The sequence below is a fragment of the Mangrovicoccus ximenensis genome (genome assembly GCF_003056725.1).
Lineage (GTDB): Bacteria > Pseudomonadota > Alphaproteobacteria > Rhodobacterales > Rhodobacteraceae > Mangrovicoccus > Mangrovicoccus ximenensis.
The window spans coordinates 111,867-218,546 of record NZ_QBKZ01000025.1; the positions used below are offsets into that span (position 1 = coordinate 111,867).

The 106,680-nt window shown below is 68.4% G+C and carries 107 protein-coding genes and 22 pseudogenes (2 of these 129 running past the window's edge); 56 read left to right on the forward strand and 73 right to left on the reverse strand.

The annotated features are described in order from the left end of the window. Positions 1-205, reverse strand: the 5' portion of a protein-coding gene (locus C7T91_RS28250) for a dicarboxylate/amino acid:cation symporter (protein ID WP_108263221.1). Its footprint begins 1,169 nt before the window's first position; the window shows 205 of its 1,374 coding nt (coding positions 1-205); its start codon is at positions 203-205; the stop codon falls past the left edge of the window. A gap of 164 nt (positions 206-369) precedes the next feature. Continuing rightward, positions 370-795, reverse strand: a complete 426-nt coding sequence (locus tag C7T91_RS28255) for an EVE domain-containing protein (RefSeq protein WP_108263222.1) — start codon at positions 793-795, stop codon at positions 370-372. 183 nt (positions 796-978) lie between these two features. Here C7T91_RS28255 and C7T91_RS28260 point away from each other — a divergent pair, with 183 nt between their 5' ends. After that, positions 979-2,223, forward strand: a complete 1,245-nt coding sequence (locus C7T91_RS28260) for an Nramp family divalent metal transporter (protein ID WP_456237876.1) — start codon at positions 979-981, stop codon at positions 2,221-2,223. Positions 2,224-2,324: 101 nt separating this feature from the next. Here the strand turns inward: C7T91_RS28260 and C7T91_RS28265 are convergent, their stop codons facing one another. The 7 genes from C7T91_RS28265 to C7T91_RS28295 all read right to left on the reverse strand — a co-directional run bounded on the left by C7T91_RS28265 (position 2,325) and on the right by C7T91_RS28295 (position 6,998). Beyond that, the gene (locus C7T91_RS28265; RefSeq protein ID WP_108263224.1) at positions 2,325-2,597 is read right to left on the reverse strand and encodes a YciI family protein; all 273 of its coding nucleotides are present in this window, start codon (positions 2,595-2,597) and stop codon (positions 2,325-2,327) included. Between the two features lie 69 nt (positions 2,598-2,666). Beyond that, entirely contained in the window at positions 2,667-3,155 is a 489-nt protein-coding gene (locus C7T91_RS28270; RefSeq protein ID WP_108263225.1) for a calcium-binding protein, read from the reverse strand. Positions 3,156-3,591: 436 nt separating this feature from the next. Then, on the reverse strand, positions 3,592-3,957 hold the full coding sequence (locus C7T91_RS28275) for an alpha/beta hydrolase family protein (protein ID WP_108263226.1): 366 nt from the start codon (positions 3,955-3,957) through the stop codon (positions 3,592-3,594). Positions 3,958-4,543: 586 nt separating this feature from the next. Further along, positions 4,544-5,176 (reverse strand): hypothetical protein, encoded by a 633-nt coding sequence (locus C7T91_RS31950; protein WP_145963056.1) that lies wholly within the window; start codon positions 5,174-5,176, stop codon positions 4,544-4,546. 234 nt (positions 5,177-5,410) lie between these two features. Next, the gene (locus tag C7T91_RS28285; protein WP_108263228.1) at positions 5,411-6,085 is read right to left on the reverse strand and encodes an SDR family NAD(P)-dependent oxidoreductase; all 675 of its coding nucleotides are present in this window, start codon (positions 6,083-6,085) and stop codon (positions 5,411-5,413) included. Between the two features lie 31 nt (positions 6,086-6,116). After that, positions 6,117-6,248, reverse strand: a complete 132-nt coding sequence (locus C7T91_RS38220) for a hypothetical protein (RefSeq protein ID WP_269102668.1) — start codon at positions 6,246-6,248, stop codon at positions 6,117-6,119. Positions 6,249-6,473: 225 nt separating this feature from the next. Further along, positions 6,474-6,998, reverse strand: a complete 525-nt coding sequence (locus tag C7T91_RS28295; RefSeq protein WP_161556149.1) for a multicopper oxidase domain-containing protein — start codon at positions 6,996-6,998, stop codon at positions 6,474-6,476. 102 nt (positions 6,999-7,100) lie between these two features. Between C7T91_RS28295 and C7T91_RS28300 the strand changes: the two genes are divergently transcribed. Both C7T91_RS28300 and C7T91_RS28305 read left to right on the forward strand, forming a co-directional pair. Beyond that, positions 7,101-7,421, forward strand: coding sequence for a P-loop NTPase family protein (locus tag C7T91_RS28300; protein WP_108263231.1), 321 nt, complete (start codon positions 7,101-7,103; stop codon positions 7,419-7,421). 35 nt (positions 7,422-7,456) lie between these two features. Then, on the forward strand, positions 7,457-8,323 hold the full coding sequence (locus tag C7T91_RS28305) for a 50S ribosomal protein L11 methyltransferase (protein ID WP_108263232.1): 867 nt from the start codon (positions 7,457-7,459) through the stop codon (positions 8,321-8,323). A gap of 126 nt (positions 8,324-8,449) precedes the next feature. Here C7T91_RS28305 and C7T91_RS28310 read toward each other — a convergent pair whose 3' ends face one another. After that, positions 8,450-8,653, reverse strand: coding sequence for a DUF1127 domain-containing protein (locus C7T91_RS28310; RefSeq protein WP_201742287.1), 204 nt, complete (start codon positions 8,651-8,653; stop codon positions 8,450-8,452). Positions 8,654-8,970: 317 nt separating this feature from the next. Between C7T91_RS28310 and ruvC the strand changes: the two genes are divergently transcribed. After that, positions 8,971-9,477 carry a crossover junction endodeoxyribonuclease RuvC gene (ruvC, locus tag C7T91_RS28315; protein WP_108263233.1) on the forward strand — a complete coding sequence of 169 codons (507 nt, stop codon included), beginning with the start codon at positions 8,971-8,973 and terminating at the stop codon, positions 9,475-9,477. Further along, a pseudogene (gene ruvA, locus C7T91_RS28320) lies at positions 9,474-9,934 on the forward strand (Holliday junction branch migration protein RuvA); the annotation flags it as partial. The gene ruvC and the pseudogene ruvA, both read left to right, overlap by 4 nt. 16 nt (positions 9,935-9,950) lie before the next feature. On the opposite strand, the pseudogene C7T91_RS40530 reads toward ruvA, so the two are convergent. Further along, positions 9,951-10,121: pseudogene (locus C7T91_RS40530) on the reverse strand (IS5/IS1182 family transposase); the annotation flags it as partial. Positions 10,122-10,328: 207 nt separating this feature from the next. On the opposite strand from C7T91_RS40530, the gene C7T91_RS28330 reads away from it, so the two are divergent. Next, positions 10,329-10,562 carry a hypothetical protein gene (locus C7T91_RS28330; protein WP_108263234.1) on the forward strand — a complete coding sequence of 78 codons (234 nt, stop codon included), beginning with the start codon at positions 10,329-10,331 and terminating at the stop codon, positions 10,560-10,562. A gap of 1,212 nt (positions 10,563-11,774) precedes the next feature. Here the strand turns inward: C7T91_RS28330 and C7T91_RS28340 are convergent. From C7T91_RS28340 to C7T91_RS37315, 9 genes and pseudogenes are all read right to left on the reverse strand, one after another. Beyond that, positions 11,775-12,770 (reverse strand): ParB/RepB/Spo0J family partition protein, encoded by a 996-nt coding sequence (locus tag C7T91_RS28340; RefSeq protein WP_108263236.1) that lies wholly within the window; start codon positions 12,768-12,770, stop codon positions 11,775-11,777. After that, positions 12,767-14,170 carry a ParA family protein gene (locus C7T91_RS28345; RefSeq protein ID WP_108263237.1) on the reverse strand — a complete coding sequence of 468 codons (1,404 nt, stop codon included), beginning with the start codon at positions 14,168-14,170 and terminating at the stop codon, positions 12,767-12,769. The genes C7T91_RS28340 and C7T91_RS28345 overlap by 4 nt, the downstream gene beginning before the upstream one ends. 162 nt (positions 14,171-14,332) lie before the next feature. Then, positions 14,333-15,256: a helix-turn-helix domain-containing protein gene (locus C7T91_RS28350; protein WP_236638571.1), complete on the reverse strand. Its 924-nt coding sequence runs from the start codon at positions 15,254-15,256 to the stop codon at positions 14,333-14,335. Between the two features lie 199 nt (positions 15,257-15,455). After that, positions 15,456-16,337, reverse strand: coding sequence for a replication initiator protein A (locus C7T91_RS28355; RefSeq protein WP_236638572.1), 882 nt, complete (start codon positions 16,335-16,337; stop codon positions 15,456-15,458). Between the two features lie 583 nt (positions 16,338-16,920). Then, entirely contained in the window at positions 16,921-17,052 is a 132-nt protein-coding gene (gene cydX, locus C7T91_RS28360; RefSeq protein WP_108263240.1) for a cytochrome bd-I oxidase subunit CydX, read from the reverse strand. Between the two features lie 12 nt (positions 17,053-17,064). Next, positions 17,065-18,222 (reverse strand): cytochrome d ubiquinol oxidase subunit II, encoded by a 1,158-nt coding sequence (gene cydB / locus C7T91_RS28365; RefSeq protein ID WP_108263241.1) that lies wholly within the window; start codon positions 18,220-18,222, stop codon positions 17,065-17,067. Positions 18,223-18,228: 6 nt separating this feature from the next. Further along, complete coding sequence (locus C7T91_RS28370; protein ID WP_108263242.1) at positions 18,229-19,824, reverse strand: cytochrome ubiquinol oxidase subunit I; 1,596 nt, start codon at positions 19,822-19,824, stop codon at positions 18,229-18,231. Positions 19,825-19,935: 111 nt separating this feature from the next. Beyond that, positions 19,936-20,241 (reverse strand): ATP-binding cassette domain-containing protein, encoded by a 306-nt coding sequence (locus tag C7T91_RS28375; RefSeq protein WP_108263243.1) that lies wholly within the window; start codon positions 20,239-20,241, stop codon positions 19,936-19,938. Between the two features lie 161 nt (positions 20,242-20,402). Continuing rightward, positions 20,403-20,664: pseudogene (locus C7T91_RS37315) on the reverse strand (IS5/IS1182 family transposase); the annotation flags it as partial. A gap of 697 nt (positions 20,665-21,361) precedes the next feature. Here C7T91_RS37315 and C7T91_RS28380 point away from each other — a divergent pair. Together C7T91_RS28380 and C7T91_RS28385 are read left to right on the forward strand one after the other, a co-directional pair. Further along, positions 21,362-21,706 (forward strand): hypothetical protein, encoded by a 345-nt coding sequence (locus C7T91_RS28380; protein ID WP_108263244.1) that lies wholly within the window; start codon positions 21,362-21,364, stop codon positions 21,704-21,706. Beyond that, on the forward strand, positions 21,703-23,145 hold the full coding sequence (locus C7T91_RS28385) for a hydantoinase B/oxoprolinase family protein (RefSeq protein ID WP_108263245.1): 1,443 nt from the start codon (positions 21,703-21,705) through the stop codon (positions 23,143-23,145). The genes C7T91_RS28380 and C7T91_RS28385 overlap by 4 nt, the downstream gene beginning before the upstream one ends. A 74-nt stretch (positions 23,146-23,219) precedes the next feature. Here the strand turns inward: C7T91_RS28385 and C7T91_RS38780 are convergent. Beyond that, positions 23,220-23,576 (reverse strand): annotated as a pseudogene (locus C7T91_RS38780) (hypothetical protein); the annotation flags it as partial. Between C7T91_RS38780 and C7T91_RS28395 the strand changes: the two are divergent. Beyond that, positions 23,467-24,030, forward strand: coding sequence for a carboxymuconolactone decarboxylase family protein (locus C7T91_RS28395; protein WP_108263246.1), 564 nt, complete (start codon positions 23,467-23,469; stop codon positions 24,028-24,030). The pseudogene C7T91_RS38780 and the gene C7T91_RS28395 overlap by 110 nt on opposite strands. A 19-nt stretch (positions 24,031-24,049) precedes the next feature. On the opposite strand, the gene C7T91_RS28400 is transcribed toward C7T91_RS28395, so the two are convergent. Then, on the reverse strand, positions 24,050-24,970 hold the full coding sequence (locus C7T91_RS28400) for a LysR family transcriptional regulator (RefSeq protein WP_108263247.1): 921 nt from the start codon (positions 24,968-24,970) through the stop codon (positions 24,050-24,052). A 106-nt stretch (positions 24,971-25,076) separates the two neighbouring features. On the opposite strand from C7T91_RS28400, the gene metF reads away from it, so the two are divergent. From metF to C7T91_RS28420, 4 genes are all read left to right on the forward strand, one after another. Continuing rightward, entirely contained in the window at positions 25,077-25,946 is an 870-nt protein-coding gene (metF, locus tag C7T91_RS28405) for a methylenetetrahydrofolate reductase [NAD(P)H] (RefSeq protein ID WP_108263248.1), read from the forward strand. A gap of 75 nt (positions 25,947-26,021) precedes the next feature. Continuing rightward, on the forward strand, positions 26,022-26,498 hold the full coding sequence (locus C7T91_RS28410) for a PaaI family thioesterase (protein WP_108263249.1): 477 nt from the start codon (positions 26,022-26,024) through the stop codon (positions 26,496-26,498). 1,347 nt (positions 26,499-27,845) lie between these two features. Beyond that, positions 27,846-29,870, forward strand: coding sequence for an NADPH-dependent 2,4-dienoyl-CoA reductase (locus tag C7T91_RS28415; RefSeq protein ID WP_108263250.1), 2,025 nt, complete (start codon positions 27,846-27,848; stop codon positions 29,868-29,870). Positions 29,871-30,130: 260 nt separating this feature from the next. After that, on the forward strand, positions 30,131-31,048 hold the full coding sequence (locus C7T91_RS28420; protein WP_108263251.1) for a LysR family transcriptional regulator: 918 nt from the start codon (positions 30,131-30,133) through the stop codon (positions 31,046-31,048). A 124-nt stretch (positions 31,049-31,172) separates the two neighbouring features. On the opposite strand, the pseudogene C7T91_RS28425 reads toward C7T91_RS28420, so the two are convergent. Continuing rightward, positions 31,173-31,745 (reverse strand): annotated as a pseudogene (locus C7T91_RS28425) (nickel-dependent hydrogenase large subunit); the annotation flags it as partial. Further along, a pseudogene (locus C7T91_RS28430) lies at positions 31,742-32,443 on the reverse strand (NADH-quinone oxidoreductase subunit B family protein); the annotation flags it as partial. The pseudogenes C7T91_RS28425 and C7T91_RS28430, both read right to left, overlap by 4 nt. Positions 32,444-32,843: 400 nt before the next feature. Between C7T91_RS28430 and C7T91_RS28440 the strand changes: the two are divergent. From C7T91_RS28440 to C7T91_RS28465, 6 genes are all read left to right on the forward strand, one after another. Beyond that, on the forward strand, positions 32,844-33,860 hold the full coding sequence (locus C7T91_RS28440; protein ID WP_108263253.1) for an amino acid ABC transporter substrate-binding protein: 1,017 nt from the start codon (positions 32,844-32,846) through the stop codon (positions 33,858-33,860). A 79-nt stretch (positions 33,861-33,939) separates the two neighbouring features. Then, positions 33,940-35,193: an amino acid ABC transporter permease gene (locus tag C7T91_RS28445; RefSeq protein ID WP_108263254.1), complete on the forward strand. Its 1,254-nt coding sequence runs from the start codon at positions 33,940-33,942 to the stop codon at positions 35,191-35,193. A gap of 1 nt (position 35,194) precedes the next feature. After that, on the forward strand, positions 35,195-36,493 hold the full coding sequence (locus C7T91_RS28450) for an amino acid ABC transporter permease (RefSeq protein ID WP_108263255.1): 1,299 nt from the start codon (positions 35,195-35,197) through the stop codon (positions 36,491-36,493). 9 nt (positions 36,494-36,502) lie between these two features. After that, on the forward strand, positions 36,503-37,285 hold the full coding sequence (locus C7T91_RS28455) for an amino acid ABC transporter ATP-binding protein (RefSeq protein ID WP_330848905.1): 783 nt from the start codon (positions 36,503-36,505) through the stop codon (positions 37,283-37,285). Between the two features lie 103 nt (positions 37,286-37,388). After that, the gene (locus tag C7T91_RS28460) at positions 37,389-37,751 is read left to right on the forward strand and encodes a hypothetical protein (RefSeq protein ID WP_108263256.1); all 363 of its coding nucleotides are present in this window, start codon (positions 37,389-37,391) and stop codon (positions 37,749-37,751) included. Between the two features lie 131 nt (positions 37,752-37,882). Beyond that, positions 37,883-38,254, forward strand: a complete 372-nt coding sequence (locus C7T91_RS28465; RefSeq protein ID WP_108263257.1) for a 2Fe-2S iron-sulfur cluster-binding protein — start codon at positions 37,883-37,885, stop codon at positions 38,252-38,254. Between the two features lie 15 nt (positions 38,255-38,269). On the opposite strand, the gene C7T91_RS28470 is transcribed toward C7T91_RS28465, so the two are convergent. Together C7T91_RS28470 and argB are read right to left on the reverse strand one after the other, a co-directional pair. Beyond that, a complete protein-coding gene (locus tag C7T91_RS28470) occupies positions 38,270-38,773 on the reverse strand; it encodes a SixA phosphatase family protein (protein ID WP_108263258.1) in 504 nt (167 codons plus the stop codon). 16 nt (positions 38,774-38,789) lie between these two features. After that, a complete protein-coding gene (gene argB / locus C7T91_RS28475; protein WP_108263455.1) occupies positions 38,790-39,656 on the reverse strand; it encodes an acetylglutamate kinase in 867 nt (288 codons plus the stop codon). A gap of 117 nt (positions 39,657-39,773) precedes the next feature. Between argB and C7T91_RS28480 the strand changes: the two genes are divergently transcribed. The 3 genes and pseudogenes from C7T91_RS28480 to C7T91_RS37330 all read left to right on the forward strand — a co-directional run bounded on the left by C7T91_RS28480 (position 39,774) and on the right by C7T91_RS37330 (position 41,247). Next, entirely contained in the window at positions 39,774-40,505 is a 732-nt protein-coding gene (locus C7T91_RS28480; protein WP_108263259.1) for an SDR family NAD(P)-dependent oxidoreductase, read from the forward strand. A 96-nt stretch (positions 40,506-40,601) separates the two neighbouring features. Beyond that, positions 40,602-40,772, forward strand: a pseudogene (locus C7T91_RS37325) (HAD hydrolase family protein); the annotation flags it as partial. Positions 40,773-40,779: 7 nt separating this feature from the next. Beyond that, positions 40,780-41,247 (forward strand): helix-turn-helix transcriptional regulator, encoded by a 468-nt coding sequence (locus tag C7T91_RS37330; protein ID WP_236638573.1) that lies wholly within the window; start codon positions 40,780-40,782, stop codon positions 41,245-41,247. A 6-nt stretch (positions 41,248-41,253) separates the two neighbouring features. Here C7T91_RS37330 and C7T91_RS28490 read toward each other — a convergent pair whose 3' ends face one another. The 4 genes and pseudogenes from C7T91_RS28490 to C7T91_RS28505 form a co-directional block, all read right to left on the reverse strand. After that, positions 41,254-41,613 (reverse strand): HesB/IscA family protein, encoded by a 360-nt coding sequence (locus C7T91_RS28490; RefSeq protein WP_108263260.1) that lies wholly within the window; start codon positions 41,611-41,613, stop codon positions 41,254-41,256. Between the two features lie 49 nt (positions 41,614-41,662). Further along, entirely contained in the window at positions 41,663-42,046 is a 384-nt protein-coding gene (locus tag C7T91_RS28495; protein WP_108263261.1) for a hypothetical protein, read from the reverse strand. A gap of 133 nt (positions 42,047-42,179) precedes the next feature. Then, positions 42,180-43,105: pseudogene (locus C7T91_RS28500) on the reverse strand (MBL fold metallo-hydrolase). A gap of 85 nt (positions 43,106-43,190) precedes the next feature. After that, positions 43,191-43,610: a metallopeptidase family protein gene (locus C7T91_RS28505; RefSeq protein WP_108263262.1), complete on the reverse strand. Its 420-nt coding sequence runs from the start codon at positions 43,608-43,610 to the stop codon at positions 43,191-43,193. 166 nt (positions 43,611-43,776) lie between these two features. Between C7T91_RS28505 and gltX the strand changes: the two genes are divergently transcribed. Continuing rightward, on the forward strand, positions 43,777-45,099 hold the full coding sequence (gltX, locus tag C7T91_RS28510) for a glutamate--tRNA ligase (protein WP_108263263.1): 1,323 nt from the start codon (positions 43,777-43,779) through the stop codon (positions 45,097-45,099). On the opposite strand, the gene C7T91_RS28515 is transcribed toward gltX, so the two are convergent. After that, a complete protein-coding gene (locus C7T91_RS28515; RefSeq protein WP_330848906.1) occupies positions 45,096-45,506 on the reverse strand; it encodes a Sir2 family NAD-dependent protein deacetylase in 411 nt (136 codons plus the stop codon). The two genes, gltX and C7T91_RS28515, sit on opposite strands and share 4 nt — an antisense overlap. On the opposite strand from C7T91_RS28515, the gene C7T91_RS28520 reads away from it, so the two are divergent. The 4 genes from C7T91_RS28520 to C7T91_RS28535 are packed head-to-tail and all read left to right on the forward strand — an operon-like array spanning position 45,499 to position 48,138. After that, positions 45,499-46,209, forward strand: coding sequence for a hypothetical protein (locus C7T91_RS28520; RefSeq protein ID WP_108263265.1), 711 nt, complete (start codon positions 45,499-45,501; stop codon positions 46,207-46,209). The genes C7T91_RS28515 and C7T91_RS28520 overlap by 8 nt on opposite strands. 3 nt (positions 46,210-46,212) lie before the next feature. Beyond that, complete coding sequence (locus tag C7T91_RS28525; protein WP_108263266.1) at positions 46,213-46,680, forward strand: hypothetical protein; 468 nt, start codon at positions 46,213-46,215, stop codon at positions 46,678-46,680. Positions 46,681-46,716: 36 nt separating this feature from the next. Next, positions 46,717-47,544: a hypothetical protein gene (locus C7T91_RS28530; protein ID WP_201742288.1), complete on the forward strand. Its 828-nt coding sequence runs from the start codon at positions 46,717-46,719 to the stop codon at positions 47,542-47,544. 27 nt (positions 47,545-47,571) lie between these two features. Beyond that, positions 47,572-48,138 carry a hypothetical protein gene (locus C7T91_RS28535; protein WP_108263267.1) on the forward strand — a complete coding sequence of 189 codons (567 nt, stop codon included), beginning with the start codon at positions 47,572-47,574 and terminating at the stop codon, positions 48,136-48,138. A 183-nt stretch (positions 48,139-48,321) separates the two neighbouring features. On the opposite strand, the pseudogene C7T91_RS28540 reads toward C7T91_RS28535, so the two are convergent. From C7T91_RS28540 to C7T91_RS28560, 5 genes and pseudogenes are all read right to left on the reverse strand, one after another. Then, positions 48,322-48,828, reverse strand: a pseudogene (locus C7T91_RS28540) (ABC transporter permease); the annotation flags it as partial. Positions 48,829-48,867: 39 nt separating this feature from the next. Next, a pseudogene (locus C7T91_RS28545) lies at positions 48,868-49,309 on the reverse strand (enoyl-CoA hydratase-related protein); the annotation flags it as partial. 44 nt (positions 49,310-49,353) lie between these two features. Next, a pseudogene (locus C7T91_RS37335) lies at positions 49,354-49,623 on the reverse strand (TRAP transporter large permease subunit); the annotation flags it as partial. Positions 49,624-49,626: 3 nt separating this feature from the next. After that, the gene (locus C7T91_RS28555) at positions 49,627-50,124 is read right to left on the reverse strand and encodes a TRAP transporter small permease (RefSeq protein WP_108263268.1); all 498 of its coding nucleotides are present in this window, start codon (positions 50,122-50,124) and stop codon (positions 49,627-49,629) included. Further along, positions 50,121-51,143 carry a TRAP transporter substrate-binding protein gene (locus C7T91_RS28560; RefSeq protein ID WP_108263269.1) on the reverse strand — a complete coding sequence of 341 codons (1,023 nt, stop codon included), beginning with the start codon at positions 51,141-51,143 and terminating at the stop codon, positions 50,121-50,123. Before C7T91_RS28560 ends, C7T91_RS28555 begins: the two co-directional genes overlap by 4 nt. Positions 51,144-51,727: 584 nt before the next feature. Here C7T91_RS28560 and C7T91_RS28570 point away from each other — a divergent pair. The 4 genes from C7T91_RS28570 to C7T91_RS28585 all read left to right on the forward strand — a co-directional run bounded on the left by C7T91_RS28570 (position 51,728) and on the right by C7T91_RS28585 (position 54,612). Continuing rightward, on the forward strand, positions 51,728-52,006 hold the full coding sequence (locus tag C7T91_RS28570; RefSeq protein ID WP_108263271.1) for a DUF3572 domain-containing protein: 279 nt from the start codon (positions 51,728-51,730) through the stop codon (positions 52,004-52,006). A gap of 86 nt (positions 52,007-52,092) precedes the next feature. Continuing rightward, the gene (locus tag C7T91_RS28575) at positions 52,093-52,806 is read left to right on the forward strand and encodes an HAD family hydrolase (protein ID WP_108263272.1); all 714 of its coding nucleotides are present in this window, start codon (positions 52,093-52,095) and stop codon (positions 52,804-52,806) included. Positions 52,807-52,952: 146 nt separating this feature from the next. Beyond that, on the forward strand, positions 52,953-53,537 hold the full coding sequence (locus C7T91_RS28580) for a heme NO-binding domain-containing protein (RefSeq protein WP_108263273.1): 585 nt from the start codon (positions 52,953-52,955) through the stop codon (positions 53,535-53,537). Positions 53,538-53,544: 7 nt separating this feature from the next. Then, positions 53,545-54,612: a GGDEF domain-containing protein gene (locus C7T91_RS28585; RefSeq protein WP_108263274.1), complete on the forward strand. Its 1,068-nt coding sequence runs from the start codon at positions 53,545-53,547 to the stop codon at positions 54,610-54,612. Here the strand turns inward: C7T91_RS28585 and C7T91_RS34005 are convergent. The 5 genes from C7T91_RS34005 to C7T91_RS28605 form a co-directional block, all read right to left on the reverse strand. After that, the gene (locus tag C7T91_RS34005) at positions 54,590-54,748 is read right to left on the reverse strand and encodes a hypothetical protein (RefSeq protein WP_201742289.1); all 159 of its coding nucleotides are present in this window, start codon (positions 54,746-54,748) and stop codon (positions 54,590-54,592) included. The genes C7T91_RS28585 and C7T91_RS34005 overlap by 23 nt on opposite strands. A 57-nt stretch (positions 54,749-54,805) precedes the next feature. Beyond that, on the reverse strand, positions 54,806-56,224 hold the full coding sequence (locus C7T91_RS28590; RefSeq protein ID WP_108263275.1) for a TRAP transporter large permease: 1,419 nt from the start codon (positions 56,222-56,224) through the stop codon (positions 54,806-54,808). Continuing rightward, positions 56,221-56,805, reverse strand: coding sequence for a TRAP transporter small permease subunit (locus tag C7T91_RS28595; protein WP_108263276.1), 585 nt, complete (start codon positions 56,803-56,805; stop codon positions 56,221-56,223). The genes C7T91_RS28590 and C7T91_RS28595 overlap by 4 nt, the downstream gene beginning before the upstream one ends. Before the next feature lie 62 nt (positions 56,806-56,867). Further along, positions 56,868-57,974: a TRAP transporter substrate-binding protein gene (locus tag C7T91_RS28600; RefSeq protein ID WP_108263458.1), complete on the reverse strand. Its 1,107-nt coding sequence runs from the start codon at positions 57,972-57,974 to the stop codon at positions 56,868-56,870. 194 nt (positions 57,975-58,168) lie between these two features. After that, the gene (locus C7T91_RS28605) at positions 58,169-58,543 is read right to left on the reverse strand and encodes a DUF2237 family protein (RefSeq protein ID WP_108263277.1); all 375 of its coding nucleotides are present in this window, start codon (positions 58,541-58,543) and stop codon (positions 58,169-58,171) included. Positions 58,544-58,677: 134 nt separating this feature from the next. Here C7T91_RS28605 and C7T91_RS28610 point away from each other — a divergent pair, with 134 nt between their 5' ends. Continuing rightward, positions 58,678-59,055, forward strand: a complete 378-nt coding sequence (locus tag C7T91_RS28610; protein ID WP_161556151.1) for a zinc-binding dehydrogenase — start codon at positions 58,678-58,680, stop codon at positions 59,053-59,055. 640 nt (positions 59,056-59,695) lie between these two features. Here the strand turns inward: C7T91_RS28610 and C7T91_RS33035 are convergent. Next, the gene (locus tag C7T91_RS33035; RefSeq protein WP_161556152.1) at positions 59,696-60,118 is read right to left on the reverse strand and encodes a zinc-binding dehydrogenase; all 423 of its coding nucleotides are present in this window, start codon (positions 60,116-60,118) and stop codon (positions 59,696-59,698) included. An 880-nt stretch (positions 60,119-60,998) separates the two neighbouring features. Here C7T91_RS33035 and C7T91_RS28625 point away from each other — a divergent pair. The 3 genes and pseudogenes from C7T91_RS28625 to C7T91_RS40160 form a co-directional block, all read left to right on the forward strand. Further along, on the forward strand, positions 60,999-62,366 hold the full coding sequence (locus C7T91_RS28625) for a hypothetical protein (protein ID WP_108263280.1): 1,368 nt from the start codon (positions 60,999-61,001) through the stop codon (positions 62,364-62,366). A 60-nt stretch (positions 62,367-62,426) separates the two neighbouring features. Further along, entirely contained in the window at positions 62,427-64,655 is a 2,229-nt protein-coding gene (locus tag C7T91_RS28630; RefSeq protein WP_108263281.1) for a LodA/GoxA family CTQ-dependent oxidase, read from the forward strand. Between the two features lie 73 nt (positions 64,656-64,728). Continuing rightward, a pseudogene (locus C7T91_RS40160) lies at positions 64,729-64,773 on the forward strand (hypothetical protein); the annotation flags it as partial. A gap of 981 nt (positions 64,774-65,754) precedes the next feature. Here C7T91_RS40160 and C7T91_RS40165 read toward each other — a convergent pair. From C7T91_RS40165 to C7T91_RS28655, 4 genes and pseudogenes are all read right to left on the reverse strand, one after another. Next, positions 65,755-67,071, reverse strand: a pseudogene (locus tag C7T91_RS40165) (DEAD/DEAH box helicase); the annotation flags it as partial. A gap of 135 nt (positions 67,072-67,206) precedes the next feature. Beyond that, positions 67,207-68,088 (reverse strand): LysR family transcriptional regulator, encoded by an 882-nt coding sequence (locus C7T91_RS28645; protein WP_161556153.1) that lies wholly within the window; start codon positions 68,086-68,088, stop codon positions 67,207-67,209. Positions 68,089-68,151: 63 nt separating this feature from the next. Continuing rightward, entirely contained in the window at positions 68,152-68,601 is a 450-nt protein-coding gene (gene dtd / locus C7T91_RS28650; protein ID WP_108263283.1) for a D-aminoacyl-tRNA deacylase, read from the reverse strand. 269 nt (positions 68,602-68,870) lie between these two features. Further along, positions 68,871-70,331, reverse strand: a pseudogene (locus tag C7T91_RS28655) (UvrD-helicase domain-containing protein); the annotation flags it as partial. A 3-nt stretch (positions 70,332-70,334) separates the two neighbouring features. Here C7T91_RS28655 and C7T91_RS37345 point away from each other — a divergent pair. The 3 genes from C7T91_RS37345 (at position 70,335) to C7T91_RS28665 (ending at position 72,551) form a co-directional block, all read left to right on the forward strand. Beyond that, entirely contained in the window at positions 70,335-70,742 is a 408-nt protein-coding gene (locus C7T91_RS37345) for a glycerol-3-phosphate dehydrogenase C-terminal domain-containing protein (protein WP_236638576.1), read from the forward strand. Next, positions 70,720-71,505: a GntR family transcriptional regulator gene (locus C7T91_RS28660; RefSeq protein WP_108263285.1), complete on the forward strand. Its 786-nt coding sequence runs from the start codon at positions 70,720-70,722 to the stop codon at positions 71,503-71,505. Before C7T91_RS37345 ends, C7T91_RS28660 begins: the two co-directional genes overlap by 23 nt. Positions 71,506-71,636: 131 nt before the next feature. Then, positions 71,637-72,551 carry a LysR family transcriptional regulator gene (locus C7T91_RS28665; RefSeq protein ID WP_108263286.1) on the forward strand — a complete coding sequence of 305 codons (915 nt, stop codon included), beginning with the start codon at positions 71,637-71,639 and terminating at the stop codon, positions 72,549-72,551. Between the two features lie 35 nt (positions 72,552-72,586). Here the strand turns inward: C7T91_RS28665 and C7T91_RS28670 are convergent, their stop codons facing one another. From C7T91_RS28670 to C7T91_RS28695, 6 genes are read right to left on the reverse strand one after another with little or no spacing between them, the layout of a single operon-like run. Then, positions 72,587-74,641: an acetate--CoA ligase family protein gene (locus tag C7T91_RS28670; RefSeq protein ID WP_330848909.1), complete on the reverse strand. Its 2,055-nt coding sequence runs from the start codon at positions 74,639-74,641 to the stop codon at positions 72,587-72,589. Next, positions 74,547-75,824: a phage tail tape measure protein gene (locus C7T91_RS37350; protein WP_108263288.1), complete on the reverse strand. Its 1,278-nt coding sequence runs from the start codon at positions 75,822-75,824 to the stop codon at positions 74,547-74,549. Before C7T91_RS37350 ends, C7T91_RS28670 begins: the two co-directional genes overlap by 95 nt. A gap of 1 nt (position 75,825) precedes the next feature. Beyond that, positions 75,826-76,098, reverse strand: coding sequence for a hypothetical protein (locus tag C7T91_RS28680; protein WP_108263289.1), 273 nt, complete (start codon positions 76,096-76,098; stop codon positions 75,826-75,828). Positions 76,099-76,112: 14 nt separating this feature from the next. Beyond that, positions 76,113-76,490, reverse strand: coding sequence for a hypothetical protein (locus tag C7T91_RS28685; RefSeq protein ID WP_108263290.1), 378 nt, complete (start codon positions 76,488-76,490; stop codon positions 76,113-76,115). Next, the gene (locus tag C7T91_RS28690) at positions 76,490-76,912 is read right to left on the reverse strand and encodes a phage tail protein (RefSeq protein ID WP_108263291.1); all 423 of its coding nucleotides are present in this window, start codon (positions 76,910-76,912) and stop codon (positions 76,490-76,492) included. Before C7T91_RS28690 ends, C7T91_RS28685 begins: the two co-directional genes overlap by 1 nt. An 11-nt stretch (positions 76,913-76,923) precedes the next feature. Then, positions 76,924-77,376 carry an HK97-gp10 family putative phage morphogenesis protein gene (locus C7T91_RS28695; RefSeq protein WP_108263292.1) on the reverse strand — a complete coding sequence of 151 codons (453 nt, stop codon included), beginning with the start codon at positions 77,374-77,376 and terminating at the stop codon, positions 76,924-76,926. Positions 77,377-77,704: 328 nt separating this feature from the next. On the opposite strand from C7T91_RS28695, the gene C7T91_RS34010 reads away from it, so the two are divergent. The 5 genes from C7T91_RS34010 to C7T91_RS28720 are packed head-to-tail and all read left to right on the forward strand — an operon-like array spanning position 77,705 to position 80,819. Continuing rightward, the gene (locus tag C7T91_RS34010; protein WP_201742290.1) at positions 77,705-78,277 is read left to right on the forward strand and encodes a hypothetical protein; all 573 of its coding nucleotides are present in this window, start codon (positions 77,705-77,707) and stop codon (positions 78,275-78,277) included. Between the two features lie 46 nt (positions 78,278-78,323). After that, positions 78,324-79,034, forward strand: a complete 711-nt coding sequence (locus C7T91_RS28705) for a GntR family transcriptional regulator (RefSeq protein WP_108263293.1) — start codon at positions 78,324-78,326, stop codon at positions 79,032-79,034. A gap of 2 nt (positions 79,035-79,036) precedes the next feature. Continuing rightward, the gene (locus C7T91_RS28710; protein WP_108263294.1) at positions 79,037-79,303 is read left to right on the forward strand and encodes an ADP-ribosylglycohydrolase family protein; all 267 of its coding nucleotides are present in this window, start codon (positions 79,037-79,039) and stop codon (positions 79,301-79,303) included. Then, positions 79,303-80,010: a class I SAM-dependent methyltransferase gene (locus tag C7T91_RS28715; protein WP_108263295.1), complete on the forward strand. Its 708-nt coding sequence runs from the start codon at positions 79,303-79,305 to the stop codon at positions 80,008-80,010. The genes C7T91_RS28710 and C7T91_RS28715 overlap by 1 nt, the downstream gene beginning before the upstream one ends. Continuing rightward, positions 80,010-80,819: an SDR family NAD(P)-dependent oxidoreductase gene (locus C7T91_RS28720; protein ID WP_108263296.1), complete on the forward strand. Its 810-nt coding sequence runs from the start codon at positions 80,010-80,012 to the stop codon at positions 80,817-80,819. Before C7T91_RS28715 ends, C7T91_RS28720 begins: the two co-directional genes overlap by 1 nt. On the opposite strand, the gene C7T91_RS28725 is transcribed toward C7T91_RS28720, so the two are convergent. From C7T91_RS28725 to C7T91_RS28735, 4 genes are all read right to left on the reverse strand, one after another. Further along, positions 80,800-81,180, reverse strand: a complete 381-nt coding sequence (locus C7T91_RS28725; RefSeq protein WP_108263297.1) for a hypothetical protein — start codon at positions 81,178-81,180, stop codon at positions 80,800-80,802. The genes C7T91_RS28720 and C7T91_RS28725 overlap by 20 nt on opposite strands. A gap of 276 nt (positions 81,181-81,456) precedes the next feature. Then, positions 81,457-81,801 (reverse strand): NAD-binding protein, encoded by a 345-nt coding sequence (locus tag C7T91_RS37355; RefSeq protein ID WP_236638577.1) that lies wholly within the window; start codon positions 81,799-81,801, stop codon positions 81,457-81,459. After that, a complete protein-coding gene (locus tag C7T91_RS28730) occupies positions 81,753-82,379 on the reverse strand; it encodes an NAD(P)-dependent oxidoreductase (protein ID WP_236638578.1) in 627 nt (208 codons plus the stop codon). Before C7T91_RS28730 ends, C7T91_RS37355 begins: the two co-directional genes overlap by 49 nt. 22 nt (positions 82,380-82,401) lie before the next feature. Further along, on the reverse strand, positions 82,402-83,163 hold the full coding sequence (locus C7T91_RS28735; RefSeq protein WP_108263298.1) for an SDR family oxidoreductase: 762 nt from the start codon (positions 83,161-83,163) through the stop codon (positions 82,402-82,404). A gap of 123 nt (positions 83,164-83,286) precedes the next feature. Here C7T91_RS28735 and C7T91_RS28740 point away from each other — a divergent pair. Beyond that, positions 83,287-83,805 (forward strand): annotated as a pseudogene (locus tag C7T91_RS28740) (alcohol dehydrogenase catalytic domain-containing protein); the annotation flags it as partial. A gap of 369 nt (positions 83,806-84,174) precedes the next feature. Here the strand turns inward: C7T91_RS28740 and C7T91_RS28745 are convergent. After that, positions 84,175-84,471, reverse strand: coding sequence for a putative quinol monooxygenase (locus tag C7T91_RS28745; RefSeq protein ID WP_108263300.1), 297 nt, complete (start codon positions 84,469-84,471; stop codon positions 84,175-84,177). Positions 84,472-84,629: 158 nt separating this feature from the next. Continuing rightward, positions 84,630-84,777, reverse strand: a pseudogene (locus tag C7T91_RS40170) (enoyl-CoA hydratase/isomerase family protein); the annotation flags it as partial. Between the two features lie 327 nt (positions 84,778-85,104). On the opposite strand from C7T91_RS40170, the gene rplM reads away from it, so the two are divergent. The 4 genes and pseudogenes from rplM to C7T91_RS28765 all read left to right on the forward strand — a co-directional run bounded on the left by rplM (position 85,105) and on the right by C7T91_RS28765 (position 87,077). Next, a complete protein-coding gene (gene rplM, locus C7T91_RS28750; protein ID WP_108263301.1) occupies positions 85,105-85,566 on the forward strand; it encodes a 50S ribosomal protein L13 in 462 nt (153 codons plus the stop codon). 2 nt (positions 85,567-85,568) lie between these two features. Then, positions 85,569-86,056 (forward strand): annotated as a pseudogene (gene rpsI, locus C7T91_RS28755) (30S ribosomal protein S9); the annotation flags it as partial. A gap of 12 nt (positions 86,057-86,068) precedes the next feature. Then, positions 86,069-86,440: pseudogene (locus C7T91_RS28760) on the forward strand (MarC family protein); the annotation flags it as partial. A gap of 58 nt (positions 86,441-86,498) precedes the next feature. Continuing rightward, positions 86,499-87,077: a retropepsin-like aspartic protease family protein gene (locus C7T91_RS28765; protein ID WP_108263302.1), complete on the forward strand. Its 579-nt coding sequence runs from the start codon at positions 86,499-86,501 to the stop codon at positions 87,075-87,077. A gap of 25 nt (positions 87,078-87,102) precedes the next feature. Here the strand turns inward: C7T91_RS28765 and C7T91_RS28770 are convergent, their stop codons facing one another. Continuing rightward, positions 87,103-87,723, reverse strand: a complete 621-nt coding sequence (locus tag C7T91_RS28770; protein ID WP_201742291.1) for a phage tail protein — start codon at positions 87,721-87,723, stop codon at positions 87,103-87,105. 87 nt (positions 87,724-87,810) lie between these two features. Between C7T91_RS28770 and C7T91_RS34015 the strand changes: the two genes are divergently transcribed. Continuing rightward, positions 87,811-88,128, forward strand: coding sequence for an NAD-binding protein (locus C7T91_RS34015; protein WP_269102720.1), 318 nt, complete (start codon positions 87,811-87,813; stop codon positions 88,126-88,128). A 37-nt stretch (positions 88,129-88,165) separates the two neighbouring features. Here C7T91_RS34015 and C7T91_RS28780 read toward each other — a convergent pair whose 3' ends face one another. The 6 genes from C7T91_RS28780 to C7T91_RS34025 all read right to left on the reverse strand — a co-directional run bounded on the left by C7T91_RS28780 (position 88,166) and on the right by C7T91_RS34025 (position 92,203). Continuing rightward, positions 88,166-89,086, reverse strand: coding sequence for an NAD(P)-dependent oxidoreductase (locus C7T91_RS28780; protein ID WP_108263303.1), 921 nt, complete (start codon positions 89,084-89,086; stop codon positions 88,166-88,168). A gap of 96 nt (positions 89,087-89,182) precedes the next feature. Next, positions 89,183-89,740, reverse strand: a complete 558-nt coding sequence (locus C7T91_RS28785) for a carboxymuconolactone decarboxylase family protein (protein ID WP_108263304.1) — start codon at positions 89,738-89,740, stop codon at positions 89,183-89,185. Between the two features lie 20 nt (positions 89,741-89,760). Continuing rightward, complete coding sequence (locus C7T91_RS28790) at positions 89,761-90,159, reverse strand: (R)-mandelonitrile lyase (protein WP_108263305.1); 399 nt, start codon at positions 90,157-90,159, stop codon at positions 89,761-89,763. Positions 90,160-90,183: 24 nt separating this feature from the next. After that, complete coding sequence (locus tag C7T91_RS28795; protein WP_108263462.1) at positions 90,184-91,602, reverse strand: 3-hydroxyacyl-CoA dehydrogenase NAD-binding domain-containing protein; 1,419 nt, start codon at positions 91,600-91,602, stop codon at positions 90,184-90,186. Between the two features lie 5 nt (positions 91,603-91,607). Then, on the reverse strand, positions 91,608-92,048 hold the full coding sequence (locus tag C7T91_RS34020; protein ID WP_201742292.1) for a zinc-binding dehydrogenase: 441 nt from the start codon (positions 92,046-92,048) through the stop codon (positions 91,608-91,610). After that, positions 91,997-92,203, reverse strand: coding sequence for a hypothetical protein (locus tag C7T91_RS34025; RefSeq protein WP_201742293.1), 207 nt, complete (start codon positions 92,201-92,203; stop codon positions 91,997-91,999). Before C7T91_RS34025 ends, C7T91_RS34020 begins: the two co-directional genes overlap by 52 nt. 181 nt (positions 92,204-92,384) lie before the next feature. Here C7T91_RS34025 and C7T91_RS28805 point away from each other — a divergent pair, with 181 nt between their 5' ends. From C7T91_RS28805 to C7T91_RS38785, 3 genes and pseudogenes are all read left to right on the forward strand, one after another. Then, positions 92,385-93,104: an NlpC/P60 family protein gene (locus tag C7T91_RS28805; protein ID WP_108263306.1), complete on the forward strand. Its 720-nt coding sequence runs from the start codon at positions 92,385-92,387 to the stop codon at positions 93,102-93,104. Positions 93,105-93,180: 76 nt separating this feature from the next. Then, positions 93,181-94,461, forward strand: coding sequence for a diaminopimelate decarboxylase (gene lysA / locus C7T91_RS28810; RefSeq protein ID WP_108263307.1), 1,281 nt, complete (start codon positions 93,181-93,183; stop codon positions 94,459-94,461). Positions 94,462-94,696: 235 nt separating this feature from the next. Then, positions 94,697-94,813, forward strand: a pseudogene (locus tag C7T91_RS38785) (hypothetical protein); the annotation flags it as partial. 61 nt (positions 94,814-94,874) lie between these two features. Here C7T91_RS38785 and C7T91_RS28820 read toward each other — a convergent pair. The 3 genes and pseudogenes from C7T91_RS28820 to C7T91_RS37365 all read right to left on the reverse strand — a co-directional run. Then, a pseudogene (locus tag C7T91_RS28820) lies at positions 94,875-95,369 on the reverse strand (response regulator); the annotation flags it as partial. Beyond that, positions 95,366-96,187, reverse strand: a complete 822-nt coding sequence (locus C7T91_RS28825; protein WP_108263309.1) for a sensor histidine kinase — start codon at positions 96,185-96,187, stop codon at positions 95,366-95,368. The gene C7T91_RS28825 and the pseudogene C7T91_RS28820, both read right to left, overlap by 4 nt. Positions 96,188-96,281: 94 nt before the next feature. Further along, positions 96,282-97,349: pseudogene (locus C7T91_RS37365) on the reverse strand (DUF4175 family protein); the annotation flags it as partial. Between the two features lie 48 nt (positions 97,350-97,397). Here C7T91_RS37365 and C7T91_RS37370 point away from each other — a divergent pair. After that, a complete protein-coding gene (locus C7T91_RS37370) occupies positions 97,398-98,594 on the forward strand; it encodes a DUF1800 domain-containing protein (protein WP_456237878.1) in 1,197 nt (398 codons plus the stop codon). A 63-nt stretch (positions 98,595-98,657) separates the two neighbouring features. On the opposite strand, the gene C7T91_RS28840 is transcribed toward C7T91_RS37370, so the two are convergent. From C7T91_RS28840 to C7T91_RS28855, 4 genes and pseudogenes are all read right to left on the reverse strand, one after another. Beyond that, complete coding sequence (locus C7T91_RS28840; RefSeq protein ID WP_108263310.1) at positions 98,658-99,128, reverse strand: UPF0262 family protein; 471 nt, start codon at positions 99,126-99,128, stop codon at positions 98,658-98,660. Continuing rightward, positions 99,125-100,075: pseudogene (gene hisD / locus C7T91_RS28845) on the reverse strand (histidinol dehydrogenase); the annotation flags it as partial. The gene C7T91_RS28840 and the pseudogene hisD, both read right to left, overlap by 4 nt. 869 nt (positions 100,076-100,944) lie before the next feature. Then, entirely contained in the window at positions 100,945-102,024 is a 1,080-nt protein-coding gene (locus C7T91_RS28850) for a quinone-dependent dihydroorotate dehydrogenase (protein WP_108263311.1), read from the reverse strand. Further along, a complete protein-coding gene (locus tag C7T91_RS28855) occupies positions 102,021-102,362 on the reverse strand; it encodes a DUF952 domain-containing protein (protein WP_108263312.1) in 342 nt (113 codons plus the stop codon). The genes C7T91_RS28850 and C7T91_RS28855 overlap by 4 nt, the downstream gene beginning before the upstream one ends. A 138-nt stretch (positions 102,363-102,500) precedes the next feature. Here C7T91_RS28855 and C7T91_RS28860 point away from each other — a divergent pair, with 138 nt between their 5' ends. Further along, on the forward strand, positions 102,501-104,093 hold the full coding sequence (locus C7T91_RS28860) for a bifunctional metallophosphatase/5'-nucleotidase (RefSeq protein ID WP_236638579.1): 1,593 nt from the start codon (positions 102,501-102,503) through the stop codon (positions 104,091-104,093). A 71-nt stretch (positions 104,094-104,164) separates the two neighbouring features. Further along, on the forward strand, positions 104,165-104,833 hold the full coding sequence (locus C7T91_RS28865; RefSeq protein ID WP_108263314.1) for an SOS response-associated peptidase: 669 nt from the start codon (positions 104,165-104,167) through the stop codon (positions 104,831-104,833). A 1-nt stretch (position 104,834) separates the two neighbouring features. On the opposite strand, the gene C7T91_RS28870 is transcribed toward C7T91_RS28865, so the two are convergent. Beyond that, entirely contained in the window at positions 104,835-105,206 is a 372-nt protein-coding gene (locus C7T91_RS28870; protein WP_236638604.1) for a tellurite resistance TerB family protein, read from the reverse strand. A gap of 174 nt (positions 105,207-105,380) precedes the next feature. Between C7T91_RS28870 and C7T91_RS28875 the strand changes: the two genes are divergently transcribed. Then, positions 105,381-106,680, forward strand: the 5' portion of a protein-coding gene (locus tag C7T91_RS28875) for a lysine--tRNA ligase (protein WP_108263464.1). The gene runs 287 nt beyond the window's last position; the window shows 1,300 of its 1,587 coding nt (coding positions 1-1,300); its start codon is at positions 105,381-105,383; its stop codon lies off the right edge, out of view.

Genomic DNA, 106,680 nt, shown 5'->3' on the forward strand with positions numbered 1-106,680 from the left:
CCAGCGGCACGACCAACATCTTCAGCGCGTTCATGAAGATCGTGCCGATCATGGTGAACAGGCCGTCGACGAGCAGGCTGTTCAGGAAGCCGAGGTCGATTGCGTTCAGGATCAGGCCGGTGACGATGCCGCCGCCCATCGCGATGAGTATCTTGGCGGTCAGCGACATGCGCCCTCCGCCTGCCGTTGCATCCGGACTTGCCATGCGGATTCTCCTGCATTCCCTGTTGTCCTTGCGGACAAGGATATGCCGGGAGCGGCTCCGGCAAAGCCGGGCGGCGCAGTTTGGCCCGGATGTCATGCGCTAACATGCATCCTTTGCGGCAGGATTAGGCAATTTCACGGGATCGGCGGCGCCTGTTTCCCGCCTCAGCTGCCGGGATCGGTGCCGCCGAGCGCGCAGATCGCGGCGAATTCCGCCTCGGTCACCGGCTGCACCGAGAGGCGGGAATTCTTCGCCAGCACCATCTCCGAGAGGCGCGGATCGGCCTTGACCATGTCCAGCGTCACCGGGGTCTCCAGGGGGCGGACGGCCTTGATGTCGACGCATTCCCAGCGCGGATCGCCGGCCTTGCTGTCGGGATGGACCTCGGCAATCACCTCGATGATGCCGACCACGGCCTTCTCCTTCTGCGAATGGTAGAAGAAGCCGCGGTCGCCTTTCTTCATCTCGCGCATGAAGTTGCGCGCCTGATAGTTGCGCACCCCGTCCCATTCCTCGCCGGCATCGCCTTTCGCGGCCTGGTCGTCCCAGGACCAGGTGGAGGGTTCGGACTTGAACAGCCAGTAGCGCATCGCGGTCTCCGTGCTTGGTCGCGCCTTGGATGGCGTCCGGGCCCTGTGCGAGTCAAGCTGTGTCGCATCGCCGGGAACGGTTTGAAATGCTAGCGGTTCGCAACTAGAGCCAGTGCCGTTTTCCGGAAGCGTAGTGCGATGCCAAGTTTGACCGACAGGACCCGGGCAGGGATTTCCGCCGCTTTGGCGGGAGAGACGGGGGGCTGGCGGCGCAGGCTGCTCTTTGCCGGCCCGGCGGTGGTGGCCTCGGTCGCCTATATGGACCCCGGCAATTACGCGACCAACATCCAGGCGGGGGCGGGCTACGGCTACCAGCTGCTGTGGGTGGTGCTGCTGGCGAACCTGATCGCCATGCTGTTCCAGGCGCTCTCGGCGCGGCTCGGGATCGTCACCGGCCGGAACCTCGCCGAGCTGTCGCGCGACCGCCTGCCGAAGCCGCTGGTCTGGGTGATGTGGGCGGTGAGCGAGGTCGCCGCGATGGCCACGGACCTGGCCGAGTTCCTCGGCGGCGCGATCGGCCTGTCGCTGCTTTTCGGGCTGCCGCTGCTGGCGGGGATGGCGGTGACGGCAATCGTGACCTACGGGCTCCTGATGTTCGAAGGCCGCGGCTTCCGCCCGATGGAGCTGATCATCGGCGCCATGGTGGGCGTGATCGGCCTTTGCTACCTCGCCGAGATGCTGATCGCGCCGGTCGACTGGCCGGCCGCGGCGGCCGGGCTGGTGACGCCTGCCATGCCGGACAGCGCCGCGCTGACCATCGCGGTCGGGATCATCGGCGCCACGGTGATGCCGCATGCGATCTACCTGCATTCCGGCCTGACCCAGGCCCGCGCCCGTCCGCGCGACCTGGCCGAGCGCCGCAAGCTGGTGTCCTATTCCAATACCGAGGTGGTCTGCGCGCTGGCCGTGGCCGGGATGATCAACATGGCGATGGTGATCATGGCCGCCAGCGCCTTCCATCGCGGCCATTCCGAGGTGGCCGAGATCGAGACCGCCTACCACACGCTGACGCCGCTTCTGGGCGGCGCGGCGGCGGTGGCCTTCCTGACCTCGCTGATCGCCTCGGGCGTTTCCAGCTCTGTCGTCGGCACCATGGCGGGGCAGATGATCATGCAGGGCTTCCTGCGGTTCCGCGTGCCGATCTGGCTGCGCCGCGCGGTAACCATGGTGCCGGCCTTCGCGGTGGTGCTGGCCGGGGCGAATGCGACCCAGGCGCTGGTGATGAGCCAGGTGGTGCTGTCGATCGCCCTGCCGGTGCCGATGCTGGCGCTCCTGGCCTTCGTCGGGCGGCAGGACGTCATGGGCGAGCTTGCCGTGAAGCGCCCGGTGCTGGTTGCGGCAGGGGGCGGCGCGGTGCTGGTCCTGGGGCTGAACTTCGTTCTGCTCGCCGACTTTTTCGGCGTCAGCCTGCCGTTCCTGGCGGGCTGAGCCGGCTTTCCGGGCCGGCCCGGCCGATGGTCACGCGTGGCGCCGGCTGAGCCGGCTTCCTGCCTTGAGCCGGCTCAGCTGACTTTCAGTCTTGCGCCGGCTCAGCCGACGACGCGTTTCCAGTGCATGATCTGCACGCTGTCGAACAGGTCGGCCTTGGCATAGGGGTCGTTGGCCGCCCATTCGGCTGCCTGCTCTTCGGTTTCCACGGTCAGGATCACCAGCGAACCGATCATCTGCCCCTCGGGGTCGAGGAACGGGCCGGCCTGCTCGACCGCGCCGGTTTCGGCGATATAGGCCAGATGCGCGTCGCGGTTGGCCTTGCGGATCTCGAGCGCGCCGGGCTTGTCGAGGCAGATCAGGGTATAGGGCATGGAACGGCTCCTCTTGCGTCTGCCCGTTCCTAGCAGCCCCGGCGCGCCGATCAAGGCGGCATCCACGCGTCAGGCAAAGGCGATGTCTGGCGCCAGCCCGTCGCGGCCGGTCAGCCCCGGCAGGTCACCGGTCCCGAAGCCGAAATGCACGCCGTTCGGCGCCGCCGCGGCATGGTCCGTCATCGTCTGCGCCCCGGTCCCGCCGCCGCCACAGGGCGTCTCGTCTAAGCTCGGCCGGTTGCGGCCGGTTTGGAAATCGGTGACGAAGCCCGTTTCGCAACCCGGGGCGAGGATGAAGTCATCGGCGCCGCTACCGCCGGTCCGCGTGTCCCGGCCGCAGTCGCCATCGAGCCGGTCATTGCCCTTGCTGCCTTCGCGCAGCTCGTCGTACGGAAAGCCGCCGCGCAGCGGTATCGAAGCCGATCCCGCCCAGGATCGTGTCCCGCCCCATGCTGCCGCAAATCCCGCCGAAGACCGGATCTCAGCCGCGCCCGGCCAAGACAAGGTTCCGGCCATTGCTGCCTTGAGGCTGTCGGAGCCCGCGCCGCCGTCGACCATGTGATGTCCGGTCCCGCGCGAGACCAGGTCGCCGCCGTGGCCCGCGAGGATGTCGTCCTCGCCGGCCTGGCCCGGCAGGTAATCCGGCCTGTTCGGGCCCGCGAAGCTTTGCGCGCCGCTGTCGTCGAAATAGCCGATCTCGTCCTTGCGCAGATAGCCGTCCAGCAGCGCGTAGCGGGCGCCGCCGCAATCTGCAACGCGGGCGTAATCCGCCAGGCCGAAGTCCGGCTTCCGGCCGGTGCAATGCGGCAGCAGCGGGTCATTGGCCAGCGCCGTGATACTGGCCCGGCCTGGCGCCCGGCGCCGAAGCCGGCCTCGGCCGGCTTCAGCCGAGACCCTCGCAATGGTCGTCAGTGTTCTCCATGCCGGGGATGTTGAGCTCGGTCATCGCGCCGTCGAAATCGGCGTTGTCGTTCAGCACTTCTCTGGTGACGGTCTAGGTGTCGGGCCAGTCGGCGCGCTCGGGGAAGGTGACGGATTTCCGCGGATGCGACAGGCCGATGTGGGAATCCCCCGCGATCAGCCGGAGATGGCGGTCGACAAGCATGCCGCCGGCATCGAGCTGCGCCGGATCGGACTGGCCGTCGAAGCCGTAGGCCAGCGGAGCGTCGTCATTGATGCAGACATCCTGGCCGATCCCGGCATAGGCCAGCGCCACTACCGTCAGGTCGGCCGCATCGCGCAGCCGGTGGCCATCGACCGCGGCGAAGATGGCCAACGCCGAGCCGCCGAGGCTGTGCCCCGCCACACCCATCCCGGCGATGCCGTTCGCCGGATCGTTGGCATGGGCGAGCGCCGCCATCACCGAGGGCCGCAGGGCGGCATGGCTTTCGTGCAGCCCGTTGCCGGTCCAGGCCTGGCCAGTGGCGGTCTTTGCCCCGTCCTTGCTGTCGGTGCGGAGGAAGGACAGGAACAGCGTCTTCGTCCCCCCGGCCTGCAGCGCCGGGCGGGCCGTCTCGCGGTGTCGAACGTTCCGGTCCAGGCGCGGCCCTCGCGGAGCCCGCAGGAATTGAACCGGGGCCGCCCGCTGTCGAAGAAGCTGCCGCCGAGGTCGCCGCGGGTCAATGCCCTTGGCCCGGCCTGGCCGAGATAGCCGTCGTCGTGGCCATTGTCTTCCACTCTGGTGCGCCAGGCCTGCGGAATGTCAGCGTCGCCATGGCCGCTGCGCGCCTGCCAGCGGCGATTTCCGCCGCTTCGGCGGAGTTGCAAAGGTCTGCCGCGGCCGTCATGGGCGTTGCCGAAGAGCTGCGGCAGGCTGTTGCTGCCGTCCTTGCCGTCGCCGTCGTAGCAGCCGCACCCGCAGCTTGACCTCGTGAGGCCTGTCCGAGGCAAGGGTATGGGTGATGGTCCCGCTGTCCGTGCCGATCCGGGTGCCGTCGACGAAATGGTCAAGCTTGATCTGCTCCGCGGGCAGCGCCGCCCGCGGAATAGCCGTTATCGCCGGTCACCGCCTTGATTTCGATTTCGCTGCCGGCCGCCCGGCTCTCGGCCCGGACCTTCAGGTCGCTGAAGATCAGCTCGGGGTTCCGCCCCGCGACGGTCTCCGTGCGGGGGGTGTTCGAGCTCTCGGACCCGCCGCGGCTGTTGGCGATGCGGACCTCGACCTCGTGCTGGCCGTCGGTGGCGAAGTCATGCAGTTCGGTCTCGGAATTCGACTGGCCCGCCGCCAGCTCTCCAGGAGCTCCCGCTTTCGCCGATCTTGCTGCCGTCTGCACCGCATTCAGGATGGATCGGATCGCAGTCGAACCAGTCCCGCCAGGCGCTGCAATCGGCGGCGCCCGGGGGCGGGCGGTCGGGGAGATGATCACCGGCCGCCCGCTGGCCGGGTTGACGGCGATGTCGATGTTGCAGACAGCCAGATCGGGCAGCAGCGCGGCGCCGGAGCTGCGGGTTGCGTTGCGGATGTAGTTGCCGGTGCCCGAAATCGAGGCGCCGGGGAGGGCGCCAGCTGATCTCCCCGGAATTCGACAGGCAGGGTCCGGGCCCGGGCGGGAGCACGTCCCCGCCGACCTCGCTGCCATTGTCATGGAGCCCGATGCGGATGGAGGCGGAACAGTCGTCCCGGAGGCAATCCGCATCGTTGCAGGCCGTCCTCCGAAGGGGGACGGTCCCGCCGGCGGCGAGCGTGCCGGGCACGTCGATGTCGGTGACCTTGAGATGGGTCGCAATGGCCCGTTCTCCGCATCTTCCGCAGGGGACGATTGCCAGGCGGAGCTTGGTCCCGGCGTGCCGCTCCGCGCCGAACCGGGCGGAAATCAGTCCAGATAGATCATTTTTGCCGTCATCCCGCCATCCACGGGCAGGGTCTGCCCGGTGACGAAGCCGGCTCCGGCGAGGTAGAGCACCGCCTCGGCGATGTCGGCGGGGCGGCCGACGCGGCCCGCAGGATGCTGGGCATGGTCCTCTTCCGACAGATCGACGGCATCGGTGATCCAGCCCGGCGCGATGGCGTTGACGCGGATCCGCGGGCCGAGCTGCACCGCCAGCGCGCGGGTCATCGCGACCAGCCCGCCCTTGGCCGCGGCATAGGCGAAATCCCAGCCCTCGGACATCAGCGCCCGGGTCGAGGCCATCATCACCACCGATCCGCCGGCCCGCATCAGCGGCACCGCAGCACGGGTGACGAGGAAGGCGCCGGTCAGGTGGCTGCCGGTCATCGCGGTCCAGTCGGCAAGCGGGGTGGCGGCGATGTCGGGCGTCGCGGTGCCGACCAGCCCGCCATTGTTGACGACAAGGTCGATCCGGTCCCAGCCGAGCGCCTCGAAGGCGGCTGCGACCGAGGCCTCGTCGGAGATGTCGCAGCGGATCTGGCGTCCGGCATGGCCCTGCTTCAGGTCGAGGCTGGCGACCTCCCAGCCTTCGGCGATCAGCGCCTCGCAGATGGCGGTGCCGATCAGACCCGCGCCGCCGGTGACGATTGCCCGCTTCATGCGCGACCCTCCGTTGCGGCCCCTCCGGGGCCTATTCCTCCTTCAGCGGCCGCGCCATCAGCGCGGCCAGCGCATCATGCACCGAGACCTCGCCATCGACCAGCGCGGCGACGGCACGGGTGATCGGCAGATCGAGCCCGACGCGGGCGCCCAGCCGCGCCATCGCCCGCGCGGTTGCCCGGGACCCCGCGGCCCGCCAGCAGCAGGACCCGATCGCCGCCGACCGCGGCAAGCGTGCCGTCCACGTCTCCGGCGTCGATCCAGTGGGGGATCATCGACGAGGCATTGACGGTCCGCAGCGGCACGCGCCAGCCGCGCTCCGCCGCAACCACGTCGGGATCGTCGAGCGTGCGGTCATTGGCGGGTCAGGCCTCGAAGCCGAAATCGTTCAGGTCCATCGCCATGCCGCCCGGTCCCGGCATCGACCCGGGCCGCGGCATGTCCGAGGCCTGGCCATGCCCGGCATCCGATGCTGCATCTTGCCCGGCGCGGCGGCGCCCTCTCCTTGCTGCCTGCCGCCCGGGATCTTGGCCGGCACCTCCTCCGGCGTCCCGCAGCTGACATCATGCAGGAACATCGTCACCTCCTGGCAGTCGGCGGCGATGCCCTCCGAACGGCGGACGACCAGCGGCGCGATTTGCTGCTGCGGGATGGGGCTGTGCATCCAGAAGGTGCCCGGCCGCGGCGCGAAGTCGGAACTGCGCGGCTCGCCCGGGCGGAGCATCGGGTTGGCGTTGGGCCTGCCGTCCTGGGCGTTGCGCGGGTTCCGGCCGTGCCAGCGGATGATGGTCACGGCGTCCAAAGTCTTGGCCAGCTCGACGCGGACGTGCTGGCCAAGACCGGGGACCAGCCCCCGGCCGCCCGCGCCGTTTTCCAGCCCGAGGACAATGACGGCGCGGCCCTTGACCTTCATGGGCGGGTCGCGGCGGCGAGAGACAGCCTGTCCGCAGCGGCGGGCGGGCGGCGGCAGGGACGTGGACAGGACGGCCGCTGCGCAAGGGAAGCCGCCGCAGGCATGGCAGATCATGACGATCTCGCGGGGAACGGTGCGGGGCGGTTCCCCCGCAGGTCAGATCCGGGGCGGCAGGATGGCAGGCGCGATGGCGCACGAGACCATCGGCAGTGGGGGCAGCCGTTCTGCGCGCCCTGCACGGCCTTCCTCGGCTGGGCCGACCGCTACGAGGCAGGCGACCGTCCGGGGCGCAACCTGAAGGACGACACCGCCTGGGCGCGGGCGCTCGACTGCCCGGTGCTGCTCCTGGACAGCGCGCGGCCGCCCGGCGAGCTGCTGCAATCCGTTCTCGACAGGCTTGACCAGATCGCGGCGCTCGCCTAGGGCCGGAGCCTGACTCCGAAAGCCCCGAGGATGCCATGCCCACCTGGACCGCCCTGACCACGCTTGCCGACCGCGACATGGCGGAAGCCCTTGCCGACCGTCTCGAGGATCTCGAGCCCGAGCCCTATGGCGTCGGCGCCTTCGAAATGGAGGACGGCTCCGGCCTGTGGGAGATCGGCGGCTATTTCACCGAGGAACCCGACGAGGTCGGCCTGGCGCTGCTGGCGGCATCGCATGGCGCCAAGCCCTTCACCGTCTCCGAACTGCCCGAGACCGACTGGGTCGCCAAGGTGCGGCGCGAGCTCGCGCCGGTCGAGGCCGGCCGGTTCTGGCTCTATGGCAGCCATGATGCCGACACCGTCCCGGAAGAAAAGGTTTCGCTGCTGATCGAGGCGGCGATGGCCTTCGGCACCGGCCATCACGGCACCACCCAGGGCTGCCTCGTGGCCTTCGACCGGCTCCTGAACAACGGGCTGCAGCCCGGGCCGGTGGCCGATGTCGGCTGCGGCACCGCGGTCCTGGCGATGGCGGCGGCGAAGGTCTGGGACATCGTTCCGGTGGCCAGCGACATCGATCCGGTCGCCGTCGAGGTGGCCGACGCCAATGCCGCGGCAAACGGGCTCGCGGGCCGCATCCATGCGGTCGAGGCGACGGGCTTCGGCCATCCCGACCTGGCCGGGCCGTTCCGGCTGATCTTCGCCAACATCCTGAAGGGGCCGCTGATCGACCTGGCGCCCGACATGGCCAAGGCGGCGGAACCGGGCGGGGCGATCATCCTGTCGGGCCTGCTCAACGACCAGGCCGACGAGGTGAAGGCCGCCTACGAAGCCGCGGGCTTCGCCCTCGACGACCACCTGGTCATCGGCGACTGGTCGACCCTGACGATGATCCGCGCGGCCTGAGGCGCGGACCCGGCCCGGCGCGATGCCGGGCCTGTTCCTGCATCCGGACATGGAAAAAGCCTGCCGACCTCGCGGTCGGGCAGGCTTTCTCGTTCCGGTCCCTCCCGGCATCGCGCCGGGCGGCGGTCACTTGCGCGGGAATTTCATGTGGCGGATGTCATAGCGGGTGATGCCCAGATCCTGCAGCTCGAAATCGTCGAGGGCGGCGAGCTCGGCGCGGGCGCGCTCGTTGGCGAACCACTCCTTCACGGCCGCGATCTGATGGCTGATGACTTCGCCGAGGCTGATTTCGTGCTGGTTGCGCAGCATGTTCGGAGTGAGGACGGCCATCTTGCAGGCTCCTTGTCTTGGCAGGGTATCGGGTCGCGGCCAGTGCCGTTCAAGGCGGCAGATAGGCTTGGTGCCGCGCCGCCGCAAGCTCGGTCTCGGCATGACTGCGTTGCACATTCCGCATGACTGATGAAAGGTGTAAGTGGTTGTAACAAAAAGGTAATAATACTCACGCCTGATGTCGTTTCCGGACCTCCGAACGCCGCTTCCGGACCTCGGCGCCAAGCTGGCGCTGCGGAATGGCATTGCCGGATGTTCGCTTTTCGTGCTAGTCCGTTGCAAAACGGCGACAACAAGAATTGGCGGGCGGGCAGGCCATGCGCATCATCGGCATCGATCCGGGCCTGCAGAGGCTCGGCTGGGGCGTGATCGAATCTCACGGATCGCGGCTGCGCCATGTCGGCAACGGCGTGCTGCGCTCGGGCGACGGGCCGCTGGGGCTGCGCCTGGCGCGGCTCTTCGAGGAGCTGACCGAGGTGGTGAAGCGCTTTGCGCCCGACGGCGCGGCGGTGGAGGCGACCTTCGTCAACAAGGACGCGGCGGGCACGCTGAAGCTCGGACAGGCGCGCGGCGTGGCGATGCTGGTCCCGGCGCTGGCGGGGCTCGATGTCGGCGAGTATGCTCCGAATGCGGTCAAGAAGGCCGTGGTGGGCGTTGGACATGCGGAGAAACATCAGGTGGAGCACATGATCCGGCTGCAATTCCCGGGGGTGACCCTGGCCAATGCCGACGCGACCGACGCGCTGGCGATCGCGCTGTGCCACCTGCGGCACAGCCAGGCGAACCACAAGCTCAACGCGGCGATCCTGAGGGCGAAGGGATGATCGGGCGGCTTTCGGGACAGCTGGTCTACCGCGCCACCGACCATGTGATGATCGACGTGCAGGGCGTGGGCTATCTGGTCTATTGCGCGGAGCGCACGCTGGCCGGGCTGCCCGCGCCGGGGCAGATGGTGTCGCTCTATACCGACATGCTGGTGCGCGAGGACCTGCTGCAGCTCTTCGGCTTCCGCACGCTGGCGGAGAAGGAATGGTACGGCTGCTGTGCACCGTGCAGGGGGTCGGCGCCAAGGCGGCTCTGGCGATCCTGTCGGCGCTGGGGCCGGACGGGACCGGGCGGGCGATCACGCTGGGCGATGCCAATGCGATCCGCCAGGCCCAGGGCGTCGGTCCGAAGCTGGCGCAGCGCATCGTCATGGAGCTGAAGGACAAGGCGGCGAACGTGCTGGCCATGTCGACGCCGATCGCGGCCGCCCCGGCGATGCCGCGCCCGGCGCCGCAGGGGCATCCGCTGGCAACTCGCCGGTAACGGTGCCAATCTCCTCGCCCTCGGGGATCTGGTCCAGAAGGTCCGGCAGAACCGGGCTGTCGCCGTCTCGGCTGGAGGTGAATTCCCCCGCCCGGATGTCACCGGTGGCCGTGTCCATCGTCGGATGGACCTTGCGGTCCTGGCGGCGGCGGCGCGAGCCAGGTCATGTCCTTGTCCAGCCAGACGAGCAGAGAACCGCGCCGCTTAAAGGCGGCATAGTAGCATTTCCAGTTGGTCGTTCGGTAGCGGGCGGCTCTTGGTTGCCGTCAGACGGTTCCGGTGCATGTCGCGCAGGTGTTGGCAGGCGATCTTCTCCGAACGGCTTCGGCCCGAAGCTGCTCGCCCTTGGGGGCGGCGAACCACGCGGATGCAGAGCCTGCTCGGTCATCTCGCGCTGGCATTGGGCGGCCGTCCTGTCCAGGCGCTCGGACGGCGGCTCCTGCTCTGCGTCAGCAAGGATGCCTTCCTGCGCAGCCTGGGGACTCCCGAACCCCATGAGACGACGGAACCGAGGGTCATCGGGATCGATGACCGGGCCTGCCGGATGCGCCGCATGCGCGCGAAGCTTTCCTGCTGGCAGTGCCGCGAAGCCTGCCCATGATCCGCAAGGCGGTCGGCGCCCGGACGCGGTCGGGCATCCCTTACGCCCTATGGCAGTCAGGCACTCGCCCCGAAGATCCTGACGCCCGCGGAAAAATTGCAGCATGAGGGCTTGCCTCGCAGCGCCAGCAGGCCAACCGCGTGCCGCGGGGCTTTCGCCGTGCAACTGGCGCGACGGTCCCCTGTGCACTCTGCCAGCGGGCCGATCTCGGCATGGCCCGGCCGGCGGATCATGCGACAGATCGGGCGCAGCCGACAGGTCCTCCGCGGCGAGCGCGAGGATGTCTTCCGCATCCCGGAGAGCAGCCTGGCGCCTTGGCTGCCCAAGCTGGAACGGGACTGGTCCGGCGGTTGCCGGAACGGCGCAGACCTCTGGCACCGCCTGCCTGCTGACGGCTTCAAGGGCAGGCTGCGTGTTCTGCGACTTTGATCGCTCCCCCAGATCGATCGGCCTGCTTCGCAGACCGTCCTGAACTCGGCGATTAGGCCACCCGCCCGCGCAGCGCCGAGCAGGCTGCGTTGGCGGGACCAAGCAAATCGCCGCCCGCCCGCAAGATCGCGCGGCTGCTGAAACTGGGCCGGATCATCTGAAACGGGAAGAGGCGCTCACACTGAAACGCATCGCGTGAGAATCCCGCCAAAGCCACAGGAGCACCCAGACAGCGCGCGTTGCCTTGACGCTTGTGCAGGAGACTTGTGCTGCAAAGCTTAGAATTGCGCATCTCAGAAAGGGGCTTCACGTCAGTCTCGCCTGAACGGCATCAATCACGATGGAACAGCTGTCGCACAGTCAAAGCATTGTCCCGGAACAGGATTCCTCGTCAGCATGGAGGAGCCGGAATGGGCGAACATCCCAGGCGCTCGTCCGGCGCAACGAGAACACGAAGTAGGCACTGTCGGATGCCTTCCGTAGCGCGCGCTCCGGAGCGGCGCTGTTGAAGGTCGCTGTGCGCGGCGAAGAAGCTCGGCATCATGCAACACTCGGTTGCTGGAAGAATGAAGGAGACCTTCCAAAGCAACGGGAAGCCAATCTCCCCTGCCCTTCCGGAACGCCGCGTCCAGTCGTCAGGAAAAGCCTCCGGCATCCGGGTCTTGCGGCAGGCTTGATGGCCGCATGCACACTTCAGGAGCATAGGCGGCAGACCGCAAGAACCTCGGAACCGGCACGCGGTCATCGGTCCCGTTCCGGCCGGAACGGGACCGATGACCGCATTCAGAGCCGCTCGATCGACCGCATCAGCTTGGCGAGACGCTCGTCATCGAGATCGGCGCTTTCCAATGTCAGAACCCGCGTGCCGTCCGGCTTCTGCTTCAGCTTCACCTGGCCGATCCCCAGTTCCCTCTTCCGGAACGGCAGTGCCGTCGCAGCCTTCTCGCGACGCGCACGCGACCTCACAGCCTCCTTCGAGGTCGACGGCCCCTGATCGCGAAGCTGCTTCAGCGCGGCATCGATCTGGTCCCGGCTTGCGCTCCCGAGATCGAGCATTTCGCCAAGAGCGCCGTGGAACTCGACGGCAGCAAGGCCGCGGGACACCGTGGCACGCGGCACGCCGATGATCTCGGCGATCTGCTGCTGGGTAACCCCTGTCGTTTCCTGCGCGATCAGGCCAATTGAATAGAGCCGCTCGAACATGGTCAGGTCGCGGCGGATCGTGTTCTCGAAATAGCGCTCCTGCAGATCGTCGAGCCGCGCCCCGTCCGCCTCCGGAAAGGTCAGGAAGCACAGCGGTTCGATGCCCAGCTCGATGCAGGCACGCAGGCGGCGGCGCCCCGACTGCAGGGCAAAGCGCTGGCCGGACACGTCCCGCGGAAACGCCGGATTCGGCCGCCAGTCGGGTTCGGCCGCCCTCACCCGCAGCGGCGTGCGCAGGCCCCGGCGGCGGATGTTTTCCAGCAAGGCGCGGAAGCTGTCCTCGCTCTCGTCATCTTCCGGAGCGGGCGCGATCCGGTCGGAACCGACCTTGTCCTCGATGCTCGTCGCCGGAATGCGGATCGGAACGACGCCTTCTAGGATCCCCTCGTACACCGCCTCGTTGGCCAGCGCCGCTTCCTTCTTGGCACTTTCCAGCCGGTCCTGCATGCCGCGCATTGCCTGGCGCGACCAGTTGCCGGCGGTCGGCTGTTCCTCGGGCGTCACTTCGGGCAGGTCGCGGCCACTGGCCATGCCCCCCAGAATGGCGCTGCCCGCGCGCCTGCGTCCCACGCTCATGCTGCATCCTCCTCAAGGCTCGGCTTCGCCTTCTGCGACCATCCTTCGACCTCGCCATCCGGGAACAGCCGCTCCAGGAATGCCTGCGCGTAGCCCCGCGCCGGCAGGGACGGGATCGCCCGCATGACGATGGCATCGTTGACCGCATTGGCATTGTCGATGAAGGCCTGCAGGGAAGCTTTACGGGTTTTCGGCGGCTCGTATTCATAGGCCGACTTGAACTCCCGGAAGGCATTCGCCGCGCCTTCGGAATACTGGTAGTAGATCGGTGAAATGATGTCGGGATTGCCTGCCATGATCTCGCCGATCGTGCGCAGGTCGGTATCGGAGGAGCGGTTGACGATGGTCGGCAGGATCATCGGCTTGGCATCCTTGAACTTCACCGGATTGGTGTCGCCTTCGATGAAGCTGAAATAGTCCCGCAAGCTCGCCAGGTAGATATGCAGCGTCGACAGGTCGAAGCCCTTCATCGTCTGCGGAATGATCAGCGTGTCCGCGGCGACGATGGTGTTGAGCGTCGCGAGGGTGAGCGACGGCGGCGTGTCGATGATGACGACGTCCAGCGTCTCCTTCAGCGCTGCCTCGTAGGACTCGTGGCGGAAGCGCCCGTCCGGTCCGGACAGGTCCTTCGCAGTCGTGCGCGGCGGATGCGCGTCGCGCCAGCGGTCCAGAGAGTCCCGCAGCATCCGGTAGATCTTCTTCTGTTCCGGATCTTCCGTCTGGGTCAGGTAGTACATCGCGATGTCGGCTTCCTGGATCCCGGCTCCGCCCGGAATGAGGCGCAGCCCCGGCCAGGGCGTCGGCCGCCAGAACACGTTCAGCCGGTCCGGTGCATGGTGGATCTTCTCGCGCTGCCCGGCCTCGGGCACGCCCATGAAGTCAGTGTAGACCTCGACGTCGTAGCCCGCGATCGAGGTCGTGTCGTCAACGAAGTAAAGCGAGCAGGTTGCCTGAGGGTCGCCGTCGATCAGCCCGACGCGCAAACCGTAATAAAGGGTCAGATACTGGGCCAGATGCGCGCTCGACAGGGATTTCGCTACGCCGCCTTTCTGCGAGCTCAAAACGATTACCGGCAAATCTTCTCCGGGCTTGCGCCAGTAGAGCGTCGTGCGGCGGGCCTCGGGGCGGCTGTCGGCGATGGCCCGCAGCTTCATGATGTCATGCACGGAGAGCGTTCGTTCCCGGCCGCGGATTTCGCCTTCGGGAGCATCCGGGTGCTTCATGAGCGCGTTGACGAAACTGCGGTCGCAGCCGAAGAACTCGGTCACCTCGGCGATCGAATAACGCCTGAGCACGCGCAGAGACTGGGTGCGGTGCATCCGGGCCGATGAGGCCGCGCGGGACACGCAATCGATCGCGGCCTCCACGAAGGACGGGATGTTGTGAAAGGATTTCGCCATGCCTGGACATTCCTGCTCTGCCTCGAGAGCGCCTTTTGCAGCGCTTTTGCCGGAATAATCACATTGCCAGCGGAGGTGGGCAACATGTTTCCTCGTCTTTGCTTTCGAATATGGGGGGCAGGCGGCAATGCGTTGCAGCAATGCCCAGCCCGGCGGCAGCGATCACGCAGCCTGTCCCTCCGCAACGGGTCCCGTTCCGGCCGGAACATGACCTTGAACCGACTGCTTGCGCAATTGCTGTTTCGCAATCCAAGCACGGTTGCGGAACCTGCCGATGCGTTTCAAGTCCGCGGGACCGGGCATCGCCGCTGCTGCCGGAGCTGCAACGGTATTCACCAGCTGTCGCGGCAGGGGCAGTTTCTTCCAGTGTGGCTGCCATATGGCATCAAGCGCAGCGATTGCGGCCGCCAAGGCTTCGGCACTGCGCGCATGGGATGCGAGCAGCGCAGCGGTGGCCAGTCGGGCCTCGGGCTCCGGCGCCAGTCCATGCCTTGCCGAGAAAGCGCCAAGAGCCGCCGTGGCCTGCTGCCTTGCCTGTGCTTCGTCCCACAAGCAGACCTGCATGTTCTCTGCCTCGGCAATGACATGCTGAAGAAGTCCGGTGCGTGCGGTGCCGTGCCATACTCCGACCGGGTCGGAGTCGCTTGGCCGATGTTGGCGCCATTCGGCTTCGAGTTCGGGGGACCACTCTTTGACGGTATTGTTTTTATGGATCTTGTTTTTTGGACCCTTCGGGTCCTTGCGTTCAGCATCCCGGACGCTGCGTTCAGCTTTCGGTTCGGACGGTTTTCCACTGCCCGCGGCCATTGCCGACCAGCGGCTGCACATCTCCTGCCAGCCGCTGACGACGACACGGAGCCGGTAGTTGTAGCCGTTGCCGTAGGTCTGGCGGATGCAGTCGATCAGCCCATGCTCGCGCAGCTCCGCGACATAGGCGGAGATCGAGGATTTCGAGCGGTTGAGCAGGCGGCCGAGTTCTTCGTAGGAATGCCAGCTCTCGCCCTTGGCATCGGCGAAACCACAGAAGGCCAGAAGCAGGGTTTTCGCCTGGGGCGAGATGGCGAGCTGCAGCCAGGCGCGGGGCATGCGTACGAAACCGCCCTCGGCGAGGGACGCGGGAGATGTCATCGGACAAAGCCTCTCTGTTCGGCTCAAGGCCGTTGCGCGTCGCCCGATGCTGGGGTAGGGTCAGGTTGCGAAACTGGACCGTCGACGCAGGTAACTGTCTAGGCGGTGATCAAGGCTCCGGGATGTTGGCGCATTCCGGAGCCTTTTCGTTGGCGCTCTACATGCCGTCCTCCATCAGCGCGTCGCGCGCGGCCGATGCAGGCAGCAGGCGGTCGATTTCCGGCAGGGGCAGGGGCCCCTTGCGGACGCAGACATGGACCTTGTCGAGCCGCACCCGTTGGCGCGGGGCGATCTCGGCAAAGCCGTCTTCGGTTTCGGTTTCCAGCGTCAGGCTGATTGCGCCGGACATTTGCGGATTGTCGGCGATCGCGGCCATCGAGGATTTCAACGTCCTCGCCTTGAAGACCTTGAGGTCCGAGGCGATCGGAATGCGGCGGCGCAATTCGTCGAGCGGGATCCAGACCGGATCGCCGCCATTGCGGATCAGGCGCGCCAGGCAGATCTCGAAGACGCGCCAGGACGAGGGGCGGGAGGCCGTGAGCGTGCGGAACTCGTCGCGCGGGATCTCGAAGCCTTCCATGCCGAGGATCCAGCGGAACGCGTCCTCGCTCAGCGTGATCTTCAAGCGCAGGACTTTCTGGCCGGCGCCGCCGGCCTGCACGTCCTGCTCGAAGGCGTCGATCCAGCGGAACTGCCGCTTGCGGCTGACATCGTCGCCGATGGGCATCTCGGTGGTGATCCAGGTCGCCGCCAGCCGTTCGAGCCGCTCGGTGATGCGGGCATATTCGCTGCCGCCCAGCGTCGGGTCGTAGGAGATCGCCTCCATGATGTCGCGGACGCCGATCTCGACATGGCGGCTCGGAGGCGTGCCGGCCCGGATGGCAGTGCCGATCTGCGCGGCGAGGAGGTTGAGCACCTTGCGGTCGGTTGCCGTGGCGATCCGCGTCCCCGGCACCGAGGAGTGCATCCGCACGGTGTAGTCGCCGACTTGGGTGGTGAAATCCTCTTGGCCGTCCTCCGGGAAGAAGGGCAGTAGCATGGTCTCCAAGTCGCTGCGCATCGCAGGAACGCAGGAGCCTTGCCCATCCATGGCATCGGGCAATAAGGTATTGTTCAGCCGTTGGCTGGTCATGGTACTGCTGCCTCGTCCGATGATCTTCTTTGGATCGTCTCGGTTGTTTCTTGTCTTCTATGCCAGAAAAGACCGCATTTCAGAATGGCTGGGCAATAGGTTTTTTTCCGGCGGACGTCGAATATGCGGTCCAGATAGCGGGGCAGGGCGCTTAAGAGAGGTCAGCTTTGGCGCGTAACCTGTTGAGAACCCACAAGTGTTGATGCAGCTGCGGCGGATGCAGGAAATTTCGCGTCCCGTGGATCGGGTTTGCCGGGCAGAGGTTGCAGCCCACGGGCGCCGCGCAACTTCAAAAAGGCGGCGTGGTTGCAGTTCGCGGGCGCTGTGCAACTTCGGCTCCCGGACGGGATCCGGCTCCGACTCGGGCGCGGTGCAACCAAAGGGTCCGAGTCGCAAGCCCTTGATGCAAAAAGGCTTCCCGCTGGAGCGGGAAGCCAGGTTGCAGTTCACGGGCGCGGCGCAACTTCGGCCGTGTTCCGGCCGGAACAGCTCAGCGCCGGTCAGTCTCCTTGGGATGGTCGGCAGACAGCTTCGCATCCTCGCGCAGTTCCAGCCACATCGCGTTCATCACCGCGAAGAGCGCGGCCAGGGGAAGGCCCAGGAGCCAGGCGAAATACCACATGATTTTGTCTCCTCAGTAGCTGTTCGCGTTTTCGTCCAGGTCGCGCTCGGTCACCTTGCCCCAGAGCACCTTGTAGACCCAGGCCGTGTAGCCGAGGATCAGCGGCATGAAGATCACCGCCGCCACCAGCATGACGAAGAGCGTCCGCTGCGAGGACGACGCATCCCAGACTGTCAGCGACGAATTGGGATCGACCGAAGAGGGCAGGATGAACGGGAACATGGTCAGCCCCACGCTGGCGATCATGCCGAAGATGCCGAGCTTCGAAGCGAGGATGGTGAAGCCCCAGCCGCGTCGCAGCCCCAACACCGCCAGTCCCATGCCGGCAAAGCCCATCAGCGGCGCGGCAATGATCCAGGGCCGCCCGACATAGGCCGAGAGCCAGGTGCCGCCCTTGACGACTTCGTTCAGCAGCGGGTTCGACGGTCCGTCATGCGCCACCGCTCCGGCAAACTGGTAGCCGTCGGTCAGCACCAGCAGCCACAGCCCGGCCAGCGCATAGCCGCCGATTGCCACGAGCCCGGCCGCGGAGCCGATCTTCCGCGCCCGCTCGACGATCGGACCCTCGGATTTCAGCACCAGCCAGCCCGCGCCATGCGCCAGCAGCATCGCCACCGACACCGCGCCGCAGACCAGCGCGAAGGGGTTCAGGAGCGCCAGAAGCTTCAGGAAGCCCCAGCCGTCATAGAACGGCATCAGCCTGTCATTCAGGTGGAAAGGCACGCCGCGCAGCACGTTGCCGACCGCCACGCCGAAGATCGCCGCGGGAACTGCGCCGCCGGTGAAGAGCGCCCAGTCCCAGCGTTCCCGCCAGAGCTTGCCGGGCCGCTTCGAACGGTACTTGAAGGCCACGGGCCGCAGGATCAGTGCGGCGAGGATCAGCCACATCGCTAGGTAGAATCCCGAGAAGCTCACCGCGTAGAGCGGAGGCCAGGCGGCGAAGATCGCGCCGCCGCCGAGGATGAACCACACTTGGTTGCCTTCCCAGACCGGGCCGACTGTGTTGATCACCAGGCGCCGCTCGGTGTCGGTCTTCGCCACGAACGGGAGGAGCGCGCCCACTCCCATGTCGAAGCCGTCGGTCAGCGCGAAGCCGATCAGCAACACCCCGAGGAGCACCCACCAGATCACGCGCAGGGTGCCGTAGTCGATCAGTTCAGAGAGGATCATCGCTCGTTACTCCGCCGGGGCGGCCGCAGGGCCGCTGAGCCGCGCCTGGTGGCGCCGCATCCAGGTTTCGGTTTCCTCGACATCCTGCACCGGGCCCTTGCGGATGTATTTCAGCATCAGCGCCATCTCGATGACGAAGAGTGTGGAGTAGAAGATGACGAAGCCCGCGATCGTGAACAGCACCTCGCCGACGCCCAGATGGCTGACCGACAGCGCGGTCGGCAGGATGCCGTCCACCGTCCAGGGCTGGCGCCCGTATTCGGCGACGATCCACCCCATCTCGGCCGCAATCCACGGGGCAGGGATCACCGCTACCGCGCCGTAGAGCGCCCATCGGGGATAGGTCATGCCCTTGAACGAGCTGCGCACGAAGAAGTAGCCGAGCACGCCGATGAAGGCGAAGCCGAGCGCGACCATGATCCGGAAGGCCCAGAAGATCGGGAAGACATGCGGGACCGTGTCGTCGGCGGCCTGCAGGATCTGTTCCTCGGTGGCGTTGCGCGGATCGTCCGTGTAGCGCAGCAGCAGGAAGGCATAGCCCAGATCGCCGGAATGCACTTCGAAGCGGTCCATCATGTCCGGAGTGACATCGCCGCCCGCGCCGCGGATCTCCATCAGCGCGTCATAGGCGAGGATGCCGTTGCGGATGCGGCCCCGGGCCTCCTCGACCAATTGCTCGATGCCCGGGATCTCGGTGTCGAGCGACCGGGTGCCGATCAGCCCCATGACATAGGGGACATGGACGGCGTAATGCGTTTCGCGCGCTTCGCTGTCGGGGATGCCGAACAGGGTGAAGGAGGCGGGCGCGGGCTCGGTCTCCCACATCGCCTCGATCGCGGCGAGCTTCATCTTCTGGTTCAGCCCGGCGTCATAGCCTGACTCGTCGCCCAGCACGACCACCGACAGCGCGGAGGCGAGGCCGAAGGAGGCGGCGACCGTGATCGAGCGCCGCGCCAGGTCGGCATGGCGGCCCTTCAGCAGGTACCAGGCTGAAACGCCCAGCACGAAGACCGAGGCCGTCACGTAGCCTGCGGACACGGTATGGACGAATTTCGCCTGCGCGACCGGGTTGAACAGGACATCCGCGAAGCTGTCCATCTCCATCCGCATGGTCATCGGATTGAAGCTGGCGCCCACGGGGTTCTGCATCCAGCCATTGGCGATCAGGATCCAGAGCGCCGAGAAGTTCGAGCCGATCGCCACCAGCCAGGCGACGACGCAGTGGGCCACCTTCGACAGCTTGTCCCAGCCGAAGAAGAACAGCCCGACGAAGGTCGCCTCGAGGAAGAAGGCCATCAGGCCCTCGATCGCCAGCGGCGCGCCGAAGACATCGCCGACATAGTGGCTGTAGTAGCTCCAGTTCATGCCGAACTGGAACTCCATGGTGATGCCGGTGGCGACGCCGAGCACGAAGTTGATCCCGAACAGGGACCCCCAGAACTTGGTCATCTGCCGCCAGATCGGCCGGCCCGTCATCACGTAGACGGTCTCCATGATCGCCACGAGGATCGACAGACCCAGCGTCAGCGGCACGAAGAGGAAGTGATAGAGCGCCGTCATTGCGAACTGCAATCGTGACAACTCTACGATATCGAGGTCCATTTTTCCCTCCTGCTGCGCAAAACATGCGCCGAAAATATACGTTCCGGGCTATGCAACGAAGAAGGAAATACCTGTTTGATCTAAGTCAAAGGTAAGTGGTTCGTGACGAGGTCAAAGCGAAAAAATTCTGTCCGCCCAAATGCGTTCGGCCTCGCGATGGACCGCGCAGAGGATTGCCGCCTCCGGAAGCGCGGCCCGGAGGCCCGAAAGGACATGTTCTGCGGTAGCACGGTCGAGCCCTTCGGTCGGTTCGTCGAGCAGCAGCACCGCCGGCCGGCGCAATAGCGCGCGCGCCAGCGCCAGACGCCGCGACTCGCCGCCGGAAAGTCCCGAGCCGCCTTCGCCCAGGCGGGCATCGAGCCCGCCGGTCGGCGATCTTACACCTCTCCTCGGGACACGATCCCAGGCCTGCCCAATGCCGGGAAGAACAGCCGTCCTGTGTGGTCTCGGCCTACACTGCCAGCGCCAGCGTTCACCCCAATCAGGTCACGGCCAAAGCGAAATGGCGCCTCTTCGTCGGCCAAGGGCGCTGTTGGACAAATCAGCTGGCGGCCGCGGTCCGCGTTTTCCGGACACACCTATCCCGCCCCCGTCCTCGGGGGGCCGTGGGCCATGTAGCGGTTCCGGACCGCCACCCGGATCCGGACCTCGGCAACCTGGCGGCAGACGTCGCGGAACATCAGCCGCTGGCCAAGGAGCTTCACGCAGGTCCTCCGGATCCTTTCCTGTTCCCGCGCATGTCCGTCCCCCGCTGCGGCGGTTCTCCCCGTTCCAGTTCCGCCACAGCGCCCGGCCCGAGTACGTCGATATCCGCAGGATCGCGTTGCGCGCTCTCCTGCCATGTCCGGCTTCCAAGGCCTGGCGTGTCCGGCCGAGCGGAAGCGGGGAGAACACGCAAAAGGTCCGGAGGACCTTTTGCCCGGCGAACCGCGGCGGCTCAGCGGCACAGACGGCGTCATGCCAGGCGCGCGGGCCGCAGGCGGTGCCCGGAGTTGCCCATCGCGGCGCCTTCGGTCCGAGCCCGATAGGCGACCGCGCATCCGTGCAACTCAGCGGTGACGGCGGCGATCTCCCTGTCCGCCGGGATCTGGGCGAGCAGGTCCGGCGGCCTCCCTCGCCAGTTCGCTCGGACAGGTGGCATGCAACGGCCCGCTAGCTAAGCCAGTTGGCGGCCGTGCATGCGGTCTTCGCCGGTGTGCTCTTGGCCGCCGGCCATCCTTCCGGAGCCGCCCCGTGCCTCCCCAGCCGCATTTGCGCAGAAAGGACCTGCCATTGCGCCAAACGACGGGCATGGACTCCAGCATCATCGAATTGGCGTAACCGCCGCGCGCAATCTTCCCCAAAGCGCCGGTTGAAATTTTCGTTGGTTGCCGTTCTTAGTGCACGTTGCTTCTGACTGCATGAGCCTGTGATCGAGCGCGAACATCTGTCAGGCCTCCGTGGCCGGCGCTTGCAGAAGCCGCGGACCGGCATGGTGATCCGCGGACTAGGTCCAAATCTCCCCGACCGCGGGCGGGGTCGCCAATTGACGGACCTCATGGAACCGGAAATTGGCAGCGCCGCGAAATACCGGCCTGACGCTCCCGTCGAGAAGGCTCGGGCAGTCAGGTCTGAACCGTCCCAGATTGCCCTTAGGGCAAGTCTCTCAAAGGACAGCCCTCCATGGACGGGTGCCGCACCGCGCCGCGCCAGCCGCCCCCTGTTCCACCGGGGCGGCTGGCACCAGGCGGCCATCCATGACCGCGACGCCCTGGGCGAAGGCGCCGTCCTTCCCGGCCCCGCGGTCGTCGAGCAGCCCGAAACCACCACCGTCATCCTGCCCGGCTGGACCGGCACCGTGGATGCGCAAGGCAACCTCGTCATCGAAAGGGCCCAGGCATGACCACCGACAGCTTCGATCCGGTCCTTCTGGAGATCCTCGGCAACAAGTTCGCCTCGGTCACCGAGGAGATGTGCCTGACGCTGCAGCGCACCGGGCGCACGCTCTATGTCAAGGAAACCGCCGATTTCGCCTGCGCGCTGGCCGGGAAGGACGGACGGTTCTTCGCCTATCCGCGTTCGATCGGAGTCTCGGGCTTCGTCGGGCTGGAATGCCTGCCCGCCATAGAGGCGGCGGTCGCGGCCTGCGGCGCGCTGGAGCCGGGCGACGTCATCCTGACGAATGACCCTTACCGCTCGACCGGCCTTGCCACCCACCTGCCCGACCTGCACATGATCGAGCCCTATTTCGACGGCGACGAGATCGTGGCCTATGGCTGGTGCTTCGTGCACTGCTCGGATGTGGGCGGGCGCGTGGCCTCGTCGATCTCGCCGGTCAACACCGAAATCTTCCAGGAAGGCCTGCGCATCCCTCCGGTGAAGCTGATGCGCCGGGGCCAGATGAGCCCCGAGGTGCGGCTCTTCCTCGACGCCAATTCGCGCACGCCCGAGGCCAACATGGGCGACATCCGCGCGATGCTGGCATCATTGGCCACGGGGCGGCGGCGCGTCGCGCAGATGCTGGGCCAGCACGGCGCAGCGGAAATGGCGGCGGCGCAGGTCGCGCTGATGGATTATGCGGCCGGCAAGGCCGAGGCCGTGCTGCGCACGGTCCCCGAGGGCAGCTACCGGTTCAGCGACTATCTCGACGACGACGCGGCGTCGCGCCTGCCGGTGCGGCTGGCGGTGACCGTCACGATCAAGGACGGCAAGGTGCATCTCGACTTCACCGGCTCCGATCCGCAGGTCTCGACCGCGATGAACATCCCCTCCTGCGGGCGGCCGCATGCCTGGCTGACGCTCAGGATGCTGGCGCTGGTGCAGACGCTCGACCGCTCCGCGCCGCTCAATGCCGGACTGCTGCGGCCCCTGAGCATCTACACCCCGCCGGGCAGCCTCGTGAACCCCGAGGAACCGGCGGCGACCGGCGTGCGCCATGCCGCCGCGATCCGCGTCAACGACATCCTCAACGGCGCCTTCGGCCTTGCGCTGCCCTCCGTCCTGCCGGCCGCCGCCTCGGGCACGGTGATCCCGATCGTGATGAGCGAGCCGAAAGCCACCGGCGGGCGCATGGTGCAGGTGATCGAGCCGCTGATCGGCGGCACCGGCGCGCGCCAGGGCCATGACGGCGTCGACTGGCGCGACAGCGGGATCTCGAACCTCGCCAACAACCCCGTCGAGACCGTCGAGGCCGAGCTCGGCGTCGCCAGCATGCAGGCCGGCGGGGCGCCGTCGCCGAGCCGCCGCTCGACATGCAGGCGCAGCCAGTCCGCCAGCCCGGCCAGGGGCGAGGGCGCAGCGGCCATATGTGCCTCGAACACCTCGCCCATCCGCGCGTGGTAGCGTTCGAGCGCCAGCCGGAACAGCCCGTCCTTGCTCTTGAAGGCGGCGTAGATGCTGCCCGGGCGCATGTCGAGCGCGGCCTCGAGATCCTTCAGCGAGGTCGCGTGATAGCCCTGGCACCAGAAAAGCTGCATGGCCCGGTCCAGGGTCTTGTCGCGGTCATAGGGGGCGGCGCGTGTCATGGCCTGACATTTAGGCGCCTGGCCGCGGTCCGGCAAGATTGAGTGATCACTCAAACGTAATTTGAGTGTTTGCTCAAAATTTCCCAGCTTGCGGGCGAGGCCGGGCTGATCCGGCCGTTTTTCCCCAAAGGAGGCCCCCATGGCCGAATTCACCCGCCACACGCTGGACACCGCGCCCGAGGCATCGAAGCCGCTGGTCGAGAACGCCATTGCCATGTTCGGCATGCTGCCGAACCTGACCGCAACCATGGCCGAGAGCCCGCAGCTGCTCGAGGTCTACCAGCTGGCGCATATCCGCTTCCAGGAGACCAGCTTCACGCCGGACGAGCTGAACACCGTCTGGCTGGCGATCAATGTCGAGCATGCCTGCCATTACTGCGTGCCTGCGCATACCGGCATCGCCCACCGCATGGGGGTGGCTCCGGAGGTGATCGAGGCGCTGCGCTGCGCCACGCCGCTGCCGGATGCGAAGCTGGAAACGCTTCGCAGCTTCACCCTGGCCATGGTGCGCGGCCGCGGCGTGGTCAGCGCGGCCGAGATGCAGGCCTTCCTAGATGCGGGCTACACCCAGAAGCACGTGCTGGAGGTGATCCTCGGCATCGCGCAGAAGGTGATGAGCAACTACGTCAACCATGTCGCGCAGACGCCGGTCGACGCGGCCTTCGCGAAATTCGCCTGGGCACCGGCGGAAGCGGCCGCCTGATCCGCGGCGGGGCCGGCCCTCAGCCGACCGGGTCGGCCTCGCCCCTCAGCCGCGGCGCCACCGTCCGCGCCAGCCGCAGGATGTCGGCGATATACGGCTTCTCGGCCTCGTCGCTGCGGATCGCGGCATAGAGATGCCGGGTGATTCCGTCCCTGGTCAGCGGCCGGGTCACGTAATCGGAATTGTAGCGCACCTCGCGCACCACCCAGTCAGGCAGCACCGAGACGCCGCGGTTCGACGCCACCAGCAGCAGGATCACCGCGGTCAGCTCCACCTGCCGCACGGCGCGCGGTTCCACCCCGGCGGGCGACAGAAGCTGCGAGAACACGTCGAGCCGCGAGCGTTCCACCGGATAGGTGATCAGCAGCTCGTCGCGGAAATCGGCGGCCTCGACGAAGGGCTTCGCGGCCAGCGGATGCTGCGCGGAGGCGACGAAGACCGGGTTGTATTCGAAGAGCGGCTCGAAGGTGACCCCGGCGAGGTTCTCGGGATCGGAGGAGACCACCAGGTCGACCTCTTCCTTCTGCAGCGCGGGCAGGGCGCCGAAGCTCAGCCCCGGGCGGATGTCGACATCGACATCGGGCCAGGACTTGCGGAACTCCTCCAGCACCGGGAACAGCCATTCGAAACAGGCATGGCATTCGATCGCCATGTGCAGCCGTCCGGATTTTCCCGAACGGATCGAGCGGAAATCCTCCTCGGCGGCGGCGACTTCGGGCAGGATCTTCTCGGCGAGGCGCAAGAGCCGGTGGCCGGCCGCCGACAGCTTCAGCGGCCGCGAGCGGCGCACGAAGAGCTCCACCCCCGCCTGTTCCTCCAGCCCCTTGATCTGGTGCGACAGCGCCGACTGGGTTATGTTCAGCACATCCGCCGCGCGTGCGAGGCCGCCCGCGTCATGGATCGCCTTGATGGTCTTCAGGTGCCGGAATTCCAGGTGCATGTCGAAGTCTATTCAAACGCGGCTCATCTTGATCTTTAGCATTATGAATTTGCTTCACAGTGCTGTCGAGGGCTATATGCCGCTCAACCCGAAAAGGAGAGAGACCATGTCCGCGCCCCGCGTGTCGTTCGAATTCTTCCCGCCCCGCTCGCTGGAGGCATCGTTCCGGCTGTGGGAAACGGTGCGCGTGCTGGCGCCGCTGAAGCCGACCTTCGTTTCCGTGACCTACGGGGCGGGCGGGACCACCCGCAAGCTGACCCACGAGGCGGTCACCACGATCGGCAAGAACTATGGCCTGAACGTCGCGGCGCATCTGACCTGCGTCGATGCGAGCCGCGCGGAAACCCTTGAGATCGCGCAATCCTATGCCGAGGCCGGGGTGACCGAGCTGGTCGCTCTGCGCGGCGATCCGCCGAAGGGCGCCGACCGGTTCGAGCCCCATCCCGACGGCTTCCGCGACAGCTGCGAGCTGATCTCGGCACTGAAGGACACCGGCAAGTTCACCCTGCGCGTCGGCGCCTATCCCGACCCGCATCCCGAGGCCAAGGGCGACCCGATGGCCGATGTGCGCTGGCTGGCGCAGAAGTTCCGGGCAGGCGCCGATTCGGCGATCACCCAGTTCTTCTTCGAGCCCGAGACCTTCTTCCGCTTCCGCGACCGCTGCCGCGCCGAGGGCATCGAGGGCCCGATCCTGCCGGGCATCCTGCCGATCGAGAACTGGCAGGGCGTCAGGAAATTCGCGCAGCGCTGCGGCACGCCGGTGCCCGCATGGCTCGACGAGGCCTTCACCAAGGCCGGCGAGGAGGGCCGCGAGGAAGAGCTGTCCAAGGAACTCTGCATCAAGCTCTGCGAAGAGCTGATGGCCGAGGGCGTCGAGGACCTGCATTTCTACACGCTCAACAAGCCGACGCTCAGCCGCGACATCTGCGCCGCGCTCGGGGTGCATCCGCAGGCCTCGCTGGAAGACGTCGCCTGAACCGGGCCGGGCCAGGGTGCCGCAGGCGCGCGCTTGCGCTCGCCCGGACGGCGCTTTGGTGCTAGGTCAGGGATCATGACCGAAAGAGCGCAGACATACGGCCCCCTCGCGGCCGGAGACCTGGCCGGGATGACCGGCCTCGACTTCCTTCTGGCCACCGCCGAAGGCCGCCTGCCCGAGGCGCCGATCCGCGGCCTGATCAACGGCCGCATCTCGGCGGCCGAGAAGGGCCGGGTGGAGATGCTCGCCCGCCCGACCGAGGAGCACCTGAACCCGTTCGGCGCGGTGCAGGGCGGCTGGTACGGCGTGGTGCTCGATTCCGTGCTGGGCTTTGCCATCGTCTCCTGCCTGGGCGAGGGCTTCTCGGCGCCGACGCTGGAATTCAAGGTCAACATCACCCGCGCGATCCCGGTCGGCATGCAGGTGCTGGCGATCGGCACCGTGTCCCATGTCGGCCGCCGCACCGGCGTCTCGACCGCCGAGATCCGCGGCGTCGAGGACGGCAAGCTCTACGCGACCGGCTCGACCACCTGCATCAACCTCACGCCCTGACGGGGCTCCGGCCGCCACCCGGCCTGGGGCTCTGCCTCTGAGCGGACGGGCAGGCCATGCGCGCGGCGGTCTCAGGTGCCGGACATGCAGCCCGGCGCGCCGGGGCATCAGGGCATGTGCGCGGCGGTGGAACTTGCCCGCACTGCGCCGGTTCCGGCGAGGCGAGGCTGGGAGAAGATCGGCACAGGCGAAAGCCCGGTTCCGCCGGACATGCGCGGCGCGGCTGGGCAGCGTTTGCCCGTGCCTCGGCTTCCCCTCGGGCGATTCCGCCGGGGACCGCCCGCGTCCGGAGAGCGCCGGGCCTTTCCGGACCTCCGAGGAACTTCATCGCCCGCGCCATGTTGCAGGCCAGGACAGGCAGCGCCATCTCCGCGGCCACGGCGCTTCAAGCGCTTCGCCGTGAACCGCGCGGCGCCCCTCCGGGTCTTGACCGCGCCGAACGGTTGCTCCGCCGTTTGCCATCGCATGATCATGGGGATTGCCGGCAATCCGGAGCGGCACGTCCTCGTGGCCCCGGCGGCGCATCGGCAGTTCGGTCCCTGTCCCGCAAACGGGTCTCGACATGCGCTGCCGGCAGTGATTGGTCCGGCATCGACGCATCTCCGTGCGTGGACCGACAGGTCGGAGCCTGGCCCGCCGGACAGCAATACGCACCGCTTCCGGGATCATGGACGAAGTCCGCCTTGTGATCCTGCCCGCCGGCACCGGCGTCCGGCGTGTTCGGCTTGGGCACCGCAGCGGTGATCCCGGCGCGCCCGCAGGCCAATGCTGTTCGCTGCTGAAATGTCCCGAGGGAGAGCGATGGCCCGCAGATCGTCCGTGGCCATGACCTCCTGCGCCCCGACTGTCGTCTCTGCCGGCGCGTTGCGGCCATGGCCCGGCATTGTCAGCTCATTGAGCACGTCCAGGGGATACCCTGCATCGGCAATACTCGGAGATCATGGCCGATCGACCGCGCATGCCGTGGCCGCCATCGGCGCGCGCGCCGGGGTCGTGGCATGCAAGGGCCGGGGGGCTCCGGAGCTTCGATATGGTTCTGCGCGTGTCGGCCCATGGGGTGGGGCGCGCAACGGCGGCGGGATGTTCCGGGGCGGGGGCTGAGGGACGCTGCGCCGGGCCAACCGTCGCTCTCGGCCCCGGCCACGCCGCGCCGGTGCCGCAGCGCGGCCTGCCCCGGAGCGCCTGGATCGACCTGGTCTTTGCCGGGCTTTCCGGCCGCTCCGCCGTTGCAATCTCCGCCGTCTCTTTCCGCCGCGCGCCTGTCCCGGTGCCGTGACGCCGCGTTCCGGCACATGGCGCTGGACAGTTCCGGCCGCAGCCGCTTCCCTGCGCGCAAGGAGACCTGCCATGACCGCATATCCGCACCTGTTCCGCCCGCTCGATCTGGGCCATGTCACGCTGCCGAACCGGGTGCTGATGGGCTCGATGCATACCGGGCTGGAGGAAACCGGCGACTGGGACCGGGTCGGCGCCTTCTATGCCGCGCGGGCCGAAGGCGGCGCCGGGCTGATGGTGACCGGCGGGCTTGCCCCGAACCCCGAGGGCGCGGTGCTGCCCGGCGCGGCCGGGCTGATGTCGGCGGACGATGTCATCCACCACCGCAAGGTGACCGAGCGGGTGCATGGCGCGGGCGGCCGGATCGCGGCGCAGATTCTCCATGCCGGGCGCTATGCCTATTCGAAGGACGCGGTCGCCCCTTCGGCGCTGCGCGCGCCGATCTCTCCCCACCGGCCGCTGGCGCTGGACGAGGCCGGGATCGAAAAGCAGGTCGCCGACATCGCCGCCGCCGCCGCAAGGGCGCGCGAGGCGGGCTATGACGGGGTCGAGATCATGGGATCGGAGGGCTATTTCCTCAACCAGTTCCTGGTCGCCCACACCAACCGGCGCGAAGACCGCTGGGGCGGCAGCTACGAAAACCGGATGCGGCTGCCGCTCGAAGTGATGCGCCGGGTCCGCTGGGCGGTCGGGCCGGATTTCATCGTGATCTTCCGGCTGTCGATGATCGACCTCGTGCCCGACGGGTCGAGCTGGGACGAGGTGGTGACGCTGGCGAAGGCGGTCGAGACGGCAGGGGCCTCGATCCTCAATACCGGCATCGGCTGGCACGAGGCGCGGATCCCGACCATCGCCACCTCGGTGCCCCGGCGCGCCTTCGCCTGGGTGACCAAGCGGCTGATGGGCGAGGTCGGCATCCCGGTGATCACCTCGAACCGGATCAACACGCCGGAGATCGCCGAAGACGTGCTGGCCGAGGGCTGCGCCGACATGGTGTCGATGGCGCGCCCCTTCCTCGCGGATCCCGATTTCGTCGCCAAGGCGGCACGCGGCGAGGCGGCGCGGATCGCGCCCTGCATCGCCTGCAACCAGGCCTGCCTCGACCACACGTTTGCCATGAAGCTGACCAGCTGCCTGGTCAATCCGCGCGCCTGCCACGAAACCGTCCTGACCGCCGCGCCCGCGGCCCGATCCAAGACCGTGGCTGTGGTCGGCGCCGGGCCGGCCGGGCTGACCGCGGCGCTCGAGGCCGACCGGCGCGGCCACCGGGTGACGCTGTTCGAGGCGGCGGAAGAGATAGGCGGGCAGCTGCAACTGGCGGCACGCATCCCCGGCAAGGAGGAATTCCGCGGGCTCCTGGAATGGTACGCGGCGGAACTGGCGGCCTCGGGCGTGACGCTGAAGCTCGGATACCGTGCGGCAGCGGCGGATCTGGACGGGTTCGACGAGCTGGTGATCGCCACCGGCGTCAAGCCGCGCGATCCCGGCATTCCCGGCGCGGAAGGGCCGCAGGCGGTGAGCTATGCCGAGCTGCTCTCGGGCCGGGCCGCGCCCGGCACGCAGGTCGCGGTGATCGGCGGCGGCGGGATCGGGTTCGACGTGGCCGAGTTCCTGTCGCATGCGCCCGGAGACAGCCCGGCCGAGGATCTCGCTGCATGGCTGCGCGAATGGGGCGTCGGCGATCCTGCCGAGGACCGCGGCGGGCTGAGCCCTGAAGGCCCCTGCCCCGCGCCCTCGCCGCGAAAGGTGACCATGTTCCAGCGCCGGCCCGGCAAGTTCGGCGCGACGCTCGGCAAGACCACCGGCTGGATCCACCGCAGCACGCTGCGCGCCAAGGGGGTCGGGATGGAAGCTGGGGCGGAATACCTTTCGATCGGACCGGACGGGCTCAGCTACCGCAAGGATGGCGAGATCCGCACCCATGCGGCCGACCAGATCGTGCTCTGCGCCGGCCAGGAGCCGGAGAATGCCCTGGCCGGCCTGGCGGAGACCCGCCCGCCGGGGACCACGCATCTGATCGGCGGCGCGCTTTCCGCAGAGGGAATCGATGCCAAGCGGGCGATTGCGCAGGCGGTGCGGCTGGCCCTCGAATTTTGAGTCCGCGAACCGTTTCCAAGCGGCGGAAGTGACCTATCTTTGCGGCCTGGGTGGCAGCGCATGGGGCGCCGCCAATAAATTGGTTGCTATGTTATGAATTTTATTCGCATATTATGAACCCACGTAACTTGTCGTAATTGTGTTAACCAGTCAAATGGCCGATGCTTGGCGTTTACCCGGAATTATGCAATTAATTTGCTCGAATTGTACGTGATTTTTGCGCAATAGACGCCGCGCAGCTAGAATGGTCGGAGTGGAGTATGGACAGACTGTCTGAAATGGAAGCCTTTGCCGCGGTCGTGGATCAGGGCGGCTTCACCGGAGCGGCGCAGAAGCTGGGGATCTCGAAATCCGCAGTTTCCAAGCATGTCTCCTCCCTCGAGGGCCGCCTCGGGGCCCGGCTGCTCAACCGCACGACGCGGCGCGTCAATCCCACGGATATCGGGCTGGTCTATTACGACCGCGCACGGACCGTGCTGAATGCCGCGCTCCAGGCGGATGCCGCCGTGCAGGGCATGCAGGCAGAGCCGACCGGCACGCTGCAGATCCTTGCCCCGTCGGATTTCGGCGCCTGCGTGCTGGCGCCGCTGGTCGCCGAGTACCTGTCGCGCAATCCGGGCGTCGACGTGAATCTCGTGCTGGGCCACGACACCGCCGAAGCGACCAGTGCCGACATCGACCTGTCGATCAGCCTCGGCACGAAGCCCGACAGCGCGCTGCGCAGCCACAAGCTCGACACCGTGTCGCGCATGCTGGTGGCAAGCCCCGGGTATCTGGAACGGCACGGCCGCCCCGCGCGGATCGAGGATCTGGCCCAGCACGCGCTGCTGCACCAGCTCGACACCGGCGGCGACCCGTTCTGGACCCTGGTGTCGTCGAGCGGCGAAGCGCGGGTGGTGCGCAGCCGCGGACGCCTGGCGGCCAATAGCGGCAGCTGCCTGAAGGACAGCGCCATCGCCGGAATGGGCATTGCCTTCCTGCCGGATTTCCTGATCGAGGACGCCATCGCCAAGGGCCAGCTGCAGAATGCCATGCCGGTCCTGCCGCTGCAGACCGCGCCGCTCTACGTTGCCCATGCCCCGAGCAACGGCAGCCTGCCGCGGGTCCGCAGCTTCGTCCAGTTCCTGCTGGACACCTATCAGGGCGAGGCCGAAACCGCCGACCGCGCGATCGCCTGAGCCGGGATCAGTCGAAGCCGATCACGACCTCGACGCGCCGGTTCTCGCGGCGCCCCTCTTCGGTGGCATTGCTGGCGCGCGGCGCCAGCGCCCCGGCCCCGGCGGCCTCGACCCGTCCGGGCGCCAGATCGGCCTGCATGCGGATCCGGTCGCGCAGGGTCGGCGCCCGCGTCACGCCGCCGGGCTGGATCGCCAGGGTGTGCGGCCATTTTCCGCCAAGGAGCCCGACGATGTGGAAGAGCCGCGCGCGGGCCTCGAGCGCGGCGCGCAGGCCCGAGCCTTCGGCGGCGGTGAAGCGCTCGGCCATATCTTCGTGCCAGTCCTGCCCGGCATAGGCGGGACGGGCGAAATCCGGCATGAAGAACAGGTAGAAATGGCTGAGGTGGTCGCAGAGGTTTTCCACCCCGTGCAGGATCGCGGCGGCGCGCATCGCCTCGGGCGGCATCCCGGCCCCTGCCAGATCGGCGAGCGCCAGCGCCGCCGCCATCGACTGGCTGATCGAGCAGATGCCGCAGATCCGCGGCGTGATGGTCAGCGCATCCTCGGGGCTCTTGCCCAGCAGGATCCGCTCGAAGCCGCGGAACAGCGGCGAGTTCGCCTCGGCGCGCGTGACGCTGCCTCCGGCAATGTCGAGACGGATCTCCAGATCGCCCTCGACCCGGTTGAACGGCCCGACCAGCAGGGAAGTTTCGCTCATCCGCGGGGCTTTCTCAGCGTTGGGGGGACCTCGATCCGGTCGGCGGTGGCGTTCTTCGCCACCCGTGCCGGGGTCGCGGCCTTCGACAGGGAGGCCAGCGCCATGAACCAGGCTTTCGGCATGTCGGTGGGCAGGCCAACGGGAATGCCCGCGAATTTCGGCGTCTCGGCGAAGCCGTGGCCCGGTTCCTCGAATTCGGGCGCGGTGCAGGCGATGCAGGGATAGCCCGCCCGCGTGCAGCTCTGCCCGCCGTTCCAGCCTCGGATGTTGCAATCGCCGACCGCCTGGGTGCCGATGCAGCCCAGATGCTCCATCATGCAGCCGATCTCCGAGAGGTGCTCGGCGCTGGCCTTGTATTCATAGAACTCGTTCTTCGGGCAGCCATGGTGGATCAGCGTGTCGGCATAGAAGCGCGGCCGCCCGAGCGCGTCGAGCGCCTGCGGGCGCAATTCGCCCGCGGCCAGCATCATCAGGGTCTCGGTCACCCAGTCGGGATGGGTCGGGCAGCCCGCCACGTTGACGACGGGCAGGCCGGAGGGGTCGCGGAACGTGCCGCCGAGAAGGCCGCCGCGGTGATGCCCCTCGAATTGCAGCCCCATCGCGTCGGTCAGGTTCTCGCCCGCCGAGGACACGCCGCCGAAGGCCGCGCAGGTGCCGAATCGACGAGGACTGGCAGGCCGAGCAATGGGGCGCCGACGAGGAGGCCGCCGAGACGGCGGTGCTCAAGCGCGGCGAGTTCCTGACGGCGCACCGCGCCTTCTGCCTGATCCGCGCGGCCTGACCGGCCGCGCTCCGGCAGGCAGTCGCTCTGCCTGCCGACGCGGCACTGCCGCAAAGTTCCGCTGGGCAAGCTGATTCCAAGGGGCGCGAAACCGGGAAATACTCCTCGGTGCCGTGCCCCTTTTTCGCTCCGGATCGAAACATCTGCTGAAAAAGTCATCGTTTTCGCTTGGGGAAGGGGGGGCAAACCCTTGACCCACGCCCTTTAACCTGCACGAATTCCGGCGGTGAGGGGCTCACCAACGATAAACAGGGACTGAAGCCGGAAGAGTGCACCGGCGAAAAACCGCCGAATGGCGGTCACAGGAAGAGGTACACATGACCAAGAAGGTATTTTGGGGCGCGCTGGCAGCCGCGGGCGCCGCAGCAAGCATCGCATCCGCCGATACGCTCGAGGACGTCAAGGCGCGCGGCGAGCTGATCTGCGGCACCTCCACCGGTCTGGCCGGGTTCTCGGCACCGGATGCCAATGGCCGCTACGAAGGCTTCGACGTTGCCTATTGCCGCGCACTCGCCGGCGCCATCTTCGGCGATCCGGATGCGGTCGAATTCAAGCCGCTGACCACCACCAACCGCTTCTCCGCGCTCTCCGCGGGCGAAGTCGACGTGCTGGCGCGCAACACCACCTGGACGCTGACCCGCGATGTCGACCTGAAGAACACCTTCATCGGTGTGAACTACTATGACGGCCAGGGCTTCATGGTTCCCAAGGAGCTGGGCGTCACCTCGGCGCGCGAGCTCGACGGCGCCACCGTCTGCATCCAGACCGGCACCACCACCGAGCTGAACCTCGCGGACTTCTTCCGCGCCAACAACATCAGCTACGAGCCTGTTCCGATCGAGACCAATGCCGAGGCGCAGCAGCAGTACCTGGCCGGCGCCTGCGACGTCTACACCACCGACGCCTCCGGCCTCGCCGCGACCCGCGCCTCCTTCGAAGCGCCGGGCGAGCACGTGATCCTGCCGGAGATCATCTCCAAGGAGCCGCTCGGCCCGCTCGTGCGCCATGGCGACGACCACTGGGCCGACATCGCCCGCTGGACGCTCAACGCGCTGATCGCCGCCGAGGAGCTGGGCGTGACCTCCGCGAATATCGACGAGCTTGCCGCCTCCACCGAGAATCCCGAGATCGCCCGCCTGCTGGGCACCGAGGGCAATCTGGGCGAGATGCTGGGCCTGTCGCAGGACTGGGCGATGAACGCCGTCAAGGCCGAAGGCAACTACGGCGAGATCTTCGAGAAATACATCGGCGAAGGCACCCCGATCGGCCTGGCGCGCGGCCTGAACGCGCAGTGGACCGAGGGCGGCCTGATGTACGCACCGCCGTTCCGCTGAAGACTGCACAGGGCGCGGGTCACTCCGCGCCCTTCGTCTATCCGGCGCAATCCCGGCTGCGTTTCCCGAAGGAGCATTTATGGCCACTGCGAGCGACCCGCCCCAGGGCGGCTTCCAATTCTCCCAGCTGATCTACGACACCCGCTACCGGTCGATGACCATCCAGGTGGCGACGCTGATCGGTGTGCTGGCCCTGTTTTTCTGGCTAGGTGCCAATGTCACCCAGAACCTCGCGGATCTGGGCAAGCCGATCGATTTCGGCTTCCTCGGCGAGCCGGCCGGCTATGACATCAACCAGCGGCTCATCGAATACGACAACCAGGACATCCATGCCCGCGCCGCCTTCGTCGGGCTCCTGAACACGCTGCTGGTCGCCTTTCTCGGCTGCACGCTGGCGACGGTGATCGGCGTGCTGGTGGGGGTGCTGCGGCTGTCGCACAACTGGCTGGTGGCGCGGGTCATGACGATCTACGTCGAGACCTTCCGCAACGTGCCGGTGCTGCTGTGGATCGTGCTGGCCATGGCGGTGATGATCGAGGCGCTGCCGCAGCCGCGGGATTTCCGCGGCGACGATCCGGCGGCCTCGATGGTCTTCGACGCCGCCGCCTTCACCAACCGCGGGGTCTACATCCCCGAACCGCTGTTCTCGCGCAGCCTCGGCGATTTCAGCTTCTTCGGCATCTTCGACATCAGCATCGACCTCCTGGCGATCCTCGCCGTGCTGGGGGCGGGCATCTATGCCGCCAAGCTGATCGGGCGCCAGGCCGACCGCATCCAGAACCGCACCGGGCTGCGCCCGACCACCTGGTACAAGACGCTGGGCGTCATCGTCGTGCCGGTGCTGGCGGTGCTGGCGATCCTCGGCTTCCATCTCGGCTATCCCGAGCTGAAGGGCTTCAATTTTGGCGGCGGCATCCACCTGCGCAACTCGCTGATCGCGCTCTGGCTGGCGCTGAGCTTCTACACGGCCGCCTTCATCGCCGAGATCGTGCGCGGCGGCATCATGGCGATTTCCAAGGGCCAGAGCGAGGCCGCCGCCGCCCTCGGCCTGCGCCCGTCGCGCACCATGCGGCTGGTGATCCTGCCGCAGGCGCTGCGGGTCATCATCCCGCCGCTGATCTCGCAATACCTGAACCTGACCAAGAACAGCTCGCTGGCCATTGCGGTCGGCTACATGGACCTCACCGGCACGCTGATGGGGATCACGCTGAACCAGTCGGGGCGGGAACTCGAATGCGTGCTGCTGACCATGCTGGTCTATCTGGCGATCTCGCTGTGCATCTCGGGCGCGTTCAACATCTACAACCAGCGCGTCAAGCTGAAGGAGCGGTAGAATGGAGTTCCAACCCTTTGTCCGCACCCGGATGCTCGATGCCAAGCCTGCGCCGGTGACCTCGGTCGGTCCGGCCGGCTGGATCCGGCGCAACCTGTTCGACGGGCCGCTGAACGCGGCGATGACGCTGGTGATGGCCTTCGTCATCTTCCTGCTGCTGTCGCATCTGCTGCCCTGGGTCTTCCTGTCGGTCTGGCATGCCGAAAGCCTGGCCGAGTGCCGCGAGATCATCGACCAGCGCTACGGCACCGGCCATTCCGGCGCCTGCTGGGCGGTGATCCACGAACGGTTCTTCCAGCTGGTCTACGGCTTCTATCCGCCCGAGCTCTACTGGCGGCCGAACCTGACCTTCATCCTGATGCTGGGGGCGCTGGCGCCGATCCTGTTCACCCAGCTGCCGCGCAAGATGATGGTCTTTTCGGCGCTGTTCCCGTTCCTCGGGGCCTGGCTGCTCTGGGGCGGCTCGGTCTGGCAGCCGGTGCTGGTGCTGGCGGGCTTCGGCATCGGCTTCGCCGCCTGGACGGCGCTGGCCAAGGTCAACGGCATCCTCGCCATCGCCGCCGGGCTGATCCTGCCGGTGCTGTGGTGGGTCTTCGCCATGGAGCCGGTCGTGAACGGGCTGCATGCGGTCATCCCGCTGGGGCTGGAGCCGGTCGATTCCACCCAGTTCGGCGGCTTCATGGTCTCGGTCGTGATCGGCGTCACCGCGATCACCCTGTCGCTGCCCCTGGGCATCATGCTGGCGCTGGGACGGCAGACCGACCTCTTCATCGTGCGCACCGTGTCGATCGGCTTCATCGAGTTCATCCGCGGCGTGCCCTTGATCACGCTCCTCTTCGTCGCCTCGACGCTGCTGAACTACTTCATGCCGCCGGGGACGAATTTCGACCTGATCGTGCGCGTCATCATCATGGCGACGCTGTTCTCCGCCGCCTATATCGCCGAGGTGATCCGCGGCGGGCTCGCGGCGCTGCCCAAGGGGCAGTACGAGGCCGCCGACAGCCTCGGGCTCGACTACTGGCAGGCGCAGCGGCTGATCATCATGCCGCAGGCGCTGAAGATCGCCATTCCGGGGATCGTCTCGACCTTCATCGGCCTCTTCAAGGACACCACGCTGGTCTCGATCATCGGCATCCTCGATCCGATCGGCCTGTCGAACGCGATCCGCGCCGACAGCGCCTGGCAGGGCATCTACTGGGAGCTCTTCGCCTTCATCGGCTTCGTCTTCTTCATCTTCTGCTTCTCGATGTCGAGATACTCCATGTACCTCGAACGCAAGCTCAACACCGGCCACCGCTGAGGAAAACCCATGACCGACACTGCAGTGAACACCGCCCCGGCCATGACCGTCTCCGACGAGGTGGCGATCTCGATCCAGGGCATGAACAAGTGGTACGGACAGTTCCACGTGCTGCGCGACATCGACCTGACCGTCTATCGCGGCGAGCGGATCGTGATCTGCGGGCCGTCCGGCTCCGGCAAGTCCACCATGATCCGCTGCATCAACGCGCTGGAGGAGCACCAGGAGGGCAAGATCACCGTCGACGGCACGGTCCTGTCGTCGGATCTGAAGAACATCGACAAGATCCGCTCCGAGGTCGGGATGTGCTTCCAGCATTTCAACCTCTTCCCGCATCTGACGATCCTCGAGAACTGCACGCTGGCGCCGATCTGGGTCCGCAAGATCCCGAAGAAGGAAGCGATCGAGACGGCGATGCACTTCCTCGAGAAGGTGAAGATCCCGGATCAGGCCAACAAGTATCCCGGCCAGCTGTCGGGCGGCCAGCAGCAGCGGGTCGCCATCGCGCGCAGCCTCTGCATGCGGCCCAAGATCATGCTCTTCGACGAGCCGACCTCGGCGCTCGATCCGGAGATGATCAAGGAGGTGCTCGACACCATGATCCAGCTCGCCGAGGAGGGCATGACCATGCTCTGCGTGACGCACGAAATGGGCTTTGCCCAGGCGGTGGCGAACCGGGTGATCTTCATGGACCAGGGCCAGATCGTCGAGCAGAACGAACCGAAGGCCTTCTTCAACAACCCGCAATCCGAGCGGACCAAGCTGTTCCTGAGCCAGATCCTCGGGCACTGACCGCCTTGCGGGGGGCGCTCTGCCGTCCCCCGCCGCGGAAATCCTCGCGCGGCGGCCTGTCCGCCGTATCATGGCACCGCCTTGTCCCTGCCGGAGCGCCGCCATGAACGTCTTTCCCTTCTCAGCCATCTTCCGTGCCCCCCTGTCGGGGGATGTCGCGCAGTCCATCGCGCCGGATTTCGCCGGCGTGCCGGAGGTCGAGCGCCGCATCACCGAGGAGGTCGCCAGCTACGGAAGCCAGCTCGGCACGCTGTTCGACGCGCTGAAGGCGCTTGCCGACCGGGATCCCGATCTGCGCCGGGAGCCGGAGATGGCGAAGGCGCTGGAGCTGCGCGACCGCATCGAGGCGGCGAAGGCTGCCGAGGCCGCGAGCATCCGCGACCGGGCCGAGCGCCTGATGGACAGCCTGCACGCGCTTGCGCCCGAGCTCCATGCCGAGCTGATGGCGCGGGAAAGCCGCCGCTGATCCGGCCAGTTCCGGTGTCCGGTCCCGCTTGGCCCGGTCCCTGCTCCGGCAGGATGCCGGGGGGTAGTCCTCCGGCACGTGACCTGGCCTGTCCGGCCTTCGCCCGGCAAGCCGCCAGAAGGGGACCAATCATGGCCAACGTCACTTCCTCGTCGCCGATCATGCACCAGGACAAGACCGTCTATGCCAGCGCCGGCAGTGCCAGGACCGTGCTCGGCCTGGCCGAGGAGCACCGGATCCCGATCCCGTTCGATTGCCAGAACGGCGATTGCGGTTCCTGCCAGATCGAGGTGGAATACTACAGCCCCGGCAGCAAGATGGGCCTGGCGCTGACCGAGAAGGAGAAATCCAAGCTGAAGGAGCTGGGCAAGCTCACCGCCGCGGATATCGAGGCGGCCGAGGTGAAGGACATGCCGCCGCGCTGGCGGCTGGCCTGCCAGTTCGTGGCCCGCGCCGAGGACGTGCGGATCATCTTCTCGGGCGCGCCGGGCGGCGCGGCCTGATCCGGCGGAGGCCGGTCAGGGATGGCCGGGCAGGTCGCGGGGGACGAAGAAATCCACCAGCCGTGCCCGGCCGTTCTCCAGCCCGGTCCAGTCGGCGATCTCGGCGACCAGTGTCGCGCCGGTCGGATAGATGCCGAATTTCGGATGCGCAGGACCGGCGCCCAGCAGCTGGTGGGCCAGTGCGCCGATGCCCGGATTGTGGCCGATCATCGCCACCACCTCGCCCTTGGCGCCCTGCAGCACGGCCAGCATGGTTTCCGGGGAGGCGTGGTAGAGCGCGGGCAGGATCTCGGCCTCTGCCGCGCCGGGCAGTTCGGCGGCGATGCCGGCCCAGGTTTCCTGGGTGCGCTGCGCCGAGGAGCAGAGCACCTGGTCGGGCACCAGGCCGCGCCCGGCCAGTTCGCGGCCGATCAGCGGCGCGGCGGCCCGGCCGCGGGCATTCAGCGGCCGGTCGTGATCGCTCAAATCCTCGTGCGACCAGTCGGATTTGGCATGGCGGGTGAGGATCAGGCGGGGCATGGCGGTCGCTCCCGTGTCAGCCGCGGCGGATCATCGAGCCGACACCGTGATCGGTGAACAGCTCCAGAAGGCAGGCATTCGGCACCCGGCCGTCGAGGATCACCGCCGCGCGGACGCCGCGCGCCAGCGCGTCGAGCGCGGTCTCCGTCTTCGGGATCATGCCGCCGGCGATCACGCCCTCGTCGGTCATCTCGCGGATCTGCGTCGCGGTCAGCTCGGTCATGACATCGCCATTGGCGTTCTTCACGCCGGCCACGTCGGTCAGCAGCAGCAGGCGCCGTGCCTGCAGCGCGCCTGCGATGGCGCCGGCCGCGGTGTCGCCGTTCACGTTCATCGTCTCGCCGTCGCGGCTGACGCCCAGGGGCGCGATCACCGGGATCAGCTCGCCCGCGGTCAGCGTTTCCAGGAGCCGCGTGTCGACGGTCTCGGGCGTGCCGACGAGGCCCAGCGACGGGTCGTCCTGGCGGCAGATCATCAGCCCGGCATCCTTGCCGGAGATGCCGACCGCGCGGCCGCCCTGGTCGTTGATCGCCTGCACGACGCGCTTGTTGATCAGGCCGGACAGGACCATCTCGACCACCTCGACGGTGGCTTCGTCGGTGACGCGCTTGCCGTTGACGAATTCCGACTGGATGTCGAGCCGCTTGAGCATCGAGTTGATCATCGGACCGCCGCCATGGACGATCACCGGATGCACGCCGACCTGCCGCATCAGCACGATGTCGCGGGCGAATTCCTCCATCGCCTCGTCCGAGCCCATGGCGTGTCCGCCGAGCTTGATGACGATCGTCGCGCCTTCGTAGCGCTGCAGGTAGGGGAGCGCCTCGGACAGGGTCTTGGCGGTTGCGATCCAGTCGCGGGTCTGGGACATCTGTTTTTTCATCTCGCGCACCTCGGGGGACTGGCCCGTCCTAATCTGTCGGGGATGATCACTCAAGGGCAGCTTTCAAAGCCGCGGGACTGTGCCTAGATTGCGCAGGTAACGAGGAAGGAACGTGCCATGGCATCCCAGAAGACCCTGCTCCTGACCGGCGCCAGCCGCGGGATCGGACATGCGACGGTGAAACGCTTCTCCGCCGAGGGCTGGAGGGTGCTGACCTGTTCGCGCCAGCCCTTCGATCCGCGCTGCCCCTGGCCCGGCGGCGAGGAGAACCACATCCAGATCGACCTGGGCGACCCGGCGAGCACGATCGACGCGATCGAGGTGATCCGCGGCAAGCTGGACGGCCGGCTCGACGCGCTGGTCAACAATGCGGGCATCTCGCCGAAGGACGGGGAGGGCGGGCGCCTGAACACGCTCGACACCGACCTGCGCACCTGGGGCAAGGTGTTCCACGTGAACTTCTTCGCGCCGATCGTGCTGGCGCGCGGGCTGAAGGACGAGCTGTCGGCCGCCAAGGGGGCCGTGGTCAACGTCACCTCCATCGCCGGCAACCAGATCCATCCCTTCGCCGGGGCGGCCTATTCGACCTCGAAGGCGGCGCTGAAGGCCCTGACCCGCGAGATGGCGCATGATTTCGGGCCGATGGGCGTGCGGGTCAACGCGATCGCGCCGGGCGAGATCGAGACCTCGATCCTGTCTCCGGGGACGGAGAAGATCGTCGAGACCCTGCCGCTGCGCCGGCTCGGCCAGCCCTCGGAGGTCGCCGACGTGATCTTCTTCCTCTGCTCGCCCGAGTCCTCCTATGTCACCGGTACCGAGATCGAGGTGAATGCCGGGCAGCATGTCTGAGCTTCGCCGCGACGCAGCACTTGGCAGGGGAGGGGATTTGGTGTTCCCTGACCCTGCCGGCACAACAGGCCGGCGGCAACGGAACGGAACAGCGCCCTGACCTGGCTTGTCTTCACCGATCTCGACGGAACGCTTCTCGACCATGCCAGCTATGACTGGACGCCGGCCCGCCCGGCGCTGGAGCGGCTGAAGGCGCTGGGGATCCCGCTGGTCCTCGCCAGCTCCAAGACCGCCGCCGAGATTGCGGCCCTGCACGCGGCGCTGGGGCTGGGCGATGCGCCCGCCATCGTCGAGAACGGCGCCGGGCTCTGGCAGCCGGGGGCGGAAGAGGGCGCGGGCCGGGCTGCGCTACTGCCTGTCGGCGGAATTCCGGTCGGGGGGGCTGCGGCGGCTGCTTGCCATCACCTGCGAGGAAGACCCGCGCGACCTGTTCGGCGCCGCCGCTGCGCGGAACTTCGCGGCGATCGGGGCGATGCTGTCGCTGCAGCTTTCCGCGCCCGACCGCGAGGCAGAGGACAATTCGGCCGTGTTCGGCGCGGGCTTCGTGGCCCTGACGGCGCTGGAGAAGCGGATACTCGTCTCGATGGCGGAGGGGCGCGGCCTGCTGGAGATCGCGCGCGAGATCGGCGCGGCGCTGCCGCTGCTGCGGCGGATCCTGCATGACATCTGCCGCAAGCTGCAGGTCGGCACGCATGCAGACGCCCTCGCGATGGCGAGGGCGCGGGGGCTGGTCGCGATGTGAGCGGGCTCAGCTCTGCTGGGGATCGGCGAACTTGATCGATTCGCCGCAGCCGCAGGCATCCACGACATTGGGATTGCGGAACTTGAATCCGGCCTCGAGCAGCGAGACCTCGTAGTCGATCTCGGTGCCGAAGAGGAACATCTGGGCCATCGGCGCGATCATCACGCGCGCGCCGTCCTGTTCGACGACCTCGTCCATCGGGTCGACCTCGGAGACGTATTCCATGGTGTATTCCATGCCCGCGCAGCCGCCCTTCTTGACGCCGATGCGCAGCCCCTGGCGGTCGTCCCTGGCCATCAGGGTATTGATCTGCTTGGCGGCGGCCGGGGTGAGGGTCACGGCCTGCTTGCCGGGGATTCCGAACATGTTGCGCTCCTGACTAACGCATGGAAGATAAGGGACCGGGCGGGCAAACTCAAGGGAGGAGCAGGCCGGGAATGCCGCCGGGCAGCAGGCCCAGCACCAGCATCCGCGTCGCGATCCCGGTCAGGACGGCCCAGCCGACCGAGGCCATGGTGCCGATGATCACGTATTCGGCGATCTTGCGGCTCTTCTGCGCATCCGAAAAGCGCAGGATGGATTTCGCCGCGACCAGCACGGCGATCCCGGCGACATTGCCGGTCAGCACCGAGGCGAAGGCGAGGCCGCGTTCCATCTGGCCGATCACGGCGCCCGCGCCCTTGATGCCGCCGCCATTGACCTGCGCGCGCAGCGACCAGTCGCGGGCCAGAAGCGGCGCGATCAGCATCTGCACGGCGATCCCGCCCGCGCGGGTGGCGAAAAGCCCGCCCGCGGCCACCGCGGGGCATCTCGCTCAGGCGGGCGAGGCAGGCCTCGCGCGGCATCGGATCGGTCACGAGGCAGCTCCCTTGCAGCTTGCGTCCCCGCCACCATGGGGGCGGACGGGGCCGGCTGCAACCGGCCCCGGCGCCTCACTCCAGATAGGTCTGGTACGAGGCCGGCACCCAGGCGTAGCCGCCCTCGCCGCGCGGCGCGACATGGCCGAGCGCCGGGAAAGGCATGTGATAGCCGATCGCCGGAATGCGGTCTGCGGCCAGCATGCCCATCACCTTCTTCCGCGTCGCGGCTGCCTGCGCCTTGTCCATGTCGAAGCGGACCTCCCAGTCGGGATAGCCCAGCGACCAGACGTAATGGTTGGCGGTATCGGCAAACAGCATCATCTGCTGGCCGTCGCTTTCCACATGTAGCCCATGTGCCCCGGCGTATGCCCATAGGCCTCGACCGCGGTGATGCCCGAAGCCACCGAGGCGCCCGGATCGATGAAGCTGAACCGCTCCGCCAGAGGCCGGATCTTCGCCTCGTAGCCCTCGTTTTCCGCCGAGGCCCAGTAATTGTTCTCCGCCGCGCCCGAGACATGCCCGGCATTGGCGAAGGTCGCATCGTCGCCCGACATCAGCCCGCCGATATGGTCGCCATGCATATGGGTGATCACCACCTTGTCGACCATGTCAGTGCCGTAGCCCGCAGCCTCGAGCGCCGCGGCCAGCGGCTCGGGCGAGAGGCCGGTATCGAACAGCACCAGCTCGGATCCGGTATTGACCAGCATCGGCGTAAAGAAGAACTGCGCCTTGTCGGCCGGGATGAAATTGGCGCGCGACACTTCGGCGAACTCGTCCTCGGTCACGTTGGTGCCGAAGATCGACTGGGCGTTGTCGCGGGTCTGCGTGCCGCCCAGAAGGGTCGTGACCTCGAAGCTTCCCAGCTGGAAGCGGAAGAACTTCGGAGGCATCGACGCCCCCTTCATCTCGGCGGAAGCCATGGATATCCCCGGCATTGCGGCAGCCAGCGGCGCGGCGGCTGCAGTGGTCAGCGCCTGGCGGCGGGTGATCTTCGTCATGTCGCGTGTCTCCCTGTTCTGACGGCGGACCTAGGACGCATCCGCCGCGGGTCGAGCGGGATTAGCGCAGGATTTTCGGCAGATATCACTCCCACCAGCGGTCTATCACGGCGATGTCATCATCCGACCAGCCGAAGTGATGCGCCAGCTCGTGCACGGTGACATGGGCAACCAGGTCCTCGAGGCCGACATCGCCGCGCGCGATCCATTCGTCGAGGATCGCCAGCCGGAACAGCCAGATCGTGTCCGGCCCTGCGGGCTGGTCCATCACCGATTTCTCCGTCATCGGGATGCCGTCATAGAGCCCGGTCAGCTCGTAGGGATCGGCGATCTCCAGATCGCGCAGCATCTCTTCGGGGGCGAGGTCCTCGACCCGCAGCGCCACCTGCCGCGCAGCAGGCGCGAAACGCGGCGGCAGCGCCTCCAGCGTGGCGCGGGCGATCTCCTCGATATCCCCGAGGCCGGGGGCAAGCCCGAAGGCGGGCGGTTCGGCGTCATCTGTCATGCCTCCCTCATGGCAGCCGCCCGGCCCGCCGCCTAGCGACCGCGTCGTCACAGGGCGCCGGGTGAGGGCCCGGGAGAGGGCCCGGCCCTCTCCCGGCTGGCTCCGGCGCGGATTTCTGGACACCGTGCGCGCGATGTGGTTAGCCAGCGCCGACAGGAGAACCGCCATGACCACCACCCGTTTCGCGCCCTCCCCCACGGGCTACCTGCATATCGGCAACCTGCGCGCCGCGCTGATGAACTACGCCATCGCCCGCAAGGCCGGGGGCACCTTCATCCTGCGCATCGACGATACCGACCAGGAACGCTCCAAGCAGGAATACATCGACGGGATCTTCGCCGATCTGGAATGGCTGGGCTTCACCTGGGACCGCGTGGAATACCAGTCCAAGCGCCTCGACCGCTATGCCGCCGCCGCCGAGAAGTTCCGCGGCATGGGCCGGTTCTACGAATGCTTCGAGACCCCGACCGAGCTCGACCTGAAGCGCAAGAAGCAGCTCAACATGGGCAAGCCGCCGGTCTATGACCGCGCCGCGCTCGGCCTCTCCGGCGAGGAGAAGGACAAGCTGCGCGCCGAGCGGCCCGGCCACTGGCGGTTCCTCCTCGACCAGGAGCGGATCGAATGGGTCGACGGCATCCTCGGCGCGATCTCGATCGACGCGGCCTCGGTCTCCGATCCTGTGCTGATCCGCGGCGACGGCCAGGTGCTCTACACGCTGGCCTCGGTCATCGATGACGCCGAAATGGGCGTCACCCATGTCGTGCGCGGCTCCGACCACGTCACCAACACCGCCACCCAGATCCAGATGATCGACGCCTTCGGCGGCAAGGTGCCGGAATTCGCCCACCATTCGCTGCTGACCGGCCCGCAGGGCGAAGCGCTGTCGAAGCGTCTCGGCACGCTCAGCCTGCGCGACCTGCGCGCCAACGGCATCGAGCCGATGGCGATCCTCAGCCACATGGCGCGCCTCGGGTCCTCGCAGCCGGTGGAGCTTCGCAGCTCGATGGACGAGATCGTCGAGGGCTTCGACATCGGCCATTTCGGCGCCGCCCCGACGAAATTCGACGAGGCCGACCTGCTGCCGCTGACCGCGCGCCATCTGGGCAGCCTGCCGCTCGGGGCCGTCGCCGCCGACATCGCCGCCGCGGGCGTGCCCGATGCGCTGGCCGCCGATTTCTGGGCGCTGATCCACGAGAACGTGGAAACCCGCGCCGCCATCGCCGGCTGGTGGGAGATCCTGCGCGACGGGGCCGTCGCCGAGGTGGACGAGGCCGACCGCGAATTCATTGCCGAGGCGATGGCGATGCTGCCGCCCCTGCCCTTCGACGATGCGACCTGGGGCACCTGGACCGCCGCCGTGAAGGACAAGACCGGCCGCAAGGGCAAGGGCCTGTTCATGCCGCTGCGCAAGGCGCTGACCGGCAAGGCACGCGGCCCCGAGATGGCGCAGTTCCTGCCGCTGATGCAGGCGCTGCCGAAGCAGGGCTAACGCCCCGCCAGCACCTCTTCGACCCAGGCCGGGACCAGCTCCGTCGCAGGTCCCTGCCGGGTCTCGTCAAAGTCGTGGCTGACATCGGAGCGTTCGAGATTGAGCTCGAGCGTCTCCACCCCGGCCCTTCCCGCATCCTGCACGAAGGCCGCAGCCGGATAGACCTGCCCCGAGGTGCCGATCGCCACGAACAGCTCGGCCGCCCGGATCGCGTCCCAGATCTCCTCCATGTGATAGGGATACTCCCCGAACCACACGACATCGGGCCGGGTCGCCGCCTTGCCGCAGGACGGGCAGGCATCCGCAACCGCCATCTCGGCCGGCGCGTCCCAGCGCGCCCCGCAGGCGCCGCAGAGCGCCCGCATCAGCTCGCCATGCATGTGCAGAACCGCCGGGCAGATGACCATCGTGCCGTCGCGCGGCTCGGCCGATGCCATCGCGGCGGGCGGCCCAGCCGACCAGGTCGCCTGGCGCAAGGCGACGGTCAAGCAGGCCGGGCGCACCGCCTATTACGTGTTCTGCGACGCGCCGAGCGGAACGCAGATCACCGGGGTGTCGCCCGACAAGCTGGCCCCGCCGCTGACGCCCGGAAACGGCTTCGTCTTCGTCTACCGGCCGCAGCCGCTGGCGCTGTCGGGAAAGAAATGCACGATCGACGGCACCGATTTCCCGTTCCGCGGGGCGGCGGCGGGCGGCAATGCCGCCGGCAGCCCGAACGCCTATGCGGTGAACCTGCGCGACGACATCAACGGCAAGGCGCCGCCCGTCGACTACCAGGCCTCGGCCGAGGGCAACATCGTCACCGTCTTCGGCAAGACCGCGCCCTTCCAGCTGACGCTCTACACCTCGGAAAGCCGCTCGATCCAGGTTTCGGGCACCGAGGGCATCACCGTCACGCGGGAATTCTCGCGCAGCTCGCAATCGAGCCTGACGCGGCAGAATACCGGCAACCGCACGGTCGCGGTCGGCGCCTCGGTCGATGTGCGGTTCTCGCGGCAGTTCGAGATGAACGTGACCGGCAATTCGGCGATCTCGGCGCGGCTGGTGTCGATCCCGGCGCCGCCGCAATTCCTCGAGACGATCAAGACCTACCTGGCGGGGGAGGAGTAGAGCATGGCCGAGACGCCCCAGGTCACGCGCTCGCTGCTGTCGGCTCCGCTGCCGCAGATCATCGAGCGGCTGGGCATCTCGATTGCCCAGGCGCAGGCGGCGCTCGACCGCAATTCGATCGAGCTGGCGAAGGCGATGTCGGAAACCGAGGTCGAGATCGGCGACAGGACCTACAACCTGCTGTCCCTGGGCTTCGTGCCGGCCTTCTACAGCTTCACCGAGGCGACGGTGGAGGCGAAGCTGAGCTTCCAAGTCTCCGAAAGCACCGAGACCTCGGTCAATGTCGGCGTGCAGGTGGGGGTGCAGTACGGCGTCTTCATGGCCGCGGCTTCGGTCGATGTCGGCTATGCGCGCAAGTTCTCGGTCTCGGCCGAGGGCATGTCCTCGATCGCCGCGCGGCTGGTCTCGTTGCCGCCGCCCGAGATTTTCACCGACCTGCTCAAGCGGGAATACCAGCAGGACATCAGCTAGGGCCGGGACTGACCCGGAGGGAAGGGAGACGACAAGATGGGCATCGGACAGGAGCTTCTGAACGTCCCGATGGGCGACATGATCCGGCAGATGGCCTTCGCCATCGCCGACGGCCAGGCCAAGCTGGACGAGAATTCGATCAACACCGCCGAGATGATGGGCGGGCTGACCACGGTCTATGACGAGGAGGGCAATGTCAGCTTCGACGACAGCCGCGTCTTCTTCGGCTACGAATACATGACCCTGCCCGAGGCCGTGGCCTATGCGATCATGGATGACGCGGTCACCGGCGCGGTGGACGAGGCGGAGGCGATCAAGCTGATCGACCTGCTGAAGAAGGTCGTGAAGGACATGCACGGCATCGACCTGTCGGGGTCCGACGGGGCGGCGATGATCTCGGGGCTGACCGACGACCAGAAGAAGCTTCAGGTCCGGGTGCCGACCCGGCTGTCGATGCTGGAGCTCGGTTTCGCGCCGACCTTCTACCAGTTCGTCGACACGATCATCGAGGTGAAGATCGCGATCAAGATCACCCGGACGCGGGAATACAGCCGCACCACGACCAACAAGGCCAGCTCGGTCGACAGCTCGTCGCGGCGCAAGCGCAGCTTCTGGGGGACGCGCAAATCCAACAGCTACAGCCGCGACGTCTCGACCAGCCAGGTCGATGCCACCTATGCCGCCAAGTATTCCTATTCGGCCGAGGGCGCCTCGATCCTGCGCACCAAGATCGTGCCGGTGCCGACGCCGACCGCGCTGGAGGACCGGATCCAGTCCTTCATGGAGACCGAGGAGGAGCGCCGCCGGATCAAGCTGGAGTCGGACCGCGTGACGCTGGGGCTGGCCGGGGCGCCCACGTCCTGAGGCGGGGCTTGAGCGAAAGGGAATCCGATGTCCGTCAGCACGGAAATGACCAACACCCCGTTCCCCGAGATGGTCCGCCTTCTCGGGACGGGCATTGCCGAGGCGCAGTACGAGCTCGACCTCGTCTCGCTGAAGATCGCGCGGATGATGGCGGGCTACATGCCCGATCCCGAGCCCGAGGAGGGCCAGCCGCCGCCGCCTGCCGGAACGCCGGAACGGACGCTGCTGGTCAAGCTCGGCGACGGGCGGGAATATTCGCTGCTGGAACTCGGCTTCGTGCCGAGTTTCTATCAGTTCGTCGACACGCTGATCGAGCTGAAGCTGTCGATCTCCGCCTCGCGCGAGACCAACATCAAGCGCAGCTCGACCGTCGTGAATGCCTCGGTGACCGGCAAGGTCGGCTTCTTCTCGGCCTCGGCCAAGATGCGGGTCAGCTCGGTCTCGGCCTCCTATGCGGCGAAGTACCAGTATTCTGCGGAGGGGTCGTCCTTGATGCGCACCAAGCTGGTGCCGGTGCCCGCGCCCGCGATCCTCGAGGAACGCATCCGCGCGATGCTGGCCGCGACGGCGGCGGCGGAAGAAGACGAGGGCTAGGACGGCGATGACCCGGCGGAGCTGGCGCGATCTGGAACGGCGGCAGGGCGCGGAGACTTCCGCGCCGCAGCTTCCGGGCTTCGGCACCGGGCCGGCTGCTGCGCTTCCGGGTGACCGACGAAGGCTTCCCGGTGATCCGCGGCGTCTGGTGCGGCGGACGGCAGGTGGCCTGAGCCCGCAGGCTCAGCCCATCCGCGCCACCGCCCGGTCGCAGGCCCAGCCCACCGCCCGGTGCAGGATCAGCGTCATCGCCGCCAGCACGATCAGCGCGGCGAACATCAGGTCGATCTTCGCCCGCCCGTTCGCGAGCAGCATCAGGTAGCCCAGCCCCTGGCTGGCGCCGACCCATTCGCCGATGATCGCGCCGATCGGCGCATAGACCGCCGCCAGCCGCAGCCCCGAGGCCAGCGACGGGATCGCCGCGGGCACCCGCATGTGCCACAGCACCCTTGCCTTCGGCGCGCCCATCACGCGGGCGAGGTCGAGCCAGCCCGCAGGCGTGCGCATCAGCCCGTCGAAGAAGGCCGAGGCCACCGGGAAATAGATGATCAGCACCGCCATCAGCACCTTCGACCACAGCCCGTAGCCGAGCCACAGCGTCAGGATCGGCGCCAGCGCGAACACCGGCAGCGCCTGGGTCAGCACCAGCGCGGGACGGATCAGGCTGCGCGCGGCGGGCGAGACCGCCATGGCCAGCGCCGTCGCCGCGCCCGGCGGACCGGCTGAGCCTCAGTCCTGGCGGTACTCGGGCGCGCGCTTTTCGAGGAAGGCGGCGATGCCTTCCGCGGTATCCGGCTCCAGCATGTTCGCCACCATCGCCGCCGCCGTCAGCTCGTAGGCCTCGTCGAGCGGCCGTTCGAGCTGGTCGTAGAACACGCCCTTGCCGATCCGCACCGCCGCGCCCAGCTTGGCCGCGATGCCCGCCGCCAGCTCCTGCGCCGCGGCGTCGAGCTGATCCCGAGGCNACGACCCGGTTCACCAGCCCCAGCTCCTGCGCGCGGGAGGCATCGAGGAACTCGCCGGTCACCAGCATCTCGAAGGCCTGCTTGCGCGGCAGGTTGCGGCTGAGCGCAACCATCGGCGTCGAGCAGAACAGACCGATATTGACGCCGTTGACGCCGAAGCGCGTCCCCTCCGCCGCCACGGCCAGGTCCAGACCGCCGAGAAGCCGCCGCAGCTCAGCACCGCCGCCATGGCGAGCCCGCCCGGCAGCCGGCGCACCAGCTTCTGCGCGGCGGCGAAAAGCCCGCCCGCGACGCCCGAATGCGCCAGCAGGTTGCCCATGAAGATGAAGAGCGGAATGACAGACAGCGAATAGCTGAAGATCGTGTCATAGGCGGTGCCGCCCAGCATGGTCAGGGTCGGCTCCAGCCCGCGCAGGAGCGCGAAGCCGACGGTGCCGACGACGATCATCGCGAAGGCGATCGGCACCCGCAGCATGGCGAGGCCGAGGAGAAGGACGATGGCGATCAGCGGTTCGGCCATGGCTCAGAACCTCCGGATATGGTCATGCGGCAGCAGCGCGATCAGGGCGCTGGCCGCGAAGGTCAGGGTGCCGAGCGCCGCGGCCGGCCAGAGCGGCAGCGCCAGGTCGAAAGTCTGCGCGCCGTCATGGAACAGCCCCAGCCCGTGCCGCCCGACCGTCCAGCTGAGCGCGACCAGCACCAGCGCGGTCACACCCGCCCCGAAGGCGCAGGCGATGCGGTCGATCCGGGCGGACCAGACCGAGGACATCAGGTCGACCTCGACATGGCCGCCCTTCAGCGTGGTGATCGGCAGCGCCGCCAGCACCAGGTCGGCAAGCAGGACCTGCGTCAGCTCGAAGGCGCCGGGCAGCGGCGCGTTGAACAGGTAGCGGCCGATCACGTCGGTGACGGTGACCGCGACCATGGCGAGGATCAGCCCTGCCGACACTGCCGGCAGGATCTTCGAGACGAGGATCCGAAGCCCCCGGACGGGCTTCGGCAAGGTCAGATGGGCGCTCATTCGGCCGGCTTCTCGGTCTGCATCGCGGCCAGCGCTGCGGCGGCGTCGTAGCCCTGGGCCGAGACCGCCTCGATCCAGGCCGCCTCGATCGGCGCGGCGGTGGCGCTGATCGCCGAGAGCACCGCGGCGGGCGCCTCGTAGACCGCGATGTCCTCCTTTTCGGTCGCGGCCAGCCCGTCGGCATCCGCCGCGTTCCAGGCGGCGCCCGCCAGTTCCGAGAAGGCAAGCCCCGAGACCGAGGAGATCGCCGCCTGGTCCTCGGCGCTCAGCCCGTCCCATTTCGGCCCATTCATGACGAGGAACCACGAGGTGTTGTAGAGCCCGCCCGGCACGGTCATCACGTCGGTGATGTGCTTTTCCAGCTTGAAGGCGGCGACCGAGTCCATCGCCATGCAGATGCCGTCGATCACGCCGCGGGTCAGCTTTTCGTAGACCTCGGGCGAGGACATGAAGAGCGTCGTCGCGCCGAGGCCGGACATCAGCTCGGCCGGATAGCCGCCCGGCGTGCGGACCTTGAAGCCCTGGAAGCCGCCATCGTCGTCGAAATGCCAGTCCTTGGCCAGGAGAACGCCCGGCCCGTGGGTGAAGAGGCCCAGGAGATGCGTGCCGGCATGTTCCTCGGCCGCGCCCAGATCCTCGGTATAGGTGGTCCAGAACGCCTTCGAGGTCTCGGCCGCGTCATTGCCGAGGAAGGAGAACTGCCCGACCCGCGAGCGCAGGAAGCGGTCGTCGGAGGTGAAGGAATGCAGCCCGTAGGTGATGTCGGCCACGCCGTCGCGGGCCATGTCGAAATGCGCGGGCGGCGCTCCGAGCGGCTTGGTCAGCACCCGCACCTTGACCCGGCCTTCGGTGGCCTCCTCGACATTCTCCGCCCAGGGGCGAATCGCGCCGGTCACCAGCGGATGGCGCGGCGGCAGCCAGCTCGACAGCACCAGCGTGGTTTCCGCCATGACGGGCAGCGCCGAGAGCAGGCCGGAGAGGGCCGTGGCCGCCAGGATCGAGGTCTTGAAAATCGTCATCTGTCTTCCTCCCTAGGTTGCGGCGGCAGGACCGCCGAGGCAGAGGCGGCGGATCAGGTCCGCCGCGCCCCTGTTCAGAACGCGGCGCGGAGCGCCTTGAGCCCGCCCGCGAGCACGCCCACATCCGAGCCGACGGCGAGGAACTCGACCCCCGCCGCCGCATAGCCCGCGGCGAGTCCGCGGTCCGAGGTCCGCGTGCACCGCGCCGGGGTCGGAGGACGCGGTGAGAATCAGCACCGGCAGGCCGCGCCCGGCCGGGGAGCCGGCAAGCCTCCGGACCATGTCGCAGGCCATGCCGCCGGTCAGGCCCGGGCCGAGCAGCACCAGGTCTGGCCGGATTTCGGCAACGCGGTCGAAGGCCTCGTCGGGGCTGTCGGCCTGCACCACGGAATGGCACGACACGGCCACGCGGCTGCGCAGGACGATTCGGTTTGCCGCAACGGGATCGATGACAAGAATCTGGCCCGGCATCCGGGGGGTCTCCACATAAGACGGCTCTGCAGCTTCACATTCCCACGGGAGAAGTTAAGGAAGCCTTGAGCATTTTAGTCGAATTGCGAAGGCTCGAACCGGAGGCTGCTGCCATGGACCTTGAAAACGCATCTGCCGTGGCGCTCGGCGCCATTTCCTGGATGGCCTCTGAGGAGGACCTGCTGCCGGTTTTCCTTAATGCCTCGGGGCTGACCGCCGAGGGGCTGAAGGCCGGCCTCGAGGACCCGGAAATCCAGGCGGCGATTCTGGATTTCGTGCTGATGGATGATTCCTGGGTACTCGCCGCGGCGGGCCATTCCGGGCGCAATCCGCTGGATTTCGGCCGCGCTCGGCAATATCTTCCCGGCGGGGCTGTGCCGCACTGGACCTGAAAAACCTGCGGTTGCGTGTCCCGTCCGGGCTTTCTTGTCTGGCGGGGCGGTTCCGTGGCATAGTGCGGCCACTGGGAGGAGCGCTAATGATCAAGACAGTCCTTTTCGACAAGGACGGGACGCTGTTTGACTTTCGGGCAACATGGGGCGGCTGGGCCGCCTCCTTTCTTCTGGAACTGGGATCGGGCGACCATGCCAAAGCCGCGCAGATGGCGGCATCGGTGGGCTTCGATCTGCAGGACCGGCGCTTCGAGGAAGACAGCGTTCTCATCGGCGGGACGCCGGGCGACATCGTCCGGAATCTCCTGCCGCATGTGCCGGGCGTGTCGGCGGCCGGACTGGTGTCGCGGATGAACGTCATGGCGGCATCCGCCCCTCAGCACGAGGCCGCGCCGCTCTTGCCGCTGCTCGGCGGGCTGCGCGAACGGGGGCTGAGCCTGGGCGTCATCACCAATGACGCGCGCGCGCCCGCGATGGCGCATCTGCGCGCTTCGGGCGTGGCGCATTGCTTCGATCACGTGATCGGCAGCGATTGCGGATTCGGCCAGAAGCCGGCACCGGGCCAGATCGAGGCATTCCTGGAAATGACCGGCGCCGATCCGGCGGAAACGGTGATGGTCGGCGATGCGCCGCATGACCTGATGGCGGCACGGGCGGCGGGCTGCCACCGCGTCGGCGTGCTGACCGGGATGGCGTCGCGGCGCCAGCTGGCGCCGCTGGCCAGCGCGGTCCTGCCGGACATTTCCGCCCTGCCGGATTGGCTCGACCGGATGGAGGACGCGCGCAACGACGCCGCCTGACGGGATTGCCGGGCGGAATGCCGCAAATTTTTCCTGTCTCTTCCGGGTTTGGCCGGTCCGCCTGCGGTTCCGGCCCCCGGCATTTAGCGAGGTGTTAACCGGCCGTCCCTAGGCTCCTGCGGAGGAACCGATAAGGACGGGTGCGGGTGCACGGGCTCATAAACAAATCGCTGCAGTGCTTCCTCCGCGACACCTACGGTGCCGGGGCCTGGGCCGAGGTGGCGCAGGCGGCCGATGTGGACCCGGCCGGCTTCGAGGCGATGCTGATCTATGACGACGCGCTGACCGTCGATGTGGTCGCGGCCGCCGCCGCCTTCCTGGACAAGCCGCGGGACTGCGTGCTGGAGGACTTGGGCACCTATCTGGTGTCCCATCCCAACCTGGAACCCGTCCGGCGGCTCTTGCGCTTCGGCGGCGCGACCTTCGTGGATTTCCTGCATTCGCTCGACGAGATGCCCGACCGCGCGCGGCTGGCCGTGCCGCAGCTTGACCTGCCGCGGCTGGAGCTGCTGCCGGTCGACGAGGCGTCCTACCGGCTGGACTGCGAATGGCATCTGCCGGGATTCGAACATGTGCTGGTCGGGCTCCTGCGTACCATGGCGGATGACTACGGCGCGCTGGTGCTGCTCGACTGCCTGCCGCCGAGCGACGGGCTGGCGCATGTCGGCATCCGGCTGATCGACAACGGCTACGCCTCCGGGCGCAGCTTCGACCTGGCCGCCGGAGGCTAGCCGCGCGATGGAGATGAAGCTGGAGCGCGCGGCGCTGGACCTGCTGATGCCGATGAACCTGCAAGCCGATGCGGAGGGGCTCATCGTGCATGTCGGACCGACCCTGGAGAAGACCCGCAAGGCCGGGTATTTCCACGGCTTCCGCCTGTTCGAGCTGTTCCGGTTCAAGCGCCCGCGCGAAGTGCTTTCGATCGAGGCGCTGCGGCAGGCGGCCGGCACGCCGCTCCGGCTCTATTTCCGCGACGATCCGCAGACCCAGCTGCGCGGAGAGGTGACCGCCGCGGCGGATGGCGGGCTGCTCCTGAACCTGTCCTTCGGCCTCTATGTCTTCGATGCGATCCGGCATTACCGGCTGCATGCCAGCGATTTCGCGACCACCGATCCGACCATGGACATGCTCTACCTGACCGAGGCGAAATCGGCGGCGATGGCGGCGTCCTACGAACTGAACCTGCGCCTGCAGGCGGCGCGGATCGCGGCCGAGGAACAGGCCTATACCGATACGCTCACCGGGCTGAAGAACCGCCGGGCGCTGGATCTGGTGCTGGCCCGCCACCGGCGGCAGGGGACCGCCTTCACGCTGATGGGGATCGATCTCGACTACTTCAAGCGGGTGAATGACACGATGGGCCATGCTGCGGGCGACGTGGTGCTGCAGCATGTCGCCCGGCTGATGCTCGAGCGGACCGGCGAGACCGACACGCTGGTGCGCACCGGCGGCGACGAATTCCTGATCATCCTGGCCGGCCAGACCGACCTGACGGCGCTGCGCCGCCGCGCAGGGGAAATGATCGCCGCGCTGGAGACGCCGATCGCGGTGCCGGACGGCCAGTGCCAAGTCTCGGCCAGCATCGGGCTGTGCTCCACCGGCCAGTTCAACAGCTGGGAGCCGGCGCAGATGCTGGCCGATGTCGATGCGGCGCTTTATGCCGCCAAGCGGGCGGGCCGCTCGCAGGTGGTGGCCTATGCGCCGGGGATGGAGCCGTCGGGCGACGATCCCGAGCGCAAGGCCGAGCGGCTGAATGCGCGGGCGGCGGGCGAGGGGGGCGCGCTCAGCGCCCGTCCCTCGCGCTAGTCAGGAAATCCCAGGCCGCCAGCAGGATCACCGTCACGGCCACCGCGATCAGATCCCAATGCGGGACATGCAGGATCAGGATGCCGAGAAACGCTGCCAGGGTCGCGAAGGCGATCAGCGCCATTGCCTTGTTCATGCCGTGTCTCCTGCTGCGGGAACGGCCCGGCGCCCGCAGGCGCCGGACAGGTTGCGGTCAGCTGCCATAGATCAGTTCCGGCAGGTAGAAGACGATGCCGGGGGCGAGATACATCACCACCATCGCGAGGATCACGCAGAACAGGAAGGGCATGCAGCCCGCGAAGATCTGCGTCAGCCGCACCTCGGGGGGCGCGATGCCCTTGAGGTAATAGGCCGACATCGCCATCGGCGGCGTCAGGAAGGACGTCTGCAGGTTCAGCGCCACCAGCACGCCGAAGAACAGCGGATCGATCCCGAAATGCGGCAGCAGCGGCAGGAAGATCGGCACGAAGATGATGATGATCTCCGACCATTCCAGCGGCCAGCCGAGCAGGAAGATGATCAGCTGCGCCATGATCAGGAACATCACCGGGGACATGTCGAGCCCCTTGACGAATTCCGAGATCACGTGCTCGCCGCCGAGATAGGAAAAGACCGAGGAGAAGATGTAGCTGCCGATGAACAGCCAGCACACCATCGCCGTGGTCCGCGCCGTCAGGTAGACGCTCTCGCGCAGCCGCCCCCAGGTCATCGACCGGTAGAGGAAGGCCAGCAGGATGCCGCCGAGCGCGCCGATCGAGGCGGCCTCTGTCGGGGTGGCGAGGCCGAAGAGGATCGAGCCCAGCACCGCCATGATCAGCAGCGCCAGGGGCAGGAAGCTGGTGGCGATCATCCACAGCAGCGTCAGGCCCGGCACGTCTGGAATGTCCTCGGGGCGCGGCTTCGGCGCGACCGAGGGCTGCAGCATCGCGCGGCCCATCACGTAGACGAGGTAGAGCCCGACCAGCGTCAGCCCGGGCAGCAGCGCCCCGGAATAGAGCCGCACGATCGAGACGTTGGAGGCTGCCGCATAGACGATCAGCATGATCGAGGGCGGGATCAGGATGCCGAGGGTCCCGCCCGCGCAGATGATGCCGGCCGCGAAGGAATTGTCGTAGCGCGCCTTCAGCATCGCCGGCAGCGCCAGCAGCCCCATCAGCGTCACCACCGCGCCGACGATGCCCGTGGCGGTGGCGAAGAGCGCGCAGGTGATCAGCGCGGCGACGCCCATCGAGCCCGGCACGTTCCGCGAGGCGATGTTCAGCGTCGAGAACAGCCGGTCGACGATGTTCGCGCGCTCGACGATGTAGCCCATGAACAGGAACAGCGGCACCGCGGTCAGCACCTCGTTCGACATCACCGTGAAGCTCTGGTTGATGAAGAGGTCGAAGACCCGGTTGTTCAGCCAGCCGTCCATCCAGGTCGAGGCCTGGTCCCACCAGGAGGCATCTTCGGGCAGGCGCATGTGGTCTCGCCACATCCGGCGCTCGTCGAAATAGGCGTAATAGCCGAAGCCCAGCCCCATCGCCATCAGCGTGAAGGCGATCGGGAAGCCGAGGAAGACCATCAGGATGAAGAGGCCCAGCATGCTGAGCGCGACCATGGGATCGGTCATGGATGGGCGTCCTTCTCGGCCTCTGCGGCCCTGGCCATGAGGATGTCCTCGGTTTCCAGAACGTCCTCCTCGGCGGCGAGCCATTCATTGGTGCGGATCGCGAGGATGCAGCGCATCACCTGGGCGATGCCCTGGATGAAGAGCAGCACGCCCGCGAGCACGATCACGGTCTTGAACTGGTAGATCGGCACCCCGGCGGGGGAGTTGACCGAGACTTCGCCGTATTCCCAGCTGCGCGCGGCGTATTTCCAGCCCGCGAAGACCAGCGCCAGGACGCCGGGGAAGAAGAAGACGAGATAGAGCACCAGGTCGATGCGCGCCTGCCAGCGCGGGCTCCACAGGCGGTAGAGGAAGTCGCCGCGGACATGGCCGCCGCGCGACAGGGTGTAGGCGCCCGCCATCATGAAGAGCGCGCCGTACATGATGAAGGAGACGTCCAGCGCCCAGGCGGTAGGGCTGTTCAGCACGTAGCGGACGAAGACCTCGTAGCCGGTGCCGAGGGCCATCATCAGGATGAGCCAGGCAAAGGCCTTGCCGAACCACGCCGAAAGCGCGTCGGCGAAACGGATATAGGCGATCATGGGAGTTCCCGAATGAAAAAGGCGCCCTCCCGGGGAGTCCGGAGGAGGGCGCCGTCCTGGACTCAGCCGAGTTTCAGCTTGCCCGGGAAGTAATGCTCGAAGGCGAGCGCGTAGTCGGGCGCGTTCATCAGCTCGTAATAGGCGACCTGCTCGACCCATTCGCGCTGGCTGTCGAGGACCTTCTTCATGAAGGGGTCCTCCTCCAGCTGCGGGATCAGCTTGTCCCAGGCCGCGAGCTGGGCATCGAGGATCTCCTTCGAGGTCCGGTGCACGGTCACTCCCGCCTCTTCCTGCAGCCATTTCAGGTCGGCCGAATAGCGCCGCATCGCCTTGGCGGTATTCGCGGTCGAGGCGGATTCGACCGCGTATTTCACGATCGCGCGCAGGTCGTCGTCGAGATCCTCCATGAAGAACTTGGAGAACAGGAACTCGAAGCTCTCCGAGGCCTGGTGGTAGGAGGACAGGTAGTAGTTCTTCGCCACGTCCTGTGCGCCGAAATCCTTGTCCGAGCTCGGGTTGTTGAACTCGAAGGCATCGATCACGCCGCGCTCCATCGCCGGGACGATCTCGCCGCCCGGCAGCTGCGCCACCGACATGCCCATCGACTGCAGCAGGTCCGCGGCAAGCCCGACGGTGCGGTACTTGAAGCCCTGCAGGTCGGCGGCCGTGTTGACCTCCTGCTTGAACCAGCCGAAGGGCTGGGCGAACATCGGGAAGCCCAGATAGCCGTCGACATCGAGTCCCATGATGTCCTGGGTCAGCTCGTCGTAATAGCCCTTGCCGCCGCCTTCGTAGAACCAGCTGAGCATGGTCGTGGCGGAGCCGCCGAAGACCGGGCCGGTGCCGAAGAGCGAGGCCGCCTTGTTCTTGCCGTACCAGTAGACCGGCACCGAATGCGCCGCATCCAGAAGCCCGTCATTGACCGCGTCGAGCACCTGGAAGGCCGCCACGACCGCGCCCGCAGGCAGAAGATCGACCTTCAGGCGGCCGCCCGACATGGCTTCCACGCGGTCGGCGTAGTCCTGCGCGAATTCCTGCCAGATGTTCGAGGCCGACCAAGAGGTCTGCATCTTCATAACAAGCGGCGCCTGGGCCAGAACGGCCGGAGCGGCCAGAGTGCCCGTGCCACCGGCAAGCGCCGTCGCACGCAGGAATTTCCTGCGGTTCATCTTGTCCGACAATTTTTCCTCCCTTGACCGCAGCCGCGGTCCGTCTTTCGCTTTTCTTTTTCGGTGTTCTCCTGCAGCGGCAGGCAGCCGCGTGCAGTTCCCGCCCCGATAGAATTAGCGAATTCCTGAATGGGTCAAGGGGTCAATTCATATATCTTGATTATTCAAGTGGTGGCGGCGTGCCGATTCCCGGCTCACTTGATCGCCGCGTAGAGCTCCAGGACCTCGAGCGGAACGATCTCCAGCGCGCGGCGATGCGTGGATTCCAGCCGGACCTTCGGCGCGACGCCCTCGTCATGGGCCTGGGCGAAGCGCGAGGCGCACAGGCACCACTGGTCGCCCGGTTTCAGCCCCGGAAAGCCGAATTCAGGCCGCGGGGTCGACAGGTCGTTGCCGAAATACTTGGAATAGGCCAGAAATTCCGCGGTCATCACGACGCAGACCGTGTGGCTGCCGGCATCCTGGTCGTTGGTATCGCAGCAGCCGTTGCGGAAGAACCCGGTCACCGGATCCATGGAGCAGGGTTCCAGCTTGCCGCCGAGCACGTTTTCCGACCGGTCCATCTTCATCTCCGCGACTCCTTCTTTGCGGCGATGATAGCGCGGCCGGGCCCGTCGGGGCACCCCTTGCCGCCGCGCCCGCCTTGCCCGGGCCGCGCCGCCATGCAAGGCTCCGGGCGGGAGACGAGGCGGAAACCGTCCGGGTGCTGGGGGCCGAGGTGGTCCCGCGCAGCGACGATTTCGCCGGGGCGGTCCGGGCGGCCTGTCCCGGCGGGGCCGACGCGCTCCTCGATACCGCGCTGCTGGGCGAAGCGGCTTTCGGAGCGCTGCGCCAGGGCGGGATCTATATCCCGGTGCGCGGCTGGCCGGATGCGCAGAGCGAGACCCGCGTGACGGTCAGGCCCGTCATGGTGCCCGAGGTGCTGGAACGCACCGACTGGCTGGAGGAACTGGCCGCCGCCGCGTCCCGCGGGATCATCGCGCCCCGGGTGCATTCCGTCCATGCTCCCGAAGAGGCGGCCGAAGCGCAGCGCCTCCTGCTTGCCGGCGGCATGCGCGGACGTCCGGTCATCGTCTTCTGACTGCGCGGGCCTGGACCCTTGGTCCCGAACCGGCCCGATGGCCGGCATGGCGACATGGCGGCAGCGCTCTCGATCCCAGCCCGCGCGGGCATCCACCACCGGGGGGCCGAAAGCCGCCGGTGCCCGCGTTGAGTCAGAGCCAGAATTGCACGCCGATTCACACTCATTGCGCAACGGAAGCCATGCGGGCTCCCTGGCAGGAAAAGGCCGGGGACAGCCTGCCGGGCGCCTTTGCCCGCGGCCTCCGGAGGGACTGCGACGCGGTGTCCGCGGACAGGACCAGGGTCGGATGGCCGGGCCGAGGACAGATCACTCGGCTGAACATGCCGGCGGAAGAGGCATGGCCGGGTGGGTGCCGACAGGCCGAAGGCGAGGATGACTGCGATGCAATAGGCAAAGGCCAGTATCAAAATTGAGGCAGAGGCGAAAAAAGGCCCCCGGAGGGGCCTTTGGGGGTCGTCGCCTTGCGGGCGGCTCAGAGCTTTGCGGTCAGCTCCGGCCTCTGCCGCCGCGCCGTTCAGGTCGCCGATCACCACCTTGGCCCCGGCTCCGGCCAGCGCCGTCGCGATGCCGAGCCCGATGCCCGACGCCCCGCCGGTGACCAGGGCCACGCGGCCCGCCAGATCGAAAAGATCACTGCTCATGTCAACTCTCCTGCCCCCGCGCCCGGCCCTTTCGGCTGCACGAGGATCTTGAATTCCTCCGGCCGGGCGAGGAGCGGCTCGAAACCCTCCGCGACCGCCCGGTCCAGCGCCACCTTGCGGGTGACGATGCGGGAGGGCGCGAACCGCCCCGCCGCGATATGGCCGATCAGCTCCGGGAAGCAGTCCCGGTAGCCGAGCGTCGTGACCAGGCTGACCTCGCGGTTCACCATGTCGAAGAGGTCGAGCTCCGCCCTGCCGGTGAAGAGCCCGGCCAGGATCACGCGCCCGCCCTTGCGCACAGCGCGCAGCGCATCGTCGAGCGCGGGCTGCAGCCCTACGGCCTCGAAGGCGATGTCGAACGCCCCCGCCGGGAGGACGTCGCCGCGCGGACAGAGCACGTGGCCGGCGCCCAGCTCCAACGGCTGGCCCTCGCCGGGCGACAGGTCGCGGAGCTGGAGGCCGGGATTGCCGGGCTGGCCGCCGAAGACGCTACCATGGCCCGGTCCCGCGAGATCCTGTGGGGCTCCGCCCGTCCGGCCCCCAAGGGCTCCGCCCGGTCCCTCCCCGAACGGTCCGCGGGGTCGGTTCGCCTCCTGAAGAGGACCTGAGCGGCCCCCGCCGGAGGATGTGCCGCTGGCGCGGACCGGTCCGAACGCCCCGGCCCCGGCCCTGTCGCCACGGCGCTGATCCTGACCATTCCGCCCGGGATCGGACAACGCGACGGAACGCAGGCCGCAAGCCCCGCAGGCCTTGCCCCCTCCATCCGCGGCTCCGGCCAGGGGACAGGCAGCCTTCATCCGCGGGGGGCNGAACACCATGCTGGCCTGCGGCATGACGGTGGCCGCACCATGAGGCCGGATACATTTCAGCACCCGGCACCGCGCCAAACTGCTTCGGAAACCCTCTTGCGCAAGGGGCGGTTATGCATGTTGCAAAACTCAGCGGCTTGAGGATGTGATGCCCCATTCGCCAGCTAAGGCCAGGCAACGCGCTCGATGCGCCTTCATGACCTGGCTGGCCGAAGAGGCGCGCCAGTCGCGCCGCGCCATGGCGGGCGGCGCGACCGGCTGACGGGCTGTCCGGCGCGGGACGGCGCGTGCGGAAATCACGCTCCGGCGAACCGGAGAGGGCCTCCGGAAGTAACTGAAATTTAACCAATGAATCGTGGACAGGGCGGGTCGGCAAGCGTAGCGTCGACCATGTTACCCCTAGGGAAGCCTTTCCGGGGACAGTGAATTTTAGCGATGGCAGCTCAGTACGCCTGAGGGGAAACCCTCGTTCCTCTTGAAGGAGTCGCACATGACAGCCCTCCGATTTGTCCAAGCAGGCATTTCATCCAACGCCCTCGCCGCCGTCTGTTGCCTGGCCCTGCCCGGGGCGCCCGCCCTGGCCCAGGATGCCAGCTGCGCGATCCCGCCGGAATGGATCAGCCAGGGCATTCCCGATCCGACGCAGCTCGCCGAAGGCGATTTCACCCAGAGCTTCTGCCAGTTCCACACCTGGGCCTGGAATGCCTTCCTGTGGTCGATGGAGGAGGTGGACGGCGCGCTGCGCTTCGAGGGCTTCCCGACCCAGGACCAGACCATCGCGGGGTCCTTCTCCGGCGGGGACGTGCCCGCCGCGCCGGTGCTGAAGCTCCGGGTCGGCAAGGAGGACCACGCCATCGACTCGATCGCCCAGGCGGGAACGGATGGCTTTCTCGTCGCGCAGAACCGCCGGGCGGTCTATTTCAGCCAGCACGTCAATCCGCAGATGTACCGCAACATCCTCGACAAGGACTGGAACACCGCGGCCGGGCTCGCGGCGGCAACCAGCGCCGAGGGCGCGCTCTTCGAGATCGGCGACATCGAGTACAAGGCCGCCTGGGCGGTGGTCGATGACGGTTTCGCGGTGCCCGGCGCCTATGTCCGCACCGCGCAGGTCCCGCTTCTGGCGACCTACGAGGATGGCGGCAGGCAAGTGATCGGCGTGCCCCGCGAACCGCAATATGCCGAGGCCCGGGTGGCGCTGGTGGCGCTGCATGTGGTCGGCTGGGTCAACGGCCATGCCGAGGCGATCTGGGCCAGCTTCTCGCCCCCCGGGCTGGCGCCGGTCGTGCCGCAGGACGGTTCGGTCGGCCCGAACGATCCGGTCGCGCCCGACTCGACGCCCTTCTACGCCGGCGGCACAACGCTGGCCGATTGCAACCAGGCGCAGATCCCGGTCCAGACGCTCGATCCCGGCACCCAGCTGCTCGGCCTCGCCACCCAGGCTTGCCAGATCTATGCCGAGGGCACGCTGCAGACCGATGGCCAGCCGGACCAGAATGCGCTGGCGATCCGGCAGATCAACGCCTCGGCGGCGGCCACGCTGCCCGACGGCATGCCCGGCAAGGGCTATGAGGAGATCGGCGCGGTCTGGTCCACCAAGGACAATTCCGCGAACCCGGCCGAGGGCAAGGTGAACACGACCTTCCAGGACGCGCTGGTCGGCTCGACGGTGCTGTCGAACCCGGTGGTGGAGACCTTCACGCAGACCAGCGTGTCGCAGAACAACTGCTTCTCCTGCCACAACACGATCCAGTACCAGCCCTCGGACCCGGAGATCACGCCGCTCGATCCGTCGATGCTGAATCTCAGCCACTTCCTGATGCAGATCTACGAAAAGACCTTCACCGCCGCCCAGTGAGCGGCGCAGCGGGCGCGGCCGCGCGGGCGGCGCCCCGAACGGATTTCGGGAGTTTCCCCAATGGCCACCACGCTTCGCATCCATCCCTCCATCGGCGTGTCCCGCGTCGGCAATTCGCCGGAGTTCATTCTGTCGCCGGAAACATCGGCCGGCATGCCCGAGCCGGGCAGCCCGATTTCGGGCGGGCTGCCGGTCCGGCCGGGGACCGAAGCCGATCCCATTTCGGATGCCGACCTGCGCGATGCCGCGGGTGCGCTGAAGCCCCATGCCCAGCGGTTCCGCATCTTCGCCTATGACACGCCCCCGGACGGCAGCTATCCCTACAAGGGCAGCGTGACCGAGGTGACCGTCGGCAGCACGGTCGACGGCAAGACCGTGAAAAGCATCGCCTGGATGGTCCACATGGCCAACAAGAAGGCCAATAACTGGATCATTCCGGAAAACCCGGCGGCCGGCCAGGCAACCAACCCGGAGGCGAATTTCGGCGTCGGCGGCATGGCGCATTACTTCGGCGGCGCGACGCCGAACCTGCGCAACGGCAATTTCGGCAAGGATGCCGATCCGGTGGCCGGGGGCGGCGAGGGGCTGCCGCCGGACCAGGCCGACCTGTCGGATCCGGTGCGGCTGTCGCATCTGGTGATCGATGCCGGGCCGAAGGTGATCTGCTCCAGCCAGGGGCCGGGCATCCGGGCGGGCTTCGACGCCGCTACGCCTTGCCGCTATCTCGACGCCTCGGGCCAGGTGCAGGACGTGTCCTACCCGGTGCAGTTCCCCGACCAGGTCTTCGCCCGGCTCTACCAGCCCGCCGGGCCCGGACTGGGCAGCATGGGCGGGATGGAGACCGATGCAGAAGGCCGCCTTTTGGTGATCGGCTCGCCCGGCTACGCCGCGGGCTGGATGCAGAGCGCCAACAACCCCGGCGGCACGGTGCCCGAAGGGACGCCGGACGAGCCGTTCCCGCTCGACAGCGACATCGACAACAACGGCTGGTTCGACGATGCCGGCGACGGGCCGGTGCAGGCGGCGCTGACCTTCGAGGATGGCAGCATCCGGCTGATCGAGGTGCCCGCCTGGTGCATCTGCGCCGATCCCGCCTATGCCCCGCAGGTGCGCAATGTCGTCAACATCTGGGACGAGGTCTACAATGCCTGGCTGCGCGCGCCAGAGCTGGCGCTCGACACCGCGATCTATGACCCGGCGAAGGGCAGCTACGCGCAAAGCTATGTCGTGCCCTTCACCGAGGGCGTCTGGACCATGTTCCGCGCCGCGCACCTCCAGATGTTCACCACCGACCTGAACCAGAAGGGCATCGGCGTGCATCAGCGGCTGAGCAATGTCACTGCCGCCGACGAGCCGTCGAAATTCCTCAACATCAAGAGCTTCATCCGCGATCCGAATGCCGGGCCGGGCAATGACCTGCAGACCGGCGCGCCGCTGATGCCGCTGGCGCTCGGCGATACCGGGGCCTCCTTCCTGACGGTGACCGAGACCCAGTACTTCTTCCTCGAACAGTGGTTCGCGGGCACCTATGACGACGCGGCCGAGAGCCTGACTCCGGGCGAGAAGCTCGACAAGGTGACGCTGACCAACCTGCTCGGCGGCCGGTTCAGCCCGGGGATCGACCTGACCTTCATCGTCCGCGACCCCTATCTCTACGACCAGGCTTGGACCGATGCCGATACCGGCCCGTTCCGGATTGGCGCCCGCAAGCTCGACTATGCCGCGGCCGCGCCCGGCACGCCGTTCCTCACCGTGGGCTACACCCCCAACCGGACCGTGCGGAACCCGGTGGAGCCGGGCGACCTGTGCAAGTTCATGGCCCTGCCCTGGCATACCGACTACAATTCCTGCGCCACCCATTCGCCCAGCCCGAACCCGCAGAAACCGGTGCCGAACACCACGCTGTTCTGGTCCTGGCCCGCGCAGCGGCCGGTCTCGGTCTACACCTATGACGACTACGTCGCGAACGGGAACGCCTTCTTCGGCGAGCAGCATTTCTCGGTCCGCGGCACCGGCACCCAGGTCGAGACCGGCGACACGCTTGAAGGCAGCGCCGCGACCGAGAATGTCGGCCGCTACCAGGTCCGGCTCGACATGCTGTCGAACTGGTTCAATATCGGCGTGGTGATGCAGGGGCCGGCGATCACCGGCTTCCAGGGCGGGAATGACGACCTGTTCCTCGAGGTCGCAAGCCTCCTGACCGGGCCGTCGGACTGGTCGCAGCCCTGGCCGATCCTGACCACCGACAAGGTCTATCCCGACACCGCGAAGCCCGCCGATGACAGCTGAGCGCTTCCAGGCGGTCATTCTCGGCGGCGGGCCGGCCGGCAGCGCCGCCGCCCTCACGCTGATTGCGGGCGGCATGGAGCGGGTAGCGCTGGTCGAGCCGACGGATTTCACCGAGTTCCGCATCGGCGAGTCGATCCCGCCCGACACCAACCTGCTGATCCACCGGCTTGGCCTCGGCGCGGCCTTCGAGGCCCAGGGCCACCTGCCCTGCCTCGGCAGCCGATCGCTCTGGGGCAGCCCGCGCGCCGGGCACAATGATTTCCTGACCTCGCCGCATGGCCATGGCTGGCATCTCGACCGGCGCCGCTTCGACCGGATGCTGTTCGACGCGGCGGTTGCGGCCGGAGCCCAGCCGGTCCGCGCGCGCTGTACCGGGGTGGAGACCGGCGGAGGAGCAGGCGGAGGCATGGAGGCTCCAGCGCGCCAGGTGCATGGCGCCGCCCCCCCGCGCCGCGGCCTGCGTGCTTCGGGGAATCGATCGCCCGGACGATGTCCGGTCCTCAGCCCTCCCGCCGTCAGCCTGCCTGCAGCGCAGAGCGGCGGCCCAGCTCGGCCCGCCAGCCAGAGCGAGGCCCATCGCGAACCGCACCGCCACATGGGGCGGGATCGCCTCGCATGGCGGGCGACGAATGGAGCAGCGCGACAGATGCCGTTCGCCTGGTCTCCCGGACCGTCGCCGATCGGGCCCGGACCAATGGCGCCGCAATGGACGGCCCTTCACGGACGCACCCGCCCGGGTTGCCGGGCAAGTCGGGGACATCCGCGCTGCAAGACAATCCGGGCGGCCGACAGGTCCGGGGAAGGACATGTCGAGCGACCGGCGTGCGGGCCGGGCCGAACCGGACGCCTTGCAGCGCCACTGACGATCACGATCCATCGCCGCGAGGGCCGGACCGCCCCGCCAGACCGGCTGCGACACGATTGCGGTCGGTGCGGAACGCCGTCGCTGCCGGGCGGCCTCGTCGCGGTCATGGCGCGGGCCGCCGCTGCGCGGCGGACGCGGACGGGTCACCTCTTCGGGAACGCTGTCGACCAGCTCCAGGCGGATGTCGTCCTCGAGCACGCCGCCTTCGCCGAGCTGGGCACCGAGGCCCGGACCGGCCGCTTCGGCCAGCTCCACGAAGGTCGCGTCATCGGTGACGCGGATCTTGCCGATCTGGGTCTTGTCGAGCCCGCCGGCACGGCACAGGAGCGGCAGGATCCAGCGCGGTTCCGCGTTCTTGTCGCGGCCGATCGAGAGCTTCGCCCAGACCGACGGGCCGAATTCGCGGCGCTCGGGACGTTCGCCGCGCTCGCGCGGCTCGCGGTCCTCGCGCGGCTTGCGCATCGGCGCGACGTTCAGCTCCTCGGGAGCCGAGAGCTTGTTCTGGTAGAGGCGGAAGCAGGCGATGGCGATCTGCTCGGGGGTGAAGGCCTCGACCAGCTTGGCGGCGAAGGCGGTCTCGCGCTCGTTCGCCTCGGCGGTCCAGGCCTCATCGTCCAGCAGGCGCGCCTCGTCCTTGTCGAGGATCTCGTCGGCGGAGGGCGCGAAGACCCATTCCGCCTGGACCTTCGCCCATTTCAGGATGCGGCCGGCCTTGTTCACCGCGCGGTCATTGACGATCAGCGCCGAGATGCCCTTGCGGCCCGCGCGGCCGGTGCGGCCCGAGCGGTGCAGCAGCGCCTCGGTGCTCTGCGGCAGGTCGGCATGGATCACGAGGTCGAGATTCGGCAGGTCGATGCCGCGCGCGGCGACATCGGTCGCGACGCAGACGCGGGCGCGGCCGTCGCGCATGGATTGCAGCGCATGGCTGCGCTCGTCCTGGCTGAGCTCGCCCGAGAGGCTGGCCACGAGGAAGCCGCGGTTCGCAAGGCGCGCGCTCAGCCGGGTGACGGCGGCGCGGGTATTGGCGAAGACGATCGCGGTCGGCGCATCGTGGAAGCGCAGCAGGTTGATGATCGCATGCTCTTCGTCGCCCTGCGAGACCTGCACGGCCTGGTAGGTGATGTCGGTATGCTGCGAGCCCTTGTCGAGCGTGGTCACGCGGACCGCGTCGCGCTGGTAAACGCGGGCCATGTCCTCGATCATCCGCGGCACGGTCGCGGAGAACAGGAGCGTGCGGCGCTCCTCGGGCGCTTCGCCGAGCATGAATTCCAGATCCTCGCGGAAGCCGAGATCGAGCATCTCATCAGCCTCGTCCAGAACCACCGCGCGCAGGTCGTTCAGGTCGAGCGAGCCGCGGGTGATGTGGTCGCGCAGGCGGCCGGGGGTGCCGACCACGATATGCGCGCCGCGCTCCAGCGAGCGGCGCTCGTCGCGGGCATCCATGCCGCCGATGCAGGTCGAGATCCTTGCGCCCGCCTTGGCATAGAGCCAGCCCAGTTCGCGCGCCACCTGCAGCGCCAGTTCGCGAGTCGGCGCGACGACCAGCGCCAGCTGGTGCTGGATGCCGGGCTCGACCGCAACGAGGCCCGCGAGGCGATGGTCGCCTACACGGCGGCGGGGCTGGCCACCGTGGCGCTGTCGCGCAACGAGCTGCCGCGCTGGCTGGAAACGGTGTTCTGCCCCGGCTCAGGCCGCAGCCGGCGCCGGGAACAGCTCCTGCAGCAGATCGATGAAGGCGCGCAGCCGGTAGGTCAGCGCCCGCGCCCCGGGATAGACCAGGCTCACCTCCACCGGAAGGCTGCTCCAGTCCGGGAGATGGCGGACCAGCCGTCCGGCGGCAATGTCGTCCGCCACGAGATATTCCGGAAGAAGCGCCAGTCCCGCGCCTGAGATGACCGCGCTGTAGAGGCCGGAATAGGAGGAGAAGCTCATCCCGCCGGCCACGCGCACGACCAGCTCGTCATGGCCGTTGGTCAGGTGCCAGGTCTGGATCAGCCCGATCCCGTAGAGCGCGATCGGGTGATCCGACAGTTCGCGCGGCGAGGCCGGGGGCTTGGCGGTCACGCCGGGCGCGCCGACCAGGATGCGGGTGCTTTCGAACAGCGGGCGCGACACTTCCGTGCCGGTTCCGGTGCCTGCCCGGATCGCCGCGTCGAAGCCTTCCTCTTCCAGGTCGGGCTGGCCGTCGGTCAGCACCACCTCCAGCGTCATTTCGGGATGGCGGCGGCGGCATTCCGCAGCCAGCGGCCCGAGGAAGGTCTGCCCGAACAGCAGCGGCGCCGCGATCCGAAGATGGCCGCGCACCTTTCCGTCGGTATCGCCGAGCGAGCGCGAGATGTCTTCGGCATCCGCGAGGATGCGTTCGGCCCGCGCCAGCACCAGCGCGCCTTCGGCGGTCAGCCGCAGCCGCCGCGTGGTCCGTTCGATCAGCCGCACGCCGAGATCGCGCTCCAGATCCTGGATGCGTTTCGAGACGGTGGATTTCGGCGTGTTCAGCTTGCGCGCGGCGGCTGCGAAAGAGCCCTGCTCGATCACGGCGCTGAATTCTCTCAGGGCATTGAGATCCATGGGCTTCCGGCTTTCCATTTTCCAGGGCGGCACGCTGCGGCGGGCTCCGTGCCCTGCCTCCAGCTAGCCGCGCTCCTCCGTATCCATCCAGATCGTCACCGGACCGTCGTTTATCAGGTGAACCTGCATGTCGGCCCCGAAGACTCCGGTTTCGACGGGGATGCCGAGCGCAGACAGTTCGCGGGCGAAGAGCTCATAGAGATGGCGGCCGGTCTCGGGCGCCGCGGCGCCGGAGAAGCCGGGACGGTTGCCACGCCTCGTGTCTGCGGCCAGCGTGAACTGGCTGACCACAAGGATACCACCGGATGCGTCCAGAACGGAGCGATTCATTTTCCCCGCCTCGTCGGGGAAAATGCGCAGCTTGGACAGCTTGGCGGCCAGCGGCGCGATCACGGCCTCGGTATCGCCTGCCATGGCGCAGACCAGGACCAGGAGGCCGGGGCCGGTGCGCCCCTTGATCTCGCCGCCGACTTCGACGCGGGCTTCGGTGACGCGCTGGATCAGAAGACGCACGGGCAGGCTCCGGATGTCTGGAAAGGTCGGAAAAGGTGTCTTGCTACCATTCCTTTCTCTTCGCGTTTCGCACGGAGGAGGGCAAGGGGAGGCGCGCGAAAATCTTCCCCCTCGCATGGACCCGGGTTTCGGGGTAACGGCAGGCCATGAGCGAAAAAGATACATACGAGCTGTTCCTGGTGGCCGCGCCGGGGCTGGAAGGCGATCTGGCGCGCGAGGCGGCGGCGCTGGGGCTCGGGGACGTGGCGGCGGTTCCGGGCGGGGTCGCGCAGCCGCTCCAGCTCGTCGAGGGCGGCCGCGCCCTGGGCGATGTCGCCTTGCGGGCAGTCAAGGATCTGCACGCGGCCCGCCGCGACCGGGTCATGCGCCTCGAGCTCCCCGCCGGGCGGACGGGCAGCATGGGCGCGGGCGATGGCGATGTCCTGGCCGGCCTTCATCCGGTCTCCGGCCGGGGCGATCACCGCATTCGCCGCCGCGATGATATTGGCGCTCGAGCGGTAGTTCTCGATCAGGAATTCCGGCCGGGCCCGATAGTCCTGCTCGAAGGCGCGGATGTAGCGGATCGAGGCGCCGGCAAAGGCATAGATGTTCTGGTCGTCATCGCCGACGGCGAAGAGGCTAAGGCGCATGTCCGGGTCGTCGATCGTGCGCCCGGCGACGGCGGCGATCAGCTCGTATTCCTCCGGCCCGATATCCTGGTACTCGTCGACGAGGATCCAGCGGTAGCCCTGGATCAGCGTGTCCCGCTGCGCCTCGGCCTCGGCTGCAACCAGCCCGTCGCCGCGCAGGAGCCGGGCCGCCTCCCGGACGATGCCGTCGAAATCCCGCGTCTGGGCGTCGAGCCCGGCGAAGCTGGCCCCGACCAGCCGCATGGCCAGCGCATGGCAGGTGGAGACGGTGACGCCGTTCGCGTCCTCGCCGATCAGGTGGCGCAGCCGCACGCGGATCTCGGCCGCCGCATGGCGGTTGTAGCTGAGCACGAGGATGCCGCCCGGATCCTGCCGCCGCACCCGGATCAGATAGGCGATGCGGTGGACCAGCACGCGGGTCTTGCCCGAGCCGGGCCCCGCGAGGACCAGAACGTTGGTCTGCTCGCGGTCATCGGCGACGATCTTCTGCTGGACCGGGTTGCCGAGGGACTCGACGATCAGCTTCCAGGACCGCCCCGTGGTCTGGCGGCGGATCTCGGTCCCGCGCCCTGGCATCCAGCGCTTGAGGAAGTCGTCGCGCCCGAGCAGGAAATAGTCGCCGCTGAGCCGCAGCGCGTCGTCCATCGAGCCGAGCCCGGTCTCGGCATAGGCGGCCATCACATGGGTCTGCAAGGTCTGCTCGGCATAGTGCTCCTCGAGGGGCGCGTAATCCTTCTGCAGGAACTGGCCGCCGCCCGGGGCCAGATGCACCGTCATCGCCGGGCGGAACACGGTCAGCCCCTTGCCGAGGATCAGCACCTCCTGCTCGTGCAGCCACAGCAAAGCGCGCTCCATCAGCTTGTTCGGATCGCGCACGGCGCCCTTCAGCAGCGCGTCGCCGGTCAGCGCGGCCAGCAGGTCCCCCGCCGTGGTCGCGACCTGGATGTCCTTGCCGCGCGTCCCGGCCGGGATCTTGGCCATCAGGTGGCCGAGCAGGCGTTCCGCCGCCTGCCGCCGCAGTTCCGCGCCCGTTTCCAGCGCCTGCCACGAGCGCTGCAGCGCGACCGAGAGCGTGTTGCGTGACACTTTCCGCAGGCGCACGAGGTGGCGGAGGCGGGCGGCATTTCCCGCGAGGCTGCTGCCCGGCTGGTGCGCCGCTACGGCAGCCGTGCCCTTCCGATGGCGCGGGATTTCGGGGCGGCGGACCGGCAGCCGCTGGCTGGGGCGCCCGGCTATCTTTGCGGCGAGATCCGCCACATGCTGCGGCACGAACGCGTCACGAGGCTGCATGACATTGTCCTGCGGCGTAGTTTGATGGCATATGAAGGGTCAGCATCCGTCACTTCGGTGACTGCGGTTGCCGAGGTCATGTCCCGCGAAACGGGCTGGAGCCGGACGCAGCTGCAGGCCGAGACGGAGGATCTCCTCGTCCAGCTCCGCGACCGGCACCGCGTGGTCCTGGCCGGGGGCCAGAACGAGACCGCCTTGCATGAAGAAGCCACCGTTGCCTGACACGATCGACCGCGCGCCCGCCGCGTCCCCCGACCGCGAGGACGGCGGGCCGCGCCTGCCGCTCTGGGCGCAGCTGAAATCCTGGATGCTCGGCCAGATCGCCAGCGGCGCGCTTTCCCCGCATGACAAGCTGCCCTCCGAGGCCGAGCTCTGCGCGCGCTTCGGGGTCTCCCGCACGGTGGTGCGCGAGGCGCTCAAGCAGCTCGTCTCGGAACAGCGCATCTACAAGATGCAGGGCAAGGGCTCCTTCGTCAGCGCGCCGCGCACCGACCAGGATTTCGTCGGCTCGACCATGTCCTTCACCGCGGACCTGCAGCGCTCGGGCCATGTGGTGACGCGCCGCGTGCTGAACCAGGCGCTGCGGAGCGCGGACGAGGAGGAAGCGCGGCTGCTCAAGCTCGGCGAGGCGGAAACCGATGTCGTCGAACTCGACCGCATCCTGATCGTCGACGGCGAGCCCCGGACGCGGGTCGTGGCGCTCTTGCGCGCCAGCGCGGTGCCCGGGCTGGCCGAGGCGCCGATGGGCGGCCGCTCGCTCTACCAGACATTGCAGCAGCGCTACGGCATCGTTCTGCAGAAGGCCGAGCGCTGGATCAGTGCCGAAAATGCCGATGCGGAAACCGCCGGGCTGCTGGAAATCGCGCCGCAGACGGCCGTCCTCAATATCCAGTCGGTCTCCGTGGACCAGACCGGCAGGCCGGTGGAGCTGTATTACGCCCAGCATCGCACCGACAAGGGCCGGCTCCATTTCTTCATAAAGTAGCGTCGGCCGCCTGTCGCTCCGGCTGCGCAGCTTGGCACGGGACTTGCAACCCGGACTGCGCTGTCCGGGCCATACGGCCGGACGGCGCCCGTCGCCAGGGTGACAAGCCCTGCCAATATCGAGGCCGGCCGTTGACAGTCACCACGATCGCCAGTGGCGTGCATGTGAACCTGAACCTGATCGAGGCCTTCCTGCTGGTCTCCGAGCATCGCAGCTTCCGGCGCGCGGCGGCGGCGCTCAACCGTTCGAACTCGACCCTGAGCGGGCAGGTGCGGCAGCTCGAGGAGCAGCTCGGCGTCCAGCTCTTCGAACGCAGCACCCGCAGCCTGCGCCTGACCGATGCGGGCGCCGCGCTCTATGACGATGCCAAGGGCGCATATTCGCAGGTCAGGCTGGCGCTGCAGCGCGCCAGCGGGCGGGCGGACTCCGCGCGCTCGATCACCATCGCCTGCACGATTGCCCTGTCATGGCGCCTGATGCCGCCGGTCCTGACCCGGTTCTCGCAGCGCTACGGCGCCATTTCGGTCGATGTGGCCGAAATGCGCACGGCGGACATGCGGCGGCCCCTGCTGTCGGGCGACATCGCTTTCGGCATCGGCCAGGCGTGCCATGACGATCCGGACATCGACTGCGACCTCGTGCGGGTCGATCCGCTGGTCGCGCTGGTCCCCAGCAGCTATCCGCAGTCGCGCCTGTCGAGCATCACGATCGAGGAATTCGCGGCGCTTCCCCTGCTGGTGCAGCCCGCCGGCAGCCCGACGCGCAGGACGATGGAACAGGCGCTGCGCGATGCGGGGTTCGAACCGCAGGTCAAGGTCTCCGGGCTGCGCTTCCACACGCTCCTGGCCATGGTCGGCGCAGGCCAGGGGGCGGCGGCCTTCTCGCGGCTCAGCAGCGAGAGCGCGACCGAGCGCGGCTTCCGGCCGGTCCCGTTCTCGGGCGAGCCGATGCGCCTCGAGCTGGGCCTGCTCAAGCTGCGCGGCCGCACCTTCACCCGCGCCGAGACGGCGCTGATGGAGGCCATCCGGCAGGAACTGGGGGGATGATCCCGGCCGCCGGAGACGGCGGCGGGGAACCGGGGTCAGTCCGCGGCGATGCCGATGAAGTCGACGGCGGCCAGCCCCTTGCCCTTCGGCCGGACCATCACCGGGTTGATTTCGGCCTCGCGCAGCGACGGGGTCTGCGCCATGCGCTCGCCGAAGCGGACCACCGCGTCGACCAGAGCCGCGACATCGGCCTCGGGCGCGCCGCGGAACCCCTGCAGCAGGGTCCAGAGCTTCAGTTTCCTCAGGGAGGCCTCCACCTGCGCATGGGTGGCCGGCAGAGCCAGATACGCGACATCGCGGTAGAGCTCGACCGCGATGCCGCCCGAGCCGATCGAGAGCACCGGCCCGAAATCACTGTCGCGCAGGCAGGCCAGCACCACTTCGACGCCGTCGGTCACCATCTCCTGCACCAGCACCGGCAGGTCGGGGCGGCCGAGGCTGCGCCGGAAGGCGTCGGCATGGAAGGCGACCTCTTCGGGCGTTTGCACGCGCAGCTTCACGAGCCCGAGCTCGGTCTTGTGGTCGGCCGCATCGGGCAGGACCTTGACGACCAGCGGCCAGGCCAGCCCGGCGCAGGCCTCCGCCGGGTCATCGCCGGGATGCAGGAGCCGCCAGGGCGCCGGATCGAGGCCGCAGCCTGAGAGGAACGCCACGGTCCCGTCCCAGCCCTGCGGCGCGGGCAGCGTGGCTGCCGGAACGGCCGGTCCCGGGCGGATGGCGGCGAAGCCCCGGCGGTCGTAGAGCCAGCTGAGCGCGCGCATCGTGTTGAAGGGATCGTCCGAGATCAGGATGCCCGCGTCCCGGAATTCCGCCCGCGTGGCCACGTCGACCTGCTCCTGCGCGGTGGTCACCACCAGCGGCAGCCCGGTGCGCCGCACCGCGGCCTTGAAGTCGCTGCCGTTCTCTACAAGATCGCGCAGGCCGGAGGACGCGAATTGCACGACCACGGCTTCGGTGCGGGGATCGTCGCAGATGATCTCCAGCGTGTTGCGGAACAGGTCGGGCTCGGCACGGATCTGGCCGGTCAGGTCGACCGGGTTCGCCTTGCGCGCGAATTCGGGCAGGCGCGCCTCCAGCCGGGCCGCCGGGCCGGGGCTGAAAACCGCCATCGGCACGCCGTGCTCGGCGCTGTGATCGGCCAGCAGCGCCGCCGCCCCGCCCGACGAACTCATCACCGAGATGCCGCCCAGCGGATCGCCCGAGACCCGCGGCCCCGGCATGAAGGAGAACACCTCGATCGCGGCCAGCGCCTCGCCCAGGCTCTCGACCATGATGATCCCGGCCTGCGCGAGCGTGTCGCGGTAGATCTCGTGGGCCGAGGCCATCTTGCCGGTATGCGAGGCCGTCGCCTCCTGCCCGAAGGCGGAGCGGCCGGCCTTCAGCGCGACGATCTGCACGCCGCGGCTTCGGGCCCGGGCGCCGATGCGCTGCAGGCGGGCGCCCCTGTCGATCCCCTCGAGATAGAGCGCGGCGACGCGGACATCCTCCTGCTCGATGATCCATTCGAGCACGTCGAGCGCGTCGAGGCAGGTCTCGTTGCCGACCGACACCATGTAGGAGCAGCCCATGCCGTTGCGGTGCAGGCTGCCGCCGATCGCCCCGGCCAGCGCGCCGGACTGGCTGACGAGGGCGATCGGCGCATGGCGGATGCCGTCGAGCGCCATGGCGGCGGCGCTGAAGCTGAAGAAGGATTTCGCGCCGACCGACCAGAGCCCCTGCCCGTTCGGCCCGAGCACGGCGATGCCATGGCGCGCAGCGACCTCGGCCAGGCGGCGGGCATGGCCGCGCCCGGCCTCGGTCTCCTCGAAGCCCGCGCTGAAGACCACGGCGGTTTCGATGCCCTTCCGCCCGCAGTCTTCCAGAATGTCCGGCACGGTGGCCGCAGGGGTGATGATCAGCGCGAGATCCGGCACTTCGGGCAGATCGGCCACCGACGGCCAGGCGCGCAGGCCCTCCACCTCGGCCGCGGAGCGGGTGACCGGGTAGATGCGGCCGTCATAGCCGTGCTTCATCAGCACCTTCATGATGCGGTTGCGCGGCCCGGGCTTGGGCGAGGCGCCGATGACGGCGACGCTGCGGGCGCGGAACATCTTGTCGAGCGGCGAAGCGGGGCGGCTCTCGGCGCGGAGGAGGGTGTCGGTCTGCATGGACGATGTCCTTGTCTTGGGCCGGACCGGGCAGATCTCGGCGGGGAGGCTGCTGGCAGGACGGCACGGGACTGCCGGTCGGGGCCTGGGGCCCCGGAGCGGCCGGCCGTATGGCCGGAAGGCGTGCGGTCATGGGAAAGGCGGGGCGGCGCGGCAAGCCCGCCGCCGCCACCCCGTCGATCGCCGCCGCGCCGCCCTTGGCCAGGCCGATCGCGCTGCGCATCGCGTCGGTGCCGAAGATCGTGCTCAGCGCGTCGTTCTGCGCCTCCTCCGACAGGCCCGACAGCCCGTCCTGCAGCTCTTGCGCGATGTCGCGCATGTCCTTCATGTTGCCCTGGGCGTCGAAGAATTCGAGCCCGAGCCGCTCCATCGCCGCCGCCGCCGGGCCCGAGGCCGGGACCAGCCGCTGCAGCATGGTCTTGAGCGAGGTGCCCGCGTCGGAACCCGAGGCGAAGAGCGAGGAGGTCGCCGCGATCGCCGCGTTGAAATCTTCGAAGGAGACGCCGACCGATCCGGCGACGCCGCCGGACTGCGCCAGCGCCAGCGCATAGTCGTCGATGCCGAACTTGGAATTGACCAGCACGCCGGTGATGCCGTCGACCACCGCGCCGAGATCGCCCGCCTCCTTGCCGAACTGCATCATCACGTCGGTGGCGATGTCGCTCGCGGTCGACAGAGCCGCGCCCGAGGCCGCCGCCAGCGACAGCGAGGCCGAGAGCGCGCCGCCGAGGATATCGGCCGCGCCGAGCCCGTTCTTCGCGAGCATCTCGACCGCATCCGCGGCTTCGGTGGCGCTGAACTTCGTGGTGCGGCCGAGTTCCTGGGCGATGTCGCCGAGCGCCTTCATCTCCGCCCCGCTGGCCCCGAGCGTCGCCCGGATCCGGTTCATCGAGGCCTCGAAATTGCCGGCCGTGCGCAGCGAGACCGCGCCGATCCCGGCCAGCGGCGCGGTGACCGCCAGCGACAGGCCCTGGCCGATCGACTGCATGCGGCTGCCGATCTTCGAGAATTCCTTCTCGAGCCTGCGCATCTGCCGCTGCGCGTCGGTCACGCCCTCCTGGAAGGCGGCGGAGTTCATCCCGAGATCGACGCGCAGCGCGCCGATCAGGGCATTGAGCATGGACATGTCACGGGGTCCGGGTCTGTTTCTGGAGGCGGTGGCGCACGAACGCCTTGATCTCGGCGTTCGACGAGCCCCGGCGGGGTTCGCCGAGGAAGTCGCGCTGGCTGGGGAATTTCTTCGGCACGTGATGGCCGATCCGGATCAGCGCGGCGAGCGCGTAGATCTCTCCGCGCCGCGCCCTGGCCCGGCCCTCCTCCCGGCGCAGCGTGGCGGAGAGCACCAGATGCACCTCCGCCAGCGTGCGCCGGCCGAATTCGGCGAAGGGCTGCCCGGCCATCACCCAGCGTTCCGTCAGGCCGCGCCAGTCGATTTGGCCGGTTTCGCCTTGGCGCGGCGCCCGTTTCCCCGGGACTTCCCCCCGGCATCCTCCGGGAAGGCGGCCCGGATGGCGTCGCCGATCGCCGACATGAAAGCGGCGATGCCGCAGGCATCGATCACGTCCCCGGCCTCCTCCTGGGTGACCTCCGGGCGCGCGTGCAGGAGGCTTGCCCAGGCCAGCACCCGGACGGTGGCGAACTTGATGGACCCCTCGTCCCCGGCATCGAAGCTCTTGGCGATCGACAGGACCGAAGACCCGGTTTCCTCCTCGAAGGCGACCATCGCGTTGGTGGTGAAGCGCAGCCGGTATTCCTCCGCGCCGTCGGTCGACTTGACCAGCGTTCCGAGCATCACGGCGCCTCCTGGAAGCCGATGATCCCCGAGACCTTGCCCGAGATGGTGATCATTGCATCGGCGTCGAGCTCGAGCCCTTCGAGCTCGGCAGTGACGATCGCGAGGAGCGTGAAGACCGAGCCGTCATCGAGGGCGATCCGGTAATAGGTGCCGCCGTCGCGCGCCTCGTCTTCCCGCGCCACGGCATAGGCGGCGGAGGAGTAGAACTGGCGGATCGTCACGTCGCCGGTATCCGAGAAGCCGGTGCCGTATTCGCGGACCTTGTCCGGGCTGTCCATGCTGGTGCGGTCGCGGAAGGTCTTGGTGACCGGCGGGACGGTCACGGCGGTGACCTTGGCGACCGGCGTCCAGCTGCCGTTGGTGCCGTCGGCCGAGCGCTCGACCGTGCCTCCCCAGAGTTCTGCGGTATCGTCAGACATTGTGCTCCATCCTATCTGCGCGCGGCCAGCCTGGCCGCTTTCCTGCGCGCCCGGGCGACCGCCCGCGCGACTTCCTTCTGCATGCCCTCGGCCACGCGGCCGAAGACCTGCTCCTTCGTCTGCGCCCAGGCAGGCCGCGCATGCGGCTGCGCCGGGTGGCGGCGGTTCCCGAATTCCTGCTGGACCCCTGCCGGATCCGAGGTCCCGGCATGCACGGCCACGTCATGGCGGCCCTCGCGCTTCACCCTGCTGCGCTGGCGCTTCGTCAGCCTGGCGGTCGGCCCGGCGACATAGCTCCTGTTGAGGTGCAGCAGCCGGTGATCGACCCGGACCCCGTCGTTCTGGCGCACCGGCGCCAGCGCATTCGCCCGCTCTACGAAGGGCTCGAGGGCCGCGAGCAGCACCCGGCGCACCAGCGCCTTGCGGGTCGCCAGCCGCGGCAGCTCCGGGCGGAAGGCGGACATGGAAGACATCATCGGCGTTGACATGCACAAATCCAATCACGTCGCTGGCGCGATCAATTTCCCTGGCGCGCGCCTGGGCTCATGACGATCCTGGCCACGCGACGCGGCTATCGCGAGCTCGGACCATGGGCCCGCCCGCCTCGGACGGTCAGAGCCTTCGGCATCGAGGGGACAGGCTCCCGCGGTGCCGGGCTGTCCCGCGCGCCGCCCGCCGCGGGACACACCGTTCTGACGGTCATGCGTCCGAACCGCCGGGCCGCGGCCCTGGCGAAGTCGCGGGCAGGGCCATCCGGGATGATCCGGCAGCTCAAGACTGCGCGGCAGCGCCGTGAAGGCGCAATCCCGGACGGATCAGGTCCGGGGCTGCCTTGGCCAGGATGTGCGGCGTCTGCCCATCCCGGCCTCAGGCGGCAAGGCCAGCCGGATGCGGCTGAACCGGGGCGGCAACCGGCAGGCCAAGGCCGCGATCTGCCGCGCCGCGGCCGTGCGGATGGGGGGCGACGGGAGAATGAAGGCCCATGCGGAACGACGCACGGCCGAGGGCAAGACCCGGCGCGAGATCGTGCGCCGCATCAAGCGGCCCGTCATCCGGAAGATGTACCGCCACCCGTGTGTGCCGCAGGAGCGCGTCGGCACCAATGGACGGACATGGGAGCTTCACTACCGGTTCGTCGCGGGCGTCACAGGTGACGAAACTTGCCCGGATCCACCTGCTCCGTGCCCCGCCGCTTCCTGCCGTGCAGGCAATCACCTTGGGTTGCATGACGGCATGAGCATTGATGCCTGCCCGCGCCGCAATCTCGCCCGGCAGGCAGAAAGGCCGCGGCTCGAATTGCCTGTTTTTCAAGCATCCGACGAAAAAACTACGAATTCCGCATGTCATTCTGCACATCTTGTTTGACCACCTGTATGCACCTGTACGTCATGAGGGGAGTACAGGAGACGACATGCCCCCACCCGCCGCAGAAACCAAGTCGGAGCGCATCGCCAGACTGCTCGAGGCCGAGATCCGCTCCGGTGCCCTGCATGACGGCGCCGCGCTGTCGAGCGAGAGCGCGCTTGTCGCCCGCTTCGCCGTCTCTCGCGCGACGGTACGCAAAGGATTGAGTTTACTTTCTGAAAAAGGACTTATCCGCACCAAGGTTGGGCTCGGATCCTTCGTGACCTATGGCGGCGCCGTGATCGACAGCGGCCCCGGCTGGAGCGTTGCCCTCTCCGGCGGCGCGGCGCAGCTCGGCGCGCGCATCCTGCGGATCGCGCGCATCCCGATGGATCTGGAGCTGCCGCAGATGGCCCGGGACACCGAGGTTCTGGCCGTGGACCGGCTGCGTTTCCGCGAGGCGACCGGACAGGCACTGACACTCGAACGGGCCCGCGTTCCGTGGCGCGAGGATTTCGCGCCGGTGCTGGAACACGGGCTGGAACAGGGCTCGCTCAGCCGCACGCTGGCGGCGCGCGGCCTGATGCCGGCCTCCGGCGAGGAATGGGCAAATGTCCTGCTGACGCTCGATGACGGGGATGCGCGCCTGATGGGCCGCGCCGCAGGCGAGCCGATGCTGCGGCTGCGCCGCCTCACCCGCGATGCCGGCGGAATGATCGTCGAATATGTCGAAAGCCTGCTCGATGCCGAGGCATTCGGGCTGCATGTGGAATTCTGAAGATGACTGACTCCCCCCTCCCCCGCGCCCTGGCCGCGCTGACCGGCCTCGCGGTCGGCGATGCGCTCGGCATGCCGTCCCAGACCCTGTCCCGCGACACGATCCGCGCGCGCTACGGCCGGATCGCGGATTTCGTGGCGCCCTTCGCGGACCACCCGGTCTCGCACGGGCTCGGCGCGGCTCAGGTGACCGACGATACGGAGCAGGCGCTTTTGCGCGGCTGCGCATCGCCCAGGCCGCCGCGGCGCTGCCCGAGGGGGCGCCGCTGATGGTCGACGGCCAGAAGACCGACGGCATCGAACCCGCCCTGAAGGACTGCCGCGCGCTGGTCGAGGTCTCCGACAGCTACGTGAAATCCCACGGGCGGCTGTTCTGGTTCGCCGCCGCGCCGGTCTTCGGCGACTGGGCGCGGATCGCCGAGGACTGGCCGATGGTCGGCAAGTTCCGCACCGGGCCGGGCGTCTTCTCGGCGGACGGCATCGATCCGGGGTCCCACCTGCTGGCGGAGGTCCTGCCGCCGCTGAAGGGCGCGGGCGCCGACTTGGGGGCGGGCTGGGGCTATCTCTCGGCCGCGGTTCTCGAGAACAACGCGGCCGTCACCCGGCTGCATCTCGTCGAAGAGGACCACCGCGCGCTCGAGGCGGCAAAGGCCAATGTCGCCGATGGCCGCGCGCGCTTCCACTGGGCGGATGTCACCCGCTGGCAGGAGCCCGAGGGGATGGATTTCGTTGTATCGAACCCGCCCTTCCATACCGGCCGCGAGACCAGCCCGGATCTCGGCCGTGCCTTCATCCAGGCGGCTGCGCGGATGCTGCACCGCCACGGACGCTTCTGGATGGTCGCCAACCGGCACCTTCCCTACGAGGCGACGCTCGAGGCGCATTTCGCCTCCGTCACCGAGGTGGTGGCCCGCTCGGGCTACAAGGTGATCGAGGCCGCCGCGCCGCGGACCGCCAAGGGCGGAGGGAGACGCTGATGAGCCTGTCCGTCGAAGGAAAGACCGCGATCGTGACCGGGGCCGCCAACGGCATCGGCCTGGCGGTGTCGCGCCACCTGCTCGACCAGGGCGCGCGGGTGATGATGGTCGACATGGACGAGGACAAGCTCTCGGACGAATTCGACGCGCTGCCCGAGAAGGAGCACGCCGCCTGGTTCGCGGGCGACCTGCGCGAGCGGCTGACGCTGGCGAACCTGATGTCGGCGACGCTCGATGCCTTCGATCGGCTCGACATCCTGGTCAACGGCAGCCGCCAGGTGCTGGCGGACGATCCGCTCGGGGCCTCGGGCGACGACACGCTGCGCGAGCTGCTGCAGCAGAACCTGATGCCCGCCTACCGGCTGAGCCAGCTCGCCGCGCGGCGGATGATCGCCCAGGCCGGGGAAGACGGCAACGAGGACGGGCCGGTCGGCTCGATCATCAACATTTCCTCGATCGCGGCGCGCCGATCGCAGCCCGAGCTGCTGGCCTTCTCGGTCTCCACCGCCGCGCTCGACCAGCTGACCCGCTCGCTGGCCGTCGCCCTGGCCGAGCACCGCATCCGCGTCAATTCGGTGGCCTTCGGCTCGGTGATGTCGGACAGCCTGAAATCCTCGCTGAAGGAAAACCGCGACTACCGCCAGAGCATCGTCGACAACACGCCGCTGCAGCGCATCGCGGGCCCGAAGGAAGTCGTCGAGACCGTGCAGTTCCTGGCCTCCGAAGGCTCTGCCTTCATGACCGGCCAGATCCTGACCATCGACGGCGGCCGCACCCTGATCGATCCGGTCAGCGCCCCGGCGCACTGACCGGGCGGCCCTCGGGCGTGCAGGACGCGCCCTGCAGCTGGCTGCGCTTCAGCAGCAGCGCGTCGAGCTTGCGCCGTTCGGCCTCGGGGTCGATCGCGACCGCGCGGCGGACCGGCCGGGTGCGGTGGTCGTAGCACCAGCCGACATGCGGGCCGCGGTTGCACAGCGTCATGCCGAAATTCACGTCCCGGTATTCCGTTTCGTAGGTATAGCCGCGCGCCAGGTTGGTGCGCGTCTCGGAGATCAGCGCGTCGAGGCGGCGTTCCTCGCGCGACAGGTCGCTGCTGCAGCGCTCCTGCGGCGTGCCGCAGGCGGCGAGCAGGAGGAGGCCGAGGAATAGGGACGGGGCAAGCGGGCGCATGGGACCTTCCTGTGCAAAGCCATGCCATCATGCGCGGGCGCGCGGCCGGGGTCAAACGCGGCATCGCGCCGGGCGTTGCGCCGGACCGGGATCGAAGCGGAATTCCTCCGGGGTCGGCAACCGCGCCGCGACGCCGTTGCGGGAGCGGCCGAGTTCCGGCAGTCCCGCAGGCGGATTTCTCGCGGTCGTCGGGCAGTTCCGTTGCGCCTTGCTGCCGAGGACCAGGGCAGGGGCGCCGGGATGCGGTCCGCGCCTGCGCGGACCGCGGAGCGGCCTTCAGGGGCGGCCCTTCGCGGCCTCGGCCGCCATGTCCAGGCCGTTCAGCGCGCCGATGATGTCGGTGATCGTGGGCACGTAGTCGCCGCCCTTGCCGGTGGCCTCGGCATGGGTGAAATAGTGCTTCACCGCCGCGCCCATGATGTTGACCACATCGGCATCCGCCGCCATCGCCGCGGCATAGCGCACATCCTTCGAGGCATTGGCGATCGAGAAGACATGGGCGTTCGGGTCGCGGTCGGCGGCGTATTTCATGAAGGTCTCGAAGAAGCCGTTCGTCAGCCGCGACGAGCCGATCACCTGCCGCACCGTTTCGGGCGGCAGCCCGACCTTGGCCGCGAGCACCACCGCCTCGCCATAGAGCGCGGATAGCCCATCGAGATGAAGTTCATGATCAGCTTCATCCTGTGGCCCGCGCCGGTCGGGCCGACATGGGTGATGTTCCCGGCCCAGCATCCGATCACCGGCTTCACCCGCGCGAAGACCTCCTCCGGGGCGCCGACCATCGCGTCGAGCGTCCCGGCCTCGGCCTCCTTCGGCGTCCGGCCCAAGGGCGCGTCGACCAGCACCATGCCCGCCGCCTCCAGCTCGGCGGCGAGGACCGCGGTGGAAACCGGGTTCGAGGTCGAGCAGTCGATCACGACGAGCCCCGCGCGCCCGGAAGCGAGGATGCCGTCCGGCCCTCGGATCGCCGCCTCCACCTGGTCGCTGTTCGACAGGCACAGATGGACGATGCCGCAGGCCTCCGCCATCCCGCGCGGGCTGGCGGCCTCGGTCGCGCCCTGCGCCAGCAGGTCCTCGACCGGCGCGCGGTTGCGGTTGCCCTTGACCACCAGCGGGTGGCCCGCCTTCAGGATGTTCGCCGCCATGCCATGGCCCATCGGGCCGACGCCGATGAAGCCGATCGTTTCCTTGCCGCTCATGCGGGTCTCCTCCCTTGGTGCGTCACAGGCAGGCGGTGATGCCGCCGTCGACGAAAAGCGTGTGTCCGTTGACGAAGCTCGAGGCGGGCGAGGCGAGGAACACCGCCGCGCCGACCAGCTCCTCGATCCGGCCCCAGCGGCCCTGCGGGGTGCGCTTGCCGAGCCAGGCGCTGAACTCGGGATCGCCGACCAGCGCGGCGTTCAGGGGCGTGTCGAAATAGCCCGGCGCGATGGCGTTGCAGTTCAGCCCCAAGGGGGCCCAGTCGGTCGCCATGCCCTTCGTCAGGTTCGCCACCGCCCCCTTGGTCGCGGTGTAGGGCGCGATGCCGGGCCGGGCCAGCGCGGTCTGCACGCTGGCGATGTTGATGATCCGGCCCTCGCCGCGGGCGATCATGTGCCGCGCGCAGGCCTGCCCGGCATGGAAGACCGAGGCGATGTTGGTCTGCAAAAGCCGCTCGAAGGCGTCCGCCGGAAAATCGTGCAGCGGCGCGCGGTGCTGCATGCCGGCATTGTTGACGAGAATGCCGATCGGCCCGGCAGCCTCCTCGAACCCGTCTATGGCGGCGCGCACCGCCGCATGGTCCGTCACGTCGAAGGGCAGTGTGGCGACATCATGGCCTTCGGCGCGCAGCGTTTCCGCGGCCGCCTCCAGCCGCTCGGCGTTGCGCGCATTCAGCACCAGCGCGGCGCCCGCTTCGCCGAGCCCGCGCGCCAATGCCAGCCCGATCCCCATCGAGGACCCGGTCACGAGCGCCCGGCGCCCGCTCAGATCAAAGAGTTTCATGTCCCCTCCCGTAATGGCTTTTGACAAGCCGCGGCTGTTGTGCCTAGAAAATGGTATACCATTTGCCGCGCGATGCAAGCGCGGAAGGCGGCCTGCGGAGGGGCGGGCCTGGGGAGGACGGAGATGAAGGCGCTCTATGCCCATGGGGCAAGGGATTTGCGGCTGGCCGATGCGGATTGCGCGGGGCCGGGACCGGGAGAGGTGCGGATCCGGGTGGCGCGCGGCGGCATCTGCGGGTCGGACCTGCATTATTACAATCATGGCGGATTCGGCACGGTGAAGCTGCGCGAGCCGATGATCCTCGGCCACGAGATCGCGGGCGAGGTGGCCGAACTGGGCGCGGGCGTCACCGGGCTTGAGTTGGGCGATCTGGTCGCGGTCTCGCCGTCGCGGCCCTGCGGCGCCTGCCGCTACTGCCTGCGCGGCTTGCCGAACCAGTGCGAGAACATGCGCTTCTACGGCTCGGCCATGCCCTTCCCGCATATCCAGGGGGCGTTCCGGCAGGAAATCGTCGCGCTCGCGTCGCAATGCGTGCCGGCTGCCGGGCTCGACCCGGCGCGGGCGGCGATGGCGGAACCCTTGTCGGTGGCGCTCCATGCGGTGCGGCGGGCGGGGGACCTGTGTTCTGCAACACTCTTCATTGGTAGCTCCTTACATCGAGGAGCACTTGGCTCTAGTTCGCGCCAGGAACATCGGTAAGTCCGATGCATGGATTACACGGCATCACATTGATACTTTCCCCGCGTGGCTACNCGATCAACCAACAACTTGCCTTCCTGGCGAGGGGACCGTCTGGGTCGATCGCGACATTCCAGGGATATGAGATCAATGGGTACACATTCTACACGAGAGCCCAAGACATGAAGAGCACGAACCAAAACAGCGCTGTTCGTATCGATGCCATGGGACACGATGGTACAACTGGCATCCGGCTGCCGCCCCGGCGGCAGCCCCGGCCGGCCCCGCGCCGGTCCCGGCCTCCCGGAGCATCCCCCGGGGGGCCGATCTGCGTCAGGCCCCGGCGAAATCGTAGTGGCGGATCGTGCGGAACGCGACCAGATCTTCCTCGGCCGGGTCGATATGCGGGCTCGCGTAATCTTCTCCGACGAAGGCCTTCAGCGCCTCGAGGCTCTCCCAGATCATCACCAGGCTGAACTCCCGCGGGGTCTCGGGCCGCGGCGTGCCGGGCAGGATGCTGACGACGCCCTCGGTGGCCCTCATCATCGGGATGGCGGTCTCGTGGAAGAACCGGGCGAAGTCCGCTTCCTTGCCCGGATGGGTGATGACTTGGAAAATGCGCATGATCATCGGCAGTCCTCCCTTTCGGCAGCGGATGCCGCCGGGACCAGCATAGCACAGGCGCGGGCGGCCCGCCGGGCGGGGGCCGAAAGAAACCGGGCGCGCAAAAGAAAACGCCCGGGCAGATGCCCGGGCGTCCGAATGTCGCGAAAGCTGAGGGATCAGCTCAGGTCGTGCCCCGCGCAGAACGCCTTGCCCGCCGCCTTCAGCACCACCGCCCGCANCCGAGGCATCGGCCGCGATCTCCCCGAGCCGCGCCGTCAGCTCGGCCAGCATTGCATCCGACAGCGCGTTCAGCCGCCCCGGATCGTCCAGCACCAGTTGCGCCACCGCGCCGNTCGCGGCTTGCCCGGACCCGTTGCTCGGTCATNGGACCCCTCCCTNTTTTCCTCGNCGCCGGAGNCTTCGCCGCACGATCNCGCCGCTGGCAAGCCCGCGGCGCCGNAGAACCAGGCCCGCGATTCCGCCAAAATTGTTGGGTATAATGATACCTTTCTTGCAACCCATTGCGAAAGCGTCTTTTTTCTGGGAAATTGCGCTTGCAAAGGCTGCGGGCTTTTGGCACATACCCGCAANCGCGAGTCGGGCGCCCTGCGGCGCACTCCCGCGAGACATTCATCGGAACCCACCAAGGTGCCCACCATGAAAACCTACACAGCCAAACCGGCTGACATCGACAAGAAGTGGATCCTGATCGACGCCGAGGGCGTGGTTCTGGGCCGTCTTGCATCGATCGTCGCCATGCGCCTGCGCGGCAAGCACAAGGCAACCTTCACTCCGCATATGGACATGGGTGACAACGTCATCATCATCAATGCGGACAAGGTCAAGCTGACCGGCAAGAAGCGCAACGAGAAGACCTACTACCGCCACACCGGCCACCCGGGCGGCATCAAGTCGACCACCGCGGACAAGGTCCTCGACGGCCGCTACCCCGGTCGCGTCGTCGAAGCAGCGGTCAAGCGCATGCTGCCGGGCAACCGCCTGTCGCGCCAGCTGATGACCAACCTGCGCATCTACGCCGGCGCCGAGCACCCGCACGAGGCGCAAGCCCCGGAAGTGCTGGACGTCAAATCCATGAACGCAAAGAACGCGCGGAGCTGATCATGGCCGACGAACTCAAGTCCCTGGAAGATCTGAACCAGGCCGTCGCCGGTACCGNTTGCCACGGCCGTCGTCGAANGAAGCACCGCGCGCCCCCGTCCGTGACGAGCTGGGCCGCTCCTATGCCACCGGCAAGCGGAAGGACGCCGTCGCACGCGTCTGGGTCAAGCCGGGTTCGGGCAAGGTCGTCGTCAACGGCAAGGACCAGTCCGTGTATTTCGCACGTCCGGTTCTGCGCCTGATCCTGCGCCAGCCCTTCACCGTGGCAGGCGTGGAAGACCAGTTCGACGTCTACGCAACCGTCACCGGCGGCGGCCTCTCCGGCCAGGCAGGTGCGGTCAAGCACGGCATCTCCAAAGCCCTGCAGCTCTATGATCCGTCGCTGCGCGGCGCACTGAAAGCGGCAGGCTTCCTGACCCGCGACAGCCGCGTCGTCGAGCGGAAGAAATTCGGCCGCCGCAAGGCACGCCGCTCCTTCCAGTTCTCGAAGCTGATCGCCATGGAGATGCTCTTCGAGCGGCGCACCCGCCGCCGCGAGGACAAGGAGGACGAGGCGCCCGACGACCCCTCGGTCTTTCCGATCGCCACGCCCTTCATCGCCGGCCCCGGCGCGCTGGCCGCGACCGTGCTCCTGACCACCGGCGAGAATGCCAGCTGGGCGGTCACGCTGACCGTTCTGGCGGCGATGGTCTCGGTCGTCGCCATCGTCTTCGCCTTCTTCTCGGTGGCGGGGCTGATCGAGCGGCTGCTCGGGCGCACCGGAATCATGGTCGTGTCGCGGCTGCTCGGGATGCTCCTGGCCGCGCTTTCGGTGCAGTTCGTGCTCGACGGGCTGAAGCTGGCCGGGATCGGCGCGCGCGGCTTCGGCGGATGAGGCTCGCAGTCCTGTCCCCCGGCCCCTATATCATCCGCATCGCCGCGGAAGGACGCCCATGACCGAAGACCAGATCGCCCATCTCGCCAAGAAGCTGATCCTGCTGGCCGTGATCGGCGGCGCGCTGCTCTTCGCCTTCCGCGGACGGATGCTGGCGGCGATGCGCCAAGCCGTGATCTGGGGGCTGCTGTTTCTCGGCGTCACCGTCGGCTACACGCTGTGGCAGGACCTGCAGCGCGGCGTCACCCGGACCCAGGTCTTCACCGAGGCAGGCCAGGTCTCGGTGCCGCGCGGACCCGACGGACATTACCACATCACCATGAAGGTGGACGGCACGCCGCTCAGCTTCGTCGTCGACACCGGCGCCACCGATATCGTGCTGAGCCTCGACGACGCGCGCCGGATCGGCATCGACACCGACCGGCTGGCCTTCTTCGGCAATGCCCGCACCGCGAACGGAACGGTCGAGACCGCCAAGGTGGTGCTGGGCGAGGTGCAGATCGGCGGGATCACCGACCGCAACGTGCCGGCACGGGTCAATGGCGGCGAGATGACCGGCTCGCTCCTGGGCATGCGCTATCTGGAAAGCTTTGCCGCCATCGAGATCCGCGACGGGCGGATGACCCTGACCCGCTAGGCCGGGGCGCTCCGCCCGCCGGGGCTCAGCTGCGCGACGGGAAGATCCCGACCGTCGCGATGCAGTAGGTCACCGCCAGATAGGGGTCCTGGATCGGGAAGGACTGCGACCCGCCGGTGTTCTGCACGGTCACGCTGACCGCGCCCGGCGCCAGGGTCTCGGTGGTGGTGCCCGGCATCGGGCCATAAGGCTGCCCGGTCGGCAGGGTCGACAGCACCTGGCCCACCGGCGAGGCCGAATTCCCGGGTGCCGGATTGACCACCACCGTGCCGGTCGCGCCATGGCTGTGCGACGGCATCTGCGCGGCGGTCAGCGTCATGCTGTCCGAACCGCCCCTCTGGCCCAGCATGACCGGCGTCAGGCCCGGACCGGCCCCGGCATTGACCGGGCTGCGGCCGCGCAGATCCGGCAGCGCGAAGGTGGTGCGCCCGTCGCCGCCATAGACCGTGCCATAGAGCGAGAACAGCGCCGAGAACTGGCTGATCGCCAGCAGCTGGCCATCGGCGGCCACCGAGCCGCGCGGGCAGAAATTGCTGCCCATCATGAAAATCTGGCCCAGATACATCTCCTGGGCCCCGGCCTGCGACCCGGCGAGCCCCGCCGCAGCCGCGATCCCGAGAACCGCCGTCTTCACGCGTCCGTCCATTGGTTTTCCTCCCGTTTTGCCTTCAGTCCCGCGCCGCGGCGCGCCGCCGTCCGAGCGCCGCCAGCGCCCCCGCCCCGCCGGGCGGCGCTGCGGGCGGGGCTGACCCTCTCCGAGCTTATCCCGCTGACCGAGGCGGGCGCGGCCTGGAACGGCGGGGCGGCGCGCATCCTTCCAGCGCTGCGCACGGGCGCAGCGACCACCGATTTCGCGATGGGGCTGATGGCCAAGGATCTGCGCATCGCCACCGAGATGGGCGGGCGTCTCGGCGCGCCGCTCCTGATGGCCAATGCCGCGCGGGCAATGATGCAGGCCTGCGCCAACGAGGAAGGCGCGGGCGCCAATCTCGACGCGATCGCGCAGACCGTGGAGAAGATGGCGGGGCTCTGCTTCGCCGATCACGCCTGAACGGAACGCGGCCCGGGAGTGCCCCGGGCCGCTGGCGTCATTCCGCGGCTTCGGCGGGCGCCCCGCCGATGATCGTGCCGCAGATCTGCTCGTAGATCCGCACGATGGCGGTGGCGTCCTCGCTGCCCATGCCCGCCGCGCTGCCCATGCGGAACACCTGCAGCGCCGCAGCCGGCAGGATCAGCGGCACGCCGAAGGACTTGCCCAGCGACAGTTCCAGCTCCATGTCCTTGACCGATATGTCGAGCCGCACGCCGTTGAAATCGCGCCGGATCATCCGGTCGGCGCGGTACTGGAAGGCGGCGCTGTTGCCTGTCGAGCGGCCGATCACGTCCTTGATCACCTGCGGATCGAGCCCGGCCTTGACGCCCAGCATCATCGCTTCGATCGCGGCGATCGAGCTGACATGGTAGAGCATGTTGTTGATCAGCTTCATCGCCAGCCCCTGGCCGATTCCGCCGACATGGATGACCTCCTCGGTCATCGGCTCGAAGACATGGGCGCAGGCCGCGACATCCTCCGGCGCGCCGCCGACATAGGCGCGCAGCGTGCCGTTGACCGCGCCGCGGATCATGCCGACCACCGGCGCCTCGATCATCCGGACGCCGCTTTCGGCCAGCCGGTCATGCATCTGGCGCACCGTGACCGGGTCGATGGTGCTCATGCACATGACGATGTCGCCAGGGCACGCCGCGTCGATGATCCCGCCGGGGCGGGTGATCACGTCCTGGGACTGCTCGTTGGTGTCGACCATGGTGATCACGATCGAGGCCTGCCGCGCGACATCGGCCGGGCCCTCGGCCACCGAGGCGCCAAGCGCCGCCATCTCGGCATTCCGGTCCGGGTCGATATCGTAGACGGCGAGGCTCAGCCCGCCCTTGGCGAGGTTCCTCGCCATGCCCATGCCCATCTGGCCGAGCCCGATGAAGCCTACGGTCCGGGTCCTCTCTGCGCTCATGCGGTATCCTCCTCGCAGCTGCGGGCGGCCGCCGGACCTCCGGCGGCGCCTCCTCCTGCGCGGGTCTCCGCAAATCCGGTGCCGCTGGGCGCCCGGTCAGTCCTCCTTCGGGCGGAAGGCGCGGTAGAGGTTGACGTAGCCCTTCTCGACCCGCTTGGCGGCATGGCTGCGCGCCACTTCCGGATCGAGCGGGTTGAAGCCCATCCCCGCGACCAGCCGGTGCATGAAGGCCGCACGTCCCGCCACGGCAGTGGCGGCATGCAGCGCCTCTTCGCCCCAGCCAGCCGCGAAGACCGCATCGGCATCGTCCTGCCCGACCTCGCCTGGCACCAGCATCAGCTTGCGGACAAAGGCCAGCAGCGGGCGCAGCTTCGGATCGCACTCCGCCAGCTCCGGATCGGCAACCAGCCGGTCCAAAAGGCCGCGCTCCACCCCGTGGGCATAGGCAACCTCGGAATGGCCGGTGAAGACGAAGCCGTTGCCCGAAACCCCGGACGCATAGGCCAGGATCAGCTCGCGCTCGGCACGGCTCAACTCCGAGGGGCCGTTCATCAGCGCCTCGCTCATTTCCGAGAACGGGCGGTAGATGTCGGGATGCTGCGCGAAGACGGCGGGCGGCCCCGCAGTCTCCGGCAGCGATTTCAGATGCGGCATGTGCCCGCCTCCTTCAGAGCTCAGCCCGCAGCATAGTCGCCGTCGCTGACATGGTCTTCCCAGGTCACCGCCGAGCCGTCGACATACTCGGTGACCGCAATATGGGTCATTGCCGTGGTCGCGGTCGCGCCGTGCCAGTGGCGCTCGCCGGCCGGGAACCAGATCGAGTCGCCCGGCGCGACCTCCTGGCGGGGCTGGCCTTCGCTCTGGACCCAGCCGCGCCCGGCGGTGACGATCAGGATCTGGCCCGCGGGATGGGTGTGCCAGGCGGTGCGGGCGCCCGGCTCGAAGGTGACGAGCCCGGCATTGACGCGCCCCGGCGCCTCCGACCCGATCAGCGGGTCGCGGCGGACGGTGCCGGTGAACTGTTCGGCCGGCGCCCAGGAGGACGGGCCGGAACCTGCGCGGTTGATCTTCATCTGTCTGTTCCTTCCTGTTCCGGCTCACGCCGCCATGCGCAGCGCCATCGAGGCGCGGTAGCGCGGATCGCCGGTCAGCGCGTGGATCGCATCGAGCACGCCAAGCACGCGGCCCAGCCCGATTTCCCGCGCCCAGCCGACCGGCCCCTTCGGATAGTTGACGCCGAAACGCATCGCGGTGTCGATGCCGTCCTCGTCCGCGACGCCCTGCAGCACCGCCTCGAAGCCTTCATTCGCAAGCATCGCCACCGTGCGCATCACGACGAGTCCCGGCCAGTCGGGCAGCAGGGTCGCAGCCATGCCGTGCAGCGCAAGCGTTGCCGCGAAGCGGTCGATCTGGTCGCGCGACACATCCGGCGAGGCCGCGAAGCCCAGCCGCTTGGCGCCCCCGGAGACGTCAGCCAGATCATAGAGGATCGTGGGCTTCCCGGTTTTCGCGGCGATGCTCTTCGCGGTCCGCCCGTCCGTCGCCAGGATCCGGATCGTGCCGCTGTCGAATTCCTCGCCGAAGCGGAACCCTGCGAACTGGTCGACATCCGGGACCGTCTCTGCCGCGGGATGCGGCGGCGCCGCGCCTTCGACATAATCGTAGAAGCCGCGCCCGGTCTTGCGGCCGAGCCGCCCGGCATTGACCAGCTCCTGCTGCGCGATCGAGGGGCGGAAGCGGGGCTCCTGGTAATAGGCGTCGAAGACCGAGGTGGAGACCGCGTAATTCACGTCATGGCCGATCAGGTCCATCAGCGCAAAGGGCCCCATGCGGAAGCCGCCGCCCTCGGTCAGCAGCGCGTCGAGCGTCGCCGGATCGGCCACCTGCTCCTCATAGAGCCGGAGCGCCTCGGCGTAATAGGGCCGCGCCACGCGGTTGACGATGAAGCCCGGCGTCGATTTCGCATGGACCGGCACCTTGCCCCAGGCCTTGGCGGTGTCGAAGACCGCCGCGGCCGCGGCCGGGTCGGTGGAAACGCCCGAGATCACCTCGACCAGCTTCATCACCGGCGCGGGGTTGAAGAAATGCATGCCCACCAGACGCCCCGGATGCTCCAGATCGCGGCCGATCGCGGTCACGGAAATGGAGGAGGTGTTGGTGCCGAGGATCGCCTCCGGCCCCATCACCGCCTCGAGCTTGGCGAAGAGATCTCGCTTGACCTCCAGCTTTTCGACCACCGCCTCGACGGCCAGCGCCGCCCCGGCGAAATCGTCGATCGATCCGGCCACCTTGATCCGCGCGACCAGCGCCGCAACGTCCTCCGCAGTCATCTTGCCGCGCTGGACCAGCTTCTCCAGCCCGGCGGCGATGCGCGCCCGGCCCTTTTCGGCGGCGCCCTCGAAGGCGTCGTAGAGCAGCACCGGATGGCCCGCCGCTGCGGCGAGCTGGGCGATCCCCGCCCCCATGGTGCCCGCGCCGATCACGCCGACGGTCTGAGATTTGTCGATGCCTGCCACCTGGTTCACTCCCCCTGGTGTTCTGTTGTCAGGATGATCTTGCCGGCCACCTTCGCGCCCTGCAGCGCGGCCAGCGCGCCGGCAAACTGCGCCAAAGGCAGCCGCTCGGCGATGCGCGGGGCGAGCCTGCCTTCGGACCAGAGCCGGAAGATCTCCGCCTGCGCCGCCTGCACGCGGCCAAGCTGGCGCGCGCGGTAGTCGGTCCATTGCAGTCCGGAAACCGAAATGTTCTTCACCAGCAAGTAGTTGCCGCCGATCTGCGGGATGCCGCCCGAGGCGAAGCCGACGACCACCAGCCGCCCGCACCAGGCCATGGCGCGCAAGGCAGCCATCGCCGTGTCGCCGCCCACCGGGTCGATGACCACATCTGCCCCTGCCCCGCCGGTCGCCGCCATCACCGCAGCGCGCATGCCGTCGCGCAGGTTTTCCATCGCAGTGTCGACCACCGCATCGGCGCCGAAACCGCGCCGGACACGGCCGTGAAGACCGCCGTCGAGGTGACCGTCGCGACGTTGAGCGCCAGCGACGCGGCCAGCAGGACGGCCAGCAGCAGCCGGCTGGTGCCGCGCAGGAGACGGAAGGGCAGGGACAAGAGGCGCATCGGCAGGCTCCGGAGCGGGACGGGGACATCTGCGCATGTAGGCGCCCGGCGGCGGACCTGCCATGGCCGGCCCGGCCGTTGGCGGCCGAGCTTGACGCAGGGAAAATCTGACTGGCCGGGCGGGGGCGGCGCTGGCAGACTGGGCCCATGCGGACAGAATTCCGCGGAACAGGGGGAAAAGATGAACTTCATCGAATGGTCCCAGCGCCGCCTCGTGGCCCATGGCTTCGATCCGGGAGTGCCGGACGGGCTCTGGGGGCGCAACACCCGCCGGGCGGTGATTGCCTTCCAGGCCGCGCAGGATCTTCCGGTGACCGGAACGCTGAACGCTGCCACCGTCGAGATGCTGCGCGGCGGGCCGGCCGGTGCCGGGGCCGCGAGCGGACCCAAGGAGCCGAGCCCCGAGCTGCTGGACCGGTTCCCGTGGATGGAGCTGGCGCTGCGCAAGCTCGGGCTGCACGAGGGCCGCGACAATGCCGAACTGCGCAAGTTCCTGAAATCCGACGGCAAGACGCTGGGCGATCCGGCGCAGCTGCCCTGGTGCGGCGATTTCGTGGAAACCTGCATTGCGGTCTCGCTGCCCGAGACCGGCCTGCCGGGAAACCCGTATCTGGCGCGCAACTGGCTGAAATTCGGCCATGACGTCGATCCCTGCTTCGGGTCGGTTCTGGTCTTCTGGCGCGGCTCGCGAACGGGCATCTCGGGCCATGTCGGCTTCTACTATTCCGAGGATGCCGACACCTATCACGTGCTCGGCGGCAACCAGTCGAACAAGGTCAGCGTGTCCTCGATCAGGAAGGACCGCCTGCTCGGCGCGCGGCTGCCGCTGGAGGACGGGCCCTATCCGCGCAAGGTCGTGACCTCGGCGGCGGATTTCAAGCTGACCACCAACGAAGCCTGACCCGGCGGACGGCGGCGATTGCATCCGCCGCCGTCCCTGCTATCAAGCGCGCGGCTTGGACAAAGAGGGCGCGCCGATGGACCATTTTCTGTATCGCGACGGCAGGCTGCATGCCGAGGACGTGGCGCTGGCCGAGATCGCGGCCGAGGTCGGCACGCCGTTCTACTGCTATTCCGCGGCGACGCTGCTGCGCCATTACCGGCTGTTCGACGAGGCGCTGTCGGGCCTGCCGCATCTGGTGTGCTTCGCGGTGAAGTCGAATTCCAACCAGGCGATCCTGCGGCTGCTCGGCCAGGCGGGCGCGGGCATGGACGTGGTGTCGGGCGGCGAATACGCGCGCGCCAGGGCGGCGGGCGTGCCGGGCGAACGGATCGTCTTCTCGGGCGTCGGCAAGACCCGCGAGGAGATGCGCACCGCGCTGGCCGGCGGCATCCGCCAGTTCAACGTCGAAAGCGAGCCCGAGATGCGGGCGCTGTCCGAGGTGGCCTCCTCGATGGGCGTGACCGCGCCGATCGCGGTGCGGGTGAACCCCGATGTCGACGCCAAGACCCATGCCAAGATCGCGACCGGCAAATCCGAGAACAAGTTCGGCATCCCGATTTCCCGCGCCAAGGAGGTCTATGCGCTGGCCGCCGCGCTGCCCGGGCTAAAGGTCGTCGGGATCGACGTGCATATCGGCAGCCAGCTGACCGATCTGGAGCCCTTCCGCCTGGCCTACCGCAAGGTGGCGGCGCTGACCGAGGCGCTGCGCGCCGAGGGGCACGAAATCACCCGGCTCGACCTCGGCGGCGGGCTGGGCATTCCCTATACCCGCTCGAACGAGGCGCCGCCGCTGCCGTCGGATTACGGCGCGATGGTGCAGGAAGAGGTCGGCCATCTCGGCTGCGAGGTGGAGATCGAGCCGGGCCGGCTGATCTCCGGCAATGCCGGGATCCTGGTCTCCGAGGTGATCTACGTGAAGGAGGGCGAGGACCGCACCTTCCTGATTCTCGACGCCGCGATGAACGACCTGGTGCGTCCGTCGATGTATGACGCGCATCACGACATCGTCCCGCTGGCCGAGGCCGAGGCCGCTGCCGAGCAGGCCCGCTACGACGTGGTCGGCCCGGTCTGCGAGACCGGCGACACCTTCGCCCGCGGCCGCGACATGCCCCCCTGCGGTCCCGGCGACCTGGTCGCCTTCCGCTCGGCAGGCGCCTATGGCGCGGTGATGGCGTCGGAATACAACACCCGGCCGCTGATCCCCGAGGTTCTGGTGCAGGGCGGCGACTGGGCGGTGATCCGCCGCCGCCCGAGCTTCGAGGAGATCATCGCGCGCGACGCGGTGCCGGAATGGCTCGACGGCGCCCACGCCTGATTTCCGGGCAGCGGGCGGATCACCGCCCGTTCACGGTCCTGTCAGAGAGGGCGGCCAAGCCGCCTCTTTGACGATGGGCAATTCCGCGTTATCGTTTCCGAAACCTGTTGCCCGACCTTCTGGGCAAGAGACAGCGGAGCGCGCCTTGCCCGACGACAAGACCGAGTCCCAACCGATCCCCGACCGCCTGCGCGGCACGCTGGCGCTGACCCGCGCGGGCCTTCTGGCCGAGCGGATGCTGCGCTGTTTCTGGCAGCTCTGGGCGGTGGCCCTGGCGGCCTGCGCCGTGGTGATGCTGGGCCTGCATGACGTCGCCGCGATCGAGATCGTCTGGGTCGGCCTGGTCGCCGTTCCGCTGGCGGCGGCCGCCGCTCTGGTCAACGGCATCCGCAAGTTCCGCCTGCCCACCCCTGCCCGGCCGCCGCCACCGCGCGCAGCCGGTCGCGGTAGTTCTGCGCCACCGCGCTCTTGCCGGGGATCATCCGGGCCGCATGGTCGCCGCGGGTCAGCCGCCGCTTCAGCGCGCGGTTTTCCAGCACCAGCGCACGCAGCTTCATCGCCCGCTCGACGCTGGCCAGCAGGGTCTTCGGATCGCAGGGCTTTTCGAGGAAATCGAAGGCGCCGTCCTGCATCGCGCGGACCGCCATCGGGATGTCGCCCTCGCCGGTCAGCAGGATCACCGGCAGCTCGCCGTCCTGCGCGCGGGCATAGTCGAGCAGATGGAATCCGTCGCGGCCCGGCATGCGGATATCGGTGACGATCACTCCGGGAAACTCCGGCGCGATCACGTCCTTGGCGGCGACGAAGCTGCCCGCGGCATGGACCTTGTACTCGGCCAGATCCAGCGTCTGCGCCAGCGCCTCGCGCACCAGCGGGTCGTCCTCGACCAGAAGCACCTCTTCCGTCATGCCGCCGCCTCCTTCTCCGGGGCGGGCAGCGTCACGGTGAAGACCGCGCCGCCGCCGTCGCGGTTATGCCCCTCGATATTGCCGCCGAAGCTCTGCACCAGCCCGTAGGAAATGGAAAGCCCGAGCCCCATGCCCTCGCCCGGCCCGACCTCCTTCGTGGTATAGAACGGGTCGAAGATGCGGTCGGGATGCGCCAGTCCCGGCCCGCGGTCGGCCACGGAAATGCGCACGCCCTGCGCCACCGGCTCGGCGCGGATGCTCAGCGTGCCGCCCGCACCCGCCATTGCGTCGAGCGCGTTCAGCACAAGGTTGGTCACCACCTGCTGCAGCCGCACCTCGCCCGCCATCACCCGCAGCGGCGCGGCGGGCGGCTCCCAGTCGAGATCGGCGCCGCTCTCGCGCAGCCGGGTCTCCGACATTTCCAGCGCGGCATTGATCACCCGCACCGGATCGACGGCACGCACCGGCGCGTTCTCCTGCCGGGCGAAGGCGCGCAGATTGCGGATGATCCGCGCCATGCGGTCGCCGAGCTCGGTGATCCGCGCGAGGTTCTGCGCGACGACCTCGGTGCGGCCGCGCTCGAGCAGGAGCTGGGCATTCTCGGAAAACGACCGGATCGCCATCAGCGGCTGGTTCAGCTCGTGGCTGATCCCGGCGGACATCTCGCCGAGCGCCGAGAGCTTGCCGGCCTGCACCAGCCGCGCCTGCGCCGCCTTCAGCTGCGCCTCGGCCTCCTTGCGCTCGGCCACCTCGTGGCGCAGCTGTTCGTTCGCCGCCGAAAGTTCGCGGGTGCGGTCGCGGACCCGGGCCTCCAGCACTTCCTTGGCCGCGGTGGCTGCCGCCCTGCCCGGGCTGGCCCTGCCCCGGCTGGCCCTCGCCCTGCTGCTGGCCCTGGCCGGGCTGTCCCGGCTGGCCCTGTTGCCCCGGCTGGCCCTGCTGCCCTTGCTGGCCGTCCTGGTTGAACTGGTCCTGCAGTTCGCGGAAGCTCTCGTCCGACAGGTCCTGCTGGTCGCGCAGCATCTCCTGCAGCTCGTTCATCGCCTGCTGGCCCGGGCTCGGCTGGCCTTGCCCCTGGCCCTGGGCGATCTGCATGTTCTCCATCATCCGGCTCAGCATGTCCAAGAGCTGCTGCGCCTCGGCCATCCGGCCTTCCTCCATCAGCTGCTGCAGCTGGTCGAGCATGTCCTGCAGCTGGTCGCCGGTGATCTCCATCGACTGCTGGTTCTGCGCCTGCTGCTGGCCCTGCTCCTGCTGCTGCTCGGCAAGCTGGCGCATGTAGTCCTGCATCGCCTCGCGCAGCTCCTGCATCAGCTCGGCGATCTCCTCCTCGGAGGCGCCGTTGCGCATCGCCTCGCTCAGCCGCTCCTGCGCGCGGCGCAGCCGGTCCATCGCGTTCGACAGGTCGCCATCCTCGATCCTCAGCGCCAGATCCCAGAGCGCTGCCGCGATCTCGTCGCGGGTCTCCTCGCCCAGCCCCGGCCCGTGCTGCAGCGCCGCCTCGAGCCCGCGCACCGCAAAGCGCAGCCGCAGATAGTCGGTCTCCGCCTTGAACAGCCCTTCGGGACGGTGCGACACCGCCCGCAGCACCATCGCCACCTCGGCGGCATTGGCGCGGTTCCACAACAGCGCCTGGCGCTGCTCGATGATCGCCTTGGCCAGCGGCACGAAGAAGCGGCGCCCCGGCAGCACGTCCGAGACCGGCTCGGACCGGCCGGTCTGGGCGGTGGCGTCCTCGACCTCCAGCCGCATCGTCACCGGCAGGTTGGCCCAAGGGTGTTCCGACAGGTTCTCGGCAAGGATTTCCTCGAACTCCGCCCGGTCTCCGGAGATCGGCATCGGCAGGTCGATCACCAGGGGCTCGCGCGGCTCGGGATCGGCGGCGCGGCCATAGCGGCGGTCGACGGCATCGAGATCGAGCGTCACCACGGCGCGGCCGCGCTCCACGCCGAAATCGTCCGACGCCGCGAAGGGCAGCGACATCTCGCCGGCCGCATCGGCCCCGAGCTCGCCCTGCCCGAGATCGCCGAGATGGGCCGCACCATCCGCAGGGCCGAACGCCAGCACTGGATCGAGGCGATCGCCGCCACCGTCGCCCGCGGCATCGCCGCCCCGGACGGGTTCCGCGAGCGGCTGGTGCTGTTCTGGGCCGACCATTTCGCCGCGGCCGGGCGCGGGGTCTTCCTGCGCCACCGTGTCGACACCTTTGTCGAGGACGCGATCCGGCCGCATGTCGCCGGGCGCTTTGCCGACCTGCTGAAGGCGGCGGCGCTGCATCCGGTGATGCTGCAGTATCTCAACCAGAACAGCTCGGTCGGGCCAGGCTCCAGGCTGGCGGAAAACCGGCCGGGGCGGCGCTTCGGGCTGAACGAGAATCTCGGCCGGGAGCTCCTGGAACTGCACACGCTGGGCGTCGGCGGCCAGTACGGCCAGCAGGATGTCCGCGAGATGGCCGAGTTGCTGGCCGGGCTGAACATTACCGGCGAGATGGAGATGGTGTTCCAGCCGAACCGGGCGGAGCCGGGGGCCGAGCATGTGCTGGGCTTTTCCTCCAGTCCGCGCCGCGACCGGCTGCAGGACATCCTGAACGCGCTCGACTACCTCGCGCTGCATCCCGACACCGCGGCGCATCTGAGCCGCAAGCTGGCGGTGCATTTCGTCTCCGACACGCCCGGCGAGGATCTGGTGGCGGCGATGGCGGCGCGCTACCGCGACAGCGGCGGCGACCTGATGCAGGTCTACGAGGCGATGCTGTCGCATCCCGCCGCCTGGGCGCCGGAGCTGGCCAAGGTCAAGCGGCCGGTCGATTACGTGACCAGCGGGCTGCGCGCGCTCGGCGCGGATCCGCAGGCGCTGCCGGCGGCGGCGAAGGAGACGCCTAGGCAGATCCTGCGCGACCTGATGCATCCGATGTGGTTCATGGGCCAGCGCTGGGGCGAGCCCGACGGGCCGAATGGCTGGCCCGAGGAGGGCGCCGCCTGGATCACGGCCAATGCGCTGTCGGAACGGACGAAATGGGCGCTGCGGGCGCCGTCCATGCCGGGCGTGCCTCGGCCGCGCGATGCGCCGCCAGCGGCAGGCCGGTCGCCGCGCCGACCAGGCGGGCGCCATCCCAGGCACCGACGAGAATCGCGTCCGGCGTGTCGGCATAGCCCGCCAGATAGCGGCGCTCATAAGCGACATCGCCGTCATAGAGATAGGGCCAGGCCCGGAAAACCTCGATCCTGAGCTGCGCCAGTCCGTCCAGCGCGCCTTCGAGCTCGGCCCCGGTCAGCGGGCGGAGCTCGACCGTCACGGGCGGTCCTCCGACAGCAGAACGCAGACCAGGGTGAACAGGCGGCGCGCGGTCTCGGGATCGACCTCGGCCTTGCCTTCCAGCCGTTCGCGCAGCTCGCGCGCGCCTTCGTGATGGATACCGCGGCGGGCATCGTCCAGCGTCTCGATCTCGGCCGCCCCGGCGGTCTTCACCGCCTCGTAGTAGCTGGCGCAGATCTGGCCGTAATCCTTGACGATCTGCCTCAGCGGCCCGAGCGACAGGTCGAACTGCGCCGCCTGCGCACCGGACGCCGCCAGGTCGAAGCTGAGCCGCGACCCCGAACGCCCGAGCGTCAGGTTGTAGGGCCCCGAGGGCGCGCCCGGCAGGGCAAAGCTGTTTTCCTCGATCAGGTCGAAGATCGCGACCTGCTGCTCCTGCTGCAGTTCCGGCGAGGGCGGCGGCGCCTCGCCGAGATCGAGCTCGATATGCGACAGCCTGTCGGTCATTCTGCCCCCTCGTTCAGATGGTCCAGCCGCGCCCGGACGGAGAGCCCGTGCGCTTCGAGGCTTTCGGATTTGGCCAGGGTCTCGGCAGCCGGGCCGATCGCGGCCAGCGCGCCGGGGGTCATCCGGGCCAGGGTGGTGCGCTTGACGAAATCCATCACCGACAGCCCCGAGGAGAACCGCGCCGAGCGCGCCGTCGGCAGCACGTGGTTCGGCCCGCCGACATAGTCGCCGATGGCTTCGGGCGTCCAGGCGCCGAGGAAGATCGCGCCGGCATGGCGGATCTTCTGCGACAGCGCTTCGGGATCGGCAACGCAGAGTTCCAGGTGCTCGGGCGCGATCCGGTCCGACAGCGCGGCAGCCTCGCCGAGATCGCGCACGGTGATCACCGCACCGAAATCGCGCCAGCTGGCGGCGGCGATCACGCGCCGCTCCAGCGTTTCCAACCGCTTGTCGACCGCCGCCGCGACGGCGCGGCCGAATTCGGCATCGTCGGTGATCAGGATCGACTGGGCGCTTTCGTCATGCTCGGCCTGGCTCAGCAGGTCGATGGCGAGCCAGTCGGGATCGTTGTCCCGGTCGGCGATCACCAGGATCTCGGACGGCCCGGCGATCATGTCGATGCCGACCTTGCCGAAGACCCGGCGCTTGGCCGCCGCGACGAAGGCGTTGCCCGGTCCGGTGATCTTGTCCACCGGCTTGACGGTCTCCGTGCCGTAGGCCATTGCCGCCACCGCCTGCGCGCCGCCGATGCGGTAGACCGTGTCCACGCCCGACAGCCGCGCGGCCAAGAGGACCAGCGGATTGACCTGGCCGCCCGGCGTCGGCGCGCAGATCGCCAGCCGCTCCACCCCGGCGACCGCGGCGGGAATCGCGTTCATCAGCACCGAAGACGGGTAGCTCGCCAGCCCGCCCGGCACATAGAGCCCGGCCGCCTCGACGGCGTGCCATGCGCCGGGGCCAGCGGCCTGCGCGCCGCGAAGCGCGGCAGTGCCGTCAAGGCAGAGCGGGGTCCGAGGCTGCCGCTGGGGCGATCAGCGTGCAGCGCAGTCCCTTTCGGCAGCGGGGTCTCAGGACCCGCGACGTGGCGGAACCTTGCGGCGCTGCACTGTCCGGGACTGCTTTGGCTTGAAACCGGGGGCGGGCTGCGCCAAATGGACAGGCCCAGCCATGATCCGGACCGGATCGCCAGGCCGTCCTGCCGATCCCGAATGCTGGTGCCCCATGTCCGTTTCCTCTCCGGGCCGCAAGGTTGCGCGGCCATGAACTGCGCTTCCCGGATGTCCGGCGGAAGCCGCGCGGCTCATGCCGGCCCGGACCTGCCGCATGCGGTGCGCCCGGCTGGTCCTGTCCGGTGAATGCTGTGCCGCAATCCGGTGCAGGAGAGGCACGCTCCCGGATGCCCCGAACTCCGCTGTCCTGCCGCTCCGGAGAGGCAGGGCAGGCCGTCCGCTGTCCATCCGGGCGGCGATTGGCGGGGTGCCGCGCGTCCCATCGGCGCGCGGCTGGCACGTCCGGCTTGGGCATGTGCGTGCTGTCGGAAGGCTTGGCCTGTCAGCTGGACGGGCCTGCCCCCCCCTGCGGGCGGCATCAGCCCCGCCAGCGCGCCAAGGATGCCGTCGGGGCACAGATGCACCTCGCGCAGCGGGTTTCCCGCGGCATCGACGCTGACCGTGACCGCCGCTCCGCCGGTGCAGATCACGATCTGCCCGGCGGCCCGCGCTTGGCCCCGCGCCGCGCCGAAGCTGATGCCGGAGACCAGCATCAGCAGGACGAGCAGGAAACAGGCGGGGCGCTGCGGTTTCATCGGCCTATGGCATCAATCCCGGAATTTCGCCGACCATAGATGGGCTTCCTGGCCGCGCGCCTCGGCGATGTTGTCGAGGCCGAGATCGCGCGCCTTGCGGTCGAGCCCCTCGAGGATCCGCGGCACCAGCGACAGGCCTTCATAGACCAGCGCGGAATAGAGCTGGAGCGCGGTTGCCCCGGCGGCGATCTTGGCGAAGGCATCCTCGGCCGAGGCGATGCCGCCGACGCCGATCAAGGGCAGCTTGCCGCCGGTCAGCTCGTGCAGCCGTGCCAGGACGGCGGTGGAGCGCTCGAAGAGCGGCGCGCCCGACAGCCCGCCGGTCTCGCCGCGGTGGCGGCCCGCCAGTCCCGCACGCGAGATCGTGGTGTTGGTCGCGATGATGCCGTTCAGGCTCGACACGGCGGCGACCTCGGCGATGTCGGCGAGCGATTCCTCTTTCAGATCCGGCGCGATCTTCAGGAAGACCGGCGGCCGGTGGGTGCCCGGCAGTTCGGCGCGCGCCTGCATCACCTCGGTGACCAGCGCCCAGAGCGCCTTCTTGCCCTGCAGGTCGCGCAGCTGCTCGGTATTGGGCGAGGACACGTTGATGGTGACGAAATCGACATGCGCACCGCAGGCCTCGAGCACCGCGACATAGTCGGGAATGCGGTCCTCGCTGTCCTTGTTGGCGCCGAGATTGAGCCCCAGAACGCCGCCCGCAGGACGCGCGGCCAGCTTCGCCGCCATCGCCTCCGCGCCTTCGTTGTTGAAGCCGAAGCGGTTGATCACGCCGCGGTCCTCGGGCAGACGGAACAGCCGCGGCTTCGGGTTGCCGGGCTGCGGCCGCGGCGTGGTGGCGCCGACCTCGACGAAGCCGAACCCGGCCTTCATCAGCGCGGGCAGGGCGCGGGCATTCTTGTCGAAGCCCGCCGCCAGCCCCAGCGGATTGTCGAGCTCCAGCGCGCCGAGCCGGGTCTTCAGCCGCGGGCTCGACACCTTGCGCGGCAGCGGCGCGAGGCCGCGCTCCAGCGCCCAGATCGCCCAGTCATGCGCCGTTTCCGGCTCCATCTTCTGCAGGACCGCCAGCCCCGCCCGTTCCAGCACCGTCATGCCATTGTCTCCGGAAATGCATGCAGCCCGTCGTCGCCGAGCGGCAGCGGCCAGGTTTCGGCCACCTCGTTCCGCGCGAGCGCGCGGTAGAGATGCGGAAAGAGCTGCCCGCCGCGCGAGGGCTCCCATTTCAGCGCCTCCCCCAGCGCCGCGGCCTCCACGGCCGCCAGCACCAGCCCGTCTGCCCCGGCGAAATGCTTCGCCGCGGTCTCGGCCGCCTGGGCGGCGGTGCTGAAATGGATGAACCCGTCGGCCAGATCCACCGGCGCGCCGCCGGTGGTTCCGTCCTGCTCCAGAGCCGCCCATTCGGGGGCACGAAATATCTTGTAGATCCGCATGGCCCCTCGTGCCGCCTGCGCCGGGCCTGGTCAAGGGGGCGCGCGCGCGCGCGTCGCGTCCCGGGCGGCCGCAAAACGTTTGCCCCGGCGGCGGAGGGACGATTAACATCGCCGGAAATGCCGTAGATGGAGGCGCGCATGCTCCGATTTTCGCTGAAGAATTCATTGTCCCTGCTGGCGCTGGCCGCCGCCACGGCCGCCTCGGCCGATACCACGATCCACATCCTGCACATCAACGACCTGCACAGCCGGATCGAGCCGGTGAACAAGTACAACTCCACCTGTTCGCCCGAGGAGGACGCGGCCGGGGAATGCTTCGGCGGCGTGGCGCGCGTGAAGGCCAAGATCGACGAGCTGCGGGCGGAGCTCGACGGCGAGAAGGTGCTGGTGCTCGATGCCGGCGACCAGTTCCAGGGCTCGATGATGTACACCGCCTACAAGGGCGAGGTCGAGGCCGCCTTCATGGAGATGATCGGCTTCGACGCGATGGCGGTCGGCAATCACGAATTCGACGACGGGCCGGACAACCTGTCGAAGTTCCTCGGGATGGTCGATTTTCCGCTGACCTCCGGCAATCTCGACGTCTCCGCCGAGCCGAGCCTCGCGGGCGATCTCTCCGACACGGTGGTGATCGACCTCGGCGGGGTGAAGGTCGGCATCGTTTCGGCGCTGGCGACCGACACGGTCGACACCTCGAGCCCGGGCGGCAACGTGCTCTTCAACGACGAGATCGATGCCATCGCGGAGGATGTCGCCGCGCTCGAGGCGCAGGGCATCACCCATGTCGTCGCTCTGACCCATGTCGGCCTGCCGCGGGACGTGGAAATCGCCGAGGCCGGGATCGCCGGGCTCGACGCCATCGTCGGCGGCCATTCGCACACGCTGCTGTCGAACACCGCCGAAGGCGCCGCCGGGCCCTATCCGCTGATGATCGGCGAGGTGCCGATCGTCCAGGCGATGGCCTATTCGCGCTATGTCGGCCATCTGGCGCTCACCTTCGACGACGCGGGCAAGGTCATCTCGGCAGTGGGCGACACGATCCCGCTCGACGCGTCGGTGGCGCCCGATCCCGATGCTGCCGCGCTCGTCGCCGAATACGCGGCGCCGCTCGAGGAGATCAAGGCGCAGGTGGTCGGCACCGCCGCCGCGGCCGTCGACGGCCAGCGCGAAAGCTGCCGCTCCGGGGAATGTCCGATGGGCAACCTGGTGGCCGACGCAATGCTCGACGCGGTGGCGGACCAGGGCGTGACGATCGCGATCACCAATGGCGGCGGGCTGCGCGCCTCGATCGACGAGGGCGAGGTGACCATGGGCGAGGTGCTCGCTGTTCTGCCCTTCCAGAACACGCTGGCAACCTTCGAGGCCACCGGCGCGATGATCACCGATGCGCTTGAAAACGGCGTCAGCCAGGTCGAGGAAGGCGCCGGCCGCTTCCCGCAGGTCGCCGGGCTGAAATTCTCCTGGGACCCGGCGATCGGCCCGAACGAGGGCCGCGTCACCGAGGTGCTGGTGAAGGACGGCGGCGACTGGGTTCCGATCGACCCGGAGGCCACCTATCTGGCGGTAACCAACGACTATGTCCGCAACGGCGGCGACGGCTACCGGATGTTCGAGATGGCGGAAAATGCCTATGATTTCGGCCCAGGGCTGGAATCGGTCGTCGCCCGCTATCTCGGCGGGCTGGACGGCGCCTACGAGCCCTATGCCGACGGACGGATCACCCGCCAATGAGGCGCGGGCCGGACTTCCGGAGGTCGGGCCTCCGGGCCGGACGGCGGCAGAGTCCGGCCCCGGCTTGACCCATGTGCGGACGCTTCGCCCTGACCCTGCCCGCGGAGGCCATGGTCCAGCTTTTCGGAGCGGCCCCGGCCAATGACCTCCCGGTGCTGCCGAACTGGAACATCTGCCCGACCAATGCGGTCCATGCGGTGCTGAGCGAGGCAGGCACCCGCCATCTGGCCAGCCTGCGCTGGGGCTTCCTGCCGGTCTGGTACACCTCGCCCTCGGACGGGCCCCTGCTGATCAATGCCCGCGCCGAGACCGTCGCCGAAAAGCCCGCCTTCCGCCAGGCGGCCCGCGCACGGCGCTGCCTGATCCCGGCGAGCGGCTTCTACGAATGGACCAAGGACGGGGCAGGGAACCGGCTGCCTTGGTACATCCATCCGCGCGAGGGAGATCTGGCGGCCTTCGCGGGCATCTGGCAGGACTGGACCTCGGCCGAAGGCGACACGCTCTCGACCTGCGCCATCGTCACCACCCAGGCAAACGAGGCGCTCGGCCCTATCCATCACCGCATGCCGGTCACCGTGGCCGCGCCCGACTGGGGGCTCTGGCTCGGCGAGGCAGGCCATGGCGCCGCCCGGCTGATGCGCCCCGCCCCCGACGACCTCTTTGCCGCGCACCGCGTCGATCCGCGGGTGAATTCCAACCGTGCCGAAGGGCCCGAGCTGATCGAGCCCTTCGGGGGATGACTCAGATCGTCATGTGCCGCGCCCGCGCGCCGCGCTCGATCGCCGCCGCGGCGAGCCGGTCGATCTTCAGCTCGTAGCGGATTTCCTCGAGGAAGCGCAGCTCCACTTCGCGCAGCCGCCCGTCCGCGGCCGCCACGTCGCAGCACAGCGCATAGGCGGTCTCGTTCAGCTTCTCGGGCAGCGCGCCCCGCACCAGTCCGAAGAGCGCATCGAGCCCTTCCTCCTCGGAGAACAGGTCGAAGACCAGCCGCGACAGCTTGGGGAAGCGGTCGAGATCGTATTCGGCGAAGATCGGCAGGTGGTTCACCTCGGTCTGGATCGCGACCAGTTCTGCCGTGCGGATGTTCTCGTCGCTGACCGAGGCCGCGATCATCAGGAGCACCAGCGCGTCCTGCGGGCTGAGCGATTGCGGATCTTTCAGGTCTTCCTGGGCCAACTCGGCATCCTTCCTGTCTTGCATGGGGGCTAAATATTGACCTCGCCGGGTCCGATCAATAGGGAGAGCGCGCGCGGCACGGGGCCGCTCCCAAACAGGATGAAGAACAAAATGACCGATCTGGCGGAATTCGGAATGGACTCGAAGGCCTGGCCTTTTGAAGAGGCCCGCCGGCTGGTCAAACGCTACGAGAAGAAACCGCCGGAAAAGGGCTATGTGCTGTTCGAGACCGGCTACGGTCCGTCGGGCCTGCCGCATATCGGCACCTTCGGCGAAGTGCTGCGCACGACCATGATCCGCAGGGCGTTCGAGCAGATCTCGGACATCCCGACGCGGCTGATCTGCTTCTCCGACGACATGGACGGGATGCGCAAGGTGCCAGGCAACGTGCCGAACCAGGACCGCCTGCGCGAGGACCTGCAGCGGCCGCTGACCAGCGTCTACGACCCGTTCGAGGAATACGAGAGCTTCGGGCACCACAACAACGCGATGCTGCGCCGCTTCCTCGACACGTTCGGCTTCGAATACGAATTCTATTCCGCGACCGAGTTCTACAAGTCGGGCCAGTTCGACGAGGTGCTGCTGCGCGCCGCCGAACGCTATGACGACGTGATGAAGGTCATGCTGAAGAGCCTGCGCGACGAGCGCGCGGCGACCTACTCGATCTTCCTGCCGATCCACCCGGAAACGGGGCGCGTGCTCTACGTGCCGATGAAGCATGTCGACGCGAAGGAAGGCACGGTCACCTTCGACGACAATGACGGCCGCGAATGGACCCTGCCGGTGACGGGCGGCAACGTGAAGCTGCAGTGGAAGCCCGATTTCGGCGCCCGCTGGGCCGCGCTCGACGTCGATTTCGAGATGTACGGCAAGGACCACTCGACCAACACGCCGATCTACGACCGGATCTGCGAAATCCTCGGCGGCAAGAAGCCCGAGCATTTCACCTACGAGCTGTTCCTCGACGACAAGGGGCAGAAGATCTCGAAATCGACCGGCAACGGCATCTCGATCGATGAATGGCTGACCTATGCCTCGACCGAGAGCCTCAGCTACTTCATGTTCCAGAAGCCGAAGACCGCCAAGCGGCTCTATTTCGACGTGATCCCGAAGGCGATGGACGAGTACCACCAGCAGCTCGCCGCCTATCCGGGGCAGGATCCGAAGGCGCAGCTGGCCAACCCGGTCTTCCACATCCACGGTCCGGGCAAGGTTCCGGCCTCCGACATGGTCGTGCCGTTCTCGATGCTGCTGAACCTCGCCTCCGCGGCGCATGCCGAGGACAAGGACGCGATGTGGGGCTTCATCCGCCGCTACGCGCCGGACGCGACGCCGGAAACCCATCCCGGCCTCGATGCCGCGGCGGGCTTCGCGGTCCAGTACTACAAGGACTTCGTCAAGCCGTCGAAAG

What these genes read in the sequence shown, in the direction of transcription:
- C7T91_RS28420 (WP_108263251.1), top strand. Translation starts at nt 30,131, where the DNA reads ATGGACAGACTGTCTGAAATGGAAGCCTTTGCCGCGGTCGTGGATCAG.
- C7T91_RS28285 (WP_108263228.1), bottom strand. Translation starts at nt 6,085, where the DNA reads ATGAAGCGGGCAATCGTCACCGGCGGCGCGGGTCTGATCGGCACCGCC.
- C7T91_RS34005 (WP_201742289.1), bottom strand. Translation starts at nt 54,748, where the DNA reads ATGAACAAGGCAATGGCGCTGATCGCCTTCGCGACCCTGGCAGCGTTT.
- argB (WP_108263455.1), bottom strand. Translation starts at nt 39,656, where the DNA reads ATGAAAAAACAGATGTCCCAGACCCGCGACTGGATCGCAACCGCCAAG.
- C7T91_RS28600 (WP_108263458.1), bottom strand. Translation starts at nt 57,974, where the DNA reads ATGAACCGCAGGAAATTCCTGCGTGCGACGGCGCTTGCCGGTGGCACG.
- C7T91_RS28585 (WP_108263274.1), top strand. Translation starts at nt 53,545, where the DNA reads ATGGAGATGAAGCTGGAGCGCGCGGCGCTGGACCTGCTGATGCCGATG.
- C7T91_RS37330 (WP_236638573.1), top strand. Translation starts at nt 40,780, where the DNA reads ATGCGCCCGCCATCGTCGAGAACGGCGCCGGGCTCTGGCAGCCGGGGG.
- C7T91_RS28490 (WP_108263260.1), bottom strand. Translation starts at nt 41,613, where the DNA reads ATGTTCGGAATCCCCGGCAAGCAGGCCGTGACCCTCACCCCGGCCGCC.
- C7T91_RS28340 (WP_108263236.1), bottom strand. Translation starts at nt 12,770, where the DNA reads ATGAGCGTGGGACGCAGGCGCGCGGGCAGCGCCATTCTGGGGGGCATG.
- C7T91_RS28440 (WP_108263253.1), top strand. Translation starts at nt 32,844, where the DNA reads ATGACCAAGAAGGTATTTTGGGGCGCGCTGGCAGCCGCGGGCGCCGCA.
- C7T91_RS28770 (WP_201742291.1), bottom strand. Translation starts at nt 87,723, where the DNA reads ATGGACGGACGCGTGAAGACGGCGGTTCTCGGGATCGCGGCTGCGGCG.
- C7T91_RS28765 (WP_108263302.1), top strand. Translation starts at nt 86,499, where the DNA reads ATGACCGAAGACCAGATCGCCCATCTCGCCAAGAAGCTGATCCTGCTG.
- C7T91_RS28850 (WP_108263311.1), bottom strand. Translation starts at nt 102,024, where the DNA reads ATGACGGTGCTGGAACGGGCGGGGCTGGCGGTCCTGCAGAAGATGGAG.
- C7T91_RS28790 (WP_108263305.1), bottom strand. Translation starts at nt 90,159, where the DNA reads ATGAAGATCAACCGCGCAGGTTCCGGCCCGTCCTCCTGGGCGCCGGCC.
- C7T91_RS28395 (WP_108263246.1), top strand. Translation starts at nt 23,467, where the DNA reads ATGGCCGAATTCACCCGCCACACGCTGGACACCGCGCCCGAGGCATCG.
- C7T91_RS28465 (WP_108263257.1), top strand. Translation starts at nt 37,883, where the DNA reads ATGGCCAACGTCACTTCCTCGTCGCCGATCATGCACCAGGACAAGACC.
- C7T91_RS28295 (WP_161556149.1), bottom strand. Translation starts at nt 6,998, where the DNA reads ATGAAGGTCAAGGGCCGCGCCGTCATTGTCCTCGGGCTGGAAAACGGC.
- C7T91_RS28255 (WP_108263222.1), bottom strand. Translation starts at nt 795, where the DNA reads ATGCGCTACTGGCTGTTCAAGTCCGAACCCTCCACCTGGTCCTGGGAC.
- C7T91_RS28645 (WP_161556153.1), bottom strand. Translation starts at nt 68,088, where the DNA reads ATGGATCTCAATGCCCTGAGAGAATTCAGCGCCGTGATCGAGCAGGGC.
- C7T91_RS28680 (WP_108263289.1), bottom strand. Translation starts at nt 76,098, where the DNA reads ATGGCCGGGCAGCCCTTCGCCGAATTCGGCCGGCGCACGCTGGCGGAG.
- lysA (WP_108263307.1), top strand. Translation starts at nt 93,181, where the DNA reads ATGGACCATTTTCTGTATCGCGACGGCAGGCTGCATGCCGAGGACGTG.
- C7T91_RS28265 (WP_108263224.1), bottom strand. Translation starts at nt 2,597, where the DNA reads ATGCCCTATACCCTGATCTGCCTCGACAAGCCCGGCGCGCTCGAGATC.
- C7T91_RS28720 (WP_108263296.1), top strand. Translation starts at nt 80,010, where the DNA reads ATGAGCCTGTCCGTCGAAGGAAAGACCGCGATCGTGACCGGGGCCGCC.
- C7T91_RS38220 (WP_269102668.1), bottom strand. Translation starts at nt 6,248, where the DNA reads ATGGCGCGGCTGGGCGCCCGCGTCGGGCTCGATCTGCCGATCACCCGT.
- C7T91_RS28590 (WP_108263275.1), bottom strand. Translation starts at nt 56,224, where the DNA reads ATGACCGATCCCATGGTCGCGCTCAGCATGCTGGGCCTCTTCATCCTG.
- C7T91_RS28855 (WP_108263312.1), bottom strand. Translation starts at nt 102,362, where the DNA reads ATGCGGATCTACAAGATATTTCGTGCCCCCGAATGGGCGGCTCTGGAG.
- C7T91_RS28660 (WP_108263285.1), top strand. Translation starts at nt 70,720, where the DNA reads ATGAAGAAGCCACCGTTGCCTGACACGATCGACCGCGCGCCCGCCGCG.
- C7T91_RS28560 (WP_108263269.1), bottom strand. Translation starts at nt 51,143, where the DNA reads ATGACGATTTTCAAGACCTCGATCCTGGCGGCCACGGCCCTCTCCGGC.
- rplM (WP_108263301.1), top strand. Translation starts at nt 85,105, where the DNA reads ATGAAAACCTACACAGCCAAACCGGCTGACATCGACAAGAAGTGGATC.
- C7T91_RS28300 (WP_108263231.1), top strand. Translation starts at nt 7,101, where the DNA reads ATGGCAGATCATGACGATCTCGCGGGGAACGGTGCGGGGCGGTTCCCC.
- C7T91_RS28470 (WP_108263258.1), bottom strand. Translation starts at nt 38,773, where the DNA reads ATGCCCCGCCTGATCCTCACCCGCCATGCCAAATCCGACTGGTCGCAC.
- C7T91_RS28400 (WP_108263247.1), bottom strand. Translation starts at nt 24,970, where the DNA reads ATGCACCTGGAATTCCGGCACCTGAAGACCATCAAGGCGATCCATGAC.
- C7T91_RS28370 (WP_108263242.1), bottom strand. Translation starts at nt 19,824, where the DNA reads ATGGACCTCGATATCGTAGAGTTGTCACGATTGCAGTTCGCAATGACG.
- C7T91_RS28575 (WP_108263272.1), top strand. Translation starts at nt 52,093, where the DNA reads ATGATCAAGACAGTCCTTTTCGACAAGGACGGGACGCTGTTTGACTTT.
- C7T91_RS37370 (WP_456237878.1), top strand. Translation starts at nt 97,398, where the DNA reads ATGGGCCGCACCATCCGCAGGGCCGAACGCCAGCACTGGATCGAGGCG.
- C7T91_RS28455 (WP_330848905.1), top strand. Translation starts at nt 36,503, where the DNA reads ATGACCGACACTGCAGTGAACACCGCCCCGGCCATGACCGTCTCCGAC.
- C7T91_RS28450 (WP_108263255.1), top strand. Translation starts at nt 35,195, where the DNA reads ATGGAGTTCCAACCCTTTGTCCGCACCCGGATGCTCGATGCCAAGCCT.
- C7T91_RS28445 (WP_108263254.1), top strand. Translation starts at nt 33,940, where the DNA reads ATGGCCACTGCGAGCGACCCGCCCCAGGGCGGCTTCCAATTCTCCCAG.
- C7T91_RS34025 (WP_201742293.1), bottom strand. Translation starts at nt 92,203, where the DNA reads ATGCGCCTCTTGTCCCTGCCCTTCCGTCTCCTGCGCGGCACCAGCCGG.
- metF (WP_108263248.1), top strand. Translation starts at nt 25,077, where the DNA reads ATGTCCGCGCCCCGCGTGTCGTTCGAATTCTTCCCGCCCCGCTCGCTG.
- C7T91_RS28530 (WP_201742288.1), top strand. Translation starts at nt 46,717, where the DNA reads ATGGGCATCGGACAGGAGCTTCTGAACGTCCCGATGGGCGACATGATC.
- C7T91_RS28305 (WP_108263232.1), top strand. Translation starts at nt 7,457, where the DNA reads ATGCCCACCTGGACCGCCCTGACCACGCTTGCCGACCGCGACATGGCG.
- C7T91_RS28625 (WP_108263280.1), top strand. Translation starts at nt 60,999, where the DNA reads ATGACAGCCCTCCGATTTGTCCAAGCAGGCATTTCATCCAACGCCCTC.
- C7T91_RS28870 (WP_236638604.1), bottom strand. Translation starts at nt 105,206, where the DNA reads ATGATCGCGGCCTCGGTCAGCGACGAGAACATCCGCACGGCAGAACTG.
- C7T91_RS28860 (WP_236638579.1), top strand. Translation starts at nt 102,501, where the DNA reads ATGCTCCGATTTTCGCTGAAGAATTCATTGTCCCTGCTGGCGCTGGCC.
- C7T91_RS28630 (WP_108263281.1), top strand. Translation starts at nt 62,427, where the DNA reads ATGGCCACCACGCTTCGCATCCATCCCTCCATCGGCGTGTCCCGCGTC.
- C7T91_RS28735 (WP_108263298.1), bottom strand. Translation starts at nt 83,163, where the DNA reads ATGAAACTCTTTGATCTGAGCGGGCGCCGGGCGCTCGTGACCGGGTCC.
- C7T91_RS28745 (WP_108263300.1), bottom strand. Translation starts at nt 84,471, where the DNA reads ATGATCATGCGCATTTTCCAAGTCATCACCCATCCGGGCAAGGAAGCG.
- cydX (WP_108263240.1), bottom strand. Translation starts at nt 17,052, where the DNA reads ATGTGGTATTTCGCCTGGCTCCTGGGCCTTCCCCTGGCCGCGCTCTTC.
- C7T91_RS28345 (WP_108263237.1), bottom strand. Translation starts at nt 14,170, where the DNA reads ATGGCGAAATCCTTTCACAACATCCCGTCCTTCGTGGAGGCCGCGATC.
- C7T91_RS28275 (WP_108263226.1), bottom strand. Translation starts at nt 3,957, where the DNA reads ATGGCGGCGCTCGCCCATGCCAACGATCCGGCGAACGGCATCGCCGGG.
- C7T91_RS28595 (WP_108263276.1), bottom strand. Translation starts at nt 56,805, where the DNA reads ATGATCGCCTATATCCGTTTCGCCGACGCGCTTTCGGCGTGGTTCGGC.
- C7T91_RS28715 (WP_108263295.1), top strand. Translation starts at nt 79,303, where the DNA reads ATGGTCGACGGCCAGAAGACCGACGGCATCGAACCCGCCCTGAAGGAC.
- C7T91_RS37350 (WP_108263288.1), bottom strand. Translation starts at nt 75,824, where the DNA reads ATGTCCATGCTCAATGCCCTGATCGGCGCGCTGCGCGTCGATCTCGGG.
- C7T91_RS28415 (WP_108263250.1), top strand. Translation starts at nt 27,846, where the DNA reads ATGACCGCATATCCGCACCTGTTCCGCCCGCTCGATCTGGGCCATGTC.
- C7T91_RS31950 (WP_145963056.1), bottom strand. Translation starts at nt 5,176, where the DNA reads ATGGCAGCGAGGTCGGCGGGGACGTGCTCCCGCCCGGGCCCGGACCCT.
- C7T91_RS28570 (WP_108263271.1), top strand. Translation starts at nt 51,728, where the DNA reads ATGGACCTTGAAAACGCATCTGCCGTGGCGCTCGGCGCCATTTCCTGG.
- C7T91_RS28670 (WP_330848909.1), bottom strand. Translation starts at nt 74,641, where the DNA reads ATGTTCCGCGCCCGCAGCGTCGCCGTCATCGGCGCCTCGCCCAAGCCC.
- C7T91_RS28705 (WP_108263293.1), top strand. Translation starts at nt 78,324, where the DNA reads ATGCCCCCACCCGCCGCAGAAACCAAGTCGGAGCGCATCGCCAGACTG.
- C7T91_RS28605 (WP_108263277.1), bottom strand. Translation starts at nt 58,543, where the DNA reads ATGAAGATGGACCGGTCGGAAAACGTGCTCGGCGGCAAGCTGGAACCC.
- C7T91_RS28350 (WP_236638571.1), bottom strand. Translation starts at nt 15,256, where the DNA reads ATGCCCCGCGCCTGGCTGCAGCTCGCCATCTCGCCCCAGGCGAAAACC.
- C7T91_RS28270 (WP_108263225.1), bottom strand. Translation starts at nt 3,155, where the DNA reads ATGGTCGACGGCGGCGCGGGCTCCGACAGCCTCAAGGCAGCAATGGCC.
- C7T91_RS28555 (WP_108263268.1), bottom strand. Translation starts at nt 50,124, where the DNA reads ATGAGCGCCCATCTGACCTTGCCGAAGCCCGTCCGGGGGCTTCGGATC.
- C7T91_RS28310 (WP_201742287.1), bottom strand. Translation starts at nt 8,653, where the DNA reads ATGGCCGTCCTCACTCCGAACATGCTGCGCAACCAGCACGAAATCAGC.
- C7T91_RS28410 (WP_108263249.1), top strand. Translation starts at nt 26,022, where the DNA reads ATGACCGAAAGAGCGCAGACATACGGCCCCCTCGCGGCCGGAGACCTG.
- C7T91_RS28685 (WP_108263290.1), bottom strand. Translation starts at nt 76,490, where the DNA reads ATGCTCGGAACGCTGGTCAAGTCGACCGACGGCGCGGAGGAATACCGG.
- C7T91_RS28725 (WP_108263297.1), bottom strand. Translation starts at nt 81,180, where the DNA reads ATGCGCCCGCTTGCCCCGTCCCTATTCCTCGGCCTCCTCCTGCTCGCC.
- C7T91_RS28520 (WP_108263265.1), top strand. Translation starts at nt 45,499, where the DNA reads ATGACCATCGTGCCGTCGCGCGGCTCGGCCGATGCCATCGCGGCGGGC.
- C7T91_RS28710 (WP_108263294.1), top strand. Translation starts at nt 79,037, where the DNA reads ATGACTGACTCCCCCCTCCCCCGCGCCCTGGCCGCGCTGACCGGCCTC.
- C7T91_RS28690 (WP_108263291.1), bottom strand. Translation starts at nt 76,912, where the DNA reads ATGTCTGACGATACCGCAGAACTCTGGGGAGGCACGGTCGAGCGCTCG.
- C7T91_RS28730 (WP_236638578.1), bottom strand. Translation starts at nt 82,379, where the DNA reads ATGAGCGGCAAGGAAACGATCGGCTTCATCGGCGTCGGCCCGATGGGC.
- C7T91_RS28785 (WP_108263304.1), bottom strand. Translation starts at nt 89,740, where the DNA reads ATGCCGCATCTGAAATCGCTGCCGGAGACTGCGGGGCCGCCCGCCGTC.
- C7T91_RS28480 (WP_108263259.1), top strand. Translation starts at nt 39,774, where the DNA reads ATGGCATCCCAGAAGACCCTGCTCCTGACCGGCGCCAGCCGCGGGATC.
- C7T91_RS28330 (WP_108263234.1), top strand. Translation starts at nt 10,329, where the DNA reads ATGCAGAGCCTGCTCGGTCATCTCGCGCTGGCATTGGGCGGCCGTCCT.
- C7T91_RS28695 (WP_108263292.1), bottom strand. Translation starts at nt 77,376, where the DNA reads ATGTCCGCCTTCCGCCCGGAGCTGCCGCGGCTGGCGACCCGCAAGGCG.
- C7T91_RS28525 (WP_108263266.1), top strand. Translation starts at nt 46,213, where the DNA reads ATGGCCGAGACGCCCCAGGTCACGCGCTCGCTGCTGTCGGCTCCGCTG.
- C7T91_RS28840 (WP_108263310.1), bottom strand. Translation starts at nt 99,128, where the DNA reads ATGACCGACAGGCTGTCGCATATCGAGCTCGATCTCGGCGAGGCGCCG.
- C7T91_RS28505 (WP_108263262.1), bottom strand. Translation starts at nt 43,610, where the DNA reads ATGACAGATGACGCCGAACCGCCCGCCTTCGGGCTTGCCCCCGGCCTC.
- ruvC (WP_108263233.1), top strand. Translation starts at nt 8,971, where the DNA reads ATGCGCATCATCGGCATCGATCCGGGCCTGCAGAGGCTCGGCTGGGGC.
- C7T91_RS28865 (WP_108263314.1), top strand. Translation starts at nt 104,165, where the DNA reads ATGTGCGGACGCTTCGCCCTGACCCTGCCCGCGGAGGCCATGGTCCAG.
- C7T91_RS28460 (WP_108263256.1), top strand. Translation starts at nt 37,389, where the DNA reads ATGAACGTCTTTCCCTTCTCAGCCATCTTCCGTGCCCCCCTGTCGGGG.
- cydB (WP_108263241.1), bottom strand. Translation starts at nt 18,222, where the DNA reads ATGATCCTCTCTGAACTGATCGACTACGGCACCCTGCGCGTGATCTGG.
- C7T91_RS28780 (WP_108263303.1), bottom strand. Translation starts at nt 89,086, where the DNA reads ATGAGCGCAGAGAGGACCCGGACCGTAGGCTTCATCGGGCTCGGCCAG.
- C7T91_RS28515 (WP_330848906.1), bottom strand. Translation starts at nt 45,506, where the DNA reads ATGGTCATCTGCCCGGCGGTTCTGCACATGCATGGCGAGCTGATGCGG.
- C7T91_RS28535 (WP_108263267.1), top strand. Translation starts at nt 47,572, where the DNA reads ATGTCCGTCAGCACGGAAATGACCAACACCCCGTTCCCCGAGATGGTC.
- gltX (WP_108263263.1), top strand. Translation starts at nt 43,777, where the DNA reads ATGACCACCACCCGTTTCGCGCCCTCCCCCACGGGCTACCTGCATATC.
- C7T91_RS28380 (WP_108263244.1), top strand. Translation starts at nt 21,362, where the DNA reads ATGGAACCGGAAATTGGCAGCGCCGCGAAATACCGGCCTGACGCTCCC.
- C7T91_RS28805 (WP_108263306.1), top strand. Translation starts at nt 92,385, where the DNA reads ATGAACTTCATCGAATGGTCCCAGCGCCGCCTCGTGGCCCATGGCTTC.
- C7T91_RS28355 (WP_236638572.1), bottom strand. Translation starts at nt 16,337, where the DNA reads ATGCTACTGCCCTTCTTCCCGGAGGACGGCCAAGAGGATTTCACCACC.
- C7T91_RS28385 (WP_108263245.1), top strand. Translation starts at nt 21,703, where the DNA reads ATGACCACCGACAGCTTCGATCCGGTCCTTCTGGAGATCCTCGGCAAC.